Genomic DNA, 113,601 nt, shown 5'->3' with positions numbered 1-113,601 from the left:
TGCTGGCTCACGACACCGCCCGGGGGTACGTTCGCCGCATGGCACGCCGCACCCACACCGTGACCAACCAGCCCCCGCCCCTGACCGACTACGACCTCTTCGGCGCCGACCGCGCCCTCACCGAGGCCGTCGAACGGCACCTGGACCCCGAGCTGCTCGACGAGGCGCACGGCGACCTGGCCGCGCTCGGCCGGGCCTCCGGTTCGGCGCAGCTGCAGGAATGGGCGGTCCAGGCCAACGAGAACCCGCCCCGGCTGCGCACCCACGACCGCCACGGCCACCGCGTCGACGAGGTCGACTTCCACCCCGCCTGGCACCGCCTGCTCGGCAAGGGTGTCGCGGCGGGGCTGACCGCGGCCTGGGCCCGGCCCGGCGGCCACGTCCGCCGAGCCGCCGCGTTCCTGGTGTGGACGCAGGTCGAGGCCGGGAACCTCTGCCCCCTGTCGATGACCCACGCGGCCGTACCCGCCCTGCGCACCGACCCGGCCCTCGCCGCCGAATGGGAGCCGCGGCTCACGTCCATGGTCTACGACCGCGAGCTGCGGCCCGCCCGCCTCAAGGCCGGGTCGCTGTTCGGGATGGGCATGACGGAGAAGCAGGGCGGCAGCGACGTACGCGCCAACACGACGGCTGCACGGCCCCTCGCCGAGGAAGGAACGTACGAGCTCACCGGGCACAAGTGGTTCTGCTCGGCCCCGATGTCCGACGGTTTTCTGGTGCTCGCCCAGGCTCCGGACGGGCTCACCTGCTTCCTCGTGCCGCGTGTCCTGGAGGACGGCTCCCGCAACGTCTTCCTGATCCAGCGGCTCAAGGACAAGCTCGGCAACCGCTCCAACGCCTCCGGCGAGGTCGAGTTCGACGGCACCTGGGCCCGCCGGGTCGGCGAGGAGGGGCGCGGCGTGCGGACCATCATCGACATGGTGGCGGCGACCCGGCTGGACTGCGTGCTGGGCTCGGCGGGCCTGATGCGGCAGGCGGTCGCGCAGGCCGTGCACCACTGCACCTACCGGGAGGCGTTCGGCGCGAAGCTGGTCGACAAGCCGCTGATGCGCAACGTGCTGGCCGACCTCGCGCTGGAGTCCGAGGCGGCGACCACGCTCGCGCTGCGTCTCGCCGCCGCCTGTGACGACGGGAGCGAGCAGGAGCGGGCCCTGCTGCGGATCGCCGTACCGGCCGCCAAGTACTGGGTGACCAAGCGTTGCACGCCGGTCGCGGTGGAGGCCGCCGAGTGCCTGGGCGGCAACGGTTACGTCGAGGAGTCGGGGCTGCCCCGGCTGGTGCGCGAGTCGCCGCTCAACTCGATCTGGGAGGGCGCCGGTAACGTACAGGCGCTGGACGTGCTGCGCGCCCTGCAGCGCGAGCCGCAGGCGCTCAACGCCTATCTCCAGGAGGTCGGCAAGGCCCGCGGCGCCGACCACCGCCTGGACGCCGCGGTCAAGGACCTGCTGACCGAGCTGGCCGACCTGGACGGGATCGAGGGGCGGGCCCGGCGGCTGACGGAGCGGCTCGCGCTGGTGCTGCAGGGTTCGCTGCTCGTCCGGTACGCCCCGCCGGAGGTGGCCGACGCCTTCTGCGCCGCACGACTGGGCGGCGACGGGGGCGCGGCCTTCGGGACGCTGCCCCACACCCTGGACCTCGCGTCGGTGGTGGAGCGGGCCCGGCCGGTGTCCTGACCTGGGCTCATGTCGTACGGGGGTGGTGCTGCGCCGACACGGCACCACCCCCGCCCAACCGGCCCGTTCGAGGCCACGAACGCCGCTCGGGACGGCGTTGCTCAATGTTCAATCAAGCAGGAGCCGGTCCACCAGGGTTGCAAGGGGTTGCAACTTGCTGCTGTCTGCGGCTGGAGTGGGCCCTTCCGCCGGGAACGGACGGCACTATGGACGGACAGTACGGACGACTCCGGCTCCGTGGCCGAAACACGGCGAGAAACCGGTTGTCCCGAGCCCTTCTTCCGGGAGGCCCCGTGGCGCACCCGCCGACGGACGTGACGCAGCTCGCCGTGGTCGACACGGCGCGCGCGGCTCGGGTACTCAGCGAGGTCCGCGCCGCCAGGCTCTCCGGGCAGCGCACCCCCGTCGCGCCGCGCCCGGTGATCGAGCAGTCCTGGGGGCGCATGCTGCGCAGCGGCATCGACCCCGAACGCGACCACCGTTCCCGGCTGCTGCCCTCCGACGAGGTGCGGCGGCGCCGGGAGAGCACGACGCTGCGGCACGTCCTGCCGGTGTTGCGGGAGGGGCTGCTGTCGGTCGCGGACGTCGCCCACCACATCATGGTGGTCGCCGACGCGGACGGCCGGGTGCTGTGGCGCGAGGGCAGCCCGGCCGTACTGCGCAAGGCGGACGGGCTCGGCTTCGAACTGGGCGCCGACTGGCGGGAGGACGTCGTCGGCACGAACGGCATCGGCACCCCGGCGGTGGTGCGCCGGCCCGTGCAGGTCTTCGCCTCCGAGCACTTCGTGCGCTCGCAGACCTCCTGGACCTGTACCGGCGCGCCCATCACCGACCCGCGCGACGGCCGGCTGATCGGTGTCGTGGACGTGAGCGGACCGCTGGAGACGATGCACCCGGCCACGCTCGCCTGGGTGGACTCGGTTGCCAAGCTCGCCGAGGCCCGGCTGCGCGAGCTGCATCTGACCTCGCTGGAGCGGCTGCGCGCGGTGGCCGCACCGGTGCTGTCCCGGGTCGGCGGCCGAGCCCTGGCGGTGGACCGGGACGGCTGGACCGCGGCGGTGACCGGGATGCCGTACACCAGCCGGATCGCCCTGCCCAAGTCCCTGACGGCGGGCCGCCGGTGGCTGCCGCCGCTCGGTCTGTGCTCGGTGGAGCCGCTGGCCGAGGGCTGGCTGGTGCGGGCCACGGACGAGCCGGTGCCGCGTGGCGCCACGCGCATCGTGCTGGACCTGACGCAGTCGCGCCGCTGGTCGGTCACGGTGTCCGGGTCCGCGGGCTCCTGGAGCCACGAACTCAGCCCCCGGCACGCCGAATTGCTCTATCTGCTCGCCCTGCAGCGCGGTGGCCGCAGCGCGGCGGGCCTGGCCGCGGAGGTGTTCGGCGACCCGGCCCGCACGGTGACGGTGCGCGCCGAGATGTCGCGCGTACGGCGCTATCTCGGCGGGTTGCTGGAGCACCGGCCGTACCGCTTCGCGGAGGACGCGGAGGTGGAGCTGCTCCTGCCGGCCGATCCGCGCGATCTGCTGCCGCAGTCGACGGCACCGGCGGTGATCAACGTACGGCAGCAGGCCGACATACCCTGACCGTGTCCGACACATGCCCCTCAGTGACCACACGGCCGTATCTTCCGCATATTTGCACGGTCTTCGTGCCCTACCGCCCCGGACTGCCGTAGCATCCCTCTACGGGCCGCCCCACCTGCTCCTTTGGTCAACACACGGACCAATGGCCGTAGTTGGCCCGCCTCGGGAGGACGTATGAAGCAACGTGGCCGACACCGCAGGCAGAAGCGGGGCCGTGCGCTGCGCGCCTTCCTCGCCGGGACCGCCCTCGCGCTCACCGCCGCCGCCACCATGATCAGTGCCTCACAGGCCACGGTCGGCGACAGGCCGGGCGCCCTCAAGGCCCTTGCCGCGTCCGAGCGGACGACCGGGCTGCGGCTCCAGGAGCGGCTGGTGCCGCGCAGCGTCCTCGACCGGCTCGCCGCCGCCATGGGCAGGCCCGTCGGCGTGAGCACCGTTCTCGACGACGCCGACCACTCCCTGCTGGGCGCGGCCGACTGTACGACCGGGGAGCGCACGGCGCTGCCCGTGGCGCCCGCGGCCACGCGGGCGTACTGCTGGGACGCCGCCGACACCCGCGGCTGGCGGGCCGGCGCGGTCACCACCTCCGGGGACGCGGACGACGACGGCCACTGGGGCGACCGCCGTGTGATCCTCTCCGGCTGGACCCACCAGGCGGGCAGGTCGGCGAAGCCGGGTCTCGCCCGGGTCGCCTTCGTCGACGCGAGCGACCCCGACCGCCTCACCTACGCCTGGGCGACCCTCGCCGTCCCCGTGGACGGCGGCCGCGACTACCGCGGGCTCACCTCCCCCGTCTCCGGCATGGTCTGGTACCAGGACAAGCTCCTGGTCACCGCCGCGGACGGGCTGTACGTGTACGACATGCACCGCATCCAGCGGGCCACCGTCGACAGCCGCGCGGTCGGCAGGGTGCGCGACGGCTGGGCCGCGGACGGCGCACGGTACGTCCTGCCGGCCGTCGGCTCGTACCGGTTCACCGGTGGGAGCGCACTCCCGGCGGCGATCTCCCTCGACCGCAGCACCGCGCCGGACAGCCTGGTGGCGAGCGAGTGGGTGCCCACGGACAGCGGTCGGCACACCCGGCTGTGGCGTTACGCGTTCAGCAGCGACCCGTCCCGCGCCGGCCTGCTGGCCACCGATCCCGCGGGACGCGCGACCGCGACCGAGGCGTACGAGACGAAGACGGCCGGCGTCGGCGGGGTCCTGTCGTACGCGTCACAGTGGTACCTGGTCCACGCGGCGGACACCAGGGACGGCCACGGCACCTTGTGGCGGCAGAACGAGCGCGGCGCGAAGGCCACGCGGTGCGGGGCGGACGGGACGAACCGGTGCTGGGCCGGACCCTCCGGGGCCCTCTCTTACTGGGAGGAGACCGGTGAGGTGTGGTCTCAGGGCGGGCGGATGTTGTATGCGTTGCCGTTGAGCTCGATCGAGAGGTCTTTGGGCTGAGCGCTGGCCGTTGTCTTTCGTCTGCGGCATCGTCGTGGCTGGTCGCGCCCACACGGCGGAGCCGCATATCGATACAGCCCCGCGCCCCTTTGGGGCGTGGAGCTGAACGCCGATCGACACAACTGCACGGCGGATGGTTCCCTGACCCGCATGACCAACATTCCCGTGACCACCTGGTCCCTGGAGCAGACCGCGCCGACCGATCTGCTTCCGGCTGCCGCGCCGGAAGGGGACGTGCGGATTGTTCGTTCCGAGGTTCCCTCGCCCGAGTTCAGCCGGTTCCTGTATGCGTCCGTCGGCGGTGACATCCGCTGGACCGACCGGCTGGGCTGGACGTATGCGCGGTGGCAGGAGCATCTGGGCCGGCCGGGCGTGGAGACATGGGTCGCATACGACCGGGGAACGCCCGCGGGATACGTGGAACTGGAACCGCAGGACGACGGGGTCGTGGAGATCGTGTACTTCGGTCTGATTCCCGCCTTCCGGGGTCGGCGGATCGGCGGGCACCTGCTGTCGTACGGTGCCGCCCGCGCCTGGGACCTCGCGGAGCGCTGGCCCGCACTGGCGCAGACGAAGCGGGTCTGGCTGCATACGTGCAGCCTGGACGGGGAGCACGCCATGGACAACTATCTGCGCCGGGGCTTCAAGCTCTTCGACACCAAGGTCGAGGAGCAGGCGGAGGTGGCGGCGCCGGGCCCGTGGCCCGGGGCATACCGCGCCTGACCTGCACCGACAAGACCGGCGGCAGTCGATGTGATCGAAGACACCCTTGTCTCGCACTTCGGGACAAGGGTGTCCGCATCATGGACGAAGCTGGACTGTGTCCAGATTGCCATGACACGCTTCCGTCATGTCTGGAACTGGAATTGCCTTGGTGAGTCGGCGGCACGTCGACCTCGGCCGCATGTCCAGCGCCATCTGTCCGGCGAGCTGACATAACCCATCAGCGGCCTCCGGCCGCGGGCGCAGCCCAGCCGACATCTACAGACATCCCTCTCATTCTGCGCAAAGACGCGCACGTATGCCCATGCGCCCGAACGCGCAGGTCAGAGCCGCTTCCCGCCTGTCCCGAAGGACGTAATCACCATGGCCGCCACCCCGCAGAAGCCTGCCGCTTCGACTCCCCGCCGCAAGGCGAGCCGTCACCGTGGTGAGGGTCAGTGGGCCGCGGGGCACCACACCCCGCTGAACGGCAACGAGCAGTTCAAGAAGGACGACGACGGTCTCAATGTGCGGACACGCATTGAGACGATCTACTCCAAGCGCGGATTCGACTCGATCGACCCCAACGACCTGCGCGGACGGATGCGCTGGTGGGGTCTGTACACCCAGCGCAAGCCCGGGATCGACGGCGGCAAGACCGCGATCCTGGAGCCGGAGGAGCTGGACGACAAGTACTTCATGCTGCGGGTGCGCATCGACGGCGGCCGTCTCACCACCCAGCAGCTGCGTGTGATCGGCGAGATCTCGGAGGAGTTCGCGCGCGGCAGCGCCGACATCACCGACCGGCAGAACATCCAGCTGCACTGGATCCGCATCGAGGACGTCCCGGAGATCTGGAACCGGCTGGAGGCCGTCGGCCTGTCCACGACCGAGGCCTGCGGCGACTGCCCGCGTGTGGTCATCGGCTCGCCGGTCGCCGGTATCGCCGAGGACGAGATCATCGACGGCTCCTGGGCGATCGAGGAGATCCACGAGCGCTACATCGGCAGCAAGGAGTTCTCCAACCTGCCCCGCAAGTTCAAGACGGCGATCTCCGGCTCTCCGCTGCTCGACGTGGTGCACGAGATCAACGACATCGCGTTCGTCGGCGTCGAGCACCCCGAGCACGGCCCCGGCTTCGACCTGTGGGTCGGCGGCGGTCTGTCCACCAACCCGAAGCTTGGCGTCCGGCTCGGCGCCTGGGTTCCGCTGGACGAGGTGCCCGAGGTGTGGGCCGGCGTGGTCGGCATCTTCCGCGACTGGGGTTACCGCCGGCTGCGGACGCGCGCCCGTCTGAAGTTCCTCGTCGCCGACTGGGGCCCGGAGAAGTTCCGCCAGGTCCTGGAGGACGACTACCTCAAGCGCAAGCTGGTCGACGGTCCCGCGCCCGCCGAGCCCTCGGGCCGCTGGCGCGACCACGTCGGTGTGCACCGGCAGAAGGACGGCCGCTTCTACGTCGGTTTCGCCCCGCGTGTCGGCCGCGTCGACGGCGCCACGCTCACGAAGATCGCCGAGGTCGCCGAGGCCCACGGCTCGGGCCGGGTGCGCACGACCGTCGAGCAGAAGATGATCGTCCTCGATGTCGAGGAGGCGCAGGTCGAGCCGCTGGTCGAGGCCCTGGAGGCGCTGGACCTGACCGCCAAGCCGTCCCCCTTCCGGCGCGGCACCATGGCCTGCACCGGCATCGAGTACTGCAAGCTCGCCATCGTCGAGACCAAGCAGCGCGGTTCGTCCCTGATCGACGAACTGGAGCGCCGCATCCCGGAGTTCGACGAGCCCATCACGATCAACCTCAACGGCTGCCCGAACGCCTGCGCCCGTATCCAGGTGGCGGACATCGGTCTCAAGGGCCAGCTCGTCCTCAACGACCAGGGCGAGCAGGTCGAGGGCTACCAGGTGCACCTCGGCGGTGCGCTGGGCCTGGAGGCCGGGTTCGGCCGCAAGGTCCGCGGCCTGAAGGTCACGTCCGAGGAGCTGCCCGACTACGTCGAGCGTGTCCTCAAGCGGTTCCAGGCCGAGCGCGAGGACGGCGAGCGGTTCGCCGCCTGGGCCTCCCGTGCGTCCGAGGAGGCCCTCTCATGAGCGAGCGAGCCGCCCCCTTCTACTGCCCCTACTGCGGCGACGAGGACCTCCGTCCGTCCGAGCAGGGCCATGGCGCGTGGGAATGCGCCGCGTGCAACCGGGCTTTTCAGCTGAAGTTCCTCGGGCTGCTCGCCCGGGGTCTTCAGCACTCCGAGGCAGGGGGAGACGAAATATGACCGCGGTGAAGGAAGAGCGGACGACCGAGGACCTGAAGGCGCTCGCCGAGCAGGCCGGCCGTGACCTGGAGGACTCGTCCGCGCTGGAGATCCTCCAGTGGGCGGCCGAGACCTTCGGCAAGCGCTTCTGCGTGACCTCGTCCATGGAGGACGCCGTCGTCGCGCACCTCGCCTCGCGCGCGATGCCCGGCGTTGACGTGGTGTTCCTCGACACCGGTTACCACTTTCCCGAGACGATCGGTACGAGGGACGCGGTGGAGGCGGTGATGGACGTCAATGTCATCACGCTCACCCCGCGCCAGACGGTCGCCGAGCAGGACGCGGAGTACGGCCCCAAGCTGCACGACCGCGACCCCGACCTGTGCTGCAAGCTGCGCAAGGTCCAGCCGCTGGAACAGGGCCTGAAGAACTATGTGGCCTGGGCGACCGGTCTGCGCCGCGACGAGTCCCCGACCCGGGCCAACACCCCGGTCGTCGGCTGGGACGAGAAGCGCCGGAAGGTCAAGATCTCCCCGATCGCCCGCTGGAGTCAGGACGACGTGGACGCCTACGTCGCCGAACACGGCGTACTGACCAACCCGCTGCTGATGGACGGCTACGCGTCCGTCGGCTGCGCCCCCTGCACCCGCCGCGTCCTGGAGGGCGAGGACGCGCGCGCGGGCCGCTGGGCGGGCAGCGCCAAGACCGAGTGCGGGCTGCACGGATGACGACGACAGACATTCAGGAGACGAACGTGACGACCGGAGCCACCGTCTGGCTCACGGGTCTGCCGAGTGCCGGCAAGACCACCATCGCGTACGAGCTGGCCGGCCGGCTGCGCGAGGAGGGCCACCTCGTCGAGGTGCTCGACGGCGACGAGATCCGCGAGTTCATCTCCGCGGGCCTCGGCTTCAGCCGCGAGGACCGGCACACCAACGTGCAGCGCATCGGCTTCCTAGCCGAACTGCTCGCCCGCAACGGCGTCAAGGCGCTCGTCCCGGTGATCGCGCCGTACGCCGACAGCCGCGATGCGGTGCGCAAGCGCCACCAGGAGAGCGGGGCCGCGTACATCGAGGTGCATGTGGCGACCCCGGTCGAGGTGTGCTCCGTACGCGATGTGAAGGGTCTGTACGCCAAGCAGGCGGCCGGCGAGCTGACGGGGCTGACGGGTGTGGACGACCCGTACGAGGAGCCCGAGTCTCCCGACCTGCGCATCGAGTCGCAGGACCAGACCGTCCAGGAGTCCGCGTCCGCGGTCCACGCGCTGCTCACCGAAAGGGGACTGGCATGACGACGACCGTCGCTGCGGTCGAGGAGGGTACGGCAGCCCCGTACACCCTCTCCCACCTGGACGCCCTCGAGTCCGAGGCGGTGCACATCTTCCGCGAGGTGGCGGGCGAGTTCGAGCGGCCGGTGATCCTGTTCTCCGGCGGCAAGGACTCCATCGTCATGCTGCACCTGGCGCTGAAGGCCTTCGCGCCGGCCGCGGTGCCCTTCTCGCTGCTGCACGTGGACACCGGGCACAACTTCCCCGAGGTCCTGGAGTACCGCGACCGCACGGTGGCCGAGCACGGGCTGCGGCTGCACGTCGCGTCGGTGCAGGACTACATCGACCGGGGGGTGCTCAAGGAGCGCCCGGACGGCACCCGCAACCCGCTGCAGACGCTGCCGCTGACGGAGAAGATCCAGGCGGAGAAGTTCGACGCGGTCTTCGGCGGCGGACGCCGCGACGAGGAGAAGGCCCGGGCCAAGGAGCGGGTGTTCTCCCTGCGCGACGAGTTCTCGCAGTGGGACCCGCGCCGCCAGCGCCCCGAGCTGTGGAACCTGTACAACGGCCGCCACGCCCCCGGCGAGCACGTCCGCGTCTTCCCGCTGTCCAACTGGACCGAGCTGGACGTGTGGCAGTACATCGCCCGCGAGGGCATCGAGCTGCCGGAGATCTACTTCGCGCACGAGCGTGAGGTGTTCGCCCGCAGCGGCATGTGGCTGACCGCGGGCGAGTGGGGCGGGCCCAAGGACGGCGAGACCGTCGAGAAGCGGCTCGTCCGGTACCGGACCGTCGGCGACATGTCCTGCACGGGTGCCGTCGACTCGGACGCCGTGACGCTGGAGCAGGTCATCACGGAGATCGCCGCCTCCCGGCTCACCGAGCGCGGTGCCACCCGCGCCGACGACAAGATGTCCGAGGCCGCGATGGAAGACCGTAAGCGCGAGGGGTACTTCTAAGCATGAGCACCACCACGGAACTCACCGAGACGACCCTTCTGCGGTTCGCGACCGCCGGTTCGGTCGACGACGGCAAGTCCACGCTCGTCGGCCGGCTGCTGCACGACTCCAAGTCGGTCCTGGTCGACCAGCTGGAGGCCGTCGAGCGCGCCTCCGCCAGCCGTGGCCAGGACGCCCCCGACCTCGCGCTGCTGACGGACGGTCTGCGCGCCGAGCGCGAGCAGGGCATCACGATCGACGTGGCCTACCGCTACTTCGCCACGCCCCGGCGCCGGTTCATCCTCGCCGACACCCCCGGCCATGTGCAGTACACCCGCAACATGGTGACGGGTGCCTCCACCGCCGAGCTGACGGTGATCCTGGTGGACGCCCGCAACGGCGTCGTCGAGCAGACGCGCCGGCACGCCGCGATCGCGGCCCTGCTCCGCGTCCCGCACGTCGTCCTCGCCGTCAACAAGATGGACCTGGTCGACTACAAGGAGCCGGTCTTCGCCGCGATCGCCGAGGAGTTCACGGCGTACGCGCTGGAGCTGGGCGTCCCGGAGATCACCGCGATCCCGATCTCGGCGCTGGCCGGTGACAACGTGGTGGAGCCGTCCGCGAACATGGACTGGTACGGCGGCCCGACCTTCCTGGAGCACCTGGAGACGGTCCCGGTCACCCACGACCTGAGCCACTGCCACGCGCGCCTGCCCGTGCAGTACGTGATCCGTCCGCAGACCGCCGAGCACCCGGACTACCGGGGCTACGCGGGCCAGATCGCCGCGGGCTCCTTCCGCGTCGGCGAGGCCGTCACGGTGCTCCCCTCGGGCCGTGCCTCCCGCATCTCGGGCATCGACCTGCTCGGCGAGCCGGTCGACGTCGCCTGGACCACCCAGTCGGTGACGATCCTCCTGGAGGACGACATCGACATCTCGCGCGGCGACCTGATCGTGCCCAGCAAGGACGCCCCGGCGACCACGCAGGACATCGAGGCGACCGTCTGCCATGTCGCCGACCAGGCGCTGACCGTCAACCACCGGGTGCTGCTCAAGCACGGCACCCGCACGGTCAAGGCCATCGTCAAGGACATCCCGTCCCGGCTCACCCTCGACGACCTGTCCCTGCACCCGCACCCGGGACAGCTCGTCGCCAACGACATCGGCCGCGTGAAGATCCGCACCGCGGAACCGCTGCCGGTGGACTCCTACGCCGACTCGCGCCGCACCGGCTCGTTCATCCTGATCGACCCGAACGACGGCACCACGCTCACCGCGGGCATGGTCGGCGAGTCGTTCGCGTCCCCGGAGCCGGTCAAGGACGAGTCCGAAGACGACGGTTGGGACTTCTGACATGAACTCCCTCGACTACTACTCCACGTTCGCGAAGGAGGGCGGCCGCGTCGGCAGCGGCGCTCTGGGCAGCGGGCAGGGCGGAGTGGCGCGATGTGTGCGTTGACGTACGCGCACTGCCTGCGCGCCCTCACCCCCCACCGCCGTAGACGCAACCTGCCGACCTCCCGGCCACGACCTGAGAGACCGTGACCGCCGGGCCTCCGAGAGGAACACCTCCCGTGCCTGCTACATCCGCTCGTCGCCGCACCTTCGCGGTCATTGCCGCGCTGCCTCTTCTTACGCTTGCCGCTTGCGGCTATGGGTCCAAGTCCACGGCCGACAACGCCAAGGAGAAGGTCGCCGCAGGATCGTCGAAGATCGACGGTCTCGGCTCCGTCAAGATCGGCTACTTCGGCAACTTGACCCACGGCACCGCGCTCGTCGCCCGTCAGCAGGGCCTTTTCCAGAAGGAACTGGGCGCCACCAAGGCGGACTACGCCACTTTCAACGCCGGTCCCTCCGAGATCGAGGCGCTCAACTCGGGCTCCATCGACATCGGTTGGATCGGCCCCTCACCGTCGATCAACGGGTACGTCAAGTCCGACGGCAAGGGCCTGAAGATCATCGGCGGCTCGGCGTCCGGCGGTGTGAAGCTGGTCGTCAACCCGAAGAAGATCAAGTCCCTGAAGGACGTCAAGGGCAAGAAGATCGCCACCCCGCAGCTGGGCAACACTCAGGACGTGGCGTTCCTCAACTGGGCCGCCGACCAGGGCTGGAAGGTCGACGCGCAGAGCGGCAAGGGCGACGTCACAGTCGTCCGTACGGACAACAAGATCACCCCGGACGCCTACAAGTCGGGCTCCATCGATGGCGCCTGGGTGCCGGAGCCGACCGCCTCCAAGCTGGTCGCCGAGGGCGGCAAGGTGCTGCTCGACGAGGCGTCGCTGTGGCCGGACAAGAAGTTCGTGATCACGAACATCATCGTGCGGGCCGGCTTCCTCAAGGACCACCCGAAGGCCGTCGAGGCGGTCCTGAAGGCATCCGTCGAGGCCAACAAGTGGATCAACGTTAATCCGGACAGGGCGAAGGCGGCGGCCAACAAGCAGCTGGAGGAGGACTCCGGCAAGGCGCTGCCCGCGAACGTCCTGGACCCGGCGTGGAAGTCGATCCAGTTCACCGACGACCCGCTGGCCTCCACCCTCAACACCGAGGCGGAGCACGCGGTCAAGGCCGGTCTGCTGCAGAAGCCGGACCTGAAGGGCATCTACGACCTCACGCTCCTCAACAAGGTCCTCAAGGCCGACGGCCAGAGCACGGTCGACGCCGCCGGCCTCGGCACCAGCTGACGTAGCACCGACGAGTTCCCAGGAGGTGACGACCATGGCCACGACCACGACCCTCGCCAAGGCCGACGAGACCGTCGAGTACGCCGCACGCCTTGAGCACGTCTCGAAGTCCTTCGCGGGTCCGGGCGGGCAGCAGCTCGTCCTGGACGACATCAGCATCGATGTCGCACCGGGTGAGTTCGTCACCCTCCTGGGGGCCTCGGGCTGCGGCAAGTCCACGCTGCTGAACCTGGTGGCGGGGCTCGACAAGCCCACCGCGGGCTCCATAACGACGGAGGGGCGGCCCGCCCTGATGTTCCAGGAGCACGCCCTCTTCCCATGGCTGACCGCGGGCAAGAACATCGAACTCGCCCTGAAGCTCAGGGGAGTTCCCAAGAACGACCGCCGGGACAGGGCCGAGGAACTGCTCGAACTGGTCCGGCTGAAGGGCGCGCACGGCAAGCGCGTCCACGAACTGTCCGGCGGTATGCGCCAGCGCGCGGCGCTGGCCCGCGCGCTCGCCCAGGAGAGCAACCTCCTGCTGATGGACGAGCCGTTCTCGGCGCTCGACGCCATCACACGCGACGTGCTGCACGACGAGCTGACCCGCATCTGGGCGGAGACTGGCCTGTCCGTCCTCTTCGTCACGCACAACGTGCGCGAGGCGGTACGGCTCGCCCAGCGCGTCGTCCTGCTGTCGTCCCGCCCGGGGCGGATCGCGCGCGAGTGGGCGGTCGACATCCCGCAGCCGCGCCGTATCGAGGACGCCCCTGTGGCCGAACTGTCCCTTGAGATCACCGATGTACTGCGTGGGGAGATCCGCCGTCATGGCCAGCACTGAGACGACACCGGTCCAGGACGCCGGGAGCGTCGAGGCGGGCCTGGACGCTCTGGAGACCACGGCCACCGGCCGCCCGACCCTCGGGCAGACCTTCACGAACAAGATCCTGCCACCGATCACCGCACTGGCCGTGGTCCTCGCCGCCTGGTTCCTCCTCTACCCGATCGTCGACGACCCGACCAAGTTGCCCTCGCCGGGCGCCGTGGGGAGCGCATTCAAGGACGCCTGGCTGAAGGGCGAGCTGCTCGGCTACATCTGGACCAGCGTCTCGCGCGGTCTGCTCGGCTTCTTCTTCGCGCTGCTCATCGGCACCCCGCTCGGTCTGCTGGTGGCGCGGGTGAAGTTCGTGCGCGCGGCCATCGGCCCGATCCTGTCCGGCCTGCAGTCGCTGCCTTCGGTTGCGTGGGTGCCGCCGGCCGTGATCTGGCTGGGCCTGAACAACTCGATGATGTACGCGGTGATCCTGCTCGGCGCGGTCCCGTCCATCGCCAACGGCCTCGTGTCCGGCGTCGACCAGGTGCCGCCGCTGTTCCTGCGCGCGGGCCGCACGATGGGCGCTTCCGGGCTGAAGGGCATCTGGCACGTCACCCTGCCGGCGGCGCTGCCCGGTTATGTGGCGGGGATGAAGCAGGGCTGGGCGTTCTCGTGGCGCTCGCTCATGGCCGCCGAGATCATCGCGTCCTTCCCTGATCTGGGTGTCGGCCTGGGTCAGCTGCTGGAGAACGGCCGCAACGCCCTCGACATGGCCATGGTGTTCGAGGCCATCCTGCTCATCCTCTTCGTCGGCATAGCCATCGACCTGCTGATCTTCAGCCCGCTGGAGCGGTGGGTGCTGCGCAGCCGCGGTCTGCTGGTGAAGAGCTGAGTCCGATGCATCCTTCGAAGCCCGTCCTCCTCGTCATCGCCCACGGCAGCCGCGACCCGCGGCACGCCGCGACGGTGCACGATCTCGTACGCCGGGTGCGCTCGCTGCGCCCGGGCGTTCGGGTGGAGACGGGCTTCCTGGACTTCAACGTCCCCTCGGTGCAGGGCGTGCTGGAGTCCCTGGCGGCGGAGGGCGTCCGCGATGTCGTGGCCCTCCCGCTGCTGCTGACCCGCGCGTTCCACGCGAAGGCGGACATCCCGGCGGTCCTGCGGGACGCGCCGCCGCAGCTGCGGATCCGGCAGGCGGACGTCCTCGGCCCGTCGCCGCTGCTGCTGTCCGCGCTGGAACGGCGGCTGTACGAGGCGGGCCTGAGCCCCGCCGACAAGTCCTCGACCGGGGTCGTGCTGGCCTCGGCGGGGTCCACCGACCCGGAGGCGATCGCAGTGATCGCAGAAATCGCGCGGGAGTGGCGGCACACCGGTTGGTGCGCCGTGCGGCCTGCGTTCGCCTCCGCGTCTCTTCCGCGCACCGAGGACGCGGTGCGGGAACTGCGGGCGCTGGGCTGCAGGCGGGTGGCCGTGGCGCCGTACGTCCTGGCACCCGGTTTCCTGCCGGACCGCATCGCGCGGGGCGCCGGACAGGCGGATGTCCTCGCCGATGTGCTGGGCGCGGCACCGGAAGTGGCACGGGTGCTGCTGCGCAGGTACGACGAGGCGTCCGCCGGGGCGCTGCTGCCGGTGCGGGCGAGCGCCTGAGGGGCGACGGGTCCTAGTCGAAGGACAGCCCGCCGGTGCGGGTGCGCTTCAGTTCGAAGAATTCGGGGTCGGTCGCCAGCACCCGGAAGCTGTCGAAGAGTTCGGCCGCTCGCGTGCCCCGCGGGATCGCCCTCAGCACGGGTCCGAACCACACCGTTCCGTCGACGTGAATGGTGGGCGTGCCCACATAGCCGCCCGATTCCGGTTCGACGCCCGTCTCGTGGCTGCGGCGTACGGCCTCGTCGTACGACGGGTCGTGGGCGGCGGTCGCGAGATCCGCGGGGAGGCCGAGTTCGGCGAGGGAGTCGGTGATCACGGCGTCGAAGTCCTCGTCCTTGCGTTCGTGGATCCGGGTGCCGAACGCCGTGTACAGGTCCCTCAGCACCTTCTCGCCGTGCCGCTCGGCCGCGGCCACCGCGACCCGTACCGGGCCGATCGACTTGTCGACCAACTCCCGGTACCAGTCGGGGAGTTCATTGCCGATGTTGTGCAGGTAGAGGCTCATCGCATGGAACCGGAGATCGAGCGGGCGTTCGCGCTCGACCTCCAGGAGCCAGCGGGAGGTGATCCAGGCGAAGGGGCAGGCGGGGTCGAACCAGAAGTCGACCCGGGTCGGCGAGGTGTTCGTCATGGGGTCGACGGTAGTGGTCAGGTGGTGCAGTGTCCCGGCCCAATCCAGGGCTTTTTCACTGACCCATTTTGGGGTCCCGTCCACTGGCGGCGAGCGCCCGCTCGAACACCGGGGCGCCGTCCGGCACCGGCACCGGGTCGGCGAAGCCGTCGTACTGCCGGTAGAGCTCGGCGTGCTTCTCGACCACGCCGAGGATGAAGCGGGCCGCGTCGTCCGAGACGTGGAACTGCTGGCCGGTGGCGGTGGCGACGTCCCAGCCGTGCACCGCCATCTCCTTGATGACCATCGAGGCGATCTCGGCGGCGGGCATCTTGGCCATGCCGAGGTCGATCTCGCCCTCCCACACCGCCGGGTCGGCCCAGGCCGCGACGGCGCGGTCCAGCTGGGCGGCGTAGGCCGCGGGCCAGTCGGGGTCGGCGGTGAAGTCGCGGGCGGTCAGCTCCTCGGGGAGCTGCTTGCGCAGGGCGCGGTGTTCCAGGCCGTGCGAGGTGTAGAGGACCCAGTGGTTGACCAGGGCTCGGACGTCCCAGTCGGTGCAGTGAGTGGCCTCGCCGAGCCGGTCCGCCGGGACGCCGCGCGCAACACGCGCCGCCTCGGCGGCACACTCGGCCATGAACGTGTGCAGGTGCTTCGGGTCGTCGTCGTACGTCATGCACTCCACGTTATGAGGAGGCCGCTCAGGGCTCTTGAACAAACGCGACAGCCTCGTCGGCGAGGCGGACGAGGTCCTCGACCGGCATGGATCCGGGGGCCCGGCGCTCGCGCGCGAAGGTGTTGGCGAGGCGCTGCAACAGCTCGTTCAGCGGAGTCGGTACGCCGTGCAGGCGACCGAGCAGCGCGATCTCGCCGTTGAGGTGGTCGGCCTCGATGGTGCCGGTGCCCCGGGTGAGCGACTGCCAGGAGGAGCCGCCGCCGCGCGGGGCGCCGTCGAGGGGGACCAGGTCCACCTTGTGGCCGCGTGCCGCCTTCTGCTCCTCGGCGCTCGCGTACGCGATCCCGGCGGCGTCGAGCACGGCCTCGCCCTCGGCGCGCACGCGCTTGTACAGCGTTACGGCCTCGTCATCGGAGATCGGCCCGGCGACCGCCTCCAGCGCGTTGCCCAGGTTGGACAGGAGCTTGGCGTACTGCCAGCGCGCCACGTCCGGCACGACCGGTGCCTCGAAACGGGACTTCTCCAGGTCGGCGGCGACCAGCCGTAGCGTCTCGTCGATGCCGTGCGGATGGCGGCCCAGGTGCAGGATGCCGGTCAGCGGGGCGCATGGGGCGGAGACGACGCCCGGTTCGACGAACGTCGACGGCAGCCAGACGCAGACGCCGTACACCTTCCGGAAGACCCTCAGGGCGAGCCGCTGGCCCTCCACTCCGTTCTGCGCGCAGAACAACGGCAGCCGCTCGGCCGCCGTGCCGCCGCCCGCGACCGGCGCCAGGCCCCAGGCCTGCAGCGCGGTCACGGTGTCCTGCGTCTTCACCGCGAGGACGAGCACGTCCTCGGCCCTCAACTCGCCCAGTTCGCCCGGCCCTTCGACGGTCGGCAGCCGGTGGGTGTACTCGCCGTCGGGCACCTTCAGGCGCAGCCCGCCCTCCCGCAGCGCCGCGTGGTGCGCGCCGCGCGCGACCAGGACCACCTCGTGCCCCGCACCCGCGAGACGCCCGCCGATCGAGCCGCCGACGGCTCCCGCTCCGATGATGATGTAACGCATGGGACGAGCCTCGCACAGTCGTGTGTACCTGCCATGAAGAGCCGGGTTTCCGCCCGGTCACTCTCCCGTGAGCTCCACCAGTTTCACGACGGTGTTCCAGTTGCGGCTGGTGGCGATGAGGCCTTTGTTGATACGGGGTTTGGCGAGGTGGGCGGCGAGCTGGGAGCGGCCGAGGCCGTCCGGCGCGTACAGGTACAGGGCGCGGTCGCCGAGCCGGAACTCCTCGGGGAGGTAGGCCTCCCGGTCGATCTCCGCGAACCGTTCGGCGTCCACCGGGCCGGAGAAGTAGGTGACGTGGAGCTGCTTGGCCTCCAGTTCGGCGGCCGGGAACGGGCAGGCATCGGCGATCGCCTTGAGGTAGGCGTGGTCGCGCACGATCACGTCGACCGCGAAACCGAAGTGCTTCTGGATGGCCTGCGCGAGTTCGGCGGCCAGGGACTCCTCGTCGCCGTGGCCGGACGCGAAGACGGCCTGGCCGCTCTGCAGATGGGTGCGGACGCCGTCGTAGCCGAGGCCGTCCATCAGCTGCCGCAGTTCGGCCATCGGGAGTTTCTTCTTGCCGCCCACGTTGATCCCGCGCAGCAGCGCCGCATACGTCGTCGTCATGGCCACACCATAAAGCGGCCGTCGTGCCCCGTGGGGGTGGGCGCGACGGCCGCCACGTCCGCGCGGGCGGACTGCCCGAAACTCTGTCCGAACCCGGGGGTCCGGTTCAACCGATACACGCACCTGTTACTTGTTGAACAAGGTTTCGCAATAACAAAGAGGGCGATGTCGACGGACCGGACACCCCGATCTTCATCCCCGAGAAGTCCCGATAGATGTAAGGGGCCGAAATCCTCCCCAGTGGTGAGACACCGGCGTCCGAGGGGAGGACCCGCGCCCGCCGCACTTCACCGGGCAGCACGACGAGACGCTCTTATCCGGCCCATACCTTCGAAGCAAAGGTGGCGGCAGGGGGCCGTCACCGCATACGAGGGGGCAAGCCCGTCATGGGGAACGGAGATTCGCGGGTGCGGGGCATAGCCGCCCGGGCCGGCGGCTGGAGCGCCCGGCACCGATGGGCTGCCGTCGGCATCTGGGTACTGTTCGTCGTCCTGGCGATAGGGCTCGGTTCGGCCGCCGGCCGGGTCGACGTCAAGGAGAGCGAACAGCTCAAGGGCGAGACACACACCGCCGCCAAGATCATCGAGGATGCGGGGATCAAGGAACCGGCCGCCGAGACGGTTCTGATCCAGGCGAAGGGCGGGAACCTCAAGGCGGCGGACGCCGAGTTCAAGTCCGCGGTCGACGCGGTCGTGACGGCGGTCGACGGGACCGGCAAGGTCACTGACGTGAAGTCGCCGTACGTCACGCACACGATCTCCAGGGACGGGCGCAGCGCGCTGGTGCAGTTCGACATGCGCGGCGACGCCGAGACCGCGTACGAGCGCGTGGAACCGGTGCTGAAGGCCGTCGCGGGGGCGCAGAAGGAGCACCAGACGCTGCGGATCGAGGAGATCGGCAGCGCCAGCATGAACAAGACGTTCAAGGACGCTTTCGGCGACGACTTCAAGAAGGCCGAGCTGTCCGCGGTGCCGGTGGCTCTCGGCATTCTGCTCATCGCCTTCGGCGCGCTGGTGGCCGCGCTGCTGCCGGTGGCGCTGGCGATCACCGCGATCATGGCGACGATGGGTCTGATGGGCGTCGTCAGCCATGTGATGCCGATGAGCGACACCGCCAACTCCGTGATGCTGCTGGTCGGCCTGGCGGTCGGCGTCGACTACTGCCTGTTCTATCTGCGCCGTGAGCGCGAGGAGCGCGCCGCCGGGAGGGACGCGCAGACCGCCCTGCGGATCGCGGCCGCCACCAGCGGCCGGGCGATCGTCGTCTCCGGCATCACCGTGTGCGTGGCAATGGCGGGCATGCTGTTCACCGGGCTCGTCACGTTCCAGGGGATGGGTCTGGCCTCCCTGATGGTCGTGGCGGTCGCCATGGTCGGCTCGGTGACGGTGCTGCCGGCGCTGCTCTCGCTGCTGGGCGAGCGGGTCGAGAAGGGGCGGATTCCCTTCCTGCGCAAGGCGATGGAGCGCCGGGCCGCCCGCACGGGCGGTGAGAGCCGGTTCTGGACCGCGGTGCTGCGCGGTGTGCTCGCCAAGCCGCTCGTGTCCGTACTGGTCGCGGCAGGTGCACTGCTGGCCGTCGCGGCTCCGGCACTCGGCATGAAGACCCAGAACCTCACGCTGGACCAGGAGTTCGGCGACTCGCTGCCGATCGTGCAGACGTACAACCGGGTCAACGACGCCTTCCCGGGCGGCTCCGAGCCGGCCGAGGTCGTCGTCAAGGCCAAGGACATCAACGCGCCGGAGGTGAAGTCCGCGCTCGCCGACTTCAAGGCGCGGGCGATCAGTTCGGGTGCCTCGCGCGGCCCGGTCGAGATCAAGCTGCACGACGCGCAGAACATCGCCTACGTGTACGTCCCGCTGGTCGGCGGCTCCGACCTGGACAAGGCGGGCGCCAGCCTGGAGAAGCTGCGGGACGAGGTACGGCCGGCCACCCTCGGCAAGCTGGACGGCGTGCAGGCGCCGATCACCGGACAGGTGGCCGGCTCGCACGACTTCAACGCCCAGCTCGGCGGCGCCGTCGTCCCGGTCTTCGCGTTCGTCGTGGTCTTCGCCTTCGTGCTGATGCTGCTGTCGTTCCGCTCGCTGACGGTCGCGATCACGTCGATCCTGCTCAACCTGCTGTCGGTGGGCGCGGCCTACGGCATCCTCGTCGCCGTCTTCCAGCACGGCTGGGGCGCCTCGCTGGTGGGCGCGCAGGGCGTCGGCGCGATCATCACCTGGCTGCCGCTGTTCCTGTTCGTGATCCTGTTCGGGCTGAGCATGGACTACCACGTGTTCGTGGTCTCGCGGATCCGCGAGGCGCGGATGCGGGGGCGCACGACGAGGGACGCGATCCAGCACGGTGTGGTCACCACGGCAGGTGTCGTCACCAGCGCCGCAGTCATCATGGTCGCCGTGTTCGCGATCTTCGGGACGCTCTCCATGCAGTCCATGAAGCAGATGGGTGTCGGCCTCGCGGCCGCGGTGCTCATCGACGCGACGATCATCCGGGGTGTGCTCCTCCCGGCGGTGATGGCGCTGCTGGGCGAGCGCAACTGGTATCTGCCGAAGTGGCTGAACCGGCTGCCCGACCTCACGCACGACGAGTCGGCCGAGGTCATCAGGCACCCGGTGCGGCGCGACGAGGGTGAGCGACTGGGCGTCTGATGGGGCTGAACCCTCAGAGAGGTTGACCCCTCACCGACCGAGGGCCCGCCGGCCACAGGGGAGCCGGCGGGCCCTCGCGATGCCCGAACTACCGGAGCCCCGCGGGCAGTTCGGCCTCGATCAGGTCGGCCGCCCGCCGAGTGCCCCCTTCCTTCGCCATGCCGGCCTGGATCTCCTTGAGGCGGCGGGCGACCTCGGGGTCGTCGACGAGGGCGAGGGCGGTCCTGCGCAGGGTCTGTGCGGTGGCCTCCGCGGTGGGCACGTGGCGGGCGACTCCCAGGGCCTGGAGCATGTCCGCGTTGCCGAACTGGTCGACGGCCTGCGGTACGGCGATCATCGGTGTGGCGGTGGCCAGACCCTCCTGGCTGCCGCCCGCCCCGGCGTGCGTGACGAACAGGTCGGCCTGCCGGAGTACCGCCAACTGCGGGGCCCAGGACCGTACTTCCACGTTCGCCGGTACCTCCCCGAGCAGCGACGGGTCCACCCGCCTGCCGATCTGCAGGACGAGGTGCCAGCCGGGCAGGCCGCCGAACGCCTCGACACACTCCCGGTAGAAACCGGGCCGGTCGGTGAAGGTCGAGCCCAGCGACACCAGCACCACCTTCTCGGCTCCGGCCGGCCGCTGCCAGTCGCCCTCCGCCTCGCGGTCGCCCTGGCAGGCGCCGACGAAGGTGTACACGGTCTCGTCGACCCGGTCGGCATGGGGCTGAAGGGCCTTGGGGATCAGGACGAGCGAGCGGTCGGGGCGGCCCACGAAGTCGTCCGGGTGCTGCGTGATTCCGTTCTCCTCCAGCCAGGCCCGGAAGCGCGCGTAGTACGCCCGGCCGCGCTCGGTCCGCTTCGGCTCCGCCCACATCGGCTCGGCGACCTCCTCCTCGTATCCCTCCCAGGCGACGAGGTTCGGCGAGAGCGAGATCGCGGGGATGCCCCAGCGGTGGGCGAGGACGCGGGCCGGGTACGCCGTGATGTCGTGCAGCACGAGGTCCGGTACGTCCCCGTCGTACGCCTCGGCCAGCTGCGGCAGCGCCTGGATCGCGTCTGCGAGGAACAGCTCGACGTGGTCCAGCAGTTCACTCCCCCACGCTGCCGGGTCCGCGTCGGGGCCCGGCAGCGTGGACTTCCACGGCTTCGGCTCGGCGCCGGTCCCGGCGACCTTCTCCGCGAACGCCGGCGGGATGGCATAGGTGACCCGGTGGCCCCGGGCGACCAGCTCGCGGATCACCTCGATGCTGGGATTCACATGGCCGTGAGCGGCGACGGAGAACATCGCGATGTGGGCGGGACGGGGTGCGGGGATCGGGGTAGGCATGTCGTCGAAGGTAGGCGAGACGATACGTCTCGTCCAATCATTTCGAGGGTCACTCGGCCAGCACCTCGTGCAGCCTCAGCCACCGCCCGGGTGCCACCTCCCCGACCAGCACCTGAGGGTCCAGGCCCGCCGCCCGGAAGGCGGCGTCCACGCGGCGCCTCGGGTGGGCGCGCCGCAGCGAGGCGTGCAGCGAGCCGCCGACGCCCGAGAAACCCAGCTCGACGAGGCAGCGCCAGCTGTCGTACGCGGCGGGTTCGAGCAGTGGGGTGCGGCGCCGTTCGATGCGTACGATCCCGGCGTCGACGCGGGGCACGGGCCGGAACCGTGTCCTGGCCACGCGGCCGACCAGCCGCCACTCGTGGCGGGGCCAGCTGCGGACGGTGAGCAGGGTCCAACTCCCGTAGTCGCCGGTGCGTTTGCGGGCGTACTCCAGCTGGGTGAGCAGGGTGGCATCGGTGAGGGCGGGGGCCCTCAGGCACCACTCGACGATGGCCGCGGTGCGGGAGAAGGGCACGTTTCCGGCGACGGAGAAGGGGGTGCCCGGGGGCCGTGCGGCGAGGAAGTCACCGCCGATCACCCGCACCTGGGCCGTGCCGGAGAACCGGGTGCGCAGCACGGGGACGAGCCGTCGGTCGATCTCGTACGCGCGCAGCTCACGGCAGCGCGGGGCGAGCCGTTCGGTCAACGCGCCTTTGCCCGCGCCCACTTCGAGCAGCAGGGGGGTGTGCCATCCGCGCGGGACGGCGAGCCGGGCGATGTGTTCGGCAGTGGCGCGGTCGGCGAGAAAGTTCTGCGAGAGCGCGCGGGAAACGGGAATGGGGCGGGCCATGGCCTGCGGTCCTTGTCTTCCGGGAAAGGGGAACGGGCAGCCGAAGGCCCTGACCGGAAGGCAAGAAGAGAAAAGATGAGAAAGACGGGGGCGGATCGCACCGCGTGGAATCAGCGGGTGGGGCTCCCCGGGCCGGTCAGGGCTCCGGGGCCACGACGCATCCGGACGGAATGCGTGCAGCCCCGGCCGAGACCGGAGTTGATGATCGCGTTGTTCGCTGCCACGAACGGCACGGTAGGCGGGCGGCCGCTCACCGGGCAACGGGTTTTCCGTGGCGACCGCCCTGCCGCCGGCTGTCAGCGCTGGTAGCGGGCGAGCACCAGGTTGCCGTCCCTCTCCAGCCGTCTGCGCAGTTCACCGAGGCCGATGGCCCCGCTGTAGTACTCCTGGAACGCGGGGGTCGCCACCTTGTCCTTCCATTCGGGGTAGCCGCGGACGGACTGGGCGGGCGCCGAGCGGAGGTGGGTGGCCAGGGCGGTCCCGGTCGCCCAGCCGTTCTCGGCCGTGTGCAGGGCCGGGTCCTTGAGCGCCTGGGTGCCCGTGGGCAGCATCCAGTCCCCCAGCGCCAGGCGCACCATGTTCTTCGGCCGGAGCAGGTAGTCCAGGAACTCGGCGGCCTCCTTCTTGTGCGGGCTGTCCTCGGCGATGGACAGGGTCTGCGGGCTGACGCCCTGGGTGAGGCCGTCGGCGCCGGCCGGGGCGGGCAGCACCTGCCAGTCGAAGCCCTTCGGCGCCTGCTGCACGATCTGCTGCCGGTAGGAGAAGCCGAGCGGCACCATCGCGTACTTGCCGCCGAAGAAGCCGGGCAGGGTGTCCGAGCCGCCGCTGCCCAGGGTGGTGGGCGAGGCGCTGCGGTCGGTGTTCGCCTGGTCGTGGACCGTGCGCGGCACGACCTGGTCGGCCGGCTCGAAGCGGACCGTGACCTTGCCGTCCGTACCCCGGTGGAAGAGCCGGCCGCCCGTCGACAGGGACAGGTTGAGGGTGGCGGACACGGGCTCCTTGAGCGGCCAGGCCACGCCGTACTTGCCGTTGTCGCTCAGCCGCTTCGTCACCTGCTGGAACTCGGCCCAGCTCCATGGCCGTTCGGGCGTCGGTATCCGTACGCCCGACTTCTTCAGCCAGGTCGCGTTGGCGATGAGGACGCGCGGCTCCTGGAGGAAGGGCACGCCGTAGACGCCCTCGCCGAAGGTCGCTGTCTGCCAGCTCCGCTGCGGGATGTCCGACCTGAGCCGCTTGGGCAGCAGGTCGGTCAGATCGGCGAGGTAGCCGCCGTAGGCGAAGTCCGCGAGGTCGTCGGAGGCGTCGTGGATGATGTCGGGCGCCTCGCCGCCCTCGAAGGAGGTGAGCAGCTGGTCATGGACGCTGTCCCAACTCCCCTGCACATACTCGACCTTGACGTCCGGATGGCTCGCGTTCCACTCCTTCACCAGCTCCTTGCTGGCCGCGACGGACTCCTGCTGCCAGGCCAGGGACTGGAAACGGAGGGTGATCCGTCCGCCGGCCTTGTCTTCGCTGCCGCCGCCGTCGCAACCGGCGAGCAGCAGCATGAGGACGAGAGCCAGAACGCATCCTGAGTGTCCCGTGAATCCGGTTCTGCTGCTTTGCATCAGTTCTTCACCGCCCCGGTGAGCATGCCGCCGGTGATCCGTCGCTGGATGACCGCGAAGACGACCAGTGAGGGAAGGGTGGCGAGGAACGCGGCCGCCGCCAGCGGGCCGAGATCGGCGACGCCTTCTGCTCCGATGAAATGGCTGAGCACCACCGGCAGGGTCTGTCTGTCCGGTGTTTTCAGCAGGACCAGCGCGAAGAAGAACTCGTTCCACGCGGTGACGAACGCGAACAGTCCCGTCGCCGCGATCCCCGGCGCGAGCAGGGGCGCCACCACCGACACCAGCGTCCGTACCCGCCCGGCCCCGTCCACCGCCGCCGCCTCCTCGACCTCGGCCGGTACCGCCCGCACATACCCGGCCAGCATCCACAGCGCGAACGGCAGCGCCCACACCACGTACACCAGCGTCAGCCCCGCCGGAGAGTTGATCAGATGCAGGTTCTTCAGCACGAGGAACAGCGGGATGATCACCAGGACCAGCGGGAACGCCTGGCTGACGACCACCCAGCCGGTGGCGGCCCGGGTCAGCGGGGTGCGGTGCCGGGCCATGACATACGCCAGCGGGGTCGCGATCAGTACGGCGGTCACCGCCGCCCCGGCCGCCACGAGCAGGGAGTTGAGCGCGGCGTGCAGCAGGGGCTGTTCGTCGAAGGCCTGGCGGAAGTTGTCCAGGGTGGGGTGCCGGGGGATCCAGGTGGGGTGCAGGCTCCCCAGCTCCCGTGGCGACTTGAGGGCGGTGGAGACCAGCCAGAGGAAGGGGAAGGCGAGGAAGACGAGATAGGCGAGCAGGGCGGCGTACTGGCCGACGCGGGTGCCGGTCCTGGTCCTCATGTGTCGTCCCCTCCCCTGAGCCGGCCGGCCAGAAAGACCGCGAGGAGCACCGAGATCAATGCGACCATGACGCATCCCATCGCCGCCGCGTACCCGAACTGCCCGTAGCGGAAGGCTTCTTCGTAGGCGAACAGCATGGGCAGCCGGGTGCGGCCGCCGGGCCCGCCGTTCGTCAGCACATAGACCAGGGCGAAGGAGTTGAAGTTCCAGATCAGGTTGAGCGCGGTGATGGCGAGGGCGACCGGTCTGAGGGCGGGCCAGGTGACCGTGCAAAAGCGCCGCCAGGCGCCCGCCCCGTCGACCGCCGCCGCCTCGTGCAGTTCCCGCGGTGTGTTCTGCAGTCCGGCCAGCAGCGCGACCGTGGTCTGCGGCATGCCCGCCCAGACGCCGACCACGATCACCGCGGGCAGCGCCGACCCGAGGCCGCTGAGCCAGTCCCGCCCGTCACCGAGGCCGAGGTCGCGCAGGGTCTCGTTGAGGACGCCCGCGTCCGGGTTGTAGACCAGCCGCCACATGATGCCGACCACGACCTCGGGCATGGCCCAGGGGACGATCGCGAGGGCCCGGGCGAGCCATCTCAGCCGCAGGTCCTGGTTGAGCAGCAGGGCGAGGCCGAGCGCGAGCAGGAACTGCGGCACGGTCACGCCGACCGCCCACACCAGCCCGATCCGGAACGACTCCCAGAACAGCGTGTCGTGCAGCAGGTCCTGGAAATTGAGACCGCCGATCCACTCGGTGGACTTGGTGCGCCCCGACTGGGCGTCGGTGAAGGCCAGCAGGATCCCGTAGAGCAGTGGTCCGACGCTCAGTACGAGGATCGGGATCAGCGCGGGCAGCACCAGGAACCAGGCCCCGCGGTCGGGGAGCCGGCGGTCCCCGGCGGTACGTGGCACGCCCTGCGCCGACCGCCTCGTCGCGGTCACCAGTGTCACGTGATCGGCTCCTCTGCGCGGCTCGTGACGTTCGGACCCGGCGGGCCTGAGTCATGGTCGTGAAGGGGGTATGCACCGTCAAGGCGTTACGCACACGGTCCGACCTGTGCGAATGCGAGACTGGGCCGGTGGGTGGCGCGATCTCGACGCCGTTCACCGATGCATACGCGGACGTGGGAGGAAGGCGATGGACGAGTCACGGGCGCGGGACGTACTGGCCGCGGCGCGGGTGCTGCCCGGCCCGGCGCGGGACGCACGGCTGCTCGCCCTGGGCGAGAACGCGGTGTTCGCCTCCGGCGGCCTGGTCGTCAAGGTGGGCCGTGACGCCGAACTCCTGGACCGGGCGCGCCGCGAACTGGACATCGCGCTGTGGCTCGCCGAGGCGGACGTGCCCGCGGTACGCGCGGCGGAGCCCAAGCCGCTGCTGGTCGAGGGGCACCCGGTGACGGTGTGGCACCGGATCCCGGATGCCGTACGGCCGGCCGAGCCCCGGGATTTGGCCGAACTGCTACGGGTCGTCCACGCACTGCCCACTCCCCCTGTCGATGCCTTCGGGCTGCCGCCCCGCGAGCTGCTGGGCGGTGTGGAACGCTGGCTGCGGCTCGCGGGCGACGCGATCGACCCCGCGGACGCGGCGTATCTGCGTGAGCGCCGCGACGGGTTCGCCGCGGCCGCCGCGGCACTCACTCCGCATCTGCCGCCGGGCCCCATCCACGGCGATGCGCTGCCCCGCAATGTGCATGTCGGGCCGGACGGGCCGGTTCTGGTCGACCTGGAGACCTTCTCCGCGGACCTGCGGGAGCACGACCTGGTCGTGATGGCGCTGTCCCGCGACCGCTACGGGTTGCCTGCGGCGGCTTATGAGGAGTTCACCGAGGCGTACGGGTGGGATGTGCGGGAGTGGGAGGGGTGCTCGGTGCTGCGGGGTGCCCGTGAGACGGCCAGCTGCGCATGGGTGGCCCAGCATGTGCCGAGCAACCCCAAGGCGTTGGATGAATTCAAACGCCGGGTGGCGTCACTGCGCGACGGGGACGAGTCAGTGCGGTGGTACCCGTTCTGAGCGCCTATTGATCCGGGGCTTGTTGTTGTCCGGCGACCGCGGGTTCGGTGTGGCTGGTCGCGCCGTTCCCCGCGCCCCTAGGGGGCGCCGGTTCCCGCAGGGGCCATGTGCCGTCGACCACCGCGGTGGGGTCCCCCTTGCCGCGTAGGAAGTTCTGGAAGTCCGCCGCCCACTCGGCGTACCACTCGATCTGGCGGAGGTGGAGTTCCGCCGGGCCGAGGGCCGCGATCTTGGGGTGGCGGGCGGCTATGGCGCAGGCCAGGTTGGCTGCGGCCAGGGCGTCGGCGGAGGCGTTGTGGGCGGCGTCGAGGGTGACGCCGTATTCCGTGCAGACCGCTTCGAGGTTGCGCTTGCCGCGGCGGTAGCGGTCGACCCAGCGGTCGATGGTGTACGGGTCGATGACCGGGGCGGGGTCGAGGCCGCCCAGTCGGTCGCGCAGGGACGGCAGTCCGTATCGGCGCAGTTCCGCGGAGAGCAGGCTCAGGTCGAAGGTCGCGTTGTAGGCGACGACCGGGACGCCGGTCTTCCAGTACGTCGCCAGGACGTCCGCGATGGCGTTCGCCACCTCGTCGGCCGGGCGGCCCTGAGCCGCCGCGCGTTCATTGCTGATGCCGTGCACCGCCACGGCGTCCGCCGGGATCTCCACGCCCGGATCCGCCAGCCACTCCCGGTGCCCTATGGGCTGTCCGTCCCTGACCTCGATCACGGCCCCCGTGACGATGCGCGCCTCACGCGGATCGGTCCCGGTCGTCTCCAGGTCGAAGCCGATCAGCAGCTCCCGGTGCCAGCCCATGCGTGGCCCCCCTTCTTGGTGGTGCTTTCCCCCAGTGGTCTCCACCTTCCCATGGGCCACTGACAATCCGAGGACCGCATTCCGCTTGGCCCCGGCGACAGTTCAGGACACAGGTCGCGAATCCGCCCAGGACGTTTCGAACTCCTCGCGGTATGTCGGGAAGAGCCCGCTCTCGACTCCCTTGTCCATGTCGTCCGGCTTCACCACCCGGCTGCCGTTGCGCAACACCAGCACCGGAGCCTCCATGCCACGCGAGCGCCGCAGATAGGACTGCACGACGGCGACACCGTCCGAGCCGTCGCCGTCGACGAGATAGGCCGTGAAGCGCGGGGTCTCGTCGTAGACCTGGATCTCGAAGGCGGCCGGGTCGCGCAGCCTGGACCGGACGCGACGCATGTGCAGGATGTTCATCTCGACCGCACGGCTCAACTCACCGCGCTTCATGCCCAGTTCCCGCTCGCGCCGCTTGACGGCGCTGGAGGCCGGGTTGAGGAACAGCAGCCGGACCCGGCAGCCCGCCTCGGCCAGGCGCACCAGCCGGCGCCCGGAGAAGTTCTGCACGAGCAGGTTGAGGCCGATGCCGACGGCGTCGAGGCGACGGGCGGCGCCGAAGATGTCCTCCGCCGGGAACTGGCGCAGCAGCCGCACCCGGTCGGGGTGCACGGCGACGACGTCCGCGTACCGGTCGCCGACCAGTTCCTCCACCGCGTCCACGGGCAGCCGGCGGGCCGACGGCACGTCCCCGGCAGCCCCGAGGATGTCCAGCAGCTTCGCCGAGGCCCGCTCGGCCTGGTTCAGGACGGCCTCGGACAGGGCCCGGTTGCGGGAGACGACGTTGCGGGTGACCTCGAGTTCGTCCAGGGCGAGTTCGACGTCGCGGCGGTCGTCGACGTACGGCTCGAAGCAGGGCCAGTGCTGCACCATCAGCTCGCGCAGCTGGGGCAGGGTGAGGAAGCTGAGCACGTTGTCGTCGGCCGGGTCGAGCAGATAGCCCTTGCGGCGGCTGACTTCCCGTACGGCGACCGCGCGCTGCACCCATTCCTGGCCGGCCGGCCCGGCCGCGGCGACCACCCAGTCGTCGCCGTGGACGGGTTCGTAGATGGGCCGCAGAACAGCGGCCACGACCGCGCGCAGCCGCTGTTCGACGAGGTTCAGCCAGATGTAGGCCCGGCCGGCTCGCTGGGCGCGCGTACGCACCTCGCGCCAGGCGTCGGCATCCCAGTCCAGCTCCGGCCCGATCGAACTCGTCGCCATCGGCCGGGCCAGGGACACCGTGCCGGGCGGGACATCTGTGGAGTTCCCCTCGTGACCCTCGTCACCAGGGGGCAACTCCAGCCCTCCCGACCCCACCCGCGCACCGCCTTCCGCTCCCCCGAGCATCCCCGTGTCAACGATCAAGGAAGGGTACTCCGGGAGGAGTCAGCGGTGCAGCCCGATGGACAGGTCGATTCACAACTGCCTTAGCGCCAGTGCCCGTTCTGACCGACAAGGTCGGCCGGAGTGAGCGGATTCATAGCCGTGACGTCACGCGGGGCGATGGAGAAGCCCTGCCAGTGGACCGGCATCGGCTGCTGGTCCTCGTCCCGGGCTATGTGATGGAAGCCCACATTCACCCAGACTATGGGGTGGGTGAGGGTCTGCCCGTTGACCCATGTGTCGACGGACTTGCCGTGTCCGGCGCCGCAGTTGAGCGGGTTGCCGCTGGCGTACTGCTCGCACTTGTTGTACTCGGTGAAGTACACGTCGTGCTTGGTGAAGTTGTGGCCCGGGTACTTCGCGGTGGGACCCTGGACGATCTCGTAGGAGCGCGGGTGGTCGTCCTTGTTCTTGCCGGCCGTGCTGACCACGCGCCACCAGCGCATGTCCTTGGCGTCGCCCGCGAGTTCCTTGGTGACCTTGGTGAGGGTCGTCTTGTTGGTCGGCGCCTGCTGGCCGCCCACCGGGGCGCTGACCTTCGAGTCGTACTGCTCGACCCTGGTCTTGGACGAGCCGTCGAGGCCGAAGTCGAGCCGCCAGAAGACGTTGTGGCTGTGGCTGGTGGCGTAGGCCTTGGCGCCCTTGCCGATGGGCCAGCCGCGGCCGTCGCCCGCGTCGTAGTCGTCGGGCGAGAGGCTGCCGGTGGCGCCGGCGTTCATGCTCATCGTGCCGTCGTCCTGGAAGCGCCACTCGGTGATGTACTCGTACCAGCCGACCTTGTTGACCGTGTAGAGGAGCAGGTCCTTGCCCTGCGCCTGGTAGGTCTTGCCCGCGTCGGAGAGCAGGTGGTAGGCGTGGCCGCGGGAACGGGTCGTGGCGCACAGGCCGTTGACGTTCGGCGAGTCCGAGTAGAAGGGTTCGGCGACCTTGACCGTCTTGATGGTGCCGCCCGGGCATTCGTCGGGCGTGAGGTTCAGCAGGCCGTCGCCGAAGTTGTAGTCCGTGACGTCGTTGTACTCGACGCTGCCGTCGTCGTACGGCACGTCTATCTGGGCGAGTTTGGCGCTGTTGAGGACCTTGATCGGCTGGGACTCGCCGGGCGGCTGGTAGGAGATGTCGTCCAGGACGACCCCGGACCTGCTCTCGAAGCGCCAGCACATCCGCCAGGTGGTACCGGAGGAGAGCTTCTGCTCGATCTGGTAGGCCGCGCTGCACTGGGGGGCCGCGGCGGCGGCCGCCTCCTTGTGCTGGGCGAAGGCCGGTGCCGCTGCCGTGCCGCCGAGGGCGAGCCCGACCGCGAGCGGGCCCACCAGGGCCCGCCTGCGCAGCGCACTGCGGCGGGCACGGCTGTCTCTGTTGACGTGCATGACGAAGTGACTCCCTTACAGGAGAAGCAAGTGTGAAAAGCGAACGGAGCCCGGCTCAGCCGAGCCTGACGACCTTGCGGGCGCTCAGGTCGATCACGAAGTCCCGGGTGTCGATCCAGGCACCGTTCCTGACCTTCGGGAAGAGCCGGGTGCAGCGGTGTTCGCCGCACTTGCCGAGCTCGGCCGGCTTCACGCCCGGGGTCGCCCGGAACACCATGCTGGTGAGCGTCAGCTGGTCCGGGGAGGTGAGTTCCTTGCCGGTGGCGTCCTTGTAGTCCGCCTTCAGGCCCGCGCCCAGCGGGTCGGCGATCAGCAGCCGGGCCGCCTCGGTCTGCTCGGCGATGCTGAGCGGCGGCTGGACGTCGCGCTGGGTGCTCGTCTCCTCGACCTTGCCGGTGTCCAGGTTGACGGTCTTGGTGACCACGGTGTCGTTCCGGTAGTCGTAGAACGTCACGTCCGCGCGCCGGGGCGCGTCCGCGCTGTCCGGCTGGTCGGTGTCCGGCTCGGTCAGCTCCACGGTGAGCCGCTGCGGGCCGCGGGCGCCCTTGACGTTCTCACCGGAGTTCAGCAGCTGCCGGTTCAGCGCGATCTTCTCGACGCGCTTCGTCTCGTCGTCGGTCAGCGGATCGAGACCCTTGCCCTTCTCGCCCTCGGCCGGTGCCTGCTCGACGACACCCGGGGCGGGCGCACCGTTCGCCTGAGCCGCCTGCTGGGCCTGCCCGGCCCTGGTCCCTCCCGAATCGTCGGCCCCCGCCGTCCCCGGTAGCGTGATCCCGACCATCACGGCCGTTCCGGCCACCGCTATGGCCGCACCGGCCACCACCTTGCCCAGGTGGCGGTGCACTATCTTGCGCACATTTGCCCCCTACTCCCCCTTCATCCCCGGGAGTACTTTTCTGCCCCACTGATTGGCATACGGCGTTGCCATACGGCGTATGCACAGGTCGCTCGGTAAGAGGGACGTAAGTCATAGGTGGTTCCATCACTTTCGGGGACACTCGACGCCAAGGCGCCCCCCGGGGCTCGCTCCACCTGAAAGAGTCGTGTCCATGCAGGTCTGGCCTGGCGAGGCGTATCCCCTCGGTGCCACGTACGACGGCGCCGGCACCAATTTCGCGGTCTTCACGGAGGCCGCGGACCGAGTAGAGCTGTGTCTGCTGCACGACGACGGCTCGGAGACGGCGGTGGAACTGCGCGAGAGCGACGCATTCGTACGGCACGCGTACGTGCCCGGCATCATGCCGGGGCAGCGCTACGGCTTCCGTGTGCACGGCCCGTACGCCCCCGAGCGCGGTCTGCGCTGCAACTCGGCGAAGCTGCTGCTCGATCCGTACGCGCGTGCGATCAGCGGTTCCATCCGCTGGGGCGAGGAGGTGTACGGCTACCACTTCGACGCGCCCGAGCGGCGCAACGACCTGGACTCGGCGCCGCACACGATGACGTCGGTCGTGGTCAACCCGTACTTCGACTGGGGCGACGACCGGCGGCCGCGGCGCGGCTACCACGAGACGGTGATCTACGAGGCCCACGTCAAGGGCCTCACCATGCAGCACCCAGGGCTGCCGGAGGAGCTGCGCGGCACCTACGCGGCGCTCGCGCACCCGGTGATCATCGAGCATCTGGTGGAGCTGGGCGTGACGACGCTGGAGCTGATGCCGGTGCACCAGTTCGTCAACGACCACCGGCTGGTCGACATGGGCCTGAACAACTACTGGGGCTACAACACGATCGGCTTCTTCGCCCCGCACAACGCGTACGCCTCCTGGGGCGACCGCGGCCAGCAGGTCCTGGAGTTCAAGTCGGCGGTCCGGGCGCTGCACGAAGCGGGCATCGAGGTCATCCTCGACGTGGTCTACAACCACACGGCCGAGGGCAACCACCTGGGCCCGACACTGTCCTTCAAGGGCATCGACAACCCGCAGTACTACCGGCTCACCGACGACCCGCGCTACTACATGGACACCACGGGCACCGGGAACTCGCTGCTCATGCGGTCCCCGCACGTACTGCAGCTGATCATGGACTCGCTGCGCTACTGGGTCACCGAGATGCACGTCGACGGCTTCCGCTTCGACCTCGCGGCGACCCTGGCCCGCCAGTTCCACGAGGTGGACCGGCTGTCGTCGTTCTTCGACCTGGTGCAGCAGGACCCGGTGGTCTCCCAGGTGAAGCTGATCGCCGAGCCGTGGGACGTCGGCGAGGGCGGCTACCAGGTGGGCAACTTCCCGCCGCTGTGGACCGAGTGGAACGGCAAGTACCGCGACACCGTGCGGGACATGTGGCGCGGCGAGCAGCGCGCGCTCGCGGAGTTCGCGTCCCGGCTGACCGGTTCCTCGGACCTCTACCAGGACGACGGGCGGCGCCCGCTCGCCTCGATCAACTTCGTCACCTGCCACGACGGTTTCACCCTGCACGACCTCGTCTCCTACAACCAGAAGCACAACAAGGCCAACGGCGAGGACAACCGGGACGGCGAGAGCCACAACCGGTCCTGGAACTGCGGGGAGGAGGGCGGGACCGACAACGCCGAGGTGCTGAAGTTGCGGGCGCGCCAGATGCGGAACTTCGTCGCCACGCTGATGCTCTCCCAGGGCGTCCCGATGATCAGCCACGGCGACGAGTTCGCGCGCACCCAGCGCGGCAACAACAACGCCTACTGCCAGGACAACGAGCTGTCCTGGGTGAATTGGCCGGCCCCCGAGGCGGAGGAGGACGGGGCCGACGGCGAGCTGCTGGCCTTCACGCGCGCGATGGTGTGGCTGCGCAAGGACCATCCGGTCTTCCGCAGGCGCCGCTTCTTCCACGGGCGCCCGGTGGAGGGCACCCATGACGAGCTGTCGGACATCGCCTGGTTCACGCCGGAGGGCAAGGAGATGACCCAGCGGGACTGGGACTCGGCGCCGGCCTCGGCGCTGACGGTGTTCCTCAACGGCAACGCGATCTCCGAGCCGGGTACGCGCGGGGAGCGGATCACCGACGACTCGTTCCTGCTGATGTTCAACGCCTCGCCGAAGACGCTGGACTTCGTGGTGCCCGTCAACCACGGCCGCCAGTGGGAGGTGGTCGTCGACACCGCCCGCTCGGACGGGGTACCGCCGCACACCGGCCCGAAGGTGCAGGCGGGCGACCGGCTGACGCTGGTGGACCGCAGCCTGACGGTGTTGCAGCGGCCGGTCTAGGTCGGCTCCAGGTCCTGCGTCGGTGTGGTCGGCCGCTCGTCGGGTACGCGCGCGTGGAGGGCAGGTTCGGTGGCGGGCCCGGTGTACGAGGACGGGCGCGCCGTCAGGGCGATGGCGCAGGCGAGTGCGGCAGCCGTGCTCGCCGCGGCGAAGGCGGCCGCGGGGCCGTACGCCTCGGCGAGGCGGCCGGCGAGGGCGACCGCGAGGGCCAGCCCGCCGACGATCGCACTCGTCGCGAACGCCATCGCCTCGGCCAGCCGGGTGGGCGGTACCGCCCGGAACATCGCTCCTTGGAGGGCCAGGGCGGCGCGCAGGGGGTGCACAGCGCGGGGCATGCGGGGGCGCGGGACGCTCCGGGCCGGGCGGCCGCGCCGTGTCGCCCTCGCCGTCGGGTGCAGCGCGAAACCGCTGCCGCACACGGCCACCAGCAGCGCTGCGGCGCCGAGGGCGTAGGCGGGGTGGGCTAGTACGGCGGCCAGGCCGACCAGGGCCGGGCCCAGGACGAAGGAGATCTCGTCGAGGGTGCTCTCGAAGGAGAGGGCCGCGCCGACCGTGGACTCGGGGACTGCGGACCGGCGGGCCAGCGCCACCAGACGGGCGCGGCCCAGGGGGCCGATCAGCGGCACGGTCGCGCCCGCCACCGCCCCGAGGAGCGCCGGCAGCGCGACGGACAGGCCGGCGAGGGCCCCGGCGACGAGCGCGGCGATCGCGACGGCGTTGGCGAGGGAGAAGGCAAGCACGACCGTGCGCTGGCCGTGCCGGTCGGCGAGCCGCCCCACCAGCGGACCGCAGGCCACCTGCCCGGCCGCCAGGGCCCCGCCGGTCAGTCCCGCGGCGGCCGGCGAGCCGCCGGTGCGGGCGATGAGCAGCACGCTGCCGAACTGGATCGTGGCCGTCGGCAGCCGTCCCAGGAAGGACACCACCGGCAGCAGCGGCCCGGTCAGGCCGATGACGTCCCTGTACGTTCGCCCGGTGCTCCCCATCGTTCGACGCCAGCCACGCGCGCGTGCACCCGTGGAGGGGACGATGACACGAAGGGCGGCAGGGCGGGTACGTAGGTTTGCATGACACCTGAGCGCCCCGACCCCCCGCTGCCCACGGCCACCTACCGGCTGCAGCTGCAGCCCGAGTTCCCGTTCGCGGCCGCGGCGGCCGCCGTGCCGTATCTGGCCTCGCTCGGCGTCTCGCACCTGCATCTGTCCCCCGTCCTGGAGGCCGTACCGGGCTCGGCGCACGGCTACGACGTCGTGGACCACGCGCGTGTGCGTGAGGAACTGGGCGGCGAGGAGGGGCTGCGCACGCTGGCGCACGCCGCGCGGGAGCACGGTCTCGGTCTGGTGGCGGACATCGTGCCGAACCACATGGCCATGGCTCCGCGCCACAACCGCGCCCTGTGGGAGGTGCTGCGGGAGGGCCCCAAGTCGCCGTACGCCCGCTGGTTCGACATCGACTGGGAGGCGCAAGGCGGCCAGATGCTGCTGCCGGTGCTGGGGGGCCCGCTCGGCTCGGTCATCGGTGAGCTGCGGGTCGACGGTGACGTGCTGCGCTACTACGACCATGTGTTCCCGCTGCGCGAGGGCACCGAGGAGCTGCCGCTGCCGCAGCTCCTGGACGCGCAGTGGTACCGGCCGGTGTGGTGGCGGCTGGCCCGCACCGAGCTCAACTACCGGCGCTTCTTCAGCATTTCGGAGCTCATCGGGGTGCGGGTCGAGGACCCGGAGGTGTTCGAGGCCACGCATGCGAAGATCCTGCAGCTGCTGCACGAGGGCGTGCTCGACGGGCTGCGGGTCGACCATCCCGACGGACTCGCCGACCCCGACGCGTATCTGCGGCGGCTGCACGAGGCGACCGGCGGCCGTTGGACGGTCGTGGAGAAGATCCTGTCCGACGGAGAGGCCCTGCCGGCCTCCTGGCCCGTGGCGGGCACCACCGGCTACGACGCCCTGCGGCACATCGACGGGCTCTTCACCGATCCGGCCGGGTTCGGGGAACTCCTCGGCCAGTACCGGCGGTTCGCGGCCCCGCAGACCGACCGCGGCGGCGAGTGGGCGGCGACGGTGCGGCGGGCGGCGTACAAGGTGCTCACGCACGAGCTGGCCACCGAGACCGACCGGCTGACCCGGGTGGCGAGCCGACTGTGCGCCGCCTCGCCGGACCCCGCGCTGCACGACCGCGCTCCCTGGGCGCTGCGCACGGCGCTGCAGGAACTTCTGGTCCGCCTGGAGGTCTACCGGCCGTATGCCTCCGGGGACGCGGCCTGTGTGGTCACCGAGGAGGCCGCGGCCGAGGCCCGGCTCGCCTTCGTCGTGCCGGAGGAGGCCGGCGCGGTGGACGTCGTACGGGATCTGGTCCTCGGGCGTCATGGCGACGGGCCCGACCATGCGGAGTTCCGGGCGCGGTTCGCGCAGACCGCGTCCGCGCTACGGGCCAAGTCCGTGGAGGACACGGCGTTCTACCGCTATGTGCCGCTGCTGTCGGCGACCGAGGTGGGGGGCGACCCGGGGAGCCCTGCGGTGTCCGCGGAGGACTTCCACGCCTACTGCGCGCGCGTGCAGCGCGACTGGCCGGCGACCGGGACCGTGGTGTCGACCCACGACACGAAGCGCAGTGCCGACGTACGGGCGGCGCTGGCCGTGCTCACCGAGTGCCCGCAGCGGTGGGCGGTCGTGCTGGCGGAGGTGACGCGCGCGGGTGAGGGCGTGCCGGACGCGCAGATGGCGTGGGCGGCGTGGCAGACGGTGTTCGGGCTCGGCACGGCGGCCGAGGAGCGCGTTCAGCAGGCCCTGTTGAAGCATGTGCGCGAGGCGGGGCTGCTGACGAGCTGGACGGAGCAGGAGCCCGCCTACGAGGAGGCGGTGGCGGCGTTCGTCTCGGCGGGTCCCTGCGGGGCTCCGGGCGAGCACGTGGTGGCCCTGCGCAGGGCGCTGGAGGCCCACATCCGGGCGAACGTGCTGGGCACCGCCCTGGTCCAGCTGACGATGCCGGGCGTGCCGGACGTCTACCAGGGCACCGAGGGCGAGTACCTGGCGCTGGTGGACCCGGACAACCGGCGTCCGGTGCGGTTCCCGCCCTCCGCGGACCCCGGCGAGAAGGGTGAGGTGACCGCGGCGGCGCTACGGCTTCGTGCGCGGCGGCCCGAGGTCTTCGGGGAGGGGGCGACGTACGCGCCGCTGACCGCCGAGGGCCCGGCGGCGGGCCACTGCGTGGCGTTCGCGCGGTCCGGAGAGGTTGTCACGGCCGTGACGCGGTTGTCGCTGCGGCTGGTGGAGGCGGGGGGCTGGGGGGACACCGTGCTGCCGCTGCCGGGCGGGCGCTGGTCCGACGTGCTGTCTCCGGGGCGGGAGTTTGAGGGGCACGCGCGCGTGGAGGAGCTTTTCGGGCGGCTGCCGGTGGTCTTGCTGGAGCGGGTTGCCGCGGAATGAGCCTCCGCGGGCTGCGCGGCAGATCGACACAGCACCGCGCCCCTTCAGGACGCGGTCGTTCCGTAGGCGGGTTCGGGTATTCCCGGTGTCGGCCATGACGCTCTGAGGAGGTCTACGAAGGCCTCTGCCGCGCCGGTCGGTGGGACGCGGGCGAAGGCGGTCATCTGGCGGCGCCAGGGTGGGGTGTGGGTGAGGACCGTGCAGTCCTCGCCCACTGCTCCGCGCACGATGTGGGAGGGGGCGACGCAGATGCCGACTCCGGACGCCGCCATCCGTACGGCCGTTGACGTGTGCTCGGTCCACACGGCGGTGCGCGGTGTGAAACCGGACTGTCCGCAGGCCCAGTCGAGGAAGCGCTCGCCGTGTACGACGGGTTCCATGGCGCAGCGGATCCAGTGGCGGTCGGCGAGTTCGGGCAGGGTCACCGTCGTACGGCCCGCGAAACGGTCGTCGAAGGGGACCACGAGGACGGCCTCCTCCTCGCCGACCGGCACGACGGTGCCGGGACAGTCCGCGGGGGCGGGGCCGACGGCGAGGTCCGCGGTGCCGCGCTCGATCTCCTCCTCCAGGGCCTGGGAGGTGGCGTACTCGTGCAGGTGGAGCAGCACGTGGGGGTGGGCGGTGCGCCAGCGGGCGAACACGTCCGGCAGGACGCCGACCGCGACGGAGTGGACGGCGGCGATGTGCAGTTCGCCGCCCTCGGCGCCGGCGGCGGCACGGGCCGCGCGGCGGGCCTGGGCGGCGCTGCGGACGGCACGCTCGGCGTGCGGCCGGAAGGCGCGGCCCATCGGCGTGAGGCGCACTCCGCGCGGCAGGCGCTCCAGGAGGGCGCCGCCGACCGACCGCTCCAGGGCCTTGATCTGGTGCGAGAGCGCGGGCTGGGAGACGTGCAGGACCTCGGCCGCACGGGTGAAGGATGCCTCCTCGACGACCGCAAGGAAGTACTCCATCTGGCGCAGACTCATGACCGGCCTCGTCTCATAAACGTCTTGCATCGGTCCCACAAGAATATTGCCTTGGACTTATGACAAGGGGCGGACGGAGGGTGAGGGCATGGCCGACACACGGGACTTGAGCACTGCGGATGTCATCGTCATCGGCGGCGGCACCGGCGGATACAGCACCGCCCTGCGCGCCGCCGCCCTCGGACTGGATGTGGTGCTCGTCGAGCGCGACAAGGTCGGCGGGACCTGTCTGCACCGCGGTTGCATCCCCAGCAAGGCGATGCTGCACGCCGCCGAGCTCGTCGACGGCATCGCCGAGGCGCGCGAGCGCTGGGGGGTGAAGGCGAGCCTGGACGCCGTCGACTGGTCCGCGCTGGTCGCCACGCGCGACGACATCGTGAGCCGCAACCACCGGGGTGTGGAGGCACACCTCGCACAGGCCGGCGTACGGGTCGTGCGGGGCAGCGCCCGGCTGACGGGGCCACGCACGGTACTGGTGCAGGGCCCGGACGGTGAATCCGCGCCGGGGGTGCGGGACTTCGCCGCACGCCGTGGGATCGTCCTGGCCACCGGCTCGCGGCCGCGCACGCTCCCGGGGCTCGAGCCGGACGGCCGGCGCGTGGTGACGAGCGACGACGCGCTCTTCGCGCCGGGTCTGCCGGCCTCCGTCCTGGTGCTCGGCGGGGGCGCGATCGGCGTCGAGTACGCCTCGTTCCACCGCTCGATGGGTGCGGAGGTCACCCTCGTGGAGGCCGCCGACCGGCTCGTGCCGCTGGAGGACGTGGACGTGAGCCGTCACCTGACGCGTGGCCTGAAGAAGCGCGGCATCGACGTGCAGGCGGGCGCCCGGCTGCTGGACGCCGAACTGCTCGAGGACGGCGTACGCGCGCGTGTGCGCACCGCTCGCGGCGAGACCCGTACCGTCGAGGTGGAGCGGCTCCTGGTGGCGGTCGGCCGGGCGCCGGTCACCGACGGCCTGGACCTGGCCGCAGCGGGCCTTGCGACGGACGCCCGGGGCTTCGTCGAGCCGGCCGACTGGGGCCGGCTGGAGACCCCGGTGGGTGGCGTGCACGTCGTCGGTGACCTGCTGCCGCCGCCCTCACTCGGCCTGGCGCACGCCTCGTTCGCGGAGGGCATGCTGGTGGCCGAGACGCTGGCCGGCGTGGTGTCCGTGCCGGTCGACTACGCGGCCGTGCCCCGGGTGACGTACTCGTCGCCGCAGACCGCGGCCGTGGGTCTGAGCGAGGCGGAGGCACGCGCGCGTGGGTACGAGCCGGACGTCAACACCATGCCCCTGACGGCGGTCGCGAAGGGCATGGTGCATGGTCAGGGCGGGATGGTGAAGGTCGTCGCGGAGGCCGGCGGCGGGCAGGTGCTCGGTGTGCACCTGGTGGGCCCGCATGTGTCCGAGATGATCGCGGAGAGCCAGCTGATCGTCGGCTGGGACGCTTACCCCTCGGACGTGGCCCGGCACATCCATCCCCACCCGACGCTGTCGGAGGCGGTCGGCGAGACCTTCCTGACGCTCGCCGGGCGCGGACTGCACCAGCAGTGAGCGCCGGTGTCCGCGCCCCGCGCCGGCAGCAACATCCCATGTCGTCGGCGGTGAATGCATCTGGGCGCCCCCTGGAGGCTCCCCCCAGGCGTTATTGACACTTCACCTGGAGCGTGGGGTACTGCGGATTGCGAAGCCGGGCGGACGTAACGGGGGTGAGTCTCCTGCTGCAGCTGCGCTACCCCACCCTGACTCAACTCGTCGCGTCCGCTGGCGCGTTGGCCGCTCACAGGCCCGGTCTGTGCACGCTGAGGCAGGTCGGCGTCTCCCGGGCGGGCAGACCGCTGCACCTGCTGTCCGTGGGCCATGCGCGGCGTGCCGTGCTCGTCGTCGCGGGCGCTCACGCCAATGAGCCGACCGGTGGCTCGACGTCGCTGGCGCTCGCCGAACGGGTGGTGTCCGAGCGGGAGTTACGTGCGGACACCTCCTGGCACTTCCTGCTGTGCGCCGACCCCGACGGGGCGAGTCTGCACCGCACTCCGGCACCCCGCAGCCTGTTCGACTACCACCTCGGGTTCTTCCGGCCGGCGGCCGAGGAGCAGCCGGAGTGGTCACCGTCGGTGCTGCCGCCGCACCGGCTGCCGCCCGAGACCCGCGCGCTCACCCGGGTCATCGACGAGCTGCGCCCCTACCTCCAGGCGACCCTCCACGGGACCGATCTGGGCGGCAGCTGGGTCCAGTTGACCAAGGACATACCGGGTCTCGCCGAGCCGTTCGCGAAATCCGCGGCCGAGCTGCACATCCCGGTGGAGACGGGCGCCTCGGACGCCGCGGGCTGGGCCGCGTCCGGGCCCGGGGTGCATGTGATGCCCTCCCCCGGCGCGGGCGCCGCGTATCCGAGCATGCCGGACGACGCACGCCACAGCACCTGGTACGGCCCCCACCGCCACGGCGGTCTGACGGCGGTGGTCGAAGTGCCGATGTGGGCGAGCGACCTGGTGGACGACCCCGCTCCGCATCCGGCTCCGGCCGCGGCGATGCGACGGCTGGCGCGTCGGCTGCTGCGGGACGCGCTGGAGGTGGAGCGGGTGCTCGCCGAGGCGCTGCCGCGTCTGGAGGGCCTCGACGGTCCGCTGCTGCGGGCCGCCAAGTGGGCTCTGGAACTGGTTCCGGGCCTGGCCGCGGACTGGATGCACACACCGCCCGCCGACAACACGATGGCGTACGTCGGCAGTGTGGACGCGTTCGGCCGCCGCCTGCCGCTGCGGGCGGCGGCCATGCTGCTGCGTGTCCTGCAGGAGGCGGACGACCGGGCGGCACCGGGCCTGGAGCGGCTGGTGGCGACCTGGAGCGACGCCTTCGCGGAGCGCTTCCGTGCCCGCTGGGTGCCTTTGGAGCACCAGGTCGAGCACCAGTTGCGGACGGTCGTCGCGGCGGCGCTGCACGCGCGCGACCGGGCGGCCTGACCGCACGCCGTCACGCGCCCGGCAGGCCGCCGCAGCACGCGGGTCAGGCGTCCAGCGCGAACACCGACCCGGTGCGGCCGGCCATGACGCAGGCGCTGGAGAAGGTCTGGGTGTACTCGACCCGTCGGCCGTTCCACTCCCCGCGCGCGTGGACGGTCACCGGGGCGTAGATCATCGGGCAGAAGATGTTCTTCTTCGACGGGATGCGGGCGATGTCGCCGTCCGCCGCCGCCAGCTCCGAACATGCGTCGGCCGCTCGTGCATGCCCCTGGGGCGGGTCGCACAGCAGCAGGGTGTCACGCGTGTGGGGGGACCGGGCGTCGCCCTTGGTGACCGTGAGGTAGAGCCAGTCGCTCGGCGGGAAACCGTGGGACGCCGCCTGGGCCGGGGCCGCGCCGCCGGCGAGGAGGGCGGCCGCCAGCAGCGAGCCCCGTACCGCTTTCACTGTGGTGCTGATCGTCATTCCCGATGCATCGGCACAGCGGCCTGGGAACCCCACCCCGACTCACCCGAACGGGAGCATGCGGGCGCATGCCGCAGGGCGAGTTCGAACGCGGCGAGCACCACGCGCGACTGGTACTCCACTTGGCGCGGGACCGGGATCCAGCGCGCTCCCATGCCGTCGCGGTAGTCGGCGCACCAGCCGTCGATGAGTCGGTCCAGGTCCGGCAGCACACCGGCCGGGTCGCGGCCGGCGCGGGTCACGAGCTGGTGCAGCAGCCCCGCCGTGCGCAGTGCCAGCCGCCGCCCGGCGATGCGCAGGGCGGCCAGATGGGCGGTGCTGAGCGGCGGGAGAGGGCGCGCCCCGTCGGCGACATCGGGGTCCCACGCGTCGGCGAGCCCGGGGCAGACCAGTAAATAGTCGTCCACCGGGGCGAGCAGGCGGGCCGCGTCCGGCATGCCTGCGAGATGGGGCCGCAGCCGCGCCAGGAGCACCTCCAGGAGCCCTGTGTCGTGGCGCAGGGTGTGGCTGACGGTGTGCAGCACGGTGGCCGCGTCGGCGGGCGGGGAGCCGTCCTCCACGGCCGCCACGCCCCACATGGGCGCCTCGACGACCGCCGTGACCGTGCCGTGCCGGTAGGGGTGGAACCAGGTGGACTCGACGGCCGCCTCGGTGATGGCCGCGGCCAGGTCGCCGATGCGGGGCGGCGGGATGCGGTGGACGGCGGGGCCGAGGCTCGGCCAGTACAGGGTGTCGTAGGGCCCGAGTTCGCGCGGGATGCCGAGGCGGGCGGCGGTGTGCGCGACGCGGCCCGCGAGGCCCGGCAGGTCGTGGGTGAGCTCGACGAAGCCGCCGCCCACGTCGACGCCGTGCAGGGAGCACTGCAGGAAGGGCCGCAGTTCGTCCTGGAGGTCGAGCAGGGTGCGGGTCTCCGGCAGGGCGGCGGCGGCCGCGCCGTCGGGCAGCCATTCGGGCTGTTCCAGGAAGCCGGGCCGGAAGAAGTTCCGGAAGTACCGGCCGAGGCTGTACGGGCCCGGCAGCCAGCCCTCGTTGCGGCGCAGGCCGTCGGGGTCGAGGCTCAGCAGCAGGTTCCAGGTGGCGTCGGCGCCCTCCGTGTACCTGGGGTCGGCCAGGGCCCGTTCGGCCAGGCGGAGCACGGTGGCGCCGCCGACGGGTTCGTTGGCGTGCGGCCCTGCGACGACGAGGGCCTGGCGGCTGCCGTGACCGACGGAAAGCAGCCACATGGGGGTGCCCGCGCGCGAGGTGCCGACGCGGCGCAGACGGGCGTCGCTCGGACGCCGGGAGACGAGTGCTGCCGCCCGCGCGCCGAGCTCGTCGACAGTCGGGTAGCGCAGGAGGGGCGGCAGGGCACACCTCCACAATGTGGCGCCGTCGGTTCACCTGATGTGCATGGCGTACGCACAGTCAGTCACGACTTGAGGGGTACGTCAACACCATGGAACGCAATGCGATTTGCGCCATCACCCCACGTCAACAGGGTGTCATGCCCAGGCCAAAGCTAAGGCGGGACTCAGTCGGGGCTCAGTCGACGGCGAGCCGGAACGCCATCCGCCCGAAGCCCACCTGATCGCCTTCGCGGACGACGGCGGCTCCGATGACCCGTCGGCCGTTCACCGTCGTGCCGTTGGTCGAGCCGAGGTCGCGCAGCACCCACATGCCGCCCTGGCGGCTGAGTTCGGCGTGCACACGGGACACGGTTTCATGCGTGAGGCGCAGTCCGTTGGCCGGATCCCGACCGATGCGCAGCGGGTAGCCGCCCGCGGGGTGGGGCAGCAGCAGCTTGGGGAGGCGCTCGGCCTGCCACGCCCTGCGCAGCCGTACGGTGAAGCCGGAGACCGCCTCCACGGTACCGAACACCAGGCGGGCGACGCGGCTTTCCTGCGGGAGGTCGGCGGTGAGTGCGGCGAGTTCCTCGGAGCGGCGGGCGGCGAGGGCCAGCTCCATACGGCGGATGAACGTGTCGTGCGACAACCGACCCATGGCGACGCCGTCACGCAGCACCTTCAGCGCCTTGTCGCGCTCCACGTCGGACAGCCGCGCGGGGTACGTGTTGAACTCGAAAGACGACGTCACGTTGGTGATTGTCGGTCAGTCAACCGCGGGTGTCCAGAAAACGAGAAAACGGCCGCCACGCGCGCGTACCTGACGACACCCGCCGTAAAAGGGGTGATTCAAAAGCGGATTGATCTCGTTTGAAGCACCATGGACGGGCTACATCACGGTGAGCAGACGAAGGGGAACCGTCCGTGCAGTTCGAGGTGTGGGCACCGCAGGCCGGCCGAGTGACGCTCCAGTGCGACGGCGCCACGCGCGCGTTGGAGCGTGATCAGGACCGGGAGGGCTGGTGGCGGACGGAGACCGCGGCGGGGGACGGCTCGCGGTACGGGTTCGCGGTGGACGACGGCCCCGTGCTGCCCGACCCGCGATCGCGCCGGCAGCCGGACGGCCCGGACGGGCTGAGCGCGGTCGTCGAGCACGACCGGTACGCATGGCGCACCGAGTGGGCCGGGCGCCCGCTGCCGGGCGCGGTCCTGTACGAGCTCCATGTGGGCACGTACACCCGCGAAGGCACCCTGGACGCGGCCGCCGAGCGGCTCGGACATCTGGTCGAACTGGGCGTCACCCACGTCGAGTTGATGCCACTGTGCCCCTTCCCGGGCCGGCACGGCTGGGGTTATGAGGGCGTCTCGCTGTGGGCCGTGCACGAGCCGTACGGCGGACCCGAGGCGCTGAAACGGTTCGTCGACCGGGCGCACGAACTCGGCCTCGGCGTGGTCCTGGACGTCGTGCACAACCACCTCGGTCCGTCGGGCAACTACCTGCCCGCGTTCGGCCCGTACTTCACGGACACGCACCACACGCCCTGGGGTTCCGCGGTCAACCTGGACGCCCCCGGATCGGACGAGGTGCGGGCGTTTCTGCTGGGCAGCGCGCTGGCGTGGCTGCGCGACTACCGGATCGACGGACTGCGCCTGGACGCGGTGCACGCGCTGGCGGACACGCGCGCGTGCCACTTCCTCGAGGAACTGTCGACGGCCGTGGACGCCCTCGCGGCCGACCTGGGCCGGCCGCTGTTCCTGATCGCCGAGTCCGACCTCAACGACCCTCGGCTCATCACGCCCCGGGCGCAGGGCGGGTTCGGGCTGCAGGCGCAGTGGAACGACGACTTCCATCACGCCCTGCACACCGCGCTGACCGGCGAGTCCCAGGGCTACTACGCGGACTTCGGCCGCGCTCCGCTCGCCGCGGTGGCCCGGACCCTCACCCGCGGCTACTTCCACGACGGCACGTACTCCAGCTTCCGCGGCCGGCACCACGGGCGCCCCCTGGACAACACGCGGGTGGCCGCGCACCGGCTGCTCGGCTACAGCCAGACCCATGACCAGGTGGGCAACCGCGCCCAGGGCGACCGCCTATCGGCGCTCCTCTCCCCCGGTCTGCTCGCCTGCGCGGCCGCCCTCACGCTCACCGCACCCTTCACCCCGATGCTGTTCATGGGCGAGGAGTGGGCGGCCGGTACGCCCTGGCAGTTCTTCACCGACCACACCGATCCGGAACTCGCCGAGGCGGTACGGCGGGGGAGGCGGCGGGAGTTCGCGGCGCACGGCTGGGCCGAGGAGGACGTCCCGGATCCACAGGACCCGGCGACCCGCGACCGCTCCTGCCTGGACTGGGCCGAGCTCGTGAACGAGCCCCACGCGCGCGTACTGGACTGGTACCGCAGGCTCATCGCCCTGCGGCACGAGCAGGCGGACCTGACCGATCCCGACCTCGCCGACACCAAGGTGGCCTTCGACGAGCGGGAGCGCTGGCTCGCCTTCCGCCGCGGGGACGTCCGCGTCGCCGTGAACCTCGCCAAGGAGCCGGCAGCGATCCCCCTGGGCCCCCGCCACGCGGACGTACTCGCCGCCTGGGAGCCCGTCGAGCCGCCGGGCGCGGACGGGGTGCTGCATGTGCCCGGGGAGTCGGCCGTGGTCCTGCTGCAGGCGTGAAGCGCTGCTGGGCGCTTCGCGGGCGGTGCCGCGACCGGCCGCCCATCGTCTACGAGTCCGTCACGGCGGGTCGCACCCGCCGGCGGAGCCGCACACGGATACCGCCCCGCATCCCCGGGCGCGCACGGGGGTGCCGCGTGTGCCCGGGGGCAGCCGCAGTGCTGCTGCAGGCCTGAACGGCCACCGGACGCCCCGCGGGCCGTGCCACGCTCGCCCGTCCATCGTCCGCGGACCCGTAGCGGCTGCTCACGCCCCCGCGGCGAAGGCACACGGATACCACCCCGCACCCCAGGGTGCGCACAGGGTGCCGCATCGGCCCGGGGCATCGGCCATGGTCCGCCACAGCCCTGAACGGCCGCCGGACGCCCCGCGGGCCACGCCGCGATCGGCCGTCTGCGCCTTCGTCGCGGCGGGCCGCGCCCGCCCGGCGCAGCCGCACACGGATACCGCCCCGCGCCCCAGGGGGCGCACAGGGTGCCGCATCGGCCCGGCGAGTCGGTCGTGGTCCTGCCGCAGGCCTGAACGGCCACCGGGCGCTCCGCGGGCCGTGCCAGGCTCGGCCGTCTGCGGGTCCGTCGTGGCTGGTCGCGCCCACCCCGCGGAGCCACACACCGCCCCTGGCCCCTGCAGCGGACTTGCCGACGCCGCCTAGAGCTCCTCGTCCGTGTCCTCGTCCCGGAGCTCCGTCACCCTCTCCAGGAGGATCGCCTCCCAGGCGCGGCGGAGTTGGAGCCTGAGGAGGGGCAGGGGGTCGGTGTCCTGGCCTTTGAGGTGTTCGGCCAGGCGTACGACGGTGTCGCAGCGGGCCAGCCAGAGGCCGCGGAGGCAGGGGCGGGCGGCGTAGCCGGCGAGTGTGGCGGCGCGGACGGCCGCGGGTGAGCCGACCGCGATCGCGAGGCCGGCGATGTCCTCGGCGGGGTCGCCGACGGCCGCGTCGGTCCAGTCGAGGATGCCGCGCACCCTGCCGTCGGCGCTGACCACGAGGTGCTCGCCCCTGAGGCCGTGGTGGACGAGGACGGCGGTGCCGGGCTGCGCGGCGAGCTGGACGGCGGCCTGCGGGGTGAGCTGGTGGAGGCGGACGGGGTCGAACTCGTCGGCCGTGGCGAGGCGTTCGGCGGCGCGCCCGGCGGCCCGGCGCAGCGCCTCCAGGGAGCGCGGGGCGGTGCGCGGCACGCCGAGCGTCTCGGCCTGCCGTGCGGGCACCTCGCGCAGCCCGGTGAGCACCCCCGCGAGGTCGGCCTCGCCGACGGCGGACACGTCGTACTGCTCCGCCGTCCCACCGGGCACCTTGGTGTCGAGCGTGTACGTCAGCCCGGGTGCCCACTCGCCGTGCGCCACGCTGGTCGGCACGGCGACCGGCAGATGCGGGCGTACCAGGTCGCGCAGGCGCAGTTCGCGGCGCTGGCGCAAGGCGGCCTCGCGGTCGGGGGCGAGCCTCAGCACATGGCGGGCGCCGACCCACCAGGTGGAATGCTCGCCGCCCTCGGCGACGGGCCGCACCTCGAGTCCGGCGGCGGTGGTGCCTCTTGTTGTGCCCTCCTTGATCAGAGAACTGACCAGCCGGCGGACGGTGTCCGCGGTGGGTGTCGGTGCCTGGGTCATGGTCGCGCCGTTGTCACTCGAAGGTCTGCTGGGGCTCCTGGGGTCGTTCAGTCCACTATGACCATCTCGCGGTCGGTGTTGTTGAGGCGGCGGCCGCCGTCCTCGGTGACCGTGACGATGTCCTCGATCCGCACGCCGAAGCGGCCCGGCAGATAGATCCCGGGCTCCACGGAGAAGCACATGCCGGGCACGAGGGGCTGCCGTTCGCCCTCGATCATGTACGGCGGCTCGTGCGTGGTGACGCCGATGCCGTGCCCGGTGCGGTGGATGAAGTACTCGCCGTACCCGGCCTGCGCGATGACCGCCCGGGCGGCGCGGTCGACCTCCTGGCAGGCCACGCCGGGTTTCACCGCCCTGAAGCCCGCCTCCTGGGCCTCGCGCACCAGGTCGTGCACGCGGCGCTCCTCGTCGGTGGGTTCGCCGACGTGGACGGTGCGGGAGGTGTCGGAGCCGTAGCCGTCCTTGAGGCCGCCGAAGTCGAGGACGACCATGTCGCCGCGTTCGATGACGCGCTCGCCGACCTCGTGGTGCGGGTTGGCGCCGTTCGGGCCGGAGGCGACGATGGTGAAGTCGACCTGCGAGTGGCCGAACTGCCGCAGCAGGTCGGCGAGGTCCGCGCCGACCTCGGACTCCTTGCGGCCGGCGAAGGGAACCTTGCGGATCTCCTCGAACGTTGCATCTGCGGCCGCTCCCGCGGCCGCCATCAGTTCCAGTTCCGCCGGGTCCTTGACGGCGCGGAGCATCGGCAGGGCGTCGGTGAGGGATGCGTAGTCGGTGCCGGGCAGTGCCCGCTGCAGTCCGAGCAGGTGCATCGCCCAGGCGTTGTCACTGATGCCGAAGCGGCCGGTTCCGGCGAGCAGGGCGGCGGTCGCGGCGTAGGGGTCCTTGCCGTCGGTCCAGTCGCGCAGCGCCAGGGCGGGAGCGCCGGCGGCCTGTGCGGCGTCCGGGGCCTCCAGAGTGGGGACGACAAGGACGGGGGTGCGCCCCTGGACGAGGACCAGCAAGGTGAGCCGTTCGGTGACCGCGGGGGGCGCATAGCCGGTCAGCCACACCAGGTCCGGGCCCGGCGCCACCAGCAGCCCGGAGAGACCGGCGTCGGCGGCGGCCCGCGCGGCGCGGTCCATCCGGTCCCGGTAGTCGTCGGCGGTGAAGGGCGCGCGCGTACTGCCGGTCATCCGGGCCTCCCTGAGCGGGTGAAGGGACCACAAGGGACTACGGGCAGCATCCTGCCCGCACCGCGGGAGTGGCGCGACCGGTCTGCGGGTCTTTCGGGCGCCGCGTCGGCCATGGTGTCAGCTCTCCAGGGCGAGGCGGGCGCCGAGGAGCAGCAGCACGCCCCCGGAGACCTGCTCCAGGCGCCTGCGCACCCCGGCGCGGGACAGCACGGCCCGCATCCGGCCGACGAACCACACGTACAGGCCGAAGTAGCCGACCTCGTAGACGGCCCAGAGTGCGGCGAGACCCACCATCGCGGGCAGGTGCGGGGCGCCCTGCGGCACGAACTGCGGCAGGAAGGACATGGCGAAGATCGCCGCCTTGGGGTTGGCGAGGTTGAGCAGCAGCCCGCCGCGGTAGGTGGCCCAGCCGCTCTTCTCGGCGCCCTCCCAGCCGTCCGTGGCCTGGTCGGTGCGCCGCGCCTGCCGCAGCGCCTGGATGCCGAAGCCGACCAGGACGACCGCGCCGACGATCCGCATCACCTCGTACGCCATTTCGGAGGCCGCGAGCAGCGCGGTCAGCCCGAACGCGGCGACCACGCCCCAGACGAAGACGCCGGTCTCGTTGCCGAGCACGGTCAGGAAGCCGGAGCGGCGGCTGCGCAGCGACTGCTTGATGATCAGCACCGTACTCGGGCCGGGTGAGGCGGCGATCAGGGTGCAGGCGCCGAGGAAGGCGAGAACGGTGCTCAGCATGCGGCTCATGGTGGCCCACTCCGTGGACGGGGACCAGCGATTTCCCCGCCGCGTAACGGATGCAGGACACCAGACCATCAGCAGTAATGCTTAGATGCCCTCACACCATTAGAAACCGATCCGGGGAGGCGTACGGCCGTGCTCCCGGTGCTGACCTGCCCGGGCAACCACGACAGCCGGGCGTCGGACCGTGGCCCTGCTGGGGCGGCCCGCGGCCGACGGGCGGGTCAACAGCGTGCACGTCTTCGACGAGGGCGTGGGACCTTGCCGGCACTGCTCGCCTTCCACCACCCGCCGCTCGCGCTGCACCACCCCCTGCCCGACTCCTACCAGCTGGGCGAGAGCCGCCGGCTGCGCTGATGGTCGCTCCCGGCGTGACCCGGACGCTGCGGCTGCCCCGGGAGGGCGAGCGGATCGCCGACCGGGAGGCCCCGGTCGGCCTTGCCTTTCATGTGCTGGACGACGACGGGCGGCTGACCGCTCACTTCCGGGTGGTCATGTGACGACGCCCGGGATCGCCGTCAACTGCTGGTAGCCGCCGCTTCGATGACGGACGGTCAGGGTGACGCCGTCGCCCGGGCGGGCCCGGGCGACGGCGCGTGCGAGGTCGGCGGCCGAGTCGATGCGGGTCCTGCCGAACGCGAGGATCGCGTCTCCCCGGACCAGGCCCGCCGCATAGCCCGGGCCGGGCACGTGGACGCCGACGACCAGGGCGCCCGCCTTGTACGCGTCCACGGCCTCCAGGCCCAGGGTCGCGACGGCGGGCGCCGGGGACGCGGACGCCGTCGGGGACGACGGACTGGGATGCGCCGCGGCCGACGGGCTGCCCGGGGCCTGCGCCTGGCGTTGCAGGCCGGCGAGTTTGCTCATGCCGATCACCGTGGCGCCGACGGTGCCGAGTCCTACCCCGGACAGCACAAGGACCGTTCCGACGAGCAGGCCGAACAAGGCGGCCCTGAGCCGTCGGCCGCGCCGGCGCACGGCGTGCGGGCGCCGGGCGGTGCCGGGTTCGGTGCCGCCGCCGGGCTCCCCACCCGGCATCGGCTTGGGACGCAACGCAGTCTGTTCCATGGATCGCCTCCGGCTGAAGCTCTACCCGGAGTCCCGGCGCCCGACGAGCCACGAACGGGTGAGACTGCGACGGCCCGCGGGGGTCACCCCGTGTGGCCCTCGCCGTGGCCGCCGTGTGTGCCGCCGTGGTCGAACTTCATCGCCTCCCCGGGCATCACGACGAAGGGCCGCATCATGCCCATGCCCTCGTGTTCGAGGAGGTGGCAGTGGTACATGAACCGGCCGTACACGCCGTCGAACCTCCCCATGACGCGCAGTATCTGACCGCCGGGGACCCGGAAGACGTCCTTGTAGCCACGTCTCCCGCAGGACGTCACCGGATCCGGGACGCACGACGGGCGGTACGGGCAACGGCGTGACGCACGGCGCCAGTTCGTCCGGAGCCGACGCCGTCTCCCCCGTGAAGAGTCAATGTGCGGTCATGGCGGCAGGCCGGTCCGGAAGGAAGCCGTGAGTGCGGCGGGCCAGATGGGCCGCCTTGTAACGGTCCACGGTCCGGTGCCAGTTGAGGATGCCCGCCATCCAGTTCTGCAGGTCCTTCACATAACCGTCCATCGCCTTGCGTGCCTCCTCGGAGAGCTTGAAGTCGTCGTAGACCACAGGCAGTTCGTGCGCGGTGATGTGTTCGAACTGCTGCATGCGCTGGGTCATCAGGTCGTGGACGACGGAGAGCGCGGTCGGGTAGTCGATGCCGAAGAAGTTCTGCACGACGAGGATCGCGTTGTGGATCTCCCCCTCGTACTCGATCTCCTTCTGGTAGGAGAAGACGTCGTTGATGAGGCACGCGTAGTCGATGGCGGCGTTCTCCAGGGCGCGGACGGGGCCGCTGCGGTAGACCTCGGGCGGGACCGCGGGGCCGTGGCCCATCCGGCACATGCTCAGGGTGAGGTCGGAGCCGAAGGTGGCGCGGCGCATCTCCAGGTAGTCGACCGGGTCGGGGATGCGGTTCTGCAACTGGTTGGACAGCTCCCACACCCAGCTCTCGGTCATGACGTTCACCGAGTCCTTGAGGGTGCGCCGCTGCTCGGGGGTCATCTGCGCCGTGGTGCGCGCCCAGAGGTCGGTGAGGCCGCGTTCCATGCCGTTGAGCGGGGCGGGGGCCTCCTCGCCGTCGACGGGCATGCAGTCCGCCAGGCGCCGGGTGGTCAGCCGGGCGGCGGCCAGATCACGGCGGTGGCCGTACACGAGCGGGTAGTAGTCGTCGCCGTACGTCCCCCAGGCCAGCCACTGCGAACTCAAGTCGAGTTCCTCGGGTGTCGCGTCGGGGTCGAGCCCCGCGGAGCACAGCGGCAGGTCGGCTGCGGCGAGCCTGTCCTCGTCCCAGACGCCCTCCTGGAGCATGCCCATGGCGTGCGTCCAGCCGGTGAGCCGGTGCCGGGCGCCGTCCAGGTGGGGGCTCAGTTCCACCCCGAAGGGCATGTGGAAGTCGGGCAGCAGGGACGGGCCGACCTTCTGGTACGGCACGTGCGTGTAGGCGCGCAGGCGCTCGGCGCCGGCCGCCGCGAGCAGGGCACCGACGTCCGCGGCGGAGGTGCCGGGGCCGGTCAGGCCGTGCCACGGGTGCGTGGCCTGTGCACGGGCGTTCATGTAGCGGCTGGAGCGCATGTGCCATTCGTGGCCGCCGGACTGCCAGTCCTGCAGGCCCTGGGTGTACTTGGCGACGGCGGCGACCTCGTCCGGGGTGAGGCCCTTCTCCAGGGCCAGTGCGGGCACTTCGGTGAGGGCGGTGTGCTCGAACTGGTGGAGGCGGGAGGTGAGGACGTCGTTGACGGTGTCGGCGGCCTCCTGGGTGGTGCAGTCGAAGAAGGTCTCCAGGACGAGCACGCCGTTGCTGTTCTCGCCCTCGTCCTCGACTTCCCGCTGGTAGGAGAACAGGTCGTTGCGCAGGTGGACGGCGTCGGAGAACGTCTCCATCAGCACCCTGAGCGGCCTCGACGCGGCCACGGACGCGGGCACCTCGGCGGTCGCGAACTCCACGAGCCCCGCCGACCAGGGCGCGCCGCCCACCTTGCGGCGCATCTCGATGTACTCGACGGGGTTGGCGATCCGCCCCTCGTTGATGTTGGACAGCTCCCACAGGGACTCGTTGAGCAGGTGCTCGGTCGCCACGGCGAAGCGGCGGCGCCAGTCCACCGACATCGACGGCACGGTGCGCGCCCACAGGTCGGCGAGCCCGGCCTCGACCGGGTTCTGGGGTTCCGGTACGGCAGTGGCGAGGTCGAGGGGCATGAACAAGGGCAGCCGGTCCAGGTAGGCCTTGCCGCCGACGCGGTCCTGGCTGCGCTTGAACGTCTCCAGGAAGTGGTCGTCGAAGAAGAAGACCCACACGTACCAGTCGGTGATCAGGGAGAGGGCGGGGCCGTCGCACTCGGGGTGGGTGTAGGCGCACAGAAGCCCGTAGTCGTGGGCCTCGAGGTCGGACTGCTCCCAGATCCCGGATCCCTCCAGCATGCCCATCCCACGTGCCCACTCGGTCGAATGGGCACGCGCCTCGTCGACATGCGGGTTCAGCCGTGCGGGATACGGCATGTAGAAGTGCGGGAGTTCGAAGGGCTGCTGCGTCATGGCCGGGGCCCTACCCGTGCCCTTGCGGGACCATCCGCGGGCCGGGACATGATCACACCATCGCGTGAATCGGGGGCGATCCGGGAACAGGCGGCGGCCCTAGGAGCCCCGCACCGCCCGCCCCACCTCCGCCCGCAGCGCCACGAACTCGGGCAGGCCCCGGGTGGCGATCTGGTCGCGCTTTCCGGGGAGTTCGACGGGCAGGTCGAGGACGATGCGGGAGGCGGGGGCCGGGGAGAGGACGACGACGCGGTCGCCGACGTAGACGCTCTCGTCGATGTCGTGGGTGACGAACACGATGGTGGTGCCCTCGGTGCGGTGGACCTCCAGCAGCAGGTCCTCGAGGTCCTCGCGGGTCTGGGCGTCCAGGGAGCCGAAGGGTTCGTCCATGAGCAGCAGGGAGGGGCGGCAGACCAGGGCGCGGGCGATGGCGACGCGTTGCTGCATGCCGCCGGACAGCTGCCAGGGGTGGCGGCGGCCGGCGCCGTCGAGGCCGACGCGCTCCAGGATCCGCTCGGCCTCGGCGCGGCGCTCGGCCCGCGCCAGTCCGCGGCGGCGCAGCGGGAGGGCGACGTTGTCGCGGACGGTGAGCCAGGGGAAGAGGGAACGGCCGTAGTCCTGGAAGACGACGGCGAGTTGGCCGGGTACGCCGGTGACCGGGGTTCCGTCGACGGTGACGGTGCCCTCGTGCGCGGGCTGCAGTCCCGCGACGGTGCGCAGGAGCGTGGACTTGCCGCAGCCGGACGGGCCCACGACGCACAGGAGCTGGCCGTCGGGCACGGTGAGGGTGATGTCGTGCAGGACGCGCTGGTCGCCGTAGCGCTGGCCGAGGGAGTCGAGGCGAAGCGTCATGCCGTGCTCCTTCCCGGTCCGAGGAGCCGCTTCTCGACCGCCAGCAGCGCGGCGTTGAGGAGGTAGCCGAGGACCCCGAGCAGGAGCAGTGCCGCCCATACGGTGAGCAGGTCGGAGCGGGACTGGGCGTCGGTGAGGGTGTAGCCGATGCCGTTGGCGGTGCCCGGCAGCAGTTCGGAGAACACCATGAGGATGAGGGAGAGCGAGAGGCTCAGGCGCAGGCCCGCGAAGATGCGGGGCAGGGCGGAGGGCAGGATCAGGAAGCGGAGCCGTTCGACGGGGTTCAGGCGCAGCACGGCGGCGACGTCGAGCCGCAGCGGGTCTGTGTTGCGTGCCCCTTCCGCCGTGTTGACCAGCACCGGCCAGACGGCGCTGAAGGCGATCGACGCGATCTGCATCGGTGTGCCGAAGTCGAGGACGACGACGAAGACCGGCACCAGCGCGGGCGGCGGCACGGCCCGCGCGAACTGCAGGACGGGATTGCACAGGGCGTACGCCCGGCGCGACCGTCCCACCGCGACACCCGCCGCGATCCCGGCGACGGCGGCGATCCCGAACCCGGCCGCCATCCGTCCGAGGCTCGGCAGTACGTCCCCCACGGCGGCCTCGGTGAGAAACCCGTGCCGGACCGGCCCCGAGAACCACAGCTCGTAGGTGCGGTGCGCGATGCGGCCCGGGGGCGGGAAGTACACGCTGCCGTGGGCCTGCGCGGCCACCTGCCACAGCGCGAGGGCGAGGAGAAGGACCAGCACGCGGAGGAGTACGTGGCGCAACGGCGTACTCCGGGCGGTTTCCCCCGGCCCCCGGCGTGCTGTGGTCTTCGGCCCGATCGCCTGTGTCACGGCCGCACCCCGCGCCCGTCCGCCCGCCGCTGCGGTGTCCACGGGAACAACCGGCGTTCGCACCGGACCAGGACACCGTTGATGACCAGCCCGAGGGCGCCCGCCCACACCACGCCGGCCAGCACGTCCCGGGTGCCGTCGGTGGCCAGGCCCGCCTGGGCGATGAAGATGCCGAGGCCCTCGCCGAAGCCGGAGAGAAGCTCGGTGGCCACGGCGAGGATGAGGGCGACAGCCGCCGAGATGCGGATGCCGGCGGCGATGAACGGGGCCGCACCGGGCAACTCGACCCGCAGCAGAATCGAGAGCCGGCCGAAGCCGAAGGCTCGTAGTGTGTCCTTGGCGAGCGGGTCGGTCTCGCCGAGGCCGTAGACGGTGTTGAAGAGGACGGGCCAGACCGAGGCGTAGGTGATCAGTGCGACCTTGGTCTCGGTGCCGGTGCCGAGGAGCAGCGAGACCAGGGGGATCAGCGCGACCGAGGGCAGCGGCCGCAGAAACTCCACGATCATGCGTACGGCGGAGTCGACGACCGGCACACTGCCGAGCAGCAGCCCGAGCGGGACGGCGATCGCGACGGCGAGGCCGAGCCCGAGCGCCCAGGCCCGCAGGGTGGCCCCGACCCCGTCCAGGAAGGCGCCGTCGCCCGCCAACTCGACGGCGCGGACGAGGACTTCGGAGACGGGCGGTAGATAACTGCGTCTCACGATGCCTGCCCGGCCGACCGCCTCGCAGACCCCGAAGGCCAGCACCACCCCGAGCAGACCGAGCCACAGTTCCTGATGCCGTGCGAGCCGTTCCCGCCGTGTCAGCCGCTTCACCTGGGCGTCACTTGACCAGCAGCGTCGCCGGGTCGAGGGCCTTCTTCAACAGCCCCTGCTTCTTCATGAGTTCGGTCAGCCGCCGCAGCTGTGCCGCGTCGATGGAGACCGGATACGCCGGCAGCCCGATCGACGTGGCCTGGTCCGCGGTCACCTTGGTGTACTTCGGGAGTTCTTCCCGTACGGCGGCCGGGTCCTGCGCCGCGATCTTCGAAGCGGCCTGGATGGCACGCCGGAAGGCCGCGGCCTCCTTGGGGTGATCGGCGGCGAACTTCCGCGTGGTGACATACCCGCTGATGGGCAGCGACTGGACGGGCGCCGACCCGCCGTCCAGCAGCACCCTCGCCTTCAGTTCCCCCCGGATCGCGCTGTCGAAGGGCTCCACCGCGTGCACGGCGTCCACCTGCCCGCGTTCCAGGGCGGGGCCCATCTGCGGGAAGGCGATCTGCCGGTAGTCGGGCCGGCCGACGCCCTTCGCGTCGAGGATCGCGTTGAGAGTGAGCGACTGGATGTTGTTGAGGATGTTGACGGCGACCTTCTTGCCCGCGAGGTCGGCGACGGTCCTGATGTCCGAGTCCTTCGGCACCAGGACGTCCATCATGTGTGGCGCCACCCGTACGCCCTCGGCGAGGATGCGGAGGTCGAGGGTGCCCTTCTCGTCGGCCTGCAGGAACGTCACATAGTTCGCGCTCGCGATCACATCGACCTGTCCCTTGGCCAGCGCGGGCAGTGCCTGGATGCTCTGCTGCACCGGCTGGATCCTGACGTCCAGCCCCTCCTTGGTGAACAGCCCGCGGTCCCGTGCGAGGTAGAGCGCCGCGGAGTCGGTCAACGGCAGGGCGGCCACGGTGATCTTCGTACGTCCGCCCGCGGACGCGGAACCCCCACCGCCGTCACCGCAGGCCGCGAGGAGCAGCGCCAGGGCAGCCGCGGCTGCCGCCGTTTTCCCGATTCCCGTCCGCAATCCCCGTAACGCCATGCGGCATGACTACCAGCTAATTGTCATGATCACCACACCCTGCACGGGAGGGCGCGCCCCAAAGGGGCGCGGGGCTGCATCGATCTGCGGCTCCGCCTCCTGGGCGCGACCAGCCACGACACCGTCGCAGACAAAGAGGCACCTCAGGCAAAACGTGCCGCGCTGCCTTGCCGAAGCCCCGCAGGGAACCTCACCGTGGTCGCATGCATGCGCACGAGGCCCCGCCCGTCCCGGACGTCTTCGATCCGCGGCAGTACGCCGCCGGAGTCCCCCACGCCGCCTACCGCGTCCTGCGCGACCATCACCCCGTGGCCTGGCAGGACGAGCCCGAGGTGCTGGGCTGGCCGGCCGGGCCCGGGTTCTGGGCGGTGACACGGCACGCGGACGTCGTACGCGTCCTCAAGGACTCGGCCACGTACTCCTCACACCTCGGCGCGACCCAGATCCGCGACCCCGACCCCGCCGACCTCCCCTTCATCCGGCGCATGATGCTCAATCAGGACCCGCCGCGGCACGGGCGGTTGAGGCGGCTGGTCAGCCGCGCCTTCACCCCAGGCCGCATCGACCGCTTCACGTCCGTCGCGCAGGAGCGGGCCCGGATCCTGTTCGCACAGGCGCTGGAGGCGGCCCGTACGACCGACGGCAAGGTCGACCTCGTCACCGCCGTGACCGACGACTACGCCCTGCTCAACCTCGCCGACCTGCTCGGCGTCCCCGACGGTGACCGCGGCCTGCTGCTGCACTGGACGCAGCGGGTCATCGGCTACCAGGACCCGGACGAGGCCGGCACCCCCGTGCTCGACGCGGACGGCAAACCGGTCAACCCCCGCTCCCCAGCGATGCTCCGGGACATGTTCGCCTACGCCCAGCAGCTCGCCGCGCACAAGCGCCGCCACCCCGCCGACGACGTGATGACGACGCTCGCCCAGGACCCCGAACTCGACGACGCCGAACTGGAGATGTTCTTCTTCCTGCTCACCGTCGCGGGCAACGACACCGTCCGCAGCGCCGCCCCCGGTGGCCTGCTGATCCTGGCCGATCACCCGGAGGCGTACGAGCTCCTGCGCGCCCGAAAGGCCGAACTGCCCCTTGCCGTCGATGAGTTGCTACGACGCCACCCGCCCGTCCTCACCTTCCGCCGCACCGCCGCCCGCAACACCGAGCTGGCGGGGCGGCGCATCAGTGCGGGCGACAAGGTGGTCGTCTTCCATGCCTCCGCGAACCACGATGAAAGGGTCTTCGCCGCACCGGACCGCCTCGACCTGTCCCGTACGCCGAACCCGCACGTCTCCTTCGGGGACGGTCCGCATGTCTGCCTGGGCGCGCACTTCGCCCGGTTGCAGCTGGGGGTGCTGTACGGGGAGGCGCTGCGGGCCCTGCCGGTCCTGCGCCCGGCGGGGCCCGCCAGGCGGCTGACGTCCAACTTCATCAACGGGATCAAGTCGCTGCCGGTGCGGGTGGACTGAGTTCGAATACAGGCCCTCACGTGCGCACTTGGATCAGCGCGTGGGTGCCGCCGGTCCGCCAACGCTGCCCCTCGGCCGCCACGAGCGCGGCCTCGGTGTCGGGGTCCAGGCCGGTGATCACGTCGGACTTCAGGGTGCGCAGGGCGGCGACCGGGCCGGGGAAGTGGGAGGTGACGTCCGCGAAGGGCGTGGTCGGGGCCCACAGCCGATCTCCCACGAGGCGGCGGTAGTTGAGGTCGCCCTTCACGAGGGTCAGCGCGGCCGTGGCGAGTTCCGCGCGGAGGTCGCCCGGCATGTCCGCGTACGGCAGCGGTGCCGCGGAGAAGGGGTGGGCACGGAGGCTGAGCCGGCCGTCGGTCATCGCCGACCACAGGATGCGGCCGTACTCGACGGCTGCGCCCCGCGCCCCGGCCAGTCTCCTCAGCGCGTCGAGCACATCGGCTGTCGTCGCGTCGGAGACGTAGTACGGGTACGGCTTGATGTGCAGGACGGCACGCCCGATGCGCCCGCGTTCCAGGAGGTGGGCGATGAGGAGCAGGTCCGGGATGAGTTCGCGGCCCGCGTTGTCCGCGATGAGGCAGAGCGTGCCCGCGCCGGACCGTGGGAGCAGCGACCAGAGGGTCTCGCTGTCGTCGGCGACCAGACCCGGGGCGGTGTCCGCGGTGCCGGCGTCGGAGGCGGACAGGCGAAAGCCGAGGTCGGCGCGGTTGCCCCACAGGGAGCCGTGCAGCAGGGCGCGGTCCTGGTCGTCGGCGGACAGGGCGTCGAGGGCGGCCAGTTCCTCGTCCGTCTCCGGAGAGTCGAGCTCGGCCAGCTTGAAAGGGCGGAACGGATCGATGCCTTGCCAGGGCCCGGGGCCGAAATAGCCCACGGCGTCGAGGAGTTGGCGGTAGAAGTAACTCTCCGACCAGAGCCAGGGGATGTCGTACCAGGAACGGCCGGCGTACCGGGCCAGGCCCCACGCCGCCCAGCGGTCCCGGTCGTGCGCCTCGGCGGGGAGCGGTTCCACGACGCCCTTGGTGCAGCTCGCCAGGAGCGCGTCGAGAGCGCGGTGCTGTGCGGGGCCGTAGGGGAACGCCTCCCGGACCTGCCGGATGATCGCGGGGTGCCGCTCGGCGAGCACGCTGTGGGGGAAGGACCCCGGCTCGTTGCCGAGGATCAAGGGCGCGGACGGGCTGTGGGGCATGCGCCCACCCTAAGCGGGCCGAGCGAGTCCACTCCGGTTGCCTGCGCCGAAAGGGCCGCGCGACCGTACCGATCTGCGGCTCCCCCGGACGACCGCCCCTGAAGGGCGCGGGGCTGTATCGATCTGCGGCTCCGCCACGCGGCCGCAACAAACCACGACGACGCAGCAGACAAGCGCCCCTTCAGGGGCGCGGGGAACTGCGCGACAGACCACGACGGCGCCGCAGACGACCGACAACGACCGCCGTCCGACGACCGAAGACGACCGCCGTCCGACGACCGACGCCGTCCGGCGTCCATCGCACCCCACGGCCGAGCCGCACGTCGGCACCTCAGGCGGAGCGCTCCCGCTCCAGCCGGGCGACGAGGCTCACATAGCGGGCGCGGCGGGTCACCGGGACCAGGCCGCGGATCGCCAAGTGCCACATCTCGGCCAGTCTGCGGGGCTGGTGGGCGACGGGTTCGAGGGAGCGACCGACGACGCGGGTGCCGACGAAGAAGCTGACGAGGGAGTGGGCGACGGCGTCGACATCGATGTCCGGGTGGACGTCGGACTCCTTGACGGCGCCGAGGAGTTTGCGAGTGGCGATGTCCCGCCATTCGGTGAAGGGGTGCTGCAGGGGCGGCCGCACGGCGACTTCGCCGGCGGCGAGCCGGAGCCCCGCCCGGGGTATCGGGCCTTCGACGGAGAGCCGGGCGATGCCGAAGGTGATGCGCATCAGCGTTTCGAGCGAGGAGTAGCCTTTGCCGTCCAGGTCCTTCGTCACCTCGTGCGATGCCTTGGACTGCAGCTCCATGATGGCGTGGGCGAGGTCCTCCTTGGCCGCGAAGTGGAAGTAGAGGGCGCCCTTGGTGACTTGGGCATGTTCCACGATGTCGCTCAACCTGGTCGATTCGTAGCCGCAGCGGTCGAACAGGTCTGCTGCGGCCGTGATGATCGTCGCGCGGGTCTGCTCGGCGCGTAACTGCCTCGCCATCGACTGAACACTCCTGGGACGTAAACGGGCCGGACTGGCTGTTTCTTTCACTCCCAGTGCACGATATCTCACCGTGCGGCGGCGCCGGCTTCGCACCCGAAGACCGTCGGCTCGCCCCGGGGACCCGCGGACCCCCTGACCCGTCCCGGCCTCGTCGGCCACCTCGGTCCAGATGGGTCTGTCCAGCTCAGCATAGCGACGGAAGGCCGCACAGAAGGACCCACCCCCGGTCGGCCCGACGGCCCGGAGGCGGGCGCCCTGCCGGGCCGCCCACAGGAACAGCATGCCAGGAACGTGATCGAGCGGCTCGAAGAAAACAGGCTGGACGGTATCTATCCGCAGCTGCCAGTGGCGGAGACGAACGGTCTCCGCGATGAGCAGCGGCTCATACGGCGACCAGTGAGGCGACACGTGTAACCGGTGAGTCCGGGGCCACTGCGCAACCAGCGCGAACCGGTCGGGACCGGTGCGCACCCAGCCGGTGAGAAACGTTTCCGCTGCGGCGGGGCGGTGAACGAGCTGACGAGGCACGGTGGCCGTCAAGGCAGGTCGAGGCATGGTCGGTTGGAGCATGTCCCTCTTTCGGTCCCCTGGAAACGGATGACAGACCAGACGGCGAGGTGCCCGTCCCGGCGACTGCCAGAGTACGAGGCGACCGGTTGGTCTTCAATGTGACCGGGGTGGCTCCGAGGGGCGTACGGCGCAGGTGAACGGTCAAGGTTCAAGGACACGTTCGCGCCGGACCACTGTCGAACGTCAACTGCTGAACGCGGCGGGCCGGTCGCCCGTACTTCACGGGAGCACATCGTTCCACGCCGGCCGAGGAGACGTTCCGGATGCCCCGGATGACCGCACACCGCACCGCCCTGGCGGCCGCGCTCGTGACCTCGTTCCTGCTGCCTCTGTGGGCGGCGGGCCCAGCGCAGGCGCACGGCGCCCCCACGGATCCGGTCAGCAGGGCCTACGCCTGCTCGCCCGACGGCGGCAGCGACGCGCAGTCGGCGGCGTGCAAGGCGGCCGTCGCCGCGAACGGCGCCCCCTTCACCTTCTGGGACAACCTGCGGGTCGCGGACGTGGGCGGCAGGGACCGGCAGGTCATCCCCGACGGAAAGCTGTGCAGCGGGGGCCTGGCCGCCTACAAGGGCCTCGACCTCGCCCGCTCCGACTGGCCCTCGACGACCCTGAAGCCGGGCGCGGCCCTGACGATGAAATACGCCTCGACGATCCCGCACACCGGCACGTTCAAGCTCTACCTCACCAAGCCAGGCTACGACCCGAGGAAGCCGCTGACCTGGGCCGAGCTGCCGGAGCAGCCGTTCGCCTCGGTCAAGGACCCGGCCCTGACGAACGGCGCGTACCGCATCACCGCGAAGCTGCCGTCCGACCGGCGAGGGCACCACGTGCTCTACACCATCTGGCAGAACAGCAGCACCACGGACACGTACTACTCGTGCTCCGACGTGGTGTTCGGGACGGCCGGGAACGGCGGTACGGCAGCATCGGCGCCGACGTCCGCGGGCGATGCCGGGAAGAGCGCGAGCAGCAGCCCCACGGCCACGCCCGAACCCCGTACGACTCCGTCCCGTACGGCCGCGGCGGCGACTTCACGGCAGGGCTCCACCGAGCCCGACAGCACGCCGGTGGCCTCGACCTCCACCGCCGGCTCGGGCCCGTCCGCGCCCATGCTGGCGGGCGGCGCCGCTGCGGTGCTGGTGCTCACCGGCGGCGCCGCCCTGGCGCTGCGTCTGCGTCGACGCTGAACTACGCCTGCTTGAGGATCAGTTGACGTAGACGGTGGCGCCGTTGTCGGTCACCGGGGCGTACTTGGCGGTGAAGTAGCCGCTGCTGAAGCAGAGCGACGAACCGGACACCTTGGTGAACTGCTGGTTGGTGAAGTTGATGCTGGCGTCGCTGTTGCTCGTCGTGCCGGTCAGGCTGGGAGCCTGGTAGACGCAGGTGATGGAGCCCAGCAGGGTCTTCAGCTTGACCGTGGTCTGGATGGTGGAGCCGCTCGCCGGGGTCACGGTGAGCGTGCCGTCGGAGGCCACGGCGGTGGTGTACGGCAGGTTGTCGACCGTGATGCTGGTGACGCCCGTCACGCCGAAGACATTGCTGGTGCAGCTGCTGCTGTCGAAGGTCTGCGCGCCGACCGACTCGGTGGCCGTGCCCGGCGCTGCGGGGTTGTCCGCGACCGTGGCGGTGAAGGTCGAGGACTTGCAGCTCACGCCGCTGGTGCCGGTCGCGCTGGAGTAGAGGGTGGCGTTGGTGCCGCTGGCCAGGGGCGCGGTGAGGACGTCGCCGACCGCGACGGCGGTGCCGCCGGTCGAACCGGTGGTCAGGACGGGGGTGTCGGCCGCCGAGGCCGGGACGGCCGCGGGGATCGAGAGTGCGGCGACGGTGCCGACCAGGGTGAGGAGGGTGCGAGTGCGCATGCGGACGTACCTCTTTCTTGTGCGGGTTCGAGGGTTGGGGGGCTTCCGATGTGGCGCGGGGAAGGTGGGGGGACGCCGGTCGGCGTCCGCCAATGCCGGACCGTGACGCCTTCTCCGTACGTCACGGACCGGCAACGACGTCCGGCCGGTGACCGGCCGCAGACCCTGGGGGTGGGCCTGCGGCCGGGCCGGGCGGAAGCGACGGCCTGGAGCGGACCAGGGGGAAGTGCCCTTACCGGGCCGTCTGGGGGGATCTCGGGCTGTGAAGGGCCCGTGCGGACATGAGGGGTCCGGGAGACGCGGACGGTGCCGCGTGGCTGGATCCGGCGCCACGGATCTGGGGGAAGCCAGGGGCAGTTGTAGACCTGAGTGTCAGTCAACGTCAAGGCGGGGCAGGTTAGTTGACGATCATTCAAGAGTGCGGTGAAACCCGCGGGACCTGCTGAGCCACAGGTGGGGCACAACCAACACCCTTTTTTCACAACTCCCTTGACCCTTGAAAGTAACCACGGGTAACTTCCTCGCTGGCTACTGCGGAGTACGAGAAAGCCCTTCCACCCGCCGGGAGTTTGGGAGGAGGCGTGCGTCTGCAGCCGCTGTCCGCGCCAGGACAACGCGCCGATGATGCCCAACCCGCACTGACTATGCACATGGGAGCAGAAATGGCCTCGTCCGCCGAACTCACCACAGGGAACCCGGAAAGCGGTTCCTCGCCCGACCCCGCAAGACGCGGGCGGGTCCGGCTGCGCCGCGCCGCCGTGATGGCGGTCCCGGCCGTCGCGATCGCGGCCGGCCTCGCGATCATGACCGGCGAGGGGGCGCTGGGGGTCTCGTTCTCGATCTCCGGAATGCCCTTCACGGTGACCGCCAAGTCGCTCGACGGTACCGGCTTCGAGCAGTTCGGCGCGCTCGACAGCATGATCGACAACAGCCCCAACGCGGGCGACACCGGCGGTCAGGTGCTGGTCGTCACCTCCGCCATCAAGAGCGCGACACTGGACAGTCTGTGCCAGAGCGTCGACCTGGGTGGCACCAACCTGCTGATCAAGGCGGGCAGCGGCTCGTCGAAGGTGCAGGCGACCGACCTCACGACTGACTCGACCCAGCTGACCGGCGACGCCGCCTTCAAGAACATCGAGATCGGCAACGACGCGAGCACACTCAACAAGGCCGGTGTCAAGGGACCGGCGGGCGTCTTCAGCCAGCAGGCCGACACGGTGCACATCGACAACCTGCGGCAGACCAACTATGCGACGACGGCCGGGGTGTTCAAGCTGCCGGGCCTGAAACTCAGCTTCAGCGACTCGGGTTGCTGATGTCGGACAGTCCGAAGCAAGGCGCGCGGCCCGCTTTTCGTGAGTGGCGGGCCCGCCGTCCGTTCTGGGGCGGGCTGCTGCTCGCCCTGGGCGGGGCGGAGATCCTGCTCACCGAGAAGGCCTCACTGAAGGTCATCCTGCACTCCGGCGCGCAGACCCTGGCCGGCTACCTGCTGCCCACCGTGATGCTGCTGTGCGGACTGCTGGTCCTTTTCAACCCCACGCAGCGCCTGTTCTACTCGATCATCGGCGTGCTGGCCTCCCTGGCCACCTGGCTCACCTCGAACCTGGGCGGCTTTTTCTTCGGCCTGCTCCTGGGTGCCGTCGGCAGTTGCCTCGCCTTCGGCTGGCTGCCGGACCAGGAGCCGCGGGTCAGCCGCCGGAAACGCAAGAAAGAGGCGCGCGCCCTGGAGGCCGTACAGCCGTGAGCCGTGCGGCCTGCGAGCCGCACCGCCACAAGCACCGCAGCCCGCACCGGCCGGCCCGTCTCGGGGCCGGCCGGCGGGCGGGTCGCCGTCGCGCGGTGGTCAGATGCCCAGTACGGCGCGGGCGGTGAGGAAGTAGATGACCAGGCCGGTGGCGTCCACCAGGGTCGTGACCATCGGGGCCGAGACCACCGCCGGATCGATGCCCAGGCGCTTGGCCAGCAGGGGCATGGTGCCGCCCACGGTCGCCGCCCAGCCGCAGATGATGACCAGCGCCACGCCGACCACGACGGCGATGTGCACGCCCACGAACAGGGTGCCGAGTACCAGTCCGAGCAGGGCCAGGATCGAGCCGAGCACCAAGCCCACCCGGCATTCCCGCCACACCACCGCGGGCAGGTCCGACACCCGCACCTCCCCCACGGCCAGCGCACGCACGGCCGCGGTCGCCGCCTGCGCGCCGGCGTTGCCGCCGGTGCCGATCAACAGCGGGATGAACGTGGCGAGTTGGGTGACCTTCTCGAGCGTGCTCTCGAAGGCCTCGGTCACGGTGACCGTCAGCGTCGCGGCGAGCAGCAGGAGCAGCAGCCACACCACCCGGTAGCGGGCGAGCCGCCAGACGGTGGCCGCCATGTAGTGCCCCGTCCACGGCTCGGAGCCGGACTGCCGGGCCACGTCCTCGGTGTCCGCGTCCTCGATCACCTCGACGGCGTCGTCGATGGTGAGCAGCCCGACGAGCCGCTCCTCGCCGTCGACGACGGGCAGGGCGAGCGCGTCGGTCTCCCGCATCAGCCGCGCCGCCTGCTCGGCGGGGTCGTCGGCGTGCGCCCGCGCGCCGGAGACGTCGACGTGGGCGGCGATGTGGTCCTCGGGCGGGCTGAGCACCAGATCGCGCAGGGCCACCACACCGGTCAGCCGGCGCTCCCGGTCGACCACCGGGAGGGTGTAGACGGTGTCGGCGCCGGCGCCGTCGTCGCGGACCCGCTCAAGTGCTTGACGTACCGTCAAGTCCCCATCGAGCACGATCACTTGTGTCGTCATGCTGCGGCCCACCGAGCCTTGCGGACAGTCGATCCGGGGCAGGTCGTGGCGCTGCTGGGGGTGGCGGAGCTCGCTGGGCAGCTGGGTGTACGTCATGGCAGGGTCACCTCGGCAGAACGGCGGGACGGTTGGCTGCTGCTCGAAGGCGCGCACCGGAGCCGTCGCCGAGGGACGGAGGGTCAGCCGTGAGCCGTCACGGCGCCCCCGGGCAAAGGGCTGCGGTACGCGGGGGCTGACTGGGAGGTTCGCTCTGCACGGCGAACCACCTCCCTCCGCTACGGAGCTCTCGGGCCGACAGGCAGATCGTGCTCACCGTGTCGCGCGAACGCGAGCCACGGGGACGATCTGCGGGTTTTCTTCCACGCCGGACGGGGCGGCTGAAGGAAGCGTGCAGCTGATCGCGTACCGCCCCGGCGGACCGGGGGATTGCCCGCCGGGGCGGTCCGCCTCCGTCAGGCGTGCTGCACCAGTGCGAAGGTCACGCCTGACGGGTCCTCGAGCACGGCGACGCGTCCGACGCCGGGCAGTTCGGTGGGGGCGGTCACGACCTTGCCGCCCAGGACGGACGCCGTGACGGCCGCGCCGTCGATGTCCTCGACGCCGAAGTGCAGGGTCCAGCCGGCCGCGCCCTCGGGGCCGCTGGTGATACCGCCGAAGTCCGCGACGCCGCCGACGAACCTCAGGTGCGCGGCGGCGCCCCCGGCCTCGCCGGGCACGGCGGACGTCCAGCCGAAGACCTGGGCGTAGAACGCCTTGGCACCGTCGATGTCCGGGCTGCTGAGCCCGTACCAGGCCGCGGTGCCGGGCTCCCGCACCAGGCCGGAACCGATGTGCTTGTCCGGCTCCCAGGCGCCGAAGACCGCGCCGTCGGGCGCGTGGTAGACGGCGGCGGTGCCGGCCGGCCCCACCTTGGCGGGCGGGCTCACCACCCGGCCGCCGGCTTCCTCGACCGCCTTGGTCGTCGCGTCCAGGTCGTCCGACATGAAGTAGACGCTCCAGCCGGCCGAGTGCTCCTGGCCCTCCCGCAGCGCGACCGCACCCACGATCTTCTCTCCGCCCAGCGTGAAGTTCACGTATCCGCTGGGCAGTTCGAGGGCCTCCCAGCCGAAGAGGGAGCCGTAGAAGGTGCGGGCGGCGGGGACGTCGGTGGTGTCGAGGTCCGCCCAGCAGGGGGCGCCGGCCGGGTGACGAGAGATCTTCATCGGTTCTCCTGGGGTCGCAGCGACTGATCTTCGACCAGCGTGGCCGCGCGCCCGGAGCGACTCCAGCCGGCGCCGGCAACTCGCGGATTCCTTCCATGGGCCGGACGGTTCACGGCGATTTCGTGCACTGCGATCGACCGGGCGACCTCTTCGGGCCTACGGCCGTCGGTCGGTACGACGGCGTCGGCGACCTCCTCGTAGAGGTGCCGCCGGGCCTCCATGAGCGCGCGCCATCGTCTGTGCGGGTCGGCGGCGAGGAGGGGGCGCGCGAAGTCCAGGTCGAGGCGTTCGACGGCCTCTTCAGCAGTCATCGAGAGGTAGACCACGCGGTGCCCGGCCAGTAGCGCCCGCGTGTCCGCGTCCAGGATGGAGCCGCCGCCCAGGGCGAGGACACCGTCGTGCTCGGCCAGCGCCTTGTGCACGGCGGCCTTCTCGATCGCCCGGAAGACCGGCTCACCCTCATCGACGAAGATCTCCGCGATCGAACGGCCCTGCTCGGCCACGATGTCGTCGTCCGTGTCCCGGTAGCCGACCCTGAGCCGCTCGGCCAGCAACCTGCCGACGGTGGACTTGCCCACACCCATCGGACCGACCAGCACCACCTCAGGCGCGGTCACCGGATGGCCAGGTTGTCGAGGTAGGACTGCACATTACGGCGGGTCTCGGCCACGCTGTCGCCCCCGAACTTCTCCGCCACCGCATCCGCCAGCACCAGGGCGACCATCGCCTCCGCGACGATGCCCGCCGCCGGCACCGCGGAGACATCGGAGCGCTGGTGGTGGGCCTGGGTCGCCTCACCGGTCGTGACGTCCACGGTCTGCAGCGCCCGCGGCACGGTCGCGATGGGCTTCATCGCCGCCCGCACCCGCAGCAGCTCACCCGTGGTCAGGCCACCCTCCGTGCCGCCCGAGCGGCCAGAGGTACGCCGGATGCCCTCGGGCGTGCCCACGATCTCGTCATGCGCCTTGGAACCGGGCACCCGGGCCAGCTCGAACCCGTCACCGACCTCCACGCCCTTGATCGCCTGGATGCCCATCAACGCTCCGGCCAGGCGGGCGTCCAGCCGGCGGTCCCAGTGCACATGCGAGCCAAGGCCCACGGGCACGCCGTACGCGAGGATCTCCACCACCCCGCCCAGGGTGTCACCGTCCTTGTGAGCCTGGTCGACCTCCGCGACCATCGCCTTCGACGCATCCGCGTCCAGGCACCGCAGCGGATCCGCGTCCAGCTTCTCCACGTCGGCAGGCGTCGGGTACACCCCTTGCGGGGCCTTCACGGAGCACAGCTCGACGACATGGCTGACGATCTCGATGCCCGCCGTCTCCTTCAGGTACGACCGCGCCACCGCCCCCAGCGCCACCCGGGCCGCCGTCTCCCGCGCCGAGGCACGCTCCAGGACCGGGCGGGCCTCGTCGAAGCCGTACTTCTGCATGCCCGCCAGATCCGCGTGGCCGGGACGCGGACGGGTCAGCGGGGCATTGCGGGCCAGCCCCGCCAGGACCTCCGGGTCGACCGGGTCGGCCGCCATCACCTGCTCCCACTTCGGCCACTCCGTGTTGCCCACCATGACCGCCACCGGGGAACCGAGGGTGAGGCCGTGCCGGACGCCGCCGAGGAAGGTGGCCTCGTCACGCTCGAACTTCATCCGCGCACCGCGTCCATGACCGAGCCGGCGCCTGGCCAGGTGATCCGCCACCATCTCCGTGGTGATCGGCACACCGGCGGGAAGACCCTCCAGCGTCGCCACGAGTGCGGGACCGTGGGACTCCCCCGCGGTCAGCCAGCGCAACCTGCTCACGGGCGGGCCTCCGGCAGACGCAGGCCACGGTGGATGTCCATGGCGGCGGACGAGTGGTTGAGGGTGATGTAGTGCAGGCCGGGGGCGCCCTCGTCGAGGAGGCGCTGGGCGAGACCGGTGGCGTGGTCCACTCCGATGCGGTGGGACAGGGCCGGGTCGTACTGTGCGGTGCACAGGAGCAGCGCGAGGTCGTCCGGGAAGGTCGCGTTGCTCAGGCGGGCGAAGCGGGCGATCTGCTCGCAGCCGGTCGCGGGCATGATCCCGGGGATGACCGGGGTGTGGCATCCGGCGGCGGCCAGCCGGTCGCGCAGCCGGAGGTAGTCCTCGGCGCGGAAGAACATCTGGGTGATGGCGTAGTCCGCGCCGGCCCGGCACTTGGTGACGAAGTGCCGGATGTCGGTGTCCCAGTCGGGTGAGCGGGGGTGTCGTTCGGGGAACGCGGCGACGCCGACGGAGAAGGCGCCGCAGGAACGGATGAGCTCGACGAGTTCGGCCGCGTACCGCACGCCCCGGGGGTGCGGGGTCCAGGGCCCCTGCGGGTCGCCCGGCGGATCGCCGCGCAGGGCGAGGACGTCACGGATGCCGGCGTCGGCGTACCGGCCGATGATCGAACGGAGTTCGGCGACGGAGTGACCGACGGCGGTGAGGTGGGCCACCGGGCGCAGGGTGGTGTCCTCGGCGATGCGCCGGGTGACCTCGGTCGTGCGCTCGCGGGAGGTGCCGCCGGCGCCGTAGGTGACGGACACGAAAGACGGGTTGAGGGTCTCGACGCGGCGCAGCGCGCTCCACAGGGCCCGCTGCCCCTTGCCGGTCTTCGGCGGGAAGAACTCGAAGGAGTACGAGCGGTGGCCGGACGCGATGAGTTCGGCGGGGCCCCTGAGGGTCCGCTCGGCCACCGGTGCGTGGACCGTCATGTCGGGTCGCCTCCTGAGGGGACCAGGGCGCGGGGCGCGGTGTAGGTCTGGGTGCCGACGCTGGACAGGGCGAGCGTGGCCAGTTCCGAGCCGAGCCGCGCGCATGCGGGGGTGTCGAGGCCCGCGGTCAGGGCGGCGAGGTATCCGGCGCGGAAGGCGTCGCCGACGCCGGTCGGGTCGGTGGCCTGGTCGGTGGGGACCGCGGGGATGTCCAGCGGCGGGTCTCCGGCGCGCTCGACGCGGCTGCCCTTCTCGCCGAGGGTCGTGACCCAGGTGCCCACCCGGCGCAGGACGTCGGCGCGGGTCCAGCCCGACTTGGCGAGCAGCAGGGCGTGTTCGTACTCGTTGGTGAACAGATGGTCCGCGCCTTCGACGAGTTCGCGGATCTGGTGCCCGTCGAGCCGGGCGAGCTGCTGGGACGGGTCGGCGGCGAAGGGAATGCCGTGGGTGCGGCACGCGCGGGTGTGCTTGAGCATCGCCGCCGGGTCGTCGGCGCCGATCAGCACCAGGTCGGCGGGGGCCTTGCGCAGGACGTCGACGAGGTCGACGTTCCGGGCCTCGGTCATGGCGCCCGGATAGAACGAGGCGATCTGGTTGCCGTCCGGGTCGGTGGTGCACAGGAAGCGGGCGGTGTGCCGGGTGCGGGAGACATGAACGCCACAGACGTCCACGCCGAGTGCGGCCAGTCGCTCGCCGTACGGGGCGAAGTCCGCGCCCACAGCGCCCACCAGCAGTGGCCGGTGGCCGAGTTGCGCCAGGCCGTAGGCGATGTTGGCGGCCACTCCACCGTCGCGGATCTCCAGGGTGTCGACCAGGAAGGACAGCGAGACGTGGTCGAGGCGGTCGGCGAGCAGTTGATCGGTGATGCGGCCGGGGAAGGTCATCAGATGGTCGGTGGCGATGGAGCCGGTGACGGCGATCCGCATGTCAGGCCCCCGCCGCGAGCCGCAGCGCGTCCACGCGGTCCGTCTTCTCCCAGGTGAAGTCGGGCAGTTCACGGCCGAAGTGGCCGTAGGCCGCCGTCTCGGCGTAGATCGGGCGCAGCAGGTCGAGGTCGCGGATGATCGCGGCCGGGCGGAGGTCGAAGACCTCCCGGATGGCGTGTTCGATCGCGGTCTGCGGTACGGCTGCGGTGCCGAAGGTCTCGACGAACAGGCCGACGGGCTCCGCCTTGCCGATCGCGTACGCCACCTGCACCTCGCAGCGGCGGGCGAGCTGGGCGGCGACGACGTTCTTGGCGACCCAGCGCATCGCGTACGCCGCCGAACGGTCCACCTTGGAGGGGTCCTTGCCGGAGAAGGCGCCGCCGCCGTGGCGGGCCATACCGCCGTACGTGTCGATGATGATCTTGCGGCCGGTGAGGCCGGCGTCGCCCATCGGGCCGCCGACCTCGAAGCGGCCGGTCGGGTTGACCAGCAGGCGGTGGCCCTCGGTGTCCAGCTTGATGCCGTCGTCGGCCAGCCGGGCCAGTTCGTGCTCGACGACATGGGTACGGATGGCGGGGGCGAGCAGGCCGTCGAGGTCGACGTCGGCGGCGTGCTGCGCGGAGACGACGACCGTGTCCAGACGGGCCGCGCGGCTGCCCAGGTACTCGATGGTGACCTGGGTCTTGCCGTCGGGGCGCAGAGAGGGGACGAGGCCCTCCTTGCGCACCTGGGAGAGCCGGTGGGCGAGGCGGTGAGCCAGCTGGATGGGCAGCGGCATGAGTTCGGGCGTCTCGTCGCAGGCGTACCCGAACATCAGCCCCTGGTCGCCCGCGCCACCGGTGTCGACGCCCTGCGCGATGTCCGGGGACTGTGCGCCGATCGACACGGACACCCCGCAGGAGCGTCCGTCGAAGCCCTTGTGGGAGGCGTCGTAGCCGATGTCGAGGATCGCCTCCCGGACCAGCGCGGGGATGTCCGCGTAGGCCGTGGTGGTGACCTCTCCCGCAAGGTGCACCTGCCCGGTGGTGATCAGGGTCTCGACGGCGACCCGGGCGCGCGGGTCGTCCCTGAGCAGGGCGTCGAGCACGGTGTCGCTGATCCGGTCGGCGATCTTGTCGGGGTGTCCCTCGGTCACGGATTCCGAGGTGAACAGGCGGCGGGACATGGCTCTCCCTGGGGTCGCAGCGGCTGCTGGCTGATGAAGGGCGTGAAGCGGGGCCGGGGGGCTCCCGGGGGATGGGAGCCCTCCGGCCCGGTCAAGGGGCGGCGGGCTTGAGGGCCCTGGCGAGGCGGACCACGCGGTCGGCCTGGACGCGGGCCGCGTTGCGGGTGAGGTCGCCGACCGGGGTGGTGCCGCCCGCGTCGTGGTGGGCGGTGCCGTAGGGGTTGCCGTCGGCGAACTTGTCCGGGTGGGTGAAGCCGGGGGCGACGACGATGCCCCCGAAGTGGTGGAAGGACTGCATGAGGGCGAGCAGCGTGGACTCGTTGCCGCCGTGCGGGCTGCCGGTGGAGGTGAAGGCGCTGTAGACCTTGTCGGCCAGCTCGCCCTTCTTCCAGGCCGGGCCGAGGGTGTCGAGGAACTGCTTGAGCTGGGCGGCGACATTGCCGAACCGGGTCGGCGAGCCCATCAGGACGGCGTCGGCCCACACCACGTCCTCGACGGCCGCGAGGGGGATGTCGGCGGTTGCCGCCGCGTGGGCCGCCCAGGCGGGCTGGGCGGCGACGACCTCCGGCGGAGCCAGCTCGGCGACCCGGCGCAGCCGGACCTCGGCACCGGCCTTCTCGGCGGTTTCGGCGAGTTCGCGGGCGATGTCCGCGACATGGCCGGTGGCGGAGTAGTAGACGACGGCGAGCTTCACGGTCACGTCCATGCCGGCCTCACCAGTCCGCAAGGTGCAGGGAGAGCAGCGGGTCCGGCACGTCGAGCGCGGTGGCCGGGTGGGTGAACGTGCGGTCGTAGTAGACGAGGGGGGTGCGGTCGTCGTCCACGTGGGTGTCGAGGACGCGGCCGACGAGGATGCTGTGGTCGCCGCCGTCGTGCAGGGCGTGCAGGGCGCAGGCGACACGGACACACGCGTCCGGGACACCGGGCAGGCCCAGTTCGCACGGTACGACGTCGCCCTCGGCGTCCCCTTCGGCGAACCGGTCGATGCCCGAGCGGGCGAAGCGGCGGGCGAGGTGGTCCTGGCCGTGCGCGAGCAGGTTGACCAGGAAACGGTCGGCACTCGCGAACGCCGGGTGTGTGCTGGCGGTGCGGTTCAGGCAGACCAGCACGAGGGGCGGGTCGAGGGACAGGGAGGTGAAGGAGGTCGCGGTGAACCCCCAGCGCCGTCCGGTGCCGTCGACGGTCGTCACGACGGTCACCGGCCCGGGAACCCGGGACATGGCGCGGGTCAGGGCGGTGCCGATCGGGGCAGCCATGTGATCACTCTCCGGTGTGGCGGCGGTCAGGACGGGAAACGGCCGGGGCTCGGCCGCGGACGTCACGGTCAGGACGGGAAGCGACCGGCCCCCGGCGCCGGACGTGGCGCGCAGTACGGGAAGCGGACGGCGTTCGGCCGCGGAGGGGCCGGTCACGGCTGGAGGTGGCTGGTGGACCAGCCGTGGTCGTGGCGGTCGTAGCGGAGCCTGCGGTGCAGCCGGTCGGAGTCGGCGGACCAGAACTCCACGGCGACCGGGGCGAGCAGATAGCCCACATAGCGGGCGGGGCGGGGCAGGGCGGTGCCGGGGGCGGCCAGGCGGTCGGCCTCGGCACGGAGAGCGGCGGCGTCGCGCAGGGGTTCGCTCTGCCGGGAGGCCGCGGACATGGCGTGCATGGGGATCGGGCGGCCGTACCACAGGGCGTCGGAGGCGGCCTCGCTCAGCTGCGAGACGGGACCGGAGAGGATGAGCTGCTGCCCGGTCTCGCGCCAGTAGAGCAGCCCCGAGGCCCAGCCGGTGGCGGCCATCTCGCGGCCCTTCTGGCTGGTGGCGTGGCTGGCGAAGACCAGACCCCGGTCGTTGATGCCGCTGATGGAGACGATGCGGTTGGAGGCGCGTCCTTGGCTGTCGGCGGTGGCCAAGGCCAGCGCGCGGGGTTCGCGCACGCCATGGGCGGTGGCCGCGTCGATCCACTCCTGGACGAGGCCCATGGGTTCGGCCGGCGGGTCGTCGTACTCGGGGAAGTCCAGGTCGACTTCGCCGGTGAGGCTTTCGAATCGGCTGCTGTTCACGGGTTCCTCACCGGGCGCTAGACGTGAAGGGTGCCGTGGGCGGCGATGACACCGTGGCCGCCCACCTCGACCGAGTGGACCGTCTCGCCGGTGCCCTCGGCGGTGGCGAGCATGAGGGAGGGGCGACCCATCTCGACGCCTTGGAGGATCTCCAGGTGCTGCCCGTAGCCGGCCAGTCGGTGCCTGGCGAGATGGATGGCGAGGGGACCCGCCGCAGAGCCGGTCGCCGCGTCCTCGACCACGCCGTAGGCGGGCGAGAACATACGGGTGCGCCAGTGGGTGCCCGCCCCGGCGAAACAGTTCGCGGCCATGTCCTCGAAGGCGCCGAGGGCGCGGTGGTCGGGCCGCAGGGCGGACAGCGCCGCCACGCTCTCCAGGCCCACGAAGACGTGCCGGGGACCGTTGCGGTAGATCTCCACGGGCGCGACCGTCTCCTGCACGCCGAGCGCCGCCAGGAGTTCCTCGCGGTGTTCGTACGGCTCCCAGGTGGGGACGGGCTGCCGCATCCGCACCGTCGAGACGTCCTCGTCATGGGTGAGTTCGAAGGGGATCACGCCCATGGCGGTCTCCAGCCTGAGCCGGTCCTCCTTGAGCGTGCGGCCCAGCGCCACCGCCGTGCCGAGCAACGGATGGCCCGCGAAAGGCAGTTCGTTGACCGGCGTGAAGATGCGGATGCGGGCGTCTGAGCCCTGCTCGGCCGGCAGGACGAAGGTGACCTCCGAGAGGTTCATCTCCTTCGCGATGCGCTGCATCAGCTCGCCGGTGAGGTCCGCGGCGTCGAGGAACACCGCCACGGGATTGCCTTCGAGCGGGGTGCGGGCGAAGGCGTCGACGACTATGTATTCGTGCACGGTTCCGGATCCCCCGTAGTAGCTGCCATGGTCGTGAACACGGGCCCCAGGCCGTCGAGTCGAGGCAGGCCGTGGGCTCCCTCGACGGTGGCCTCGGCCTCGAAGCGGCCGCGGTGTGTCGGGGGGCCGCCGATCAGCTCCGCTGCCCGGTTGGGAGGCAGCTCGGCCGGGCGGTCCGCCTCCCACAGCATCACCGCGCCCCACCGGTTGGTCTCCCGGTCCGCCAGCCAGATCTTCAGCCGCAGCCCCGGTACGTCGCTCCAGGCGGCGGCCGAGTCGCGCAGGTCGGCGCGCAGGGAGTCGATGGTCTGCCCGGTGCCGTCGAGGTCCCACCAGGCGATGTCAACCCGCACGCTGGAGCACCTCCCGCAGGGTGCGGCCCACGATGCGCGGCCCGTCGACGGTGAGCACCGACTCGGCGTGGAACTGCATCGAGGCGAACGAGGGCCCGCGCAGGGCGTGCACCTCGCGGGTCACCGGGTCCCGGCTGACCTCCACGAGCCCGTGTGCGGCGGTGTCCAGCTTGTCCTCGGCGCTGCGGGCGGCGAACGTGTTGTAGAAGCCGACGCGCTCCCGGCTGCCGAACAGATCGATCTCCCGTTGCACGCCCTGGTTCGGCACATCACGGCGGGCCAGGTCGAGGCCGAGGCTCAGACTGAGGACCTGGTGGCTGAGGCAGACGGCGACGAACGGCCGCTGCTCGGCGAGGAGTCGGTCGATCGCCGCACGCAGGTGGCGGATCTTGGGGTCGTCCACGGCACGGGGGTCACCGGGGCCGGGGCCCATCACCACGAGGTCGTGACCTTCGAAGGCGTACGGCTCGTCGAAGCGACGTACCGTCACCTCAAGGCCCAGTGAACGCAGTTGGTGGCCGATCATCGCGGTGAAGGTGTCCTCCGCGTCGACGACCAGGGCGCTCAGGCCCGCGAGCCCGGGCACGGCGGGCCGTGCCGCGCCGGCGCCCTTGAGCCAGAACTCCGCGATGCCGTCGTTGCGGCGGTCCAGTGCCGCGCGGACGTCGGGATGGCTGCCGTAGCGGGCGCTGCGGCCGGACTCCAGGGCGCCGAGCAGTCCGGCCGCCTTGGCGCGGGTCTCGGCGACCTCCGAGTGCGGGTCGGAGTGCCGTACGAGGGTGGCGCCCACGCCGATCCGCACCCGGCCCGTGGTGTCGATGTCGGCGGTGCGGATGAGGATGGCCGAGTCGAGGGAGCGCTCGCCGCTGCTGTCGCGGCCGATCAGCGCCGCCACCCCGCTGTAGTAACCGCGGCCCGCGGGCTCGTACTTGGCGATGACCCGGGCCGCGCTCTCCAGCGGGCTGCCCGTGACGGTGGGCGCGAACAGGGTCTCGCGCAGGATCTCGCGGACGTCCCTGCGGGTGTGGCCCTCGATGAAGTACTCGGTGTGGGCGAGGCGGGCCATCTCCTTGAGACAGGGGCCGAGCACCCGGCCGCCGCCCTCGCAGATGCGGGCCATCATCTTCAGTTCCTCGTCGACGACCATGTACAGCTCGTCGGTCTCCTTGGGGTCGGCGAGGAACTCGGTGACGCCTTCGAGGGTGGGCCCGGCCGCGGGGTAGCGGTAGGTGCCGCTGATCGGGTTCATCACGGCGGTGCCGCCGGCGACCGAGATGTGCCGCTCGGGCGTCGCGCCGACGAAGGTGCGCTCGCCGGTGTGGATGACGAACGTCCAGTAGGCGCCCTGCTCCCGCTCCAGCAGCCGGCGGAAGAACACCAGTGCGTCGCGGAGCGAGTAGCCGCCGATGTCGGCGAGGAAGGACCGCTTGACGACGAAGTTGGCGCCCTCGCCGGTGCCGATCTCGTCGGCGACGACCCGGCGCACGGTCTCGGCGTACTGCTCGTCGTCGATGTCGAAGCCGTGCGCGGTCACCGAGGTGGCCGCGTCCGGGAGGCGCAGCAGGAGGTCGGGCAGCGACACCCGGTCCTGGCCGGTCACGGAGAGCGCGACGAGGGGCGCGCCGTCGTCGGGGGCGGTGAAGCCCCTCTCGGTGAGCTGCCGGTAGGGCACCACGACCAGGACGTCGTGCCCGGCGCCCGACGACTGCCCGGCGAGCGGGATGCCGGCGAGCGTTTCGGGCAGTGTCACCTCGCCGACCAGGACGTCGACGGTGTCCGGGACGCCGGTCTCCGGGCGGTGCAGCAGGGCGAAGGCGGGGACCTCGAGGTTCAGCACGCGCTCCAGGAGGTCGCCGTGGGCGGCGCTCATGCGAACACCTCCGCGGACGGGAGGACCACCGCGCAGCGCTGAGCCGCGTACTGGAGGGCGAGGCGGTGGTGGTCCGCGGAGAAGTCGCCGAGCGCGTCGGCGGCGAGGAAGGCCTGGATGTCGTTGGTGTACGCCTCCAGCGCGGTGGCGAGGACGCCGACATGGGCGTACACCCCGCACAGGACGAGCTGGTCGCGGCCCGCCGCCCGCATCCGCTCCAGCAGGTCGGAACGGAAGAAGGCGCTGTAGCGCCACTTGGTGAACACCCAGTCGCCCTCGACGGGCGCCAGTTTCCCGGTGACCTCCCGGTCGGCGGGGTCGGTGCGCATGCCCGGGCCCCAGAAGTCCTTCAGCAGACCGCGGTCCTCGTCCGTCATCCGGCCGGGCTGCGCGGTGTAGGCCACGGGCACCCCGAGGGCGGCGGCCCGTCCCCGCAGCGCGGCGGCGTTGTCGACGAGTTCGGAGCGCAGCGGGTCGGGCAGGGCCCTGAGGAAGTAGCGCTGCATGTCGTGCACGAGCAGGACGGCGCGGTCCGGGTCGGGGGTCCAGTGCGCGACGTTCTCGGGCAGGCTCGCGCGGGTGGGCAGAGGGTACGACGCTATGGGGGGTAGGCCGGCCATGAGGTCAGCTCCTTTCCAGCGGGGTGGCCGCGTCGGCCGGAACGGGCGTCACAGGGCGCTCGCCCAGGCGGTGACCAGGGCGACGGCCTGCCGGGAGTTGAGGCGCGGATCGCAGAAGGTGGTGTGGCGCTCGCCGATCCGGCCGAGCGAGGAGGCGTCCGCCGCGCACTCGGTGACGTCGTCCGGGGTGGTCTCCAGGTGGAGTCCGCCGGCGACGCCGCCGGCCGCCGCGACCGCATGGCCGAAGGCCTGCACCTCGTGGGCCATGGTGGTCAGCAGCCGGGTCTTGTGGCCGCCGGGTGCGGTGATCGTGTTGCCGTGCATCGGGTCGCACAGCCAGATCACCGGGTGGCCCGCCGAGCGCACCGCCGCCACCAGCACCGGCAGGCGTTCGGCGACGGCGTCGGCGCCCATCCGGGAGATCAGGGTGAGGCGGCCGGGCTCGCGCAGCGGGTCGAGCCGCTCGCACAGCGAGGTGATCTCTTCGGGTGTCATGGTGGGGCCGACCTTGCAGGCGACCGGGTTCACCACGTCGGACAGCAGATCCACATGGGCGCCGTCCAGCTGGCGGGTGCGCTCGCCGATCCACGGCCAGTGGGCGGAGCCCAGCCAGCGGGTGGAGTCGCCGAGTTCGCGGATCATCGGCACCTCGTAGTCCAGCAGGAGGGCCTCGTGGCTCGTCCACACCAGAGGCTCGGTGCCGGGCCAGGAGCGCAGCGCGGGGGCGCGCCAGCCGAGGTGTTCCACGATGTCGCCGGCCGCCATGTAGCCGGTGAGGATGCGCAGCGGGTCGGGGCGCCGGCTCTCCGGGTCGGGCTCGGGGCTGTTGACCATGTGCCCGCGGTAGACGGGCAGCGCCACCTCGCCGATCTGCTCGTAGTTGTTCGAGCGGGGCTTGGCGAACTGGCCGGCCATCCGCCCGACTCTGACGACGGGTTTGCCGGTGAGCATCTTCAGGGTGCTGGCCAGCAGATCGAGTACGGCGGTCTTGCGCCGCACATGCTCGGCCGTGCACTCCTCCGGGTCCTCCGCGCAGTCGCCGGCCTGCACCACGAGCGCCTCGCCCGCGGCCACGGAGGCCAGCAGTGAGCGCAGGGTGCGTACGTCGTCGACGCGGACCAGCGGCGGACGCGAACCGAGGATCTCCCGTACCCGCTGAACCTGCGCGGGATCGGGCCATTCGGGCTGCTGCAGGGCCTTGGCCCGCTGGATTTCAGTAAGTGCTTGTCCCACGAAAATTCCCCCGTGAACGGAGAGGGTCAACGTTCTGGTCAGGTGGGGATGCCGGCGCGCTCGATGCGCGGGACGCCGATTCCCAGGGCCTTGAACTGCTGGCACGGGTTCATGAACTCGCGCTGCTGCTTGATTTTCCCGTCCTCGAAGAGGAAGGAATGCAGGAAATGATTCCGGTAATACCCGTCGGGATATCCGGGAAAGAGGATCCTGCCCTCGCCGTCGCACTCGACCCAGAAACGGTTCGGGTCCTGGGTGTCGAAGATCTCGACGTTGGTCCAGGCCCAGTCGGGGAAGCACTTGAGCGACCAGACGGCGTGCTCGCCCAGCCGGTCGCGGCCGCGGATGACGATCGGTTCGCCGCTCTCCGTGGTCCACAGGCCGCCGGTGCCGTCCTCGGTGAACAGCAGGTGGCGGCGGAGCCGGTCCTCGCCACGGGTGTTCATGTACCGCTCGACGATCTCCCGGTTGTGGGTGCGCAGCTCGGTCCGGTCGGTGGGTATTCGGGGCTCTGACATGGGTGTCCTTCTCGGTGGGGGGTGGATGGGGCGCTCAGACGATGAAGCTGATGTCGCGCGGGTCGCCGCCGACCAGGGCACGGCCGTAGACCTGCTCGGGAATGCCCATGCCGAAGCCGGCGTGCCGGCTGCCGACGTTGATGTCGCGCCACAGCCGCTGCAGCGGGTTGGACTCGTTGAAGGCGGAGGAGCCGTGGGCGGTCAGCAGGGTGTCCACGGCCTCCCGGCACAGGCGTCCGACCTGCGCGGACTCCAGCCGGTTGCGGGCGCGGACGGTGAGGTCGGCGTTGACCCCGGCGCGGGCGAGCTCGTCGACGGTGTCCGCGATGCGGGCGGCCACCAGCTTCGCCGTGTCGATCTTCGAGGTGGCCTCCGCGAGGTCCAGCTGGAAGGTCGGGGACTGGGTCTGGTCGCGGTAGGTGGAACCGGCCACGGGCCGGGTGGGGCCCTTGGCGCGGACGAAGTCGAGGGCGGCCTCGGCGCCGCCGATCAGTGCGCCGATCAGCCCGATCGCGAAGAGGCCGGTCAGGCTGTTGCGGTAGGGCAGCGACGGGTCGACCACGCCGTCGGTCTCGCCGTTGAGGATCGGCAGGTAGGGCACCAGGCGGTGGTCGGGTACGAAGATCCGGTCGGCGACGACGGTGTTGGAGCCGGTGCCGCGCATGCCGGCGAAGTACCAGGTGTCCTTGATGGCGACCTCGTCGACCGGCATCAGCGCGAACCGCACGTCGGGCCGGCCCGCCTCGGTGGGCACGGCGATCAGGGCGCTCACCCACTGGGCGTGCAGGCAGCCGGAGACATAGGCCCACTCTCCGCTGACGATCGCCCCGCCTTCGACGAGTTCGACGGCAGGCGAGGGCATGCCCAGCACGAGCGCGGCCCGGGCGTCCGGGTTCTCGCCCCACACCTCGTCGCCGGCCGCGGCCGGGAAGAGGCCGGCCATGAAGTTGCCGGCGTTGAGCACGCCCGCGATCCAGGCGGCCGACGGGCAGCCCCGGCCGAGCGCGGTGGCGACGTCGAGCAGGGTGCGCATGTCGGTCTCGTGGCCGCCGAGCCGGCGCGGTGTCTGCAGGCGCAGCAGCCCGGCCTCGGTCAGGGCGGCGACCACCCGGTCGGAGAGGCGCCTTTCACGCTCGCATTCTTCGGCGGCCTCCCACAGCAGCTCCCGCAGGCCGTCGGCCCGCGCGACAAGCTCGGCACGGTCGGGAATCGTCATTCCGAATCATTCCTCTCGAATTTCTCGGCGTTTGTGACGCTAAGCCGCACAAAACCTTGGAGTCAAGGCCATCATTTCAACTTCGGCTGGAACCCGGATTTCTGAAAATGGGCAGGTTCCAGCGACGCGGCGCGTTTTACGTTCCGCGTTCTGCGAAGCGGAATTGTTAATTCGGCCGGGAGGAGTGGAGCAGGTTGCCGAGCAGGACCCGGCCGATCGTGGCGGGATGCAGCAGGATGAGGGGCGACGAGAGCAACGAGCCCACCTTGACGAACTCCTGGGCCACCACGGGGTCCCGCTCCGCGGCGGTCATCACCCGGCCGAAGAAGGCGTTGCTCAGCCGCACCGGCAGCGGTCGGGGTCCCGCCACCTCGGGGAGCGTCAGGTCACTGCCGACGGCCATCTGCCAGGCCACCTCGATCTTCCGGGCGGCCGCCCGGAAGAAGCGGTACGGCAGCCGGTCGCGGCCGTTGTCGAGACACTCGCGCAGTGCGGTGGCCTGGAGCGCGGCGACGGACATGCCCTGGCCGTAGACGGGGTTGAAGCTGCAGATCGCGTCGCCGAAGACGAGGAGCCCCTCGGGGAACCGCTGCAGCCGCTCGTAGCGGCGGCGCACGCTGGCCGGATAGCGGTGGGCCACCGGGTCGTCGATCGGCTCGGCCGCGCACAGGGCCTCGAAGACGTCGGAGGGCACGATGGGCTTGGCGTACTCCAGGAACTCGGCCGGGTCGGTCGGCGGGTGGTGGCCGCCGTAGCCGATCAGGGTGAGCATCCAGCGGTCGGCCTCGTGCTGGAGGAAGGTGGCGCCGGTGGGCCGGCCGGGTTCGGCGCCGACGATGACGACCTTGCGGCGGCCGAGGGCGCCGGGGGCCAGCCGCAGGCTTCGGCTGACGTATTTGATGTCGACGGCGATCTTCTCCTCCGCCGGGGGCTCGTAGCCGAGGTCGCAGAGCCAGCGGGTGGTGCGTCCGCCGCGGCCGGTGGCGTCGACGACGAGGTCGGCGGCCAGTTCCCGCTCGGCCCCGGAGTCCCGCTGCACCAGGCGTACGCCGGTCACCCGGGTCCGGTCCGCGGTGCCGGTCAGGCCGGACGCCTCGCACCGGTCGACGATCTCCACGCCCGGCAGTTCCCGTACCCGGGCCCGGACTCGGCCCTCCAGTTGGGGCCGGGTCGGCTGGTAGGTGGGGGTGGGGTCGGCGTACCGGCCCTCCTGGCACAGGAGATGGCCGCCCGGCGCGAAGTGCATCTCGACGGGTTCGCGGACCACGGGCACCCCGTCGGCCTCGAACTCCTCCAGCAGACCGGGAAACATCTGCTGCAGTCCCCGGGTGCCGGCGGGCAGGATCGCGTGGGCGTGCCGGCCCTGCGGCACCCCGCGCCGGTTCTCGTCGGTCTCGGGGAGCGTGTCCCGGTCGACGACGGTGACCCGGTCGAAGGTGTCGGACAGCACCCGGGCGGCGAAGAGGCCGGCGATGCTGGCCCCGAGCACCACGCAGTGGCCGCCGCCGCGGGCACGCGGCTCCTTGGGATCGTGGGGGCGTGCGGTGTCGTCAGACATGCGATTCCTCTGCTGTCCGTGAGGCGGATGGCCGAGCGGGATTCCCGGATGCAACCGCAAAAGCAGGGCAGGAGAATTTCCGGGTAATCCCGCGTTCCGAAGCGCGGAACGGCGACTTTCGGCGAGTTGATACGGCAGGGCTCATGCGACCTGGCTCAAATACGCCGTCCGGTCGGCCCGATCGCTCCTCCGGCAAAACCGGATGCTCAACCGGTCCGGGCCGAATACCGCGACGGTGACCGAAAACGGCGACGGGCAACGGAATGGGGAATTCCGAATTACCGGGCGCGGGACTTCTCCCCCCGTGGTCCCCACTACCGCGGATCGGTGAGCGCCGCGGTCGTGAGCCAGCAGGCCGGAAGCGGGGCAACCGTGCGCCCGTGGCCGATGCGCGGGTCGTCGCCCGCGTAGACCTGGGCCCGCCAGCCGTGGCCACCGAGCCACTCGGGCAGGTCGTCGCGGGCGGAGAGCCACTGGGCGCCCTGTTCCTCGACCCGCTCGCGCACGGGCCTGCCCTCCTCCTGCAGCATGGCCGCCTGGAGGTGCTCCAGCATCAGCCGGCTGCCAGGGGCGGAAAGCTCGGTCAGGCCGGCCAGCAGCGACTCGTTCGCCGCGTCGGTCAGGTACATCAGCAGGCCCTCGACGAGCCAGACCGTGGGCTGCGCCGGATCGAAACCGGCAGCTCGCAGGGCCTGTTGCCAGTCCCCGCGCAGATCGGCGGCGACCCCGCGGCGCTCGCAGGCCAGGGGCAGCCCGCAGCGCGCGATCAGGGCGTCCTTGAACTCCGTCATCTCCGGCAGCTCCACCTCGAACCAGCGGGTGCCGGCCGGCAGATCAAGCCGTACCGTCCGGCCGTCCACCCCGGCGGCCAGCGTGACGACCTGCCGGATCCCGGTGCCCAGCCCGGCGAGGATCTCGTCGTCGAAGAACCGGGTGCGGACCGCGAAGTACGTCGGGAAGCCCGCGGCGCTGGTGTGCGTCTGCTTGATCACCTCGGCGACGTCGGCCAGCACCGGGTCCTCGGCCAGGGCCGAGAGCATCGCACCGGCGAGCGGGTCCCGGAACAGCGGATCCGGACTCTCGCTTTCCAGTTGACGCATCCATGCGATGAAGAGTGCGGTCTGCCCGACTCCGGCCGAAGGCGTCTTCAGCTCCACCATAAAATCCTCCCCAAGATGAGTTCAACTCAATGGAAAAGCCCAGGCCTGCACAGTGGATAGTTAAGCGTGAAACTTCCGGCGCAATTGCTGACTATTTCCCGGCAGATGGGGCTCGAATGCCCGGGGGAACATGGCCCGAGCGGCGATCTGATGGAATTCTGCGGGGCCTTGCGGCAGCGATGGTAGCGTGCACTGCGTTATCTTCAACTTTATTCCACGGAGCAGGCCCCCACTGAAGGATGTGTGCATGCTCGACGACCTGGACCGTGCCCTGATCCACGCGCTGCACATAGACGGCCGTGCGCCGTTCAGCCAGATCGCCGCAGCGCTCGACGTCTCGCCGCAGACCGTGGCCCGTCGCTACCGCCGGCTGCGCACCGAGGCGTCTCTGCGGGTGGTGGGGCTGCCGGATCCTCATCAGGCAGGTCAGACGCAGTGGCTCGTGCGGCTCACCGCGGCGGCGAGCAGCGCGCAGGACCTGGCGCACGCCCTGGTGCGGCGGCAGGACACCTCGTGGGTGAAGCTCACCTCCGGCGGCACCGAGATCGTCGCGATCATCCACACGCCGACCGAGGCGGGCGCGGGCAACTCCCTGCTCCTGCGCGACATTCCGCGCACCAACCACATCACCGCGGTGTCCGCGCACTGCATCCTGCACACCTACCTGGGCGGGTCGACGAACTGGCGGCGCAGCGCCGACAGCCTCGACGACAAGCAGCAGAGGGTGCTGCGCGAGCACGAGGCGGCGGACACCTCCTACGCCCCCGTGCCGCGCCAACTCACCGAGTCCGACACGGACTTGCTGGTCGCCCTGCAGCGGGACGGGCGGGCCACACACGCCGAGCTGGCGCAGGCCACCGGCTGGTCCCCGGTCACCGTGGCGCGCCGCCTCGCGGATCTGCAGGCGGGCGGCGCGATCTTCTTCGACGTCGAGGTCGACACCGGGCACTTCGGCGCCAACACCCGGGCGCTGCTGTGGATGTCGGTGAGCCCCGCGCACCTCGAGCACGTGGCGACGACGCTCGCCGGCCACGACGAGCTGGCTTTCGTGGCCGCGACCACGGGCCCCACCAACCTGGTGGCCCAGGCCCTGTGCCGGGACCCTGCCGACCTGCACCACTACCTGGCCCGGCGGCTCGGCTCACTGGATGCGATCCACACCCTGGAGACCAGCCCGGTCCTGCAGAACCTCAAGGCGGCGAGCCCGATCATCACGGACCTGGCCCGGACCAGGCGCTCCGCGGCGGCGCCCCGTACCCGGGTCTGAAACCCCGCCCGTACGGAAGAAGCGGCGGCCCGAAGGCCGCCGCTCGTCCCTGCGCTGATCCGCTGGTCCGCTCCCCGTGTGGAAGGGCTCGGCTAATGTCCCGCCCCGGCCTCCGTCGACGCGTCCCTGTCGATCATCATGCGGCTCGTCGCGAAGCTCACCACCACCAGGGCGACGGCGACCCAGAAGGCCAGCTGGACGGCGTGCAGCGCCGAGGACGGGTCGCCGGAGTGGGCGCTGCCCAGGTAGACGCTGCCGAGGACCGCCACCCCGAGCGTGGCGCCCAGCTGCTGGACGGCATTGAGCAGACCGGCGGCCGAGCCGATCTCCTGGGGCTGCAGCGGCTTGAGGGCGATGGTGAAGAAGGCCGGGCTGAACAGACCCACGCCGAGCCCGACGACACCGAGCGCGAGGAGCAGCGGCGTGGGGTACTTGTCCGGGTCCGCCGCGTGGTACACGGCGACGGCGGCGAGCGCGCCGACCAGCAGCACGGCGAGCCCCAGGGACATCATGCGGTGCCCGTAACGCTTGACCAGGTGCGCACCGGCCACCCAGGAGGCGACCGCCAGGCCCACCGACCACGGCGCGAGGGTCAGGCCCGCCTTCAACACATCGGTGCCCAGGCCCAGTTGCAGCTGGAGCACGATGACCATCATCAGGCCGTTGGTGACGGCGAAGAAGGCGGTCGAGGTCACCAGGGCGGCGGGGAAACCACGGTGGGCGAACAGGCTCGGCTCCACCAGCGGGCTGCGCCCGGCGGCCGCCACCGACCGCTGGTGCACCGCGAACACCAGCATCAGGCACAGCCCGGCCGCGATGGCCGCCCAGCTCCACCCGGACATGGCCGACAGATCGGCGCCGATCAGCGGGTAGACCACGAGCCCGATGCCGGCCATGGCCAGCAGGGTGCCGGTCAGGTCGAGGGTGGGCCGCTTGGGCGCGCGGTTCTCCATCAGCCTGGGCGAGATCCCCAGCACGACCAGTGACACGGGAACATTCACCAGGAAGGCCGCGCGCCATGAGGAGCCGAACAGGTTCGCATGGGTGAGCACCCCGCCGAGCACCGGCCCGCAGACGGCTGCCAGGCCCATCACCGGGCCGATGCTGCCGAGGGCCTTGGACATCTCGGGCCCGGCGAACATCGTCTTGATCAGACCGATGGTCTGGGGAATGATCACGGCCGCCGCGGCCCCCTGCACCACCCGGAAGGCGATGAGCAGACCGACGGAGGGCGCCACGGCGCAGGCGGCGGACGCGATCATGAATCCGGTGACACCGATCACGAACAGCCGCTTGCGGCCGGCGATGTCGCCCAGCCGCCCGCCGGTGATCAGCAGCACGGCGAACGGCAGGGTGTAGGCGGTGGTGAACCACTGGATGTCGGACACCGACCCGCCCAGGTCCGCATGGATCGCCGGCGCGGCGACCTGCACGATGGTCGCGTCCAGCAGGTTCATCGCCTCACCGAGCAGCAGTGCGGTGAGCGCCAGCCACCGCCATCGGTACGCCGTGGGAGTCGGCGTCAGCACACGCTCAGCAGTCATCGGGGGTTCCTCTCCACCGTTGTCGACACGCCGGCCCGGCCCCGGTCTTCGGGGCCTCGGGCCGACCACGACTCAGCGTGGGGCGGGGTGGACAGGAGGCTCCAGCCAGAGCGGGAAGATGGTGGATTCCTTCCATCCGCGCCCTCGGCCGTGTCGATTTCCCACACTGCGGGACCGGGCTCGTCCGCCGTCGCCCGCGCCGCCCGGGGGAAGACGGGTCCCCCTGGGAGGTGTGAGGTTCCTTCACAGGGCCGTCCTCGATGGAAGAAATGTTCCAGTCCGCCGCCGCGACTGGAGCGGGCGGGCGTGATCACTCCACGCTGGGCTCTCCCGGCCACCCCCCGTGTGCCGGAGGCCTACTTCCTTCGTTCACCTTGTTCAGGAGCGTGGATGACTGTCCTGCCCGTCACCCAGAGAGAAGTCCGCCTGCTCGCCAAGCCCGCCGGTCTGCCCGGGCCCGAGCACTTCGGCGTCGTCGAGACACCCGTCGCAGCGCCCGCCGAGGGCGAAGTGCTGGTGCGCAACCTGTTCTTCCATGTCTTCGCCACCCTGCGCATCCTGATCGCGGGCGCCACCCAGGACACGCCGTTCCCGGTGCTCCACGACGGGGACACCCTGGTGGGGGCGGCGATCGGCGTGGTCGAGAAGTCCCCCGAGGGCAGCGGCCTGGACCCGGGTGACCTGGTCTCGCACTGGCTGGGCTGGCGCGAGTACGCCGTCGTACCCGCCGCCGAGTGCACCCGGCTGGATCCGACGGTGCTGCCCGACCCGGCGGCCCATCTGCAGCAGGGCTGGACGGCGTACGCGGCGCTCACCCACGGGGTCGAACTGCGCGCGGGCGACACGGTGTTCGTCTCCGCCGGCGGCAGCGGCATCGGCTCGATGGCCGGCCTGATCGCACGCCGGCTGGGAGCCGGGCGGGTCATCGCCAGCGCCGGTTCACGGGAGAAGGCCGAGCGGCTGCGTGCCGAGATCGGTTACGACGACGTGGTGGTCCGCGGCGAGGGGCCGCTGGTGGAGCAGCTGGCGAAGGCGGCGCCCGAGGGCATCGACGTCTTCTTCGACAACGTCGGCGGCGAGCAGCTCGCGGCCGCCGTGGCGGTGGCACGGCCCGGCGCCCGGTTCGTACTGATCGGCGCGCTGTCCGGCCAACTGGCCGCGGAGAGCACCGGGACCACGGCCCCCGTGGAGCTCGACTCGCTGCCGCTGATCCACAAGCGGATCGAGATGCGCGGCTTCAGCTCCGACGACTTCGCCGGCAAGGACGAGTGGACCGAGCGCTTCGGGGCCTGGCTCAGGGCCGGGGAGATCTCCTTCCCGCATGTGCGGGTCAAGGGCATCGAGAACGCGCCGCGGACCCTGCTGGAGGTGATCGAGGGACGGCACATCGGCGCCGTCGTCGTCGAGCTGTAGCCCGCGCAACCGCCGTACCACCGACCCCGTCAGGAGTTCCCCGTGCCACAGTCCGCCACCGACATCCTCGACCTGCCCCCGGGCGTCCGGCCGGAGCCGGACGAGCTGATCCGTGCCGCCATGCAGTGGCACTTCGACCCCGGGACGGGATCGCCGTTCTGGCTGGAGCGGGCCAAGAGCCTGCCCTTCGATCCGCTGACCGACGTCAGGAGCCACGACGACCTGACGCTGTTTCCCAATGTGGCGGCCGAGCTGCGGGAGGTCCCCGCACAGGACCTGATACCGCGCGGGTACGGCCAACACCCGGACGTGGTAGGGGTGTTCGAGAGCGGCGGGACGACCGGGGCGCCGAAGCGGGTCGTCCTGCTGCGGGACTGGCTGGAGCGGATGCTGCACTGGAGCAATCTCAACCTGGACGCGCACGGTTTCCCGCGCGGCGTGGACTGGCTGGGCCTGGTGCCGACCGGACCGCACATCGTCGGCGAGTACTTCCGCCGTTCCGCGGCCACCCACGGCCGGCACGGCTTCACCCTCGACCTGGACCCGCGCTGGGTGAGGAAGCTGATAGCCGCCGGCCGCGGGGCGGACGCCGACGCCTACGCCGAACACCTCGTCGACCAGGCGGAGTTCGTGCTGCGCACCCAGGACATCGGTGTGCTGACCGTCACTCCCCCGCTCCTTGAGCGCATCGCCCGCCGCGACGACCTGGCCGAGCTGGTCAACTCGAAGGTGCGGGCGATCCGTTGGGGTGGCACTCAGCTGGACCCCGACTCCCGGCACCTGTACCGGACCGAGGTCTTCCCGGACACGGTGCTGTGCGGCAACTACGGCTCCACGATGATCCTCGGCTTCGCCGGCGAGCGCCCCGGCCTGCCCGAGGACGCGGGTTGCGTCTTCGACCCGTACAGCCCGTATGTGACCTTCCGTGTCGTCGACCCGGCGACCCTGCTCCCGGTGGGACACGGCGAGCGCGGGCGGGTGCTGGTGCATCACGTCAGCAAGTCGTTCTTCCTGCCCAACAACCTGGAGCGGGACGTGGCGACCCGGGTCGAGCCCCTGGAGGGGCAGTGCGGGGACGCGGTGGCGGACATCGCGCCCGTGGCCACGTTCGAGGACGAGACCGTGATCGAGGGCGTGTACTGATGCCCGGGTCTTCCTCACGCGTGGTCGCGCTGGACGCGCTGGGCGCCCGGGGGCCCTACCGGGCCCGCAACCGGCTGAGCGTGACCGACGTGGCGGGCCGGGAGAGCGCCGAACTCAGCCTCGTGCCACGGCTGTTCGTGGACCGCACGATGAAGGCGCTGCGCCGGGCCGCCGAGCCCGGACCCGACGAGCGGATCGGCATGATCGGCCGGGCGGCCGGGCTCTTCGCGACCGCCGAGCTGAACGGTCTGACACCCGAGGAGTACGCCCTGCGGGTCAGCCGGGTGGGCGGGACACCGATCTCGGTCGTCCGGGCCACCGCCGCGGCCATCGAGGCGCGGCTGCGCAAGGTGCACCACGCGGTGGAGCAGGCCCGGCCGGCCGGGGCGGTGCACCGGTGGGACGATCCGCTGACGCGGGCGGGGCGGGCGGTGTGGGTGCGCCGCGGGAGTGTGCTCGCGGTGCACGCGGCGGGCAACCATCCCGGGCCGCACAGTCTGTGGCCCGAGGCGCTCGCGCTGGGCTACCGGGTCGCCGTGCGGCCCTCCCGGCGCGAGCCGTTCACCCCGCACCGGCTGGTCACCGCACTGCGGGCGGCGGGCTTCGGCGACGACCGGGTGGCGCTGCTGCCGACCGACCACACCACCGCGGACGCCCTGCTCCGGGGCGCCGATCTGGGGCTGGTGTACGGCGGCGCGGACGTGGTGCGGGGGTACGCCTCAAACCCCTCGGTGCTGCCGCAGGGACCCGGCCGGTCGAAGATCCTGATCACCCGGGAGGTGGACTGGCGCGACCATCTGGACGTGATCGTCGACTCGGTGAGCGGGCACGGCGGCACGGGCTGCGTCAACACCACGGCCGTGTTCGTGGAGGGAGATCCCGGACCGCTGTGCGCGGCGCTCGCGGAGCGGCTGGCGGCCGTACCGAGTCTGCCTCCCGAGGACCCGGCGGCGGTGTTCCCGGTGCAGCCGCTGGCCGTCGCGAAGGCGCTCCAGGCGCATCTGCAGCACCGGGCCTCCGGCACCAAGGCCTGGCTGGGCGGCGAGCAGGTCCTCGGTGAAATCGGCGACGGCAGTGCCGTGCTGCGCGCCGCCGTGCACCAGCTGGCGCATCCCGAGGCTCCGCAGGCGGCGGCCGAACTGCCGTTCCCCTGTGTGTGGGTGGCGCCCTGGACGCGCGAGGCGGGGCTCGGGCCGCTGCGCGACAGCCTGGTGCTGACCGCGCTCACCGACGACGAGGACCTGGTGTCCGCCCTGGTCCAGGAGCCCTCGATCGGCAATGTGTACGTCGGCGACCAGCCCACCCACCGGATGGAGTCCGGACTGCCCCACGACGGCTATCTCGCCGAGTTCCTGATGCGCTGCAAGTCGGTGATCCGCGACTGACCCGGCCCGACCGGCCCCTGCCCGAGGCGGTGCGCACGCACCGCCCCGTCGGCGGGGGGAACCTCATGGGAGGGTTCTCCCCGCCGACGGCCGTGTCCGCCCCCGCCGCGCGGGGTGCCCGAAGGATGGTGTGCGCATGCTCGACGGACTCGACCGCGCCCTGATCCACGCGCTGCACATCGACGGCCGTGCCTCCTTCACCCAGCTGGCCGCCGTGCTGGCGGTCTCCCCGCAGACGGTCTCCCGCCGCTACGAGCGGCTGCGCGACGAGGCGGCGCTGCGCGTGGTGGGGTTGCCCGACCCGCAGCTGACGGGACAGGAGCAGTGGCTGCTGCGACTGACCGCGGGCCCGGAGACCGCCCTCGACCTCGCGCACGCGCTGGTGCGCCGCCCGGACACCTCCTGGGTGTATCTGACCGGCGGGGGCACCGAGATCGTCGCCGTTCTCGAGACCCCGCTGGGCATGGCGCACGGCCACTCCCTGCTGTTGCACGAACTGCCGCCCAGCGTCGGCCTCACCGCCGTCTCCGCCCACCATCTGCTGCACACCTATCTCGGCTGGCGCACGCCGTGGCGGATGAGCGCCAACGCGCTGACCGTACGTCAGCAACGGATGCTGGGCGCACCACGGTTCACCGGGTACGGCGAGCCGCTGCGCAGCCACCAGGTGCAGCTCACGCCCGCCGACCACGCCCTGATGGACGCACTGCGGCGGGACGGGCGGGCCGCCGTCGGGGAGCTCGCCGCCGGCACCGGCTGGTCGTCGGCGACGGTCTCGCGCCGCCTCGACCATCTGCGCGCCTGCGGCGCGATCTTCTTCGACATCGAGCTCGACCCCGGCCTGCTGGGCGGCAGCGCCAAGACGCTCCTGTGGATGGCGGTGGCCCCGGCCCATCTCGACGAGGTCGCCACCACTCTGGCCCACCACGACGAGCTGGCCTTCGTGGCCCACACCACCGGCCCCACCAATCTGGTGGCGCACGCGCTGTGCCGGGACACGGCGGCCCTGTACCAGTACCTCACCCACGGCCTGGGCGCGGTCAAGGCGATCCGCACCCTGGAAACCGCACCCGTGCAGCGCACCCTCAAGGCGGTGGGCACGATCACGCCCGCCGGGCCGGCGAGGGCCAACCGGTGACTGCTGTGGCCCAAGTGGGTTGCGCGGCCCGCGAGTTGACGAGGTTGCCGTCGAGGTTTCCTGGAGATCGACGAGGTTACGGGAGGGCCCGCCGTGCCCGAGGACAGCGCCCGGCCGACCGGCCGCATCACTGCAGCCGACAGCGGCTCCGCCGCGGGAACGACCGCGCACGCCGCGCGGATCTACGACTACATCCTGGGCGGAAAGGACCACTACCCCGCGGACCGGGAGGCGGGCGACGCCATGTGCCGGGAGTGGCCCGCCCTGCCGGTCCATATGCGGGCCAACCGCGACTGGATGAACCGTGCCGTGCGGTGGCTGGCTACTTGGCGATGTCCATCGGTACGGCAGAGTTCGCGCCGCAGGAGGTCGGCCGGGTCGCCCGCGAGTACGCGGCCCGCGGCATGCCGATGCGGCTGCGCACCCTCGCGGAGGCCGCGGAGTTCTTCGAGGGCCTCGAACTCGTCGCGCCGGGCATCGTCCAGGTCCACAAGTGGCATCCGGACAGGACGTACCGCGAAGCGATCCGCGACGAGGACATCGCCATGTACGGGGCGGTGGCCCGCAAGCCGTGACGGGTCGTGGCGCGGCCCGCGGGCCGTGGCTGCCCCCTGCCGGCCGTGATGCATCATCACGATGCGGCAGCAACAACTCACTCAAGGTTGCTGATCACTTGACTACCGGCGGTCACACACGATTGGCTCCGGCCAGCGAGAGTCATCCGGATGGTGTGCGGTGTGTCGGACGCCGTTCGGGGGCTCCTCTCGCCGTTCCGCTTGCTCGGCCGTACAGCGAGGTGCCGCACCCTCATGAACACTCCTCCCCCACCTCACGCTTCCCCCAGACCCGCGCGCGTCGCCGCCCTGGCCGCGGCCGTGTGCCTGTTCGCGGCCGGCTGCTCCGCGGCCGGCGCCACGTCCGACTCCAAGGACGGCGCCGGCAGGGCGGGCACCGCCCGTCTCAAGGTCGCCCTGGTCACGCACGCCTCGCCGGGCGACACCTTCTGGGACCTGGTGAAGAAGGGCGCCGAGGACGCCGCGGCGAAGGACGGCATCGACCTGACCTACGCCAATGACTCCGACGGGGCGGGGCAGGCGGAACTGGTGCGGGACGCCATCCGCCAGAAGGTCGACGGCATCGCGGTGACGCTCGCCAAGCCACAGGCGATGAAGGGCCCGATAGCGGCGGCCAAGGCCGCGGACACACCCGTGGTCGGCCTCAACTCCGGCATCGACTCCTGGCAGTCCGAGGGGGTCCTGGAGTTCTTCGGTGAGGACGAGAGCCTCGCCGGGCGGGCCGTCGGTGACAAGCTCGACGACCTGAAGGCCAAGCACGCCCTGTGCGTGATCCACGAACGTGGCAACGTCGCCCTGGAGGCCCGCTGCGCCGGCGTGAAGAAGACCTTCGACGGCAGGACCGAGATGCTCTACGTCGAGGGCGCCGACACGAACGCGACCGCCGCCGCGATCACCGCGAAGCTGCGGCAGGATCCGACGATCGACGAAGTGGTCACCCTGGGCGCCCCGTTCGCGCTCACCGCGGTGAAGTCGGTGCAGCAGTCCGGCAGCAAGGCCCATGTCGCGACCTTCGACCTCAACCAGGACCTGGTGAAGGCCGTCGAGAGCGGTGACGTGCAGTTCGCGGTGGATCAGCAGCCGTATCTGCAGGGCTATCTCGCGGTGGACGCGCTGTGGCTGTACAAGACCAACGGCAACGTCAGCGGTGGCGGTGTGTCCCCCCTGCTCACCGGCCCGGCCTTCGTGACCAAGGCGAACGTGGCCTCGGTCGCCAGGTACGCGGCGCGCGGCACACGCTGAGCCGGACGGCCGGCGACACTTCGTCCATCAATGTCGCGAAAGATTCGGAGACCTGTGGCACGTGCGGCCACTTGTACGGATAGCATCCTGTGCACCCCTTCTCTCCCCGCTCACGGCCACCCCCGTGTTTCCCCCTCCGTCCCCTCCGCTCCGCTGACCGCCTAGGACGACGATGTCTCCACGGACAGGTGCCCGGCGCCGTCTCGGCTCCATACGTCTCTCCCTGATCCTGCTGGCCCTGGTGCCCAGCGTCACCCTGGCCGCGATGTGGGCCCTGACGACCACGCAGATGTTCGACGAGGGGCTGCGGCTGCGCGGGCAGACCGAACTGAGCCGGTCGACGGGGGCCATGGGCACGGAGGCGACGCTCGCGCTGCAGCGGGAGCGCAGCCTGTCGGCGGCCTGGCTGGCCGGTGACCCGCGAGGCTCCCGCACCGCGCTGGTCGCGCAGCGCAAGGAGACGGACAAGGCGGTCGCGAAGCTGGTCGGCCAGGCCGACGCGATCAAGAAGGCGCCCGCGCGTATCTCGGACCGGCTGTACTCGGTACTCGGCTCGGTGGGCAGTCTGGAGTACTACCGGGGCCAGGTGGACGATCCCACCGACATCACCGCGGCGCAGGCGCTGGACCAGTACAGCTCGATCATCGACGACCAGATCCACGCCTTCCAGGAACTCTCCCAGGTCGACGACGGCGACCTCACCTCGCAGGCCGGACCGCTGGTCGCCCTGGAGCATGCGGCGGAGCTGGTCGCGCAGGAGGACGCGCAGCTCACGCTGGCCTGGCCGGCCGGGCGGCTGAGCGACAAGTCGTGGGTCACGTTGACGCAGTTGGTCGACACCCGGCGCTGGCTGGTCGAGGACCAGATCGTCCCCTCGCTGCAGGGCGACGCGAAGACGCAGACCGAGCGGATCCTGCAGAGCCCCGAGTGGCAGACCGTCCAGGACATCGAGGACAAGGTGCTCGCGGCCCGGCCGGGTCCGGACGGGAAGGTGACCCTGCCCGCTGCGCGCACGCAGTGGGCGGTCGCCTTCGCCAAGGTCGGCGACGAGTACGGGCAGCTGATCCGGGCCCAGACGTCCGGATTGCTCGACCGCAGCGCCGACAAATCCGACAGCCTGCTGCTCACCGCCGCCTCGCTGAGCGCGGGCGGTCTGCTCGCTCTGCTGGTGTGCGTGGGCATGTCCTGGCGGATCACCCGCTCCCTGTCCCGGCGGCTGCGCGGGCTCAGGGAGGCCACTCTCAGCCTGGCCGAGGAACGGCTGCCGGACGTGGTGGCCCGCCTCGACCGGGGCGAGAAGGTCGACGCGGACCTGGCGACCCCGCCACTGGACTACGGCCGGGACGAACTCGGCCAGGTGGCCAGGGCGTTCAACAAGGCGCAGCGCACGGCCGTGCACACCGCGGTCGAACTCGCCGACACCCGGCGCGGCTTCCAGAAGGTCATCCTCGGCATCGCCCGGCAGAGCCAGAACCTGGTCAATCTTCAACTGACCAAGCTGGACGCGCTGGAGCGCAGCCACTCCGACCCGGACGTCCTCAAGGGCCTGTACGAACTGGACTCCACGGCCAGCCAGCTGCGCCGCTACGAGGAGAACCTGGTCATCATCAGCGGCGAGCAGCCGCGGCGCAGCTGGCGCGAGCCGGTCGCGCTGATCGACATCCTGCGCAGTGCCGTCGGCGAGGTCGCCGAGTACCAGCGGGTCGAGGTGCACACCGACGAGGACGTGTACATCGCACCGCCCGCGGTGGCCGACGTGATCCATCTGCTGGCCGAGCTCATCGACAACGCGACGGCATACTCGCCGGCGCCGGCCCCGGTCGACGTACGGGCCGCGCTGGTCGCCAAGGGCCTGGCGATCGAGGTGGAGGACCGCGGCCTCGGCCTGTCGGAGGAGGACTACGCCTCCTTCAACGCGCAGTTGGCGGTGGTGCCGCAGTTCGACGTGGTGGCGCTGGCCGACGACCTCCGGCTCGGCATGTTCGTGATCGCCCGGCTCGCCACCCGGCACGGCATCGCGGTCACTCTGCGCCCCTCGCCGTACGGCGGAACGACGGCGATCGTGCTGCTCCCGCACGAGATCGTCGTACGGGAGCCGGTGTCGGCCCCCGCCGAGGACACCCCCGCCGGGGCGGGCCCGCCCCCTGCCGAGGAGCCCGCCCAGCCCGTACGGGAGCCCCGCGCCGCCGCCCCGGCACGGACCGCCCCCGCCGCCGCTGCGTCCTCGGCCCGGCAGGACGGCCTCGCGCCGCTCCCCCGCCGTGTCCCCCAGACCAGCCTGGCCGCGGAACTGCGCGAGGAGGCCCCCGGTGACGAACCGGACGGCCACGCCGAGGAGTTCACCGCGGAGCGGGCCGCCTCCTCGCTCGCCGGTTTCCAGCGCGGCACGCTCCATGCACGTGACGACGACACAGAGACGCAGTACGACCAGGGTCAGGAGGGCGCATCCGTCACTCGGGAACCGGGTGCGCACCTGGCCGACGAAGGCACAACCGTCCCCTCGACTCCGCCCGCCGACCGCTGACGAAGGAACACCGCCATGACACCCCCCATCCCAGCCACCCATACCCAGCTCGACCAGCTGCTGACCGGACTCGTGGAGCGGGTCGCCGAGGTGAACCACGCCGTGGTGCTCTCCGAGGACGGGCTGGTCGTCAGCAAGTCCACCGGGTTCCTGCGCGACGACGCCGAGCGGCTGGCGGCGACCGCGTCCGGTCTGATGAGCCTGAGCAAGGGCGTCAGCATGGACTTCCGTGGCGGCCCGGTGCGGCAGGCGCTGATCGAGATGGCGCACAGCTATCTGATCCTGACCTCGGCCGGGCCGGGCGCCCATCTCGTCGTCCTCACCAGTCAGGGCGCGGACGTCGGCGTGGTGGCGTACCAGATGAACATGCTGGTGAAGAAGATCGGCGAGCATCTCAGCGCGGCACCGAGGGCGGGTCTCGGCCCGACCGCCGAGTCCGGCGCGTGAGGTGAGCGGAGGCGACACGGACGGCCGTCTGGTACGGCTGTTCGCGCTCACCGGAGGACGGACCCGGCCCAGCCGTGCCGACTTCACGCTCATCACCACGGTGACCGCGGTGGACCCGCCGCCGACCGGGGCCACGCGACCGCAGCCCGAGCACCAGCGCATCCTGCGCCGCTGCGCCGAGCCGGTCGCCGTCGCGGAACTCGCCGCCCTGCTCGATCTGCCGGTGAGCGTGGTCGTGATCATGCTCTGCGATCTGCTGGAGAGCGGCCGTATCACCGCACGCCCCCCGCACCCCGTCTCCTGCAGACCGGAAGACCTGGACCTGCTGCAGAAAGTGAGGGACGGCCTTGGCCGGCTCTGACCTCGTCACCCGGGCGGCGCCCGACACGGTGAAGATCCTGATCGCCGGTGGCTTCGGCGTCGGCAAGACCACCATGGTCGGCTCGGTCAGCGAGATCGCCCCACTGCGCACCGAGGAACCGCTGACCGCCACCGGTCTCGGCGTGGACGACCTGGACGGCATCGAGCAGAAGCGGGCCACCACCGTGGCCCTGGACTTCGGCCGCATCAGCATCGGCAGCGACCTCGTCCTCTATCTCTTCGGCACGCCCGGCCAGCAGCGCTTCTGGTTCATGTGGAACGACCTCGCCCTGGGCGCCCTGGGCGCGGTCGTCCTGATCGACGTCCGCCGCCCGGAGACCAGCTTCGCCGCCATCGACTTCTTCGAACGCCGGGGCATCCCCTTCGTGGTGGGCGTCAACGGCTTCTACGGCGACCATCCGTACCCGCCCGAGGAGATCCGCGAGGCACTCGCCCTCCCGGACCACGTCCAGGTGCTGCTGTGCGACGCACGCGAGCGGGAGTCGTCGCGGGACGTACTGATCGCGTTGATCGACCAGTTGATCGCGGCGGCGGTCCACACAGGCGCTGCATGGCCGACGGAGAAGTGAACGACGAAAATCGGCCAAGCATGTCCGATTCATTGACGCACACGCGCCACTTCCTTACCTTCTGATCGATTTACCGAACTCAGTTCGATATATCGACCAGCAGGGTCGCTATGTCGGGCCCCCGCACGCCCTCATGGAGCACGAATGAACGCGACACCGCGCCCGGCGCGCCCCCACCCCTCCCGCCGCTCCTTCCTCGGCATGGCGGCGACCGTCCCGCTCGCCGCCACCGGTGCGCTGGCCCTGGGCGCGGGAGCCGCGCGAGCCGCCACCAACTCGGCCTACGTCATGTGCTACTTCACCGAGTCGACCTCCCTGGGCGAGGGCACCGACTACGGCCTGCACCTCGCCGTCAGCACTGACGGACTGGAGTGGACGCCGCTCAACCAGAACAACCCCGTCGTCACCCCCACCGAGGGCGCCATGGGCCTGCGCGATCCGTTCATCCTGCGCAAGCAGGACGGCACGTTCGTGGTGCTCGCCACCGACCTCAAGGGCACCGACTGGACGTACAACAGCCAGTACATCCACGTCTGGTACTCGACCGACCTGCGCACCTTCACCGGCTACCACCGGCTGAAGCTGCACGACATGGTCACCCACAGCTGGGCGCCGGAGGCCTTCTGGGACGCGGGCCGCGGCCAGTACGCGATCATCTACTCGTCGGTCAACTCCAGCGGCCACAACGTGATCATGGTGAACTACACCACCGACTTCGTCACGGTCTCGGCGCCGCAGGTCTTCTTCGACCCCGGGTACGACGCGATCGACGGCGACATGACGGTGGGCGTGAACGGCGTCAACTACCTCTACTTCAAGAACAACAGGAACGGGACACTGCTGGGCGCCCGCTCCACCTCGCTCGCCCCGGGCAGCTTCACGCCCTTCACCCCGGCCGTCTCACACGGCGGCACCGAGGCTCCGACGGTCGTCAAGTCCCTCACCTCCAGCACCTACTGGATGTGGGGCGACACCTACACACCCAACGGCGTCTTCTACGCCTGGCAGACCACCGACCTGGCGGCCGGCACCTGGACCCCGCTCGACCAGCGGACGTACACCCAGCCGCTCAACTCCAAGCACTGCGGCATCACGACGATCACCACGACCGAATACGACAACCTCGTCGCCAAGTGGGGCACCCCCGCCTGGAACCGGCTGAAGTCATACAACTACCCCGACCGCTACGTCCGGCACAGCAACTACCTCGGACGCATCGACCCGTACCCCATCGACCCGCCCTCTGACTCCCAGTGGAAGCTGGTGCCCGGCCTGGCCGACAGCTCCGGGGTCTCCTTCCAGTCGGTCAGCTTCCCGACCCGGTACCTCAGGCACTACAACTACGCACTCCAGCTGGACGTGAACGACGGGACGTCGACGTTCGCCCAGGACGCCACCTTCTACCGGACGGCCGGGCTGGCCGACTCCTCCTGGTCGTCGTTCCGCTCGTACAACTACCCGACGCGCTATGTCCGGCACTCGAACTACGCTCTGCGCATCGACCCGATCTCGACCACCACCGACAAGCAGGACGCGACCTTCCACGTCGGCTACTGAGCGGGCCCGCACAGACGAGGCGGGCGCCCCCGCAGTGGGGACGCCCGACTCGTGTCCGTCCGGGATCAGACCAGGCCGACCGACTTCAGCCAGGCCTTGGCGACGTCCAGCGGGTCCTTGTTGTCGAGCTGGACCTGGGAGTCCAGCTCGAGCAGGGCCTTGGTGTCGAGCTTGGCCGAGACCGCGTTGAGCGCGGCACTGCCCGCCGAGGACAGGCCGCTCTTGTAGACGAGCGGCTGCACGTTCTCGAAGCCGAAGAGGTTCTTCGGGTCCTGGAGGACGACGTGCTTCTCCTTGACGATGGTCGGGTCGGTGGTGAAGAGGTCCGCGGCCTGCACCGTGTTCTTCTTCAGCGCCGCCTGGGTCAGCGGGCCGCCCGCGTCCAGCGCCTTGAAGGACTCGAACTCCAGGCCGTACACCGACTTCAGGCCCACCAGGCCCTGCTGCCGGGTCTGGAACTCCGGCGAGGCGCCTATGGTCAGTTCCTTCGCGATGTCCTTGAGGTCCGCGATGCTGGACTGGGACGTCAGCTTGTACTTGTCGGCGGTGGCCTTGTTGACCGTGACCGAGTCCTTGTCCTGCGCGGCGGCGGGGTCGAGGAGCGTCAGCTTGGAGTCCAGCTTGGCCTCGATCGCGGCGGTGGTCGCCTCGACGGTCTTGGGTGCGGCCTTCGGGTCGAGGTAGGCCAGCAGCGCGCCGTTGTACTCCGGCAGCACGGTGATGGAGCCGTTCTTCAGCAGGCCGTACGTCGTCTCGCGGCTGCCGATGTTCGGCTTGTAGGTGACCTTGACACCCTTGGCCTTGAGGGCTTCGCCGTAGATGTCGGCGAGCAGGATGCTCTCGGCGAAGTTGTTCGAGCCGACGACGACGGTCTTGCCGTCGGACCCCCCGCCCTGGAGCGGATCGGAGGACTTGTTGCCGTCGGAGGAGCCACATCCCGCCAGCAGGGCCGTGGTCGCGGCAAGCGCGACGGCCGCCGCGGGGTAGCTCCTGAGGGACCTGCTGCGTGGGGCGTTGGAAGTCACGATTCCCGTTCCGGACCTTGGGGATTGATGAGAAGCAAGCTCTGGAACTGATCCAATCCAGCCTGTTTTGCTCAGTCAAGAGCACTCGGGTCACCAATTGGCGTCGATGCGTGATCAGTTGTGAATTCTGTGTAAACGGCTGGAGGCGGAATCGGAGGCTCTTCGTAATGGATTCTTGACTAAGGGCAACGTGCTTGATCGTTCAATGAGACGGTAGTCTCCACGCAGTTGGCGATCAGAATCGGTCAAAAGGAGGCCCGGTGGCCGGCATACGGGGCTTCGCCGATCGATGGTCGTTCCGGCGCAAGCTCAACCTCCTGGTCGGTGTCCCCCTGGCGGTGGTGGCCGCCCTGCTCTCCTATCTCATCGCGGGCCAGGTGGGCCAGGCGCGGGACGCGGCGTCCGCGGCGGACCTCGTGCGCAACAGCGAGCAGGTGGCGTCGCTGGTCAACGACCTGGAGAGCGAGCACCAGCTGGCGATCCTGCTGTCCGTGCGCTACGAGGCCAAAAGCCGGGGCGTCCAGTCCACGCTCACCGCCTACCGCAAGGCACAGGACGCGGTCGACAGGCAGATCGCGCAGGTGCGCGCGTCCTTCGGCGACGGGCTGCCGGGCAGCGAGGCCCAGGCGCTGAAGGAGGTCGAGGGCCTCACCAGCCTGCGCGGGACGGTGGAGCAGAGCTATCTGCCCGCGAGCAACATCGACCCCGCCTACGACAACGCCGCCAGCACCGTGATCGACGGTCTGGGCCTCGACCGCAACGCGGAGCTGGCGGCCACCTTCACCGGCAACCTGCTGGACTCGCTGCTGCGTGCCGACGCCGCGCACGGCTCCTTCGAGACCGGCGTGTTCTCCGCGACGACCGGTGACACGAACGCACAGATCGAGTTCACGACCGCGGTCGGCGCGTACCAGCTCTACACCAGTCAGGCCGAACGCTTCTCCCGGTTCGCCACCGAGCAGCAGGCCGACGAACTCTCCGGCATCGAGCACACCGCCGCCCAGCGGGACATCGCCCAGGCGTACGCCGAGCTGCAGGTCGCCCCCAGCACCCTGCAGGCCACCACGCCGACGGAGATCAAGGCGGCGTTCGAGAAAGCCCTGAGCGACTACCCCGACTACCCGGAGCAGGCCGCGGCCCGGCTGAAGATCACCTCGTCTCTCATCGGCCAGATCGCCGACGGCGCCGACCAGGCCTCCACCAAGGCCTGGTGGCGCGCGGGTCTGCTGCTGGCCGCGGCGCTGCTCGGCTTCGTCCTGTGGCTCGCGTTCTCGGTGCTGGTGCGCCGCTCGGTGGTCGGGCCGGTGCAGGCCCTCACCGGCGCCGCGCGGGAGGTCGCCGAGGTGGCGGGCCGCGAACTGGCCCGGGTGGCCGACGACGACGCCGAGGACGACAGCCCGCCGAAGCTGCGCGAGATGCCACTCACCGCGGACGACGAGATCGGTGAGCTGGCCGAGGTGATCAACCGCGTGCAGACCACCGCGATCGCGCTCCTTGAACGGCAGGTGCTCAGCCGGCGCAACGTCGCGGAGATGTTCGGCAACGTCGGCCGCCGGGTCAGCAACCTGACGACTCGCCAACTCGCGCTGATCGACGCGGTGGAGCGGGGCGAGACGGACCCCGCCCTCCTCGAACGCCTCTACTCCATCGACCACATCGCCGTCCGTCTGCGCCGCAACGCGGACAGCCTGATGCTGCTGGCCGGCATCCGCGAGACGGTCCTCGACTCCGGGCCCACCGCCCTCACCAACGTCGTACGCGCCGCGCTCGGGCAGATCGAGGGCTTCCAGCGGGTACGGCTGCATGCGCGCACCGAGGTCATGGTGGAGCCCGACATCATCGGCGACCTGACGCTGATGGTGGCCGAACTCCTGGAGAACGCCGTGTCGTTCTCCCCCGCGGGCAGCCCCGTCGAGGTGTACGTGCGGGACACCTCCGGCGAGGAAGCAGCCCTCTCGGGCGGTGCCTCCATCGTCATCTCCGACCACGGCCTCGGCATGAGCGCCGAGCGGCTCGCCGAGGAGAACGCCCGGCTGATCCGCCGCGAACGCCTCGACGTGGTGCCGACGAAGGTGCTCGGCCTGTTCGTGGTCGGCACCCTGGCGCGCCGCTGGGACATCAGCGTCCTGCTGTCCCGCACACCGGGCGGCGGCATGACGGCGGAGGTGACGGTGCCGTCGTCCTTGCTGCTGACGATGAGCCCGGTCGGGCCCACGATGGACCGGGGCGAAGTGCCGGCGGGGCGGGCGGGCGCCGAACTGCCGGTGTCCGGTGCCGTGTCCGGCCCGCGCCGGTCCGCCGCAGTCGCCGAAGCCTCTGGAACGTCGGCCGCCGGCAGCCCCGGGCCGCTCCCGCGCCGGGTGCCCCGTCGGGAGGCGGACCCAGCCGAGCCTGCGCTCGCGACCACGCCGGCCTCGGGCGAGGCATCTGCCGCACCTGAGCCTGACTCGGCCTCGCACCCGCCGACCGCACCGAACACAGCCGATGCGGCACCGGCCGCACCAGCACCGCGCACCACCACGGACACGGCACCCAACGCACCCACCACAGGGGCGGCACAGACCGCACCGGCACCGGCCAAGGCGGAAGCCATCACGGGGGTCGCACCGGGCGCGGGCACGACCGCGGACGCGACACCGGCCGCACCCGTGTCGGACACGGCGTCGGCAATACCCGGCGTGGGTGCTCCTTTCTCCCCGTCCGGCTCCGGGCAGATCCCCCGGGCCCGTACCGAGGCGTTCAGCGACGTGAGCCACTCCCGGTCCGAGGACACAACACCCGGCGGTTCTTCGAGCGTTGGCCCGGAGGTATCGTCTTCCCAGGTCACCCGGGACGCGACAGTGCCGTCCGCTCCCGGCGGGACCGGCCAGGCGCCCCTGGGTGACGGCTCCTCACGGCCCCTGCGTCGCCGTGTCCGCGGTGCCACTCTCCGTACGACCGCCGACGCCGCTGCCCAGCAGGCGGCACGGCAGGCCCCGCGGCTCGCCGATGCCGACGCCGTGCGGGACGCGCTCGACGAGTTCGAGGCGGCCGTGGAGCGCGCGCACCGCGACAGCGCCGCCGGCAGCCGGCCCGCGACCACCGACCCGCACGACCAGAAGCACCTCCCGGAAGGAGCCGAGCAGTGAGTACGCCGACTGGCGCCACGCCCGCCGAACTGCAGGCCGCCGCAGCCGACTTCACCTGGCTGCTCAACCGTTTCGCGACGGAGACCGCGGGCGTCGTCGACGCCATCGCGGTCTCGTCCGACGGGCTGCTCATCGCCGTGTCCGAGCTGCGCGAACCCGCGGACTCGGAGCGGCTCGCCGCGATCGTCTCCGGCATCACCAGCCTGGCCGCCGGCGCGTCCGGCAACTACGGCCTGGGCGCCCTCAACAAGGTCATCATCGACCTGGAGGGCGGCCATGTCCTGGTCTCCGCGATCGGCAGCGGCGCCGTGCTCGGCGTCGTCACCGACAAGGAGGCCAAGCTGGGCAACATCGCCTACGAGATGACCCTGTTCGCCAACCGGGCCGGCAGCGCCCTCAACCCGCAGCTCGTGCTCCAGCTCAAGAACAGCGTCGGCGCCGCGTCGGCACGCTGACCGCCACCCGGGCCCGCGTTCCGCGGGCCCGGTCGAGGAGAAAGACTTCACCCATGGCGGACGGCTCCCCACCTCCGGGCCCGGACCCGGTCGGTCCGGCCCCCGCCGTACGGCCGTTCCTGGTCACCGCCGGCCGGGTGGCGCCGTCGGCGTCCGGCAGGCCGATGCCGGTCGAGACCCAGGTGGTGGCCACCGCCGAGGGCCTCGCCGTCCTCGACGGGCTCTCCTTCGAGCAGCACGACATCGTCGCCGCCTGCCGGCTGCCGCAGTCCGTCGCGGAACTTGCGGCCCGGCTGCGGCTGCACCTCAACGTCGTGCGGGTCCTCGCCGAGGACCTGCGCGCCGCCGGGCATCTGACGGTGTACGTGCCCGACGTCGACGTCACCCACGACGCATCCGTCCTGCGCAGGGTGATCGATGGCCTGCGCGCCATCCCGAACTCCCGAGGGGTACTGCGTGACACCGACTGAACCGGCCACCCTCGCCCCGGCCGACCAGGGGGCCGCCGTACGACCGCCGCTGCCGGTCAAGATGGTGATCGCGGGCGGTTTCGGCGTGGGCAAGACCACCGCCGTGGGCGCGATCTCCGAGATCGAGCCGCTGACCACCGAGGCCGCCATCACGGAGGTCGCGGCGGGCGTGGACGACCTCAGCCACACCCCGCGCAAGACCACGACCACGGTGGCGATGGACTTCGGGTGCATCACCATCGACCCGACGCTGAAGCTGTATCTGTTCGGCACGCCCGGGCAGGAGCGGTTCGGGTTCATGTGGGACGACATCGTGGAGGGCGCGGTCGGCGGCCTGGTCATCGTGGACACCCGCCGTCTCGACGACTGCTACGCCGCCGTCGACTACTTCGAGCACCGCCAGATCCCGTTCGCCGTCGCCGTCAACGCCTTCGACGGCAAGGTCGAGCACAGCATGGACGAGGTCCGCTGGGCACTGGATGTCTCCGACGGTGTGCCGGTTGTCGTGTTCGACGCCCGGGAGCGGGGATCCGTGCGGGACGCGCTGCTGGTTGTGCTGGAGCTTGCGCTGGCGCGCACGGAGGGGTGACGCGCGATCCGGTCCTCTTCAGTCTGCGGGCCGGTGGGGGCTGTTCGCGCCGTTCCCCGCGCCCCTAACCGGCGCTCCTGCGGACGCCCCGCGACACTGTGAACCGCGCTACCAGCCCGAAGAACCCCAGCGTCAGCAGCGCCAGCACGGCAACCAAGGTCGCCCCGCCCACCACCTTCTCGTAGTTGCGCTGGTAGAGGCCGTCGACGATGTACCGCCCAAGACCGCCCAACGAGACGTACGCCGCGATGGTGGCCGTCGACACGATCTGGATGGCCGCCGAGCGCAGGCCGCTGAGGATCAGGGGGAGGGCGACCGGGAGTTCGACCTGGAAGAGGATGCGCGGCTCGGCCATGCCCATGCCGCGGGCCGCGTCCACCGGGGACGGGTCGACGGAGCGCACCGCCTCGTAGGTGGTGACCAGGATCGGCGGGACGGCGAGGACGACCAGCGGGATCATCACCGGCGTCAGGCCGAGCCCGAGCAGCACGAACATCAGCACGAGGAGGCCGAAGCTGGGCAGGGCCCGGCCCGCGGTGGCGATGAACGCCACGGTGTTGCCGCCGCGTCCGGTGTGGCCGGTGAGCAGGCCGACCGGCAGACCGATCGCGGCGGCGATGGCGAGCGCGGTCAGCGAGTACTGGAGGTGCTCGCGCAGCCGGGTGGGGATGCCGTCGTAGCCGTGCCAGTGGGCGCTGTCGCTGAAGAAGGCATTGATGAAGTGGAGGACGTTCATCGGGCTGCGTCCTCCAGTGCGGTCTGCATCGGTTCGGGTTCGTCGACGGGACGGGGCTTGCGGGTGCCGCGCGGCATCCAGGGCGTCACGAGGACGCGGACGAGGACCAGCAGGGCGTCCGCGAGGATGGCGAGGACGGCCGTGCCGACGACGGACAGCCAGACCAGGCGCGGCTGGTGGTAGATCATGCCGTCGTTGAGCAGATTGCCCAGGCCGCCCTGGTTGCCGATCAGCATGCCGACGCTGACCAGGGAGATGCTGGAGACGGTCGCGACCCGAAGCCCGGCGATGATCGCGGGCGCTGCGATCGGCAACTGGACCTGGAAGTAGCGCCGTACGGGCCCGAGGCCCATCGCCGTGGCCGCGTCGAGCGTCTCCTGCGGCACGGACCGGACGCCGTCCACGATCGCGGGGACGAACACCACCAGGCTGTAGATGCCCAGCGGGATCATCACCGTCGTCTCGGTCTGGCCGGTGTAGTCGATGAGGACGACGAAGAAGGCGAGGGAGGGGATCGCGTACAGGATCGTCGTCACCCACAGCACGGGCGGGTACAGCCAGCGCAGCCGCACGCACAACTGGGCGACGGGCAGCGCCACGACCAGTCCGGCCACGACGGGGATCAGCGCCTCGCGCAGATGCAGCCCGACCAGACCCCAGTACGTGTTCTGCAGGTCGCTCGGGATGTCGAAGAAGCCGCCGCTCATCCCGCGACCTTCGCGTCGTCCACGTTGTCCGCGTCGCCGGCACCCTCGGCGTGGGCGGTGCGGATGGCCTCGCCGATGGTCTGCTGCGAGACCACGCCCGCGACGCGGCCGTCGGCGCCCACCGCCACGGCCCACCCGGTGGGCGAGAGCACGGCGCAGTCGAGCGCGGCGCGCAGCGAGTCCTTGCCCTGCTCGAAGGGGCGCCCGTGGGAGAGGAGTCGGGCGGGGTCGACGACTCCCGCGGTCAGGGCGCCCGGCTCGCTCCAGCCGAGCGGCCTGCCGTCCACATCGGTGACGAGCAGGTACGGCGCGCCGTTCGCGCTGCGCTCGGCGATCTGCTCGGCGGTGGCGTCGACGGCCACGACGGGCGTGGTCAGCAGGTCGAGTCCGGCGGAGGAGAAGAACGACAGCCGCCGGATGCCCCGGTCGGCGCCGAGGAAGTCCTCGACGAACGCGTCCGCGGGGTTCGACAGCAGTTCGGCGGGCGGTGCGAACTGGGCGAGGTGGCCGCCGGTGCGCATCACGGCGACCATGGTGCCGATCTTGACGGCCTCGTCGATGTCGTGGGTGACGAAGACGATGGTCTTGCCCAACTCCTCCTGAATGCGGAGCAGTTCGTCCTGCAGGCCCTTGCGGACCACGGGGTCGACGGCCGAGAACGGCTCGTCCATCAGCAGCACCGGCGGATCCGCGGCCAGTGCCCGCGCCACACCGACGCGCTGCTGCTGCCCCCCGGACAGCTGGTACGGGTAGCGCTTGGCGAGCGCGCCGTCCAGTCCGACCCGCTCCATCAGCTCCCGCGCCCGCGCCCGCGCCTTGTCCTTGCTCCAGCCGAGCAGCCGGGGCACGGTGGCGATGTTGTCGACGATGGTGCGGTGCTGGAAGAGGCCGGCGTTCTGGATGACGTAACCCATGGACCGCCGCAGCGTGTTGACCGGCTGCTGGGTGATGTCCTTGCCGTCGAGGGTGATCGTGCCCTCGCTGGGCTCGATCATCCGGTTGATCATGCGCAGGGTCGTCGTCTTGCCGCAGCCCGACGGTCCGACGAAGACGGTGATGGACCGGTCGGGTATCTCCAGGGAGAGGTTGTCGACCGCGACCGTACCGTCGGGGTAGCGCTTGGTGACTGAATCTATGCGTATCAAGACGCCGAACACCCTTCGGTCTGGGCCGTTGCAGGCAGAGTCTAGACCGCTTGTGTTACGCGTTTCCTTCGGGAGTTCGGCCGGGCTCCCCTGCCCGGGTTTCCGTCCCTCCGCCCTGCTGAAACCGCCGTGAAGCCGGCCTGAATCCGGCGTCCCGCACGCTCTGCGGCATGAACCCGACGACACCAGCGGCCATCGAGGCCACCGGCCTGAGCAAGGCATACGGCGACAAGGTCGTCCTCGACGGCATCGACCTGCACGTCCCGCGCGGCACGGTCTTCGCGCTGCTCGGCCCGAACGGAGCCGGCAAGACCACCACCGTCCAGATCCTCTCCACCCTGATCCGCGCCGACGGCGGCGAGGCCCGGGTCGCCGGGCACGGTGTCGCCGCCGCACCGCAGTCCGTGCGGGCCGCGATCGGCGTCACCGGACAGTTCTCCGCCGTCGACAACCTGATCACCGGCGAGGAGAACATGGCGCTCATGGCGGACCTGCACCACCTCCCCCGCCCCGAGGGGAGGCGCGTCTGCGCCGAACTCCTGGAGCGCTTCGACCTGTCGGAGGCGGCGAAGAAGCCCGCCGCCGCCTACTCCGGCGGTATGCGACGGCGCCTCGACATCGCGATGACGCTGGTCGGCTCCCCCGAGGTGATCTTTCTCGACGAGCCGACCACGGGTCTCGACCCGCGCTCCCGGCACACCATGTGGCAGATCGTCCGCGAACTCGTCGACGGCGGAGTCACCGTCTTCCTCACCACGCAGTACCTGGAGGAGGCCGATCAGCTCGCCGACCGCATCGCGGTGCTGAGCGGCGGCCGGATCGTCGCCGAGGGCACGCCGGACGAGCTCAAGCGGCTGGTCCCCGGGGGCCATGTCCGGCTCCGATTCCTGGATCCCGCTCAACTCGCCCGCGCGGTCGAGGTGTTGGGGCTCGGCCGGTGCGACGACGAGGCGCTCACCCTCCAGGTCCCCGGCGACGGCAGCGTGCACACCCTGCGTACCCTGCTCGACGTACTCGACAGCGCCTGCGTCGACGTCGACTCCCTGACCGTGCACACCCCCGACCTCGACGACGTCTTCTTCGCGGTCACCGACCGCCCCGAGAACGAGAAGGTGCAGGCCCGATGACCACCGCCGCCCCGCCCGCCCCGCACGTCCGCGACTCGCTCACCATGCTGCGGCGCAATCTGCTGCACGCCCGCCGCTACCCGTCGATGACGCTCCAGGTCGCGCTCATCCCCGTCTTCCTGCTCCTCTTGTTCGTGTACGTCTTCGGTTCGGCGCTCGGTGCCGGAATCGGCCAGGGCGGCGGCCGTGCCGCGTACCTCGCCTATCTCGTCCCCGGCATCCTGCTGATGACCGCGGGCACCGGAAGCGTGCCGACGGCGGTCGCCGTGTGCACGGACATGACCGAGGGCATCGTCGCCCGCTTCCGCACGATGGCGATCTCCCGTGCGTCGATCCTGGTCGGTCATGTGGTCGGCAGTGTCATCCAGACAGTGATCAACCTGGTCCTGGTGACCGTCGTCGCCCTCGCCATCGGTTTCCGTCCCGACGCGAGCCCCCTGGAATGGCTGGCGGCCGGTGGGCTGCTCGTGCTCTTCGTCCTCGGCCTGACCTGGCTTTCGGTCGCCCTCGGGCTGATCAGCAAGACCCCGGAGGGGGCCAGCAACGCCCCACTGCCGATCTCGTTCCTGCTGCCCTTCGTCAGCAGCACCTTCGTTCCGGTCGCCTCGATGCCGTCCTGGATCCGCTGGTTCGCCGAGTACCAGCCGTTCACCACGGTCATCGAGACCGTGCGCGGGCTGCTGACCGGAACGGCGATCGGGCACAACGGCTGGATGGCGGTGGCGTGGAGCGTGGGGATCGCGGTCCTCGGGTTCGTCTGGTCGCTCCGCCTCTTCGACCGCGACCCCAGCTGACCCCTCTCTCCAACTATCAGAAAAGGAACCCGAGATGACCACCGAGACCCCCGTTCACCTCACCCCCGAACTCGTCGAGAACCCCGTGGGCGCCTACGCCGCCCTGCGCGCCCGCCCCGGCCTCGGCCATGTCGTCCTGCCCGGCCTGGACACCGCCGTACGGCTCGTCACCCGCCACGAGGACGTGAAGGCCGCGCTCACCGAACCGCGGCTGGTCCGGGACCGCTCGACGATCCCGGACTCCGAAATGCCGGACCCGCAGGCCGAGTTGCTGGCGCAGGGCGCCGACGGACTGCCGCCCGAGTACGCGCAGTACCTCTCGGGCCACCTGGCGCTCTTCGACGGCGACGAGCACACCAGACGCCGCAACCCGCTCACCCGCGCCTTCACCGCCCGCCGGGTCGCCGCGCTCCGCCCCTTCGTGGAGAAGACCGCACAGGAGCTGATCCATGCCCTCGACCAGCGCGAACAGGCCGACCTGCTGGGCGAGTTCGCCTATCCGCTGAGCACCGCCGTCATCTGCGCACTCGTCGGCGTGGACGCGGCCGACCAGGACAAGGTCTGCGGCTGGATCCGGGACTTCGCCTACGGCGACGGCAGCCGCGCCCTCGAAGGGCTCGGCGGTGTCGTGCAGTACACCAAGGAGCTGGTGGCCCGGCGGCGCGCGGAGCCCGCGGACGACCTGGTGTCGGCGCTTTTGGCGGACGGCCAGATGACCGACGACGAGATCGTCACCGTCTTCTTCCTGCTGATCAACACCGGTATCACCCCGCCCGCCCTGTTCCTCGCCCACGCCGTCCTCGCCGTCCTCGACCACCCGGACCAGCTGGAGCGGCTGCGCACCGAGCCCGAGCTGCTGGGCCGCGCGGTCCCCGAGCTCCTGCGGTACGTCACCCTGGTGCGCATGGGTGCCACGCTGTACGCCACCGAGGACTTCGTGTTCGCCGGCACCCGGCTGCGGAAGGGCGAGGCGGTGACGGTCGCGCTGTTCGCCGCGGACCACGACCCAGCCGCCTACGACGCGCCCGAACGGCTCGACGTGACAAGGGGGTTCGGCCGCGGGGACGGACACCTGGCCTTCGGGCACGGCCCGCACTACTGCATCGGCGCGGCGCTCGGCCGCCTGGTGACGGGCGTCGTGTTCGAGGAGCTTCTGGTACGGCGGCCGGCGGCACCGGAGCTCGCCGTGGACCGCGCCGAGGTGCGGTTCGGGCACTGGCCCGGAGACGGCTTCCATCTGCTGAGCCTGCCGGTCAGGCTGTGAGCCGGGCCCGCAGCAGGCCGAGTGCGACCTCGCGCAATCCGTCCCCGTCCAGGGCGGCGTACGTGGACACCGCGTCCTCGTACGCCGCCTTGTCGGCGTTCCGGGCGGCCTCGCGGGCGAGCGCCGAGGACATGGTCGGCTGGAAGTTGCGCAGGGCACGGAAGCGTTCGGCGAGGACGGTCAGCCGGGCTCCGCGCTCGCTCTCGCCGGCGGCCAGGGCGACCGTGCCGAGGGCGAGCAGCAGTGCGCCGCACACCGGGAAGTCGACGGTCACGTAGTGGGGTGCGGCCGTCGAGCGGGTCAGCAGGGCGGTGAGGCGGGCGGGCAGCGCGGCGGCGAGCGGGGCGACAAGGTCGGTGCGGCCGTGCCGGGCATGCGCGGTGAGGGCCACCGACTGCAGCTCCAGCAGCCAGCCCTCCATGACGAGTTCGTCGCCGAAGACCGGGCTCGAACCGTGCTCCACCCGCTCCAGGGCTCGTCGCCACAGACCGAGGCCGGTGTCGATGTCGCCGCGGGCCAGGGCCATCTCGGCGCGGGCGCCCAGGTCGGGGGTGAAGGCGTCGGAGGCGCTGCCCTCGGGCTGGTTCCGCAGGGCCTCCTCCAGCCAGTGCTCGGCGGCATCGAGGTCGCCGGTCTGCAGGTTGGCGAGCATGAGGCCCCATCGCATGCCGATCGTGTCGCTCCACTCGCCGAGGCCCTCCAGGGTGGCCAGCGCGCGCTCCATGTGCGCCACGGCCTCGCCCCCGCGCTCGGTCTGCAGGCACAGTTCCGCGAGGCGGGAGGCCGGCCAGATGTGCAGCAGAGGGATGTCGCCGTCGCCGAGCGCCCGGACCATGCGGCGGGCGGCGGCGAGGGCGAGGTCGGGCCGGTGCCGGCTCTCCCACACATAGCTGGCCACGCAGTTGGCGACTCCTGCGAGCAACGGCCGGTCGCTGTCGCACAGTTCGGCCAGCGCGTCATGGTCGGCGAGCACGTGGGGGAAGGCGCACAGCACCGCCGCGACGGCCCGCACCAGGGTGTCCGGTTCGGCGGGCGGCAGCCGGCGCAGGGTGACCAGGGTGCGGACGGCGCCCGGTCCGACGCCCAGGAACAGGTTGGCGGTCAGCAGGGCGGCGGCGGTGCGGGTCGGCTCGACGTACTCGGGGCCGGGCCGGTAGTGGGACAGGGGCCGGGCGGTGTCCTCGGTGAGGGCGATCATCCGGGGGTAGTTGGTCTCCGTCGTCCACAGGCCGCCGAGGACCGCGGTGACCGTGGCGACGGTGTCGAGTTCGTTGTGGGCGAGCGCGAGCCGCAGGGCCTGGACGAGGTTGTCCTGCTCGGCGCGGACGAGCCGCCAGGAAGCGAAGGGATCGGCGCCGAACGGGGCGTCGTGGTGGACGACCCCGAAGTCCCGCGCCCAGCCGAGGAACCGCTCCGTGACGGCGGCCTCCTCGCCGGCCTGCTCCCGGTGGGCGGCGGCGAACTCCCGTACCGTCTCCAGCATCCGGAAGCGGGTGCCGTACGAGGTGTCGGTCACCTTGAGCAGCGACTGGTCGACGAGATCCGCCAGAACCTCCAACGCGTCGAAGCCGCCGACGAGTTGCTCCGCGGCGTCGGCGGTGAAGCCGTCCGGGAAGACGGACAGGGCACGCAGGGCGGACTGCCCCTGCTCGTCGAGGAGGTTCCAGCTCCAGTCCACGACGGCATGCAGGGTGCGGTGGCGCTGCGGGGTGTCGCGGGGGCCGCCGCGCAGCAGCGCGAACCGGTCCGCCAGGCGGCGGGCGATCTCGGCGACCGACATCACCCGCACACGGGCGGCGGCGAGTTCGGCGGCCAGCGGCAGGCCGTCGAGGCGGCGGCAGAGGGCGGCCACGGAGTCGGCGGGCAGTTCGGCCTCGGGCCGGGCGGCACGGGCCCGCTGCTCGAACAGCTCGACGGTGGTGGCGAGGTCCAGCTCGGGCAGGGGGTAGACGGTCTCGGAGGTCAGACCGAGCGGGGCGCGGCTGGTGGTCAGGACGCGCAGGTCCCTCGTCCGCGACACCAGTGCCTGCACCAGGTCGGCGACCCCGCGGACCACCTGCTCGCAGTTGTCCAGGACGAGCAGCGCGGGGCCGGACCCCAGGGCGGCCACGATGCCGGCGATCACCTCGCCGCCCGCGGTGGGCCGCAGACTCTCGCCGACGCCCAGCGCGGAGGCGACCTCGGCGGCGACATCGGCGTCCCGGCGGACGCCGGCGAGCGGCACCAGGTGCACCACACGCTGCTCGGCGTCCCGGGCGACGGCGCTTGCGAGGCGGGTCTTGCCGAGGCCGCCGGGCCCCACGACCGAGGTGACGCGGGCGCTGTGCAGCAGCCGCGTGACGGCCGCGACATCGGCGTCCCGGCCGAGAAGGGGGTTGGGCTCGTGCGGCACCCCGCGGCGTACGACGGGTGCCTCGCCGCGCAGCAGTTCCTGGTGGAGTTCCTGGAGGGCGGGCCCGGGGTCGGTGCCGAGTTCCTCGCGCAGGCGACGGCGGTGGGCGTCGTACGTGGCCAGGGCGGCGGCAGGTCCTTCGGCAGCCGTCCGGCAGCGCATCAGCTCCAGGAGCAGTTCCTCGTCGTGGGGCCGGTCGGCGGCCAGTTCGGCGAGCGGGCCGAGGGCTTCGTCCCGGCGGCCGGTGCGGGCGAGGGAGAGTGCGCGGCAGCGGACGAGCGCGCGGTGGGTCACGGCCCGCTCGGCGCGCAGCTCCCCGAGGGGATCGCCGAAGGTGCCCGCTGCGCCGGCCGGGGCGCCGTCCCACAGCCCGAGCCCCTCCTCCGCCTCGGCGAGGGCGCCCGCGTGGTCCCCGGCCCGCGCCTTCTCGGCGCAGGCGGCGGCGAACAGCAGAACGGCGGAGGTGTCGACCTGGTCCTCGCGCAGGGCGAGCCGGTAACCGGTCGGGGTGCTGGCGATGACCTCGGCGCCGAGCTGACGGCGGGCCCTCGACACCAGGATCTGCAACGCCTTGACCGGGTTCTCGGGCTGCTCGTCCGGCCACAGCCCGTCGACCAGCCGCCCGGCACCGCACCCCGCCCGCAACTCCCCCGCCAGCAGCGCGAGCAGCCCCCGCAGCCGGGGCGCGGTGATCTCCTGCCCGCGGTGGGAGACGGACGACAGCAGCGTCAACTCGATGGTCACCGGGCCAGGTTAGTCAGACTTTCAGCCCGTCCGGCGTTTGAGGACGAGGCCGTCCAGGCCGAAAGGGGGGTCCAAGAGGGCGGCTGTCGCATCACGCGGCCGCCGAGGGCTCCCCCGCGAGCGGAAACCCCTGCGTCCGCAGCACCTGGCTCCCGGCGTCCACGGCGAACACCTCGCAGCCCGGCAGCGAGGCGGCCCACTCGATGCCCTGCGCGCCCAGCGCGAACGCCGCCGTCGCGACCGAGTCGGCCTCGGTCAGGGTGGCGGCCACGACGGTCAGGCTCTGCAGTCCGGTCGCCGGGAGTCCCGTACGGCCGTCGATGATGTGGTCGCCGCGTTCGTAGCGCGCGGAGGTGGCGACCGCGCCTTCGGTCAGCTCGAGGACGGTGCACAGCTTGTCGGCGTGTTCGGGGTGGCGTACGCCGACCCGCCAGGGGCCGCCGGCGGCGACCACGTCACCGCCGGCGTTCAGGAGGAACCTCCGCGCGCCGGCCGCCTTCAGCAGCCCCGCCGCCCGCTGCACCGACCAGCCCTTGACCACCGCACAGGGGTCGAGCCCGCGGCCGGGCAGCCGTACGTCGAAGGCTCCGCCCGTCGCGATCCGGTAGTGCTCGCACAGGTCGAGGACCTCGACGAGGTCTGCGCTGAGCTCGTGGGAGGCCAGTTCGCCGCGGCCGTGGCGGGACACCTCGCTGTCGGGCTTGAAGGGGCTGAACCGGGCGTCGACCTCGTGCAGCCATGCGAAGACCGCCTCGGCGGCCGACTCCGGCACGTCCTCGTCGTCGACCCGGAGCGAGACGGGGAAGCCCATGACGTGTTCGATGCGGTGCATTCGGATCAGCCCTTCGCGTCGATCGCGGCCTGGAGGGACTTCTTATAGGCCTCGCTGGTGATAGTCGCGCCGGACACGGTGTCGATGTCCGCGCTCTGCGCCTTCAGCGTCTCCGCGACCAGCTTCGGCACCGCCGCCGCCGTCTGCGGATGGTTCGGCTGCTGCAGCATCCTCACTGCCGTGATCTTCTCGCCGGAGAAGGTCACCTGGACCTGCACGGGGCCCTTCTCCGTGTTCACAGTGGAACCAGAGACGGTCTGGGACGCGGACGTCTTCGCGCTCGCGCCGTTCGAGTCGATCGCCGCCTGGAGGGACTTCTTATAGGCCTCGCTGGTGATAGTCGCACCGGACACGGTGTCGATGTCCGCGCTCTGCGCCTTCAGCGTCTCCGCGACCAGCTTCGGCACCGCCGCCGCCGTCTGCGGATGGTTCGGCTGCTGC

General features: G+C 71.3%; 100 protein-coding genes and 5 pseudogenes. 46 read left to right on the top strand and 59 right to left on the bottom strand.

All coding sequences use genetic code 11. The features are described 5' to 3' along the window. Window positions 1-38 precede the first annotated feature (38 nt). The 15 genes from ACWCRD_RS00670 (at window position 39) to ACWCRD_RS00600 (ending at window position 14,969) form a co-directional block, all read left to right on the top strand. Window positions 39-1,673, top strand: a complete 1,635-nt coding sequence (locus ACWCRD_RS00670; RefSeq protein WP_450963782.1) for an acyl-CoA dehydrogenase family protein — start codon at window positions 39-41, stop codon at window positions 1,671-1,673. Between the two features lie 293 nt (window positions 1,674-1,966). Then, window positions 1,967-3,256 (top strand): GAF domain-containing protein, encoded by a 1,290-nt coding sequence (locus tag ACWCRD_RS00665; protein ID WP_450963781.1) that lies wholly within the window; start codon window positions 1,967-1,969, stop codon window positions 3,254-3,256. Between the two features lie 174 nt (window positions 3,257-3,430). Further along, window positions 3,431-4,705: a hypothetical protein gene (locus ACWCRD_RS00660; protein WP_450963780.1), complete on the top strand. Its 1,275-nt coding sequence runs from the start codon at window positions 3,431-3,433 to the stop codon at window positions 4,703-4,705. Window positions 4,706-4,855: 150 nt separating this feature from the next. After that, entirely contained in the window at window positions 4,856-5,428 is a 573-nt protein-coding gene (locus tag ACWCRD_RS00655; protein WP_450963779.1) for a GNAT family N-acetyltransferase, read from the top strand. Between the two features lie 127 nt (window positions 5,429-5,555). Beyond that, entirely contained in the window at window positions 5,556-5,639 is an 84-nt protein-coding gene (locus tag ACWCRD_RS00650) for a putative leader peptide (RefSeq protein WP_309486338.1), read from the top strand. 152 nt (window positions 5,640-5,791) lie between these two features. Continuing rightward, window positions 5,792-7,489, top strand: a complete 1,698-nt coding sequence (locus ACWCRD_RS00645) for a nitrite/sulfite reductase (protein ID WP_450963778.1) — start codon at window positions 5,792-5,794, stop codon at window positions 7,487-7,489. Then, complete coding sequence (locus ACWCRD_RS00640; RefSeq protein WP_030940226.1) at window positions 7,486-7,665, top strand: hypothetical protein; 180 nt, start codon at window positions 7,486-7,488, stop codon at window positions 7,663-7,665. Before ACWCRD_RS00645 ends, ACWCRD_RS00640 begins: the two co-directional genes overlap by 4 nt. Continuing rightward, complete coding sequence (locus ACWCRD_RS00635) at window positions 7,662-8,372, top strand: phosphoadenylyl-sulfate reductase (protein ID WP_450963777.1); 711 nt, start codon at window positions 7,662-7,664, stop codon at window positions 8,370-8,372. Before ACWCRD_RS00640 ends, ACWCRD_RS00635 begins: the two co-directional genes overlap by 4 nt. Further along, entirely contained in the window at window positions 8,369-8,935 is a 567-nt protein-coding gene (gene cysC / locus ACWCRD_RS00630; protein ID WP_450963776.1) for an adenylyl-sulfate kinase, read from the top strand. The genes ACWCRD_RS00635 and cysC overlap by 4 nt, the downstream gene beginning before the upstream one ends. After that, on the top strand, window positions 8,932-9,870 hold the full coding sequence (cysD, locus tag ACWCRD_RS00625) for a sulfate adenylyltransferase subunit CysD (protein WP_450963775.1): 939 nt from the start codon (window positions 8,932-8,934) through the stop codon (window positions 9,868-9,870). The genes cysC and cysD overlap by 4 nt, the downstream gene beginning before the upstream one ends. 2 nt (window positions 9,871-9,872) lie before the next feature. Continuing rightward, window positions 9,873-11,201 carry a sulfate adenylyltransferase subunit 1 gene (locus ACWCRD_RS00620; RefSeq protein ID WP_450963774.1) on the top strand — a complete coding sequence of 443 codons (1,329 nt, stop codon included), beginning with the start codon at window positions 9,873-9,875 and terminating at the stop codon, window positions 11,199-11,201. A gap of 221 nt (window positions 11,202-11,422) precedes the next feature. Beyond that, window positions 11,423-12,529 carry an aliphatic sulfonate ABC transporter substrate-binding protein gene (locus ACWCRD_RS00615; RefSeq protein ID WP_450963773.1) on the top strand — a complete coding sequence of 369 codons (1,107 nt, stop codon included), beginning with the start codon at window positions 11,423-11,425 and terminating at the stop codon, window positions 12,527-12,529. 34 nt (window positions 12,530-12,563) lie between these two features. Further along, window positions 12,564-13,349, top strand: coding sequence for an ABC transporter ATP-binding protein (locus ACWCRD_RS00610; protein WP_450963772.1), 786 nt, complete (start codon window positions 12,564-12,566; stop codon window positions 13,347-13,349). Next, window positions 13,336-14,214, top strand: coding sequence for an ABC transporter permease (locus tag ACWCRD_RS00605; RefSeq protein ID WP_450963771.1), 879 nt, complete (start codon window positions 13,336-13,338; stop codon window positions 14,212-14,214). Before ACWCRD_RS00610 ends, ACWCRD_RS00605 begins: the two co-directional genes overlap by 14 nt. A 5-nt stretch (window positions 14,215-14,219) precedes the next feature. Continuing rightward, on the top strand, window positions 14,220-14,969 hold the full coding sequence (locus ACWCRD_RS00600; protein ID WP_450963770.1) for a sirohydrochlorin chelatase: 750 nt from the start codon (window positions 14,220-14,222) through the stop codon (window positions 14,967-14,969). Window positions 14,970-14,982: 13 nt separating this feature from the next. On the opposite strand, the gene ACWCRD_RS00595 is transcribed toward ACWCRD_RS00600, so the two are convergent. Genes ACWCRD_RS00595 through ACWCRD_RS00580 form a run of 4 tightly spaced genes read right to left on the bottom strand, consistent with a single transcriptional unit; the run spans window position 14,983 to window position 17,906 of the window. Then, entirely contained in the window at window positions 14,983-15,600 is a 618-nt protein-coding gene (locus tag ACWCRD_RS00595; protein ID WP_450963769.1) for a mycothiol-dependent nitroreductase Rv2466c family protein, read from the bottom strand. A gap of 55 nt (window positions 15,601-15,655) precedes the next feature. Further along, the gene (locus tag ACWCRD_RS00590) at window positions 15,656-16,252 is read right to left on the bottom strand and encodes a TIGR03086 family metal-binding protein (protein WP_450963768.1); all 597 of its coding nucleotides are present in this window, start codon (window positions 16,250-16,252) and stop codon (window positions 15,656-15,658) included. A 25-nt stretch (window positions 16,253-16,277) separates the two neighbouring features. Beyond that, window positions 16,278-17,300, bottom strand: coding sequence for a ketopantoate reductase family protein (locus ACWCRD_RS00585; RefSeq protein ID WP_450963767.1), 1,023 nt, complete (start codon window positions 17,298-17,300; stop codon window positions 16,278-16,280). Window positions 17,301-17,357: 57 nt separating this feature from the next. Next, complete coding sequence (locus ACWCRD_RS00580; protein WP_450963766.1) at window positions 17,358-17,906, bottom strand: DUF1697 domain-containing protein; 549 nt, start codon at window positions 17,904-17,906, stop codon at window positions 17,358-17,360. 386 nt (window positions 17,907-18,292) lie between these two features. Here ACWCRD_RS00580 and ACWCRD_RS00575 point away from each other — a divergent pair, with 386 nt between their 5' ends. Continuing rightward, on the top strand, window positions 18,293-20,551 hold the full coding sequence (locus tag ACWCRD_RS00575) for an MMPL family transporter (RefSeq protein ID WP_450963765.1): 2,259 nt from the start codon (window positions 18,293-18,295) through the stop codon (window positions 20,549-20,551). Window positions 20,552-20,639: 88 nt separating this feature from the next. On the opposite strand, the pseudogene mgt reads toward ACWCRD_RS00575, so the two are convergent. The 5 genes and pseudogenes from mgt to ACWCRD_RS00550 form a co-directional block, all read right to left on the bottom strand. Continuing rightward, window positions 20,640-21,897: pseudogene (mgt, locus tag ACWCRD_RS00570) on the bottom strand (macrolide-inactivating glycosyltransferase). Between the two features lie 12 nt (window positions 21,898-21,909). Then, entirely contained in the window at window positions 21,910-22,689 is a 780-nt protein-coding gene (gene erm, locus ACWCRD_RS00565) for an ErmE/ErmH/ErmO/ErmR family 23S rRNA (adenine(2058)-N(6))-methyltransferase (RefSeq protein WP_450963764.1), read from the bottom strand. A gap of 296 nt (window positions 22,690-22,985) precedes the next feature. Next, complete coding sequence (locus tag ACWCRD_RS00560) at window positions 22,986-24,296, bottom strand: ABC transporter substrate-binding protein (RefSeq protein WP_450963763.1); 1,311 nt, start codon at window positions 24,294-24,296, stop codon at window positions 22,986-22,988. Continuing rightward, on the bottom strand, window positions 24,296-25,129 hold the full coding sequence (locus tag ACWCRD_RS00555) for a carbohydrate ABC transporter permease (protein WP_450963762.1): 834 nt from the start codon (window positions 25,127-25,129) through the stop codon (window positions 24,296-24,298). Before ACWCRD_RS00555 ends, ACWCRD_RS00560 begins: the two co-directional genes overlap by 1 nt. Continuing rightward, window positions 25,126-26,061 carry a carbohydrate ABC transporter permease gene (locus ACWCRD_RS00550; RefSeq protein ID WP_450963761.1) on the bottom strand — a complete coding sequence of 312 codons (936 nt, stop codon included), beginning with the start codon at window positions 26,059-26,061 and terminating at the stop codon, window positions 25,126-25,128. Before ACWCRD_RS00550 ends, ACWCRD_RS00555 begins: the two co-directional genes overlap by 4 nt. Before the next feature lie 187 nt (window positions 26,062-26,248). Here ACWCRD_RS00550 and ACWCRD_RS00545 point away from each other — a divergent pair, with 187 nt between their 5' ends. Then, window positions 26,249-27,121 carry a phosphotransferase enzyme family protein gene (locus ACWCRD_RS00545; RefSeq protein WP_450963760.1) on the top strand — a complete coding sequence of 291 codons (873 nt, stop codon included), beginning with the start codon at window positions 26,249-26,251 and terminating at the stop codon, window positions 27,119-27,121. Between the two features lie 4 nt (window positions 27,122-27,125). Here ACWCRD_RS00545 and ACWCRD_RS00540 read toward each other — a convergent pair whose 3' ends face one another. The 4 genes from ACWCRD_RS00540 to ACWCRD_RS00525 all read right to left on the bottom strand — a co-directional run bounded on the left by ACWCRD_RS00540 (window position 27,126) and on the right by ACWCRD_RS00525 (window position 31,553). Continuing rightward, window positions 27,126-27,914 (bottom strand): exonuclease domain-containing protein, encoded by a 789-nt coding sequence (locus ACWCRD_RS00540; protein ID WP_450963759.1) that lies wholly within the window; start codon window positions 27,912-27,914, stop codon window positions 27,126-27,128. Window positions 27,915-28,016: 102 nt separating this feature from the next. Beyond that, on the bottom strand, window positions 28,017-29,294 hold the full coding sequence (locus ACWCRD_RS00535) for an SAV2148 family HEPN domain-containing protein (RefSeq protein WP_450964343.1): 1,278 nt from the start codon (window positions 29,292-29,294) through the stop codon (window positions 28,017-28,019). 80 nt (window positions 29,295-29,374) lie between these two features. Beyond that, window positions 29,375-30,697 (bottom strand): copper amine oxidase, encoded by a 1,323-nt coding sequence (locus ACWCRD_RS00530; RefSeq protein WP_450963758.1) that lies wholly within the window; start codon window positions 30,695-30,697, stop codon window positions 29,375-29,377. A gap of 55 nt (window positions 30,698-30,752) precedes the next feature. Next, entirely contained in the window at window positions 30,753-31,553 is an 801-nt protein-coding gene (locus ACWCRD_RS00525; protein ID WP_450963757.1) for a Tat pathway signal sequence domain protein, read from the bottom strand. A gap of 193 nt (window positions 31,554-31,746) precedes the next feature. On the opposite strand from ACWCRD_RS00525, the gene glgX reads away from it, so the two are divergent. After that, window positions 31,747-33,876, top strand: a complete 2,130-nt coding sequence (gene glgX, locus ACWCRD_RS00520) for a glycogen debranching protein GlgX (protein WP_450963756.1) — start codon at window positions 31,747-31,749, stop codon at window positions 33,874-33,876. Here glgX and ACWCRD_RS00515 read toward each other — a convergent pair. After that, window positions 33,873-34,859, bottom strand: a complete 987-nt coding sequence (locus ACWCRD_RS00515) for an MFS transporter (RefSeq protein ID WP_450963755.1) — start codon at window positions 34,857-34,859, stop codon at window positions 33,873-33,875. The genes glgX and ACWCRD_RS00515 overlap by 4 nt on opposite strands. An 81-nt stretch (window positions 34,860-34,940) precedes the next feature. On the opposite strand from ACWCRD_RS00515, the gene treY reads away from it, so the two are divergent. Next, the gene (gene treY, locus ACWCRD_RS00510; protein WP_450963754.1) at window positions 34,941-37,298 is read left to right on the top strand and encodes a malto-oligosyltrehalose synthase; all 2,358 of its coding nucleotides are present in this window, start codon (window positions 34,941-34,943) and stop codon (window positions 37,296-37,298) included. Window positions 37,299-37,342: 44 nt separating this feature from the next. On the opposite strand, the gene ACWCRD_RS00505 is transcribed toward treY, so the two are convergent. After that, a complete protein-coding gene (locus ACWCRD_RS00505; RefSeq protein WP_450963753.1) occupies window positions 37,343-38,263 on the bottom strand; it encodes a LysR family transcriptional regulator in 921 nt (306 codons plus the stop codon). 88 nt (window positions 38,264-38,351) lie between these two features. Here ACWCRD_RS00505 and lpdA point away from each other — a divergent pair, with 88 nt between their 5' ends. After that, window positions 38,352-39,797 (top strand): dihydrolipoyl dehydrogenase, encoded by a 1,446-nt coding sequence (lpdA, locus tag ACWCRD_RS00500; protein WP_450963752.1) that lies wholly within the window; start codon window positions 38,352-38,354, stop codon window positions 39,795-39,797. Between the two features lie 155 nt (window positions 39,798-39,952). Next, complete coding sequence (locus ACWCRD_RS00495) at window positions 39,953-41,203, top strand: M14 family zinc carboxypeptidase (RefSeq protein ID WP_450963751.1); 1,251 nt, start codon at window positions 39,953-39,955, stop codon at window positions 41,201-41,203. Window positions 41,204-41,246: 43 nt separating this feature from the next. Here ACWCRD_RS00495 and ACWCRD_RS00490 read toward each other — a convergent pair whose 3' ends face one another. The 3 genes from ACWCRD_RS00490 to ACWCRD_RS00480 all read right to left on the bottom strand — a co-directional run bounded on the left by ACWCRD_RS00490 (window position 41,247) and on the right by ACWCRD_RS00480 (window position 43,739). Next, window positions 41,247-41,666 carry an SSI family serine proteinase inhibitor gene (locus ACWCRD_RS00490; protein WP_450963750.1) on the bottom strand — a complete coding sequence of 140 codons (420 nt, stop codon included), beginning with the start codon at window positions 41,664-41,666 and terminating at the stop codon, window positions 41,247-41,249. Next, window positions 41,663-43,027: a M14 family zinc carboxypeptidase gene (locus ACWCRD_RS00485; RefSeq protein ID WP_450963749.1), complete on the bottom strand. Its 1,365-nt coding sequence runs from the start codon at window positions 43,025-43,027 to the stop codon at window positions 41,663-41,665. Before ACWCRD_RS00485 ends, ACWCRD_RS00490 begins: the two co-directional genes overlap by 4 nt. 160 nt (window positions 43,028-43,187) lie before the next feature. Continuing rightward, complete coding sequence (locus ACWCRD_RS00480; protein WP_450963748.1) at window positions 43,188-43,739, bottom strand: FHA domain-containing protein; 552 nt, start codon at window positions 43,737-43,739, stop codon at window positions 43,188-43,190. A gap of 173 nt (window positions 43,740-43,912) precedes the next feature. On the opposite strand from ACWCRD_RS00480, the gene treZ reads away from it, so the two are divergent. Beyond that, the gene (gene treZ, locus ACWCRD_RS00475; RefSeq protein ID WP_450963747.1) at window positions 43,913-45,658 is read left to right on the top strand and encodes a malto-oligosyltrehalose trehalohydrolase; all 1,746 of its coding nucleotides are present in this window, start codon (window positions 43,913-43,915) and stop codon (window positions 45,656-45,658) included. A 648-nt stretch (window positions 45,659-46,306) separates the two neighbouring features. Here treZ and ACWCRD_RS00470 read toward each other — a convergent pair. The 3 genes from ACWCRD_RS00470 to ACWCRD_RS00460 form a co-directional block, all read right to left on the bottom strand. Beyond that, entirely contained in the window at window positions 46,307-47,260 is a 954-nt protein-coding gene (locus ACWCRD_RS00470) for an aminoglycoside phosphotransferase family protein (RefSeq protein WP_450963746.1), read from the bottom strand. A 47-nt stretch (window positions 47,261-47,307) separates the two neighbouring features. Beyond that, window positions 47,308-48,435, bottom strand: a complete 1,128-nt coding sequence (locus ACWCRD_RS00465) for a M24 family metallopeptidase (protein WP_450963745.1) — start codon at window positions 48,433-48,435, stop codon at window positions 47,308-47,310. Window positions 48,436-48,552: 117 nt separating this feature from the next. Next, window positions 48,553-49,170: a LysE family translocator gene (locus tag ACWCRD_RS00460; RefSeq protein ID WP_450963744.1), complete on the bottom strand. Its 618-nt coding sequence runs from the start codon at window positions 49,168-49,170 to the stop codon at window positions 48,553-48,555. A 132-nt stretch (window positions 49,171-49,302) separates the two neighbouring features. Here ACWCRD_RS00460 and ACWCRD_RS00455 point away from each other — a divergent pair. Further along, window positions 49,303-49,673 (top strand): annotated as a pseudogene (locus ACWCRD_RS00455) (phosphodiesterase); the annotation flags it as partial. Here ACWCRD_RS00455 and ACWCRD_RS00450 read toward each other — a convergent pair. The 7 genes and pseudogenes from ACWCRD_RS00450 to ACWCRD_RS00420 all read right to left on the bottom strand — a co-directional run bounded on the left by ACWCRD_RS00450 (window position 49,666) and on the right by ACWCRD_RS00420 (window position 56,294). Beyond that, the gene (locus ACWCRD_RS00450; protein ID WP_450963743.1) at window positions 49,666-50,241 is read right to left on the bottom strand and encodes a PDZ domain-containing protein; all 576 of its coding nucleotides are present in this window, start codon (window positions 50,239-50,241) and stop codon (window positions 49,666-49,668) included. The pseudogene ACWCRD_RS00455 and the gene ACWCRD_RS00450 overlap by 8 nt on opposite strands. Before the next feature lie 83 nt (window positions 50,242-50,324). Beyond that, window positions 50,325-50,540 (bottom strand): annotated as a pseudogene (locus ACWCRD_RS00445) (multicopper oxidase domain-containing protein); the annotation flags it as partial. A 109-nt stretch (window positions 50,541-50,649) separates the two neighbouring features. Next, complete coding sequence (cyc2, locus tag ACWCRD_RS00440) at window positions 50,650-52,806, bottom strand: germacradienol/geosmin synthase Cyc2 (RefSeq protein WP_450963742.1); 2,157 nt, start codon at window positions 52,804-52,806, stop codon at window positions 50,650-50,652. A 99-nt stretch (window positions 52,807-52,905) separates the two neighbouring features. Further along, on the bottom strand, window positions 52,906-53,658 hold the full coding sequence (locus tag ACWCRD_RS00435; RefSeq protein ID WP_450963741.1) for an ABC transporter ATP-binding protein: 753 nt from the start codon (window positions 53,656-53,658) through the stop codon (window positions 52,906-52,908). Next, window positions 53,655-54,410 (bottom strand): ABC transporter permease, encoded by a 756-nt coding sequence (locus tag ACWCRD_RS00430; protein ID WP_450963740.1) that lies wholly within the window; start codon window positions 54,408-54,410, stop codon window positions 53,655-53,657. The genes ACWCRD_RS00435 and ACWCRD_RS00430 overlap by 4 nt, the downstream gene beginning before the upstream one ends. An 86-nt stretch (window positions 54,411-54,496) precedes the next feature. Then, window positions 54,497-55,315 (bottom strand): ABC transporter permease, encoded by an 819-nt coding sequence (locus ACWCRD_RS00425; protein WP_450963739.1) that lies wholly within the window; start codon window positions 55,313-55,315, stop codon window positions 54,497-54,499. Window positions 55,316-55,322: 7 nt separating this feature from the next. Beyond that, the gene (locus ACWCRD_RS00420; RefSeq protein WP_450963738.1) at window positions 55,323-56,294 is read right to left on the bottom strand and encodes an ABC transporter substrate-binding protein; all 972 of its coding nucleotides are present in this window, start codon (window positions 56,292-56,294) and stop codon (window positions 55,323-55,325) included. Between the two features lie 203 nt (window positions 56,295-56,497). Between ACWCRD_RS00420 and ACWCRD_RS00415 the strand changes: the two genes are divergently transcribed. Continuing rightward, window positions 56,498-57,760 carry a cytochrome P450 gene (locus ACWCRD_RS00415; protein ID WP_450963737.1) on the top strand — a complete coding sequence of 421 codons (1,263 nt, stop codon included), beginning with the start codon at window positions 56,498-56,500 and terminating at the stop codon, window positions 57,758-57,760. A 16-nt stretch (window positions 57,761-57,776) separates the two neighbouring features. Here the strand turns inward: ACWCRD_RS00415 and ACWCRD_RS00410 are convergent, their stop codons facing one another. The 3 genes and pseudogenes from ACWCRD_RS00410 to ACWCRD_RS00400 form a co-directional block, all read right to left on the bottom strand. Next, complete coding sequence (locus tag ACWCRD_RS00410) at window positions 57,777-58,946, bottom strand: damage-control phosphatase ARMT1 family protein (RefSeq protein WP_450963736.1); 1,170 nt, start codon at window positions 58,944-58,946, stop codon at window positions 57,777-57,779. A gap of 331 nt (window positions 58,947-59,277) precedes the next feature. Then, a complete protein-coding gene (locus ACWCRD_RS00405) occupies window positions 59,278-59,922 on the bottom strand; it encodes a ScbR family autoregulator-binding transcription factor (RefSeq protein ID WP_450964342.1) in 645 nt (214 codons plus the stop codon). A gap of 417 nt (window positions 59,923-60,339) precedes the next feature. Continuing rightward, window positions 60,340-60,480 (bottom strand): annotated as a pseudogene (locus ACWCRD_RS00400) (ScbA/BarX family gamma-butyrolactone biosynthesis protein); the annotation flags it as partial. Between the two features lie 278 nt (window positions 60,481-60,758). Here ACWCRD_RS00400 and ACWCRD_RS00395 point away from each other — a divergent pair. Beyond that, window positions 60,759-61,682 carry a lytic polysaccharide monooxygenase auxiliary activity family 9 protein gene (locus ACWCRD_RS00395; protein WP_450963735.1) on the top strand — a complete coding sequence of 308 codons (924 nt, stop codon included), beginning with the start codon at window positions 60,759-60,761 and terminating at the stop codon, window positions 61,680-61,682. Between the two features lie 18 nt (window positions 61,683-61,700). Here the strand turns inward: ACWCRD_RS00395 and ACWCRD_RS00390 are convergent, their stop codons facing one another. Next, complete coding sequence (locus ACWCRD_RS00390) at window positions 61,701-62,354, bottom strand: Tat pathway signal sequence domain protein (protein ID WP_450963734.1); 654 nt, start codon at window positions 62,352-62,354, stop codon at window positions 61,701-61,703. Between the two features lie 662 nt (window positions 62,355-63,016). Between ACWCRD_RS00390 and ACWCRD_RS00385 the strand changes: the two genes are divergently transcribed. Together ACWCRD_RS00385 and ACWCRD_RS00380 are read left to right on the top strand one after the other, a co-directional pair. Beyond that, entirely contained in the window at window positions 63,017-63,670 is a 654-nt protein-coding gene (locus ACWCRD_RS00385; RefSeq protein ID WP_450963733.1) for a DUF6230 family protein, read from the top strand. Beyond that, window positions 63,670-64,098 (top strand): DUF6114 domain-containing protein, encoded by a 429-nt coding sequence (locus tag ACWCRD_RS00380; protein WP_450963732.1) that lies wholly within the window; start codon window positions 63,670-63,672, stop codon window positions 64,096-64,098. The genes ACWCRD_RS00385 and ACWCRD_RS00380 overlap by 1 nt, the downstream gene beginning before the upstream one ends. Before the next feature lie 99 nt (window positions 64,099-64,197). Here ACWCRD_RS00380 and mgtE read toward each other — a convergent pair whose 3' ends face one another. The 19 genes from mgtE to ACWCRD_RS00285 all read right to left on the bottom strand — a co-directional run bounded on the left by mgtE (window position 64,198) and on the right by ACWCRD_RS00285 (window position 82,567). Next, a complete protein-coding gene (mgtE, locus tag ACWCRD_RS00375; RefSeq protein WP_450963731.1) occupies window positions 64,198-65,232 on the bottom strand; it encodes a magnesium transporter in 1,035 nt (344 codons plus the stop codon). Window positions 65,233-65,588: 356 nt separating this feature from the next. Next, on the bottom strand, window positions 65,589-66,338 hold the full coding sequence (locus ACWCRD_RS00370) for a VOC family protein (protein WP_450963730.1): 750 nt from the start codon (window positions 66,336-66,338) through the stop codon (window positions 65,589-65,591). Further along, window positions 66,335-66,955: a shikimate kinase gene (locus tag ACWCRD_RS00365; RefSeq protein ID WP_450963729.1), complete on the bottom strand. Its 621-nt coding sequence runs from the start codon at window positions 66,953-66,955 to the stop codon at window positions 66,335-66,337. The genes ACWCRD_RS00370 and ACWCRD_RS00365 overlap by 4 nt, the downstream gene beginning before the upstream one ends. Beyond that, window positions 66,952-68,136 (bottom strand): chorismate synthase, encoded by a 1,185-nt coding sequence (gene aroC / locus ACWCRD_RS00360; RefSeq protein WP_450963728.1) that lies wholly within the window; start codon window positions 68,134-68,136, stop codon window positions 66,952-66,954. The genes ACWCRD_RS00365 and aroC overlap by 4 nt, the downstream gene beginning before the upstream one ends. After that, window positions 68,133-69,050 (bottom strand): methylenetetrahydrofolate reductase [NAD(P)H], encoded by a 918-nt coding sequence (gene metF, locus ACWCRD_RS00355; RefSeq protein ID WP_450963727.1) that lies wholly within the window; start codon window positions 69,048-69,050, stop codon window positions 68,133-68,135. Before metF ends, aroC begins: the two co-directional genes overlap by 4 nt. Continuing rightward, complete coding sequence (locus tag ACWCRD_RS00350; RefSeq protein ID WP_450963726.1) at window positions 69,047-69,976, bottom strand: carbohydrate kinase family protein; 930 nt, start codon at window positions 69,974-69,976, stop codon at window positions 69,047-69,049. Before ACWCRD_RS00350 ends, metF begins: the two co-directional genes overlap by 4 nt. A gap of 1 nt (window position 69,977) precedes the next feature. Beyond that, window positions 69,978-71,141 (bottom strand): methionine adenosyltransferase, encoded by a 1,164-nt coding sequence (metK, locus tag ACWCRD_RS00345; protein ID WP_450963725.1) that lies wholly within the window; start codon window positions 71,139-71,141, stop codon window positions 69,978-69,980. A 91-nt stretch (window positions 71,142-71,232) separates the two neighbouring features. Next, window positions 71,233-71,847, bottom strand: coding sequence for an NAD(P)H:quinone oxidoreductase (gene wrbA / locus ACWCRD_RS00340; protein ID WP_450963724.1), 615 nt, complete (start codon window positions 71,845-71,847; stop codon window positions 71,233-71,235). A 7-nt stretch (window positions 71,848-71,854) separates the two neighbouring features. Beyond that, window positions 71,855-72,397, bottom strand: a complete 543-nt coding sequence (locus ACWCRD_RS00335) for a flavin reductase family protein (RefSeq protein WP_450963723.1) — start codon at window positions 72,395-72,397, stop codon at window positions 71,855-71,857. Window positions 72,398-72,549: 152 nt separating this feature from the next. Continuing rightward, window positions 72,550-73,188 carry a phenazine biosynthesis FMN-dependent oxidase PhzG gene (gene phzG / locus ACWCRD_RS00330; RefSeq protein ID WP_450963722.1) on the bottom strand — a complete coding sequence of 213 codons (639 nt, stop codon included), beginning with the start codon at window positions 73,186-73,188 and terminating at the stop codon, window positions 72,550-72,552. A 17-nt stretch (window positions 73,189-73,205) separates the two neighbouring features. After that, the gene (locus ACWCRD_RS00325) at window positions 73,206-74,039 is read right to left on the bottom strand and encodes a PhzF family phenazine biosynthesis protein (protein WP_450963721.1); all 834 of its coding nucleotides are present in this window, start codon (window positions 74,037-74,039) and stop codon (window positions 73,206-73,208) included. Then, the gene (locus ACWCRD_RS00320; RefSeq protein ID WP_450963720.1) at window positions 74,024-74,392 is read right to left on the bottom strand and encodes a hypothetical protein; all 369 of its coding nucleotides are present in this window, start codon (window positions 74,390-74,392) and stop codon (window positions 74,024-74,026) included. The genes ACWCRD_RS00325 and ACWCRD_RS00320 overlap by 16 nt, the downstream gene beginning before the upstream one ends. Then, entirely contained in the window at window positions 74,382-76,262 is a 1,881-nt protein-coding gene (locus ACWCRD_RS00315) for an anthranilate synthase family protein (protein WP_450963719.1), read from the bottom strand. The genes ACWCRD_RS00320 and ACWCRD_RS00315 overlap by 11 nt, the downstream gene beginning before the upstream one ends. Beyond that, window positions 76,259-76,882, bottom strand: a complete 624-nt coding sequence (locus ACWCRD_RS00310) for an isochorismatase family protein (RefSeq protein WP_450963718.1) — start codon at window positions 76,880-76,882, stop codon at window positions 76,259-76,261. Before ACWCRD_RS00310 ends, ACWCRD_RS00315 begins: the two co-directional genes overlap by 4 nt. Before the next feature lie 48 nt (window positions 76,883-76,930). Continuing rightward, window positions 76,931-78,115 carry a 3-deoxy-7-phosphoheptulonate synthase gene (locus tag ACWCRD_RS00305; RefSeq protein WP_450963717.1) on the bottom strand — a complete coding sequence of 395 codons (1,185 nt, stop codon included), beginning with the start codon at window positions 78,113-78,115 and terminating at the stop codon, window positions 76,931-76,933. A gap of 38 nt (window positions 78,116-78,153) precedes the next feature. Then, complete coding sequence (locus tag ACWCRD_RS00300; protein ID WP_450963716.1) at window positions 78,154-78,633, bottom strand: PhzA/PhzB family protein; 480 nt, start codon at window positions 78,631-78,633, stop codon at window positions 78,154-78,156. Between the two features lie 34 nt (window positions 78,634-78,667). Continuing rightward, window positions 78,668-79,849 (bottom strand): acyl-CoA dehydrogenase family protein, encoded by a 1,182-nt coding sequence (locus ACWCRD_RS00295; protein WP_450963715.1) that lies wholly within the window; start codon window positions 79,847-79,849, stop codon window positions 78,668-78,670. Window positions 79,850-80,015: 166 nt separating this feature from the next. Further along, on the bottom strand, window positions 80,016-81,407 hold the full coding sequence (locus tag ACWCRD_RS00290; protein ID WP_450963714.1) for an FAD-dependent oxidoreductase: 1,392 nt from the start codon (window positions 81,405-81,407) through the stop codon (window positions 80,016-80,018). A gap of 314 nt (window positions 81,408-81,721) precedes the next feature. Continuing rightward, the gene (locus ACWCRD_RS00285) at window positions 81,722-82,567 is read right to left on the bottom strand and encodes an SAM-dependent methyltransferase (protein ID WP_450963713.1); all 846 of its coding nucleotides are present in this window, start codon (window positions 82,565-82,567) and stop codon (window positions 81,722-81,724) included. 247 nt (window positions 82,568-82,814) lie between these two features. On the opposite strand from ACWCRD_RS00285, the gene ACWCRD_RS00280 reads away from it, so the two are divergent. Next, window positions 82,815-83,834, top strand: coding sequence for an Lrp/AsnC family transcriptional regulator (locus tag ACWCRD_RS00280; protein ID WP_450963712.1), 1,020 nt, complete (start codon window positions 82,815-82,817; stop codon window positions 83,832-83,834). A gap of 92 nt (window positions 83,835-83,926) precedes the next feature. Here the strand turns inward: ACWCRD_RS00280 and ACWCRD_RS00275 are convergent, their stop codons facing one another. Then, window positions 83,927-85,378 (bottom strand): MFS transporter, encoded by a 1,452-nt coding sequence (locus ACWCRD_RS00275; RefSeq protein ID WP_450963711.1) that lies wholly within the window; start codon window positions 85,376-85,378, stop codon window positions 83,927-83,929. Between the two features lie 390 nt (window positions 85,379-85,768). Between ACWCRD_RS00275 and ACWCRD_RS00270 the strand changes: the two genes are divergently transcribed. The 11 genes and pseudogenes from ACWCRD_RS00270 (at window position 85,769) to ACWCRD_RS00220 (ending at window position 97,752) form a co-directional block, all read left to right on the top strand. After that, a complete protein-coding gene (locus ACWCRD_RS00270; protein WP_450963710.1) occupies window positions 85,769-86,791 on the top strand; it encodes an MDR family NADP-dependent oxidoreductase in 1,023 nt (340 codons plus the stop codon). A 42-nt stretch (window positions 86,792-86,833) separates the two neighbouring features. Further along, a complete protein-coding gene (locus tag ACWCRD_RS00265; RefSeq protein WP_450963709.1) occupies window positions 86,834-87,934 on the top strand; it encodes a phenazine antibiotic biosynthesis protein in 1,101 nt (366 codons plus the stop codon). Further along, complete coding sequence (locus tag ACWCRD_RS00260) at window positions 87,934-89,319, top strand: aldehyde dehydrogenase family protein (RefSeq protein ID WP_450963708.1); 1,386 nt, start codon at window positions 87,934-87,936, stop codon at window positions 89,317-89,319. Before ACWCRD_RS00265 ends, ACWCRD_RS00260 begins: the two co-directional genes overlap by 1 nt. A gap of 136 nt (window positions 89,320-89,455) precedes the next feature. Beyond that, on the top strand, window positions 89,456-90,457 hold the full coding sequence (locus ACWCRD_RS00255) for an Lrp/AsnC family transcriptional regulator (RefSeq protein WP_450963707.1): 1,002 nt from the start codon (window positions 89,456-89,458) through the stop codon (window positions 90,455-90,457). A gap of 126 nt (window positions 90,458-90,583) precedes the next feature. Beyond that, window positions 90,584-91,032 (top strand): annotated as a pseudogene (locus tag ACWCRD_RS00250) (SAM-dependent methyltransferase). A gap of 234 nt (window positions 91,033-91,266) precedes the next feature. Then, window positions 91,267-92,274 carry a substrate-binding domain-containing protein gene (locus tag ACWCRD_RS00245; RefSeq protein ID WP_450963706.1) on the top strand — a complete coding sequence of 336 codons (1,008 nt, stop codon included), beginning with the start codon at window positions 91,267-91,269 and terminating at the stop codon, window positions 92,272-92,274. A 172-nt stretch (window positions 92,275-92,446) separates the two neighbouring features. After that, a complete protein-coding gene (locus ACWCRD_RS00240) occupies window positions 92,447-94,798 on the top strand; it encodes a sensor histidine kinase (protein WP_450963705.1) in 2,352 nt (783 codons plus the stop codon). 15 nt (window positions 94,799-94,813) lie between these two features. Beyond that, the gene (locus tag ACWCRD_RS00235; RefSeq protein WP_365832774.1) at window positions 94,814-95,245 is read left to right on the top strand and encodes a roadblock/LC7 domain-containing protein; all 432 of its coding nucleotides are present in this window, start codon (window positions 94,814-94,816) and stop codon (window positions 95,243-95,245) included. Between the two features lies 1 nt (window position 95,246). Beyond that, on the top strand, window positions 95,247-95,606 hold the full coding sequence (locus ACWCRD_RS00230; RefSeq protein WP_450963704.1) for a DUF742 domain-containing protein: 360 nt from the start codon (window positions 95,247-95,249) through the stop codon (window positions 95,604-95,606). Then, window positions 95,593-96,195 (top strand): GTP-binding protein, encoded by a 603-nt coding sequence (locus ACWCRD_RS00225; RefSeq protein WP_450963703.1) that lies wholly within the window; start codon window positions 95,593-95,595, stop codon window positions 96,193-96,195. Before ACWCRD_RS00230 ends, ACWCRD_RS00225 begins: the two co-directional genes overlap by 14 nt. 144 nt (window positions 96,196-96,339) lie before the next feature. Then, complete coding sequence (locus ACWCRD_RS00220) at window positions 96,340-97,752, top strand: glycoside hydrolase family 43 protein (RefSeq protein WP_450963702.1); 1,413 nt, start codon at window positions 96,340-96,342, stop codon at window positions 97,750-97,752. Between the two features lie 65 nt (window positions 97,753-97,817). Here the strand turns inward: ACWCRD_RS00220 and ACWCRD_RS00215 are convergent, their stop codons facing one another. Next, a complete protein-coding gene (locus ACWCRD_RS00215) occupies window positions 97,818-98,777 on the bottom strand; it encodes an ABC transporter substrate-binding protein (RefSeq protein WP_450963701.1) in 960 nt (319 codons plus the stop codon). 260 nt (window positions 98,778-99,037) lie between these two features. Here ACWCRD_RS00215 and ACWCRD_RS00210 point away from each other — a divergent pair, with 260 nt between their 5' ends. The 4 genes from ACWCRD_RS00210 to ACWCRD_RS00195 are packed head-to-tail and all read left to right on the top strand — an operon-like array spanning window position 99,038 to window position 103,419. Next, the gene (locus tag ACWCRD_RS00210; protein ID WP_450963700.1) at window positions 99,038-101,905 is read left to right on the top strand and encodes an ATP-binding protein; all 2,868 of its coding nucleotides are present in this window, start codon (window positions 99,038-99,040) and stop codon (window positions 101,903-101,905) included. Beyond that, on the top strand, window positions 101,902-102,360 hold the full coding sequence (locus ACWCRD_RS00205; RefSeq protein ID WP_344401922.1) for a roadblock/LC7 domain-containing protein: 459 nt from the start codon (window positions 101,902-101,904) through the stop codon (window positions 102,358-102,360). Before ACWCRD_RS00210 ends, ACWCRD_RS00205 begins: the two co-directional genes overlap by 4 nt. A gap of 53 nt (window positions 102,361-102,413) precedes the next feature. After that, the gene (locus ACWCRD_RS00200; RefSeq protein WP_450963699.1) at window positions 102,414-102,830 is read left to right on the top strand and encodes a DUF742 domain-containing protein; all 417 of its coding nucleotides are present in this window, start codon (window positions 102,414-102,416) and stop codon (window positions 102,828-102,830) included. Beyond that, complete coding sequence (locus tag ACWCRD_RS00195) at window positions 102,817-103,419, top strand: GTP-binding protein (protein WP_450963698.1); 603 nt, start codon at window positions 102,817-102,819, stop codon at window positions 103,417-103,419. Before ACWCRD_RS00200 ends, ACWCRD_RS00195 begins: the two co-directional genes overlap by 14 nt. Window positions 103,420-103,483: 64 nt before the next feature. Here ACWCRD_RS00195 and ACWCRD_RS00190 read toward each other — a convergent pair whose 3' ends face one another. From ACWCRD_RS00190 to ACWCRD_RS00180, 3 genes are read right to left on the bottom strand one after another with little or no spacing between them, the layout of a single operon-like run. Beyond that, window positions 103,484-104,155, bottom strand: a complete 672-nt coding sequence (locus tag ACWCRD_RS00190) for an ABC transporter permease (protein ID WP_450963697.1) — start codon at window positions 104,153-104,155, stop codon at window positions 103,484-103,486. Further along, a complete protein-coding gene (locus ACWCRD_RS00185) occupies window positions 104,152-104,862 on the bottom strand; it encodes an ABC transporter permease (protein ID WP_450963696.1) in 711 nt (236 codons plus the stop codon). Before ACWCRD_RS00185 ends, ACWCRD_RS00190 begins: the two co-directional genes overlap by 4 nt. Beyond that, entirely contained in the window at window positions 104,859-106,007 is a 1,149-nt protein-coding gene (locus ACWCRD_RS00180) for an ABC transporter ATP-binding protein (protein ID WP_450963695.1), read from the bottom strand. The genes ACWCRD_RS00185 and ACWCRD_RS00180 overlap by 4 nt, the downstream gene beginning before the upstream one ends. 170 nt (window positions 106,008-106,177) lie before the next feature. On the opposite strand from ACWCRD_RS00180, the gene ACWCRD_RS00175 reads away from it, so the two are divergent. Genes ACWCRD_RS00175 through ACWCRD_RS00165 form a run of 3 tightly spaced genes read left to right on the top strand, consistent with a single transcriptional unit; the run spans window position 106,178 to window position 109,192 of the window. Continuing rightward, complete coding sequence (locus ACWCRD_RS00175) at window positions 106,178-107,134, top strand: ATP-binding cassette domain-containing protein (RefSeq protein WP_450963694.1); 957 nt, start codon at window positions 106,178-106,180, stop codon at window positions 107,132-107,134. Further along, on the top strand, window positions 107,131-107,928 hold the full coding sequence (locus ACWCRD_RS00170) for an ABC transporter permease (protein ID WP_450963693.1): 798 nt from the start codon (window positions 107,131-107,133) through the stop codon (window positions 107,926-107,928). The genes ACWCRD_RS00175 and ACWCRD_RS00170 overlap by 4 nt, the downstream gene beginning before the upstream one ends. 34 nt (window positions 107,929-107,962) lie before the next feature. After that, a complete protein-coding gene (locus ACWCRD_RS00165; protein WP_450963692.1) occupies window positions 107,963-109,192 on the top strand; it encodes a cytochrome P450 in 1,230 nt (409 codons plus the stop codon). Here ACWCRD_RS00165 and ACWCRD_RS00160 read toward each other — a convergent pair. From ACWCRD_RS00160 to ACWCRD_RS00150, 3 genes are all read right to left on the bottom strand, one after another. Continuing rightward, a complete protein-coding gene (locus tag ACWCRD_RS00160; protein ID WP_450963691.1) occupies window positions 109,182-112,328 on the bottom strand; it encodes an ATP-binding protein in 3,147 nt (1,048 codons plus the stop codon). The genes ACWCRD_RS00165 and ACWCRD_RS00160 overlap by 11 nt on opposite strands. A 91-nt stretch (window positions 112,329-112,419) precedes the next feature. Further along, window positions 112,420-113,160: an FAD:protein FMN transferase gene (locus ACWCRD_RS00155; protein WP_450963690.1), complete on the bottom strand. Its 741-nt coding sequence runs from the start codon at window positions 113,158-113,160 to the stop codon at window positions 112,420-112,422. Between the two features lie 5 nt (window positions 113,161-113,165). Continuing rightward, window positions 113,166-113,601, bottom strand: a 436-nt coding sequence (locus tag ACWCRD_RS00150; protein WP_450963689.1) for an FMN-binding protein, incomplete at its 5' end; no start/stop codon positions are given.

This window comes from Streptomyces sp. NPDC002092 (assembly GCF_053593775.1).
Note: the sequence above shows the minus strand (reverse complement) of the source record. Positions and strands in the feature narration are given on the sequence as shown.

Coding starts and splice junctions, on each gene's coding strand:
- ACWCRD_RS00670 (WP_450963782.1), top strand. CDS start 39: ATGGCACGCCGCACCCACACCGTGACCAACCAGCCCCCGCCCCTGACC.
- ACWCRD_RS00660 (WP_450963780.1), top strand. CDS start 3,431: ATGAAGCAACGTGGCCGACACCGCAGGCAGAAGCGGGGCCGTGCGCTG.
- ACWCRD_RS00655 (WP_450963779.1), top strand. CDS start 4,856: ATGACCAACATTCCCGTGACCACCTGGTCCCTGGAGCAGACCGCGCCG.
- ACWCRD_RS00650 (WP_309486338.1), top strand. CDS start 5,556: ATGTCTGGAACTGGAATTGCCTTGGTGAGTCGGCGGCACGTCGACCTC.
- ACWCRD_RS00645 (WP_450963778.1), top strand. CDS start 5,792: ATGGCCGCCACCCCGCAGAAGCCTGCCGCTTCGACTCCCCGCCGCAAG.
- ACWCRD_RS00640 (WP_030940226.1), top strand. CDS start 7,486: ATGAGCGAGCGAGCCGCCCCCTTCTACTGCCCCTACTGCGGCGACGAG.
- ACWCRD_RS00635 (WP_450963777.1), top strand. CDS start 7,662: ATGACCGCGGTGAAGGAAGAGCGGACGACCGAGGACCTGAAGGCGCTC.
- cysC (WP_450963776.1), top strand. CDS start 8,369: ATGACGACGACAGACATTCAGGAGACGAACGTGACGACCGGAGCCACC.
- cysD (WP_450963775.1), top strand. CDS start 8,932: ATGACGACGACCGTCGCTGCGGTCGAGGAGGGTACGGCAGCCCCGTAC.
- ACWCRD_RS00620 (WP_450963774.1), top strand. CDS start 9,873: ATGAGCACCACCACGGAACTCACCGAGACGACCCTTCTGCGGTTCGCG.
- ACWCRD_RS00610 (WP_450963772.1), top strand. CDS start 12,564: ATGGCCACGACCACGACCCTCGCCAAGGCCGACGAGACCGTCGAGTAC.
- ACWCRD_RS00605 (WP_450963771.1), top strand. CDS start 13,336: ATGGCCAGCACTGAGACGACACCGGTCCAGGACGCCGGGAGCGTCGAG.
- ACWCRD_RS00600 (WP_450963770.1), top strand. CDS start 14,220: ATGCATCCTTCGAAGCCCGTCCTCCTCGTCATCGCCCACGGCAGCCGC.
- ACWCRD_RS00595 (WP_450963769.1), bottom strand. CDS start 15,600: ATGACGAACACCTCGCCGACCCGGGTCGACTTCTGGTTCGACCCCGCC.
- ACWCRD_RS00590 (WP_450963768.1), bottom strand. CDS start 16,252: ATGACGTACGACGACGACCCGAAGCACCTGCACACGTTCATGGCCGAG.
- ACWCRD_RS00585 (WP_450963767.1), bottom strand. CDS start 17,300: ATGCGTTACATCATCATCGGAGCGGGAGCCGTCGGCGGCTCGATCGGC.
- ACWCRD_RS00580 (WP_450963766.1), bottom strand. CDS start 17,906: ATGACGACGACGTATGCGGCGCTGCTGCGCGGGATCAACGTGGGCGGC.
- ACWCRD_RS00575 (WP_450963765.1), top strand. CDS start 18,293: ATGGGGAACGGAGATTCGCGGGTGCGGGGCATAGCCGCCCGGGCCGGC.
- erm (WP_450963764.1), bottom strand. CDS start 22,689: ATGGCCCGCCCCATTCCCGTTTCCCGCGCGCTCTCGCAGAACTTTCTC.
- ACWCRD_RS00560 (WP_450963763.1), bottom strand. CDS start 24,296: ATGCAAAGCAGCAGAACCGGATTCACGGGACACTCAGGATGCGTTCTG.
- ACWCRD_RS00555 (WP_450963762.1), bottom strand. CDS start 25,129: ATGAGGACCAGGACCGGCACCCGCGTCGGCCAGTACGCCGCCCTGCTC.
- ACWCRD_RS00545 (WP_450963760.1), top strand. CDS start 26,249: ATGGACGAGTCACGGGCGCGGGACGTACTGGCCGCGGCGCGGGTGCTG.
- ACWCRD_RS00540 (WP_450963759.1), bottom strand. CDS start 27,914: ATGGGCTGGCACCGGGAGCTGCTGATCGGCTTCGACCTGGAGACGACC.
- ACWCRD_RS00535 (WP_450964343.1), bottom strand. CDS start 29,294: ATGCTCGGGGGAGCGGAAGGCGGTGCGCGGGTGGGGTCGGGAGGGCTG.
- ACWCRD_RS00530 (WP_450963758.1), bottom strand. CDS start 30,697: ATGCACGTCAACAGAGACAGCCGTGCCCGCCGCAGTGCGCTGCGCAGG.
- glgX (WP_450963756.1), top strand. CDS start 31,747: ATGCAGGTCTGGCCTGGCGAGGCGTATCCCCTCGGTGCCACGTACGAC.
- ACWCRD_RS00515 (WP_450963755.1), bottom strand. CDS start 34,859: ATGGGGAGCACCGGGCGAACGTACAGGGACGTCATCGGCCTGACCGGG.
- treY (WP_450963754.1), top strand. CDS start 34,941: ATGACACCTGAGCGCCCCGACCCCCCGCTGCCCACGGCCACCTACCGG.
- ACWCRD_RS00505 (WP_450963753.1), bottom strand. CDS start 38,263: ATGAGTCTGCGCCAGATGGAGTACTTCCTTGCGGTCGTCGAGGAGGCA.
- lpdA (WP_450963752.1), top strand. CDS start 38,352: ATGGCCGACACACGGGACTTGAGCACTGCGGATGTCATCGTCATCGGC.
- ACWCRD_RS00490 (WP_450963750.1), bottom strand. CDS start 41,666: ATGACGATCAGCACCACAGTGAAAGCGGTACGGGGCTCGCTGCTGGCG.
- ACWCRD_RS00470 (WP_450963746.1), bottom strand. CDS start 47,260: ATGACCCAGGCACCGACACCCACCGCGGACACCGTCCGCCGGCTGGTC.
- ACWCRD_RS00465 (WP_450963745.1), bottom strand. CDS start 48,435: ATGACCGGCAGTACGCGCGCGCCCTTCACCGCCGACGACTACCGGGAC.
- ACWCRD_RS00460 (WP_450963744.1), bottom strand. CDS start 49,170: ATGCTGAGCACCGTTCTCGCCTTCCTCGGCGCCTGCACCCTGATCGCC.
- ACWCRD_RS00450 (WP_450963743.1), bottom strand. CDS start 50,241: ATGGAACAGACTGCGTTGCGTCCCAAGCCGATGCCGGGTGGGGAGCCC.
- cyc2 (WP_450963742.1), bottom strand. CDS start 52,806: ATGACGCAGCAGCCCTTCGAACTCCCGCACTTCTACATGCCGTATCCC.
- ACWCRD_RS00435 (WP_450963741.1), bottom strand. CDS start 53,658: ATGACGCTTCGCCTCGACTCCCTCGGCCAGCGCTACGGCGACCAGCGC.
- ACWCRD_RS00420 (WP_450963738.1), bottom strand. CDS start 56,294: ATGGCGTTACGGGGATTGCGGACGGGAATCGGGAAAACGGCGGCAGCC.
- ACWCRD_RS00415 (WP_450963737.1), top strand. CDS start 56,498: ATGCATGCGCACGAGGCCCCGCCCGTCCCGGACGTCTTCGATCCGCGG.
- ACWCRD_RS00410 (WP_450963736.1), bottom strand. CDS start 58,946: ATGCCCCACAGCCCGTCCGCGCCCTTGATCCTCGGCAACGAGCCGGGG.
- ACWCRD_RS00405 (WP_450964342.1), bottom strand. CDS start 59,922: ATGGCGAGGCAGTTACGCGCCGAGCAGACCCGCGCGACGATCATCACG.
- ACWCRD_RS00395 (WP_450963735.1), top strand. CDS start 60,759: ATGCCCCGGATGACCGCACACCGCACCGCCCTGGCGGCCGCGCTCGTG.
- ACWCRD_RS00390 (WP_450963734.1), bottom strand. CDS start 62,354: ATGCGCACTCGCACCCTCCTCACCCTGGTCGGCACCGTCGCCGCACTC.
- ACWCRD_RS00385 (WP_450963733.1), top strand. CDS start 63,017: ATGGCCTCGTCCGCCGAACTCACCACAGGGAACCCGGAAAGCGGTTCC.
- ACWCRD_RS00380 (WP_450963732.1), top strand. CDS start 63,670: ATGTCGGACAGTCCGAAGCAAGGCGCGCGGCCCGCTTTTCGTGAGTGG.
- mgtE (WP_450963731.1), bottom strand. CDS start 65,232: ATGACGTACACCCAGCTGCCCAGCGAGCTCCGCCACCCCCAGCAGCGC.
- ACWCRD_RS00370 (WP_450963730.1), bottom strand. CDS start 66,338: ATGAAGATCTCTCGTCACCCGGCCGGCGCCCCCTGCTGGGCGGACCTC.
- metF (WP_450963727.1), bottom strand. CDS start 69,050: ATGACGGTCCACGCACCGGTGGCCGAGCGGACCCTCAGGGGCCCCGCC.
- ACWCRD_RS00350 (WP_450963726.1), bottom strand. CDS start 69,976: ATGCGGATCGCCGTCACCGGCTCCATCGCCACCGACCATCTGATGACC.
- metK (WP_450963725.1), bottom strand. CDS start 71,141: ATGTCCCGCCGCCTGTTCACCTCGGAATCCGTGACCGAGGGACACCCC.
- wrbA (WP_450963724.1), bottom strand. CDS start 71,847: ATGGACGTGACCGTGAAGCTCGCCGTCGTCTACTACTCCGCCACCGGC.
- ACWCRD_RS00335 (WP_450963723.1), bottom strand. CDS start 72,397: ATGGCTGCCCCGATCGGCACCGCCCTGACCCGCGCCATGTCCCGGGTT.
- ACWCRD_RS00315 (WP_450963719.1), bottom strand. CDS start 76,262: ATGAGCGCCGCCCACGGCGACCTCCTGGAGCGCGTGCTGAACCTCGAG.
- ACWCRD_RS00310 (WP_450963718.1), bottom strand. CDS start 76,882: ATGGCCGGCCTACCCCCCATAGCGTCGTACCCTCTGCCCACCCGCGCG.
- ACWCRD_RS00300 (WP_450963716.1), bottom strand. CDS start 78,633: ATGTCAGAGCCCCGAATACCCACCGACCGGACCGAGCTGCGCACCCAC.
- ACWCRD_RS00295 (WP_450963715.1), bottom strand. CDS start 79,849: ATGACGATTCCCGACCGTGCCGAGCTTGTCGCGCGGGCCGACGGCCTG.
- ACWCRD_RS00290 (WP_450963714.1), bottom strand. CDS start 81,407: ATGTCTGACGACACCGCACGCCCCCACGATCCCAAGGAGCCGCGTGCC.
- ACWCRD_RS00285 (WP_450963713.1), bottom strand. CDS start 82,567: ATGGTGGAGCTGAAGACGCCTTCGGCCGGAGTCGGGCAGACCGCACTC.
- ACWCRD_RS00280 (WP_450963712.1), top strand. CDS start 82,815: ATGCTCGACGACCTGGACCGTGCCCTGATCCACGCGCTGCACATAGAC.
- ACWCRD_RS00275 (WP_450963711.1), bottom strand. CDS start 85,378: ATGACTGCTGAGCGTGTGCTGACGCCGACTCCCACGGCGTACCGATGG.
- ACWCRD_RS00270 (WP_450963710.1), top strand. CDS start 85,769: ATGACTGTCCTGCCCGTCACCCAGAGAGAAGTCCGCCTGCTCGCCAAG.
- ACWCRD_RS00260 (WP_450963708.1), top strand. CDS start 87,934: ATGCCCGGGTCTTCCTCACGCGTGGTCGCGCTGGACGCGCTGGGCGCC.
- ACWCRD_RS00255 (WP_450963707.1), top strand. CDS start 89,456: ATGCTCGACGGACTCGACCGCGCCCTGATCCACGCGCTGCACATCGAC.
- ACWCRD_RS00245 (WP_450963706.1), top strand. CDS start 91,267: ATGAACACTCCTCCCCCACCTCACGCTTCCCCCAGACCCGCGCGCGTC.
- ACWCRD_RS00240 (WP_450963705.1), top strand. CDS start 92,447: ATGTCTCCACGGACAGGTGCCCGGCGCCGTCTCGGCTCCATACGTCTC.
- ACWCRD_RS00235 (WP_365832774.1), top strand. CDS start 94,814: ATGACACCCCCCATCCCAGCCACCCATACCCAGCTCGACCAGCTGCTG.
- ACWCRD_RS00220 (WP_450963702.1), top strand. CDS start 96,340: ATGAACGCGACACCGCGCCCGGCGCGCCCCCACCCCTCCCGCCGCTCC.
- ACWCRD_RS00200 (WP_450963699.1), top strand. CDS start 102,414: ATGGCGGACGGCTCCCCACCTCCGGGCCCGGACCCGGTCGGTCCGGCC.
- ACWCRD_RS00190 (WP_450963697.1), bottom strand. CDS start 104,155: ATGAACGTCCTCCACTTCATCAATGCCTTCTTCAGCGACAGCGCCCAC.
- ACWCRD_RS00185 (WP_450963696.1), bottom strand. CDS start 104,862: ATGAGCGGCGGCTTCTTCGACATCCCGAGCGACCTGCAGAACACGTAC.
- ACWCRD_RS00175 (WP_450963694.1), top strand. CDS start 106,178: ATGAACCCGACGACACCAGCGGCCATCGAGGCCACCGGCCTGAGCAAG.
- ACWCRD_RS00170 (WP_450963693.1), top strand. CDS start 107,131: ATGACCACCGCCGCCCCGCCCGCCCCGCACGTCCGCGACTCGCTCACC.
- ACWCRD_RS00165 (WP_450963692.1), top strand. CDS start 107,963: ATGACCACCGAGACCCCCGTTCACCTCACCCCCGAACTCGTCGAGAAC.
- ACWCRD_RS00155 (WP_450963690.1), bottom strand. CDS start 113,160: ATGCACCGCATCGAACACGTCATGGGCTTCCCCGTCTCGCTCCGGGTC.